Source organism: Betaproteobacteria bacterium (genome assembly GCA_009377585.1).
Lineage (GTDB): Bacteria > Pseudomonadota > Gammaproteobacteria > Burkholderiales > WYBJ01 > WYBJ01.
The window spans coordinates 1-97,279 of record WHTS01000011.1 but is presented as its reverse complement, the minus strand read 5'-3'; the positions used below and the strand labels follow the sequence as shown (position 1 = coordinate 97,279).

Annotated in this window: 73 protein-coding genes, 1 tRNA gene and 4 pseudogenes; 35 read left to right on the top strand and 43 right to left on the bottom strand. The window is 66.5% G+C overall.

Annotation, left to right across the window (positions count from 1 at the left end; genetic code table 11):
- Positions 1-295: 295 nt before the first annotated feature.
- The 4 genes from GEV05_06330 to GEV05_06315 form a co-directional block, all read right to left on the bottom strand.
- Positions 296-1,819, bottom strand: coding sequence for a tripartite tricarboxylate transporter permease (locus GEV05_06330; protein MPZ43006.1), 1,524 nt, complete (start codon positions 1,817-1,819; stop codon positions 296-298).
- A gap of 61 nt (positions 1,820-1,880) precedes the next feature.
- Entirely contained in the window at positions 1,881-2,351 is a 471-nt protein-coding gene (locus GEV05_06325; protein ID MPZ43005.1) for a hypothetical protein, read from the bottom strand.
- Positions 2,352-2,461: 110 nt separating this feature from the next.
- Complete coding sequence (locus tag GEV05_06320) at positions 2,462-3,433, bottom strand: hypothetical protein (protein ID MPZ43004.1); 972 nt, start codon at positions 3,431-3,433, stop codon at positions 2,462-2,464.
- 737 nt (positions 3,434-4,170) lie between these two features.
- The gene (locus GEV05_06315; GenBank protein MPZ43003.1) at positions 4,171-6,561 is read right to left on the bottom strand and encodes a hypothetical protein; all 2,391 of its coding nucleotides are present in this window, start codon (positions 6,559-6,561) and stop codon (positions 4,171-4,173) included.
- Between GEV05_06315 and GEV05_06310 the strand changes: the two genes are divergently transcribed.
- Entirely contained in the window at positions 6,505-8,007 is a 1,503-nt protein-coding gene (locus tag GEV05_06310; GenBank protein ID MPZ43002.1) for an MmgE/PrpD family protein, read from the top strand. The two genes, GEV05_06315 and GEV05_06310, sit on opposite strands and share 57 nt — an antisense overlap.
- A gap of 318 nt (positions 8,008-8,325) precedes the next feature.
- On the opposite strand, the gene GEV05_06305 is transcribed toward GEV05_06310, so the two are convergent.
- From GEV05_06305 to GEV05_06295, 3 genes are all read right to left on the bottom strand, one after another.
- Positions 8,326-9,654, bottom strand: a complete 1,329-nt coding sequence (locus GEV05_06305) for a sorbosone dehydrogenase family protein (protein ID MPZ43001.1) — start codon at positions 9,652-9,654, stop codon at positions 8,326-8,328.
- Between the two features lie 798 nt (positions 9,655-10,452).
- Positions 10,453-12,759, bottom strand: coding sequence for a penicillin-binding protein 1C (gene pbpC / locus GEV05_06300; protein MPZ43000.1), 2,307 nt, complete (start codon positions 12,757-12,759; stop codon positions 10,453-10,455).
- Between the two features lie 242 nt (positions 12,760-13,001).
- Positions 13,002-18,086 carry an alpha-2-macroglobulin family protein gene (locus tag GEV05_06295; protein MPZ42999.1) on the bottom strand — a complete coding sequence of 1,695 codons (5,085 nt, stop codon included), beginning with the start codon at positions 18,084-18,086 and terminating at the stop codon, positions 13,002-13,004.
- A gap of 360 nt (positions 18,087-18,446) precedes the next feature.
- Here GEV05_06295 and GEV05_06290 point away from each other — a divergent pair, with 360 nt between their 5' ends.
- The 6 genes and pseudogenes from GEV05_06290 to GEV05_06265 all read left to right on the top strand — a co-directional run bounded on the left by GEV05_06290 (position 18,447) and on the right by GEV05_06265 (position 23,479).
- Positions 18,447-19,388 carry an aldo/keto reductase gene (locus GEV05_06290; GenBank protein MPZ42998.1) on the top strand — a complete coding sequence of 314 codons (942 nt, stop codon included), beginning with the start codon at positions 18,447-18,449 and terminating at the stop codon, positions 19,386-19,388.
- Positions 19,389-19,531: 143 nt separating this feature from the next.
- Entirely contained in the window at positions 19,532-20,458 is a 927-nt protein-coding gene (locus GEV05_06285) for a hypothetical protein (protein ID MPZ42997.1), read from the top strand.
- A gap of 76 nt (positions 20,459-20,534) precedes the next feature.
- Positions 20,535-20,822, top strand: coding sequence for a hypothetical protein (locus tag GEV05_06280; GenBank protein ID MPZ42996.1), 288 nt, complete (start codon positions 20,535-20,537; stop codon positions 20,820-20,822).
- A 30-nt stretch (positions 20,823-20,852) separates the two neighbouring features.
- Positions 20,853-21,083: a hypothetical protein gene (locus tag GEV05_06275; protein ID MPZ42995.1), complete on the top strand. Its 231-nt coding sequence runs from the start codon at positions 20,853-20,855 to the stop codon at positions 21,081-21,083.
- Between the two features lie 109 nt (positions 21,084-21,192).
- The gene (locus GEV05_06270) at positions 21,193-22,311 is read left to right on the top strand and encodes a hypothetical protein (GenBank protein MPZ42994.1); all 1,119 of its coding nucleotides are present in this window, start codon (positions 21,193-21,195) and stop codon (positions 22,309-22,311) included.
- A gap of 189 nt (positions 22,312-22,500) precedes the next feature.
- Positions 22,501-23,479: pseudogene (locus tag GEV05_06265) on the top strand (alpha/beta fold hydrolase).
- A 1,468-nt stretch (positions 23,480-24,947) separates the two neighbouring features.
- Here GEV05_06265 and GEV05_06260 read toward each other — a convergent pair.
- A complete protein-coding gene (locus GEV05_06260) occupies positions 24,948-25,499 on the bottom strand; it encodes a DUF1579 domain-containing protein (protein ID MPZ42993.1) in 552 nt (183 codons plus the stop codon).
- Between the two features lie 395 nt (positions 25,500-25,894).
- Here GEV05_06260 and msrA point away from each other — a divergent pair, with 395 nt between their 5' ends.
- Positions 25,895-26,656 (top strand): peptide-methionine (S)-S-oxide reductase MsrA, encoded by a 762-nt coding sequence (gene msrA / locus GEV05_06255; GenBank protein MPZ42992.1) that lies wholly within the window; start codon positions 25,895-25,897, stop codon positions 26,654-26,656.
- A 70-nt stretch (positions 26,657-26,726) separates the two neighbouring features.
- Here msrA and GEV05_06250 read toward each other — a convergent pair whose 3' ends face one another.
- The 15 genes from GEV05_06250 to GEV05_06180 all read right to left on the bottom strand — a co-directional run bounded on the left by GEV05_06250 (position 26,727) and on the right by GEV05_06180 (position 39,904).
- Positions 26,727-27,455 carry an ATP-binding cassette domain-containing protein gene (locus tag GEV05_06250; protein MPZ42991.1) on the bottom strand — a complete coding sequence of 243 codons (729 nt, stop codon included), beginning with the start codon at positions 27,453-27,455 and terminating at the stop codon, positions 26,727-26,729.
- Positions 27,455-28,138, bottom strand: coding sequence for a molybdate ABC transporter permease subunit (modB, locus tag GEV05_06245; GenBank protein MPZ42990.1), 684 nt, complete (start codon positions 28,136-28,138; stop codon positions 27,455-27,457). Before modB ends, GEV05_06250 begins: the two co-directional genes overlap by 1 nt.
- Positions 28,138-28,899 (bottom strand): molybdate ABC transporter substrate-binding protein, encoded by a 762-nt coding sequence (gene modA, locus GEV05_06240; GenBank protein ID MPZ42989.1) that lies wholly within the window; start codon positions 28,897-28,899, stop codon positions 28,138-28,140. Before modA ends, modB begins: the two co-directional genes overlap by 1 nt.
- Before the next feature lie 126 nt (positions 28,900-29,025).
- Positions 29,026-29,379, bottom strand: coding sequence for a LysR family transcriptional regulator (locus GEV05_06235; GenBank protein ID MPZ42988.1), 354 nt, complete (start codon positions 29,377-29,379; stop codon positions 29,026-29,028).
- Between the two features lie 21 nt (positions 29,380-29,400).
- A complete protein-coding gene (locus GEV05_06230) occupies positions 29,401-30,144 on the bottom strand; it encodes an enoyl-CoA hydratase/isomerase family protein (protein MPZ42987.1) in 744 nt (247 codons plus the stop codon).
- The gene (locus GEV05_06225) at positions 30,141-30,803 is read right to left on the bottom strand and encodes a hypothetical protein (protein ID MPZ42986.1); all 663 of its coding nucleotides are present in this window, start codon (positions 30,801-30,803) and stop codon (positions 30,141-30,143) included. The genes GEV05_06230 and GEV05_06225 overlap by 4 nt, the downstream gene beginning before the upstream one ends.
- A 98-nt stretch (positions 30,804-30,901) precedes the next feature.
- Positions 30,902-31,879 carry a tripartite tricarboxylate transporter substrate binding protein gene (locus GEV05_06220; protein MPZ42985.1) on the bottom strand — a complete coding sequence of 326 codons (978 nt, stop codon included), beginning with the start codon at positions 31,877-31,879 and terminating at the stop codon, positions 30,902-30,904.
- 233 nt (positions 31,880-32,112) lie between these two features.
- Complete coding sequence (gene soxA, locus GEV05_06215; protein ID MPZ42984.1) at positions 32,113-32,922, bottom strand: sulfur oxidation c-type cytochrome SoxA; 810 nt, start codon at positions 32,920-32,922, stop codon at positions 32,113-32,115.
- An 83-nt stretch (positions 32,923-33,005) separates the two neighbouring features.
- A complete protein-coding gene (soxZ, locus tag GEV05_06210) occupies positions 33,006-33,326 on the bottom strand; it encodes a thiosulfate oxidation carrier complex protein SoxZ (protein MPZ42983.1) in 321 nt (106 codons plus the stop codon).
- 15 nt (positions 33,327-33,341) lie between these two features.
- A complete protein-coding gene (locus GEV05_06205; GenBank protein ID MPZ42982.1) occupies positions 33,342-33,803 on the bottom strand; it encodes a sulfur oxidation protein SoxY in 462 nt (153 codons plus the stop codon).
- Positions 33,803-34,225, bottom strand: a complete 423-nt coding sequence (gene soxX, locus GEV05_06200; GenBank protein ID MPZ42981.1) for a sulfur oxidation c-type cytochrome SoxX — start codon at positions 34,223-34,225, stop codon at positions 33,803-33,805. Before soxX ends, GEV05_06205 begins: the two co-directional genes overlap by 1 nt.
- A 376-nt stretch (positions 34,226-34,601) precedes the next feature.
- Positions 34,602-36,818 carry a molybdopterin-dependent oxidoreductase gene (locus GEV05_06195; GenBank protein MPZ42980.1) on the bottom strand — a complete coding sequence of 739 codons (2,217 nt, stop codon included), beginning with the start codon at positions 36,816-36,818 and terminating at the stop codon, positions 34,602-34,604.
- Between the two features lie 10 nt (positions 36,819-36,828).
- Positions 36,829-37,320, bottom strand: a complete 492-nt coding sequence (locus tag GEV05_06190; protein MPZ42979.1) for a 2Fe-2S iron-sulfur cluster binding domain-containing protein — start codon at positions 37,318-37,320, stop codon at positions 36,829-36,831.
- 513 nt (positions 37,321-37,833) lie between these two features.
- Complete coding sequence (locus tag GEV05_06185) at positions 37,834-38,775, bottom strand: aldo/keto reductase (protein ID MPZ42978.1); 942 nt, start codon at positions 38,773-38,775, stop codon at positions 37,834-37,836.
- 4 nt (positions 38,776-38,779) lie between these two features.
- Positions 38,780-39,904: a DSD1 family PLP-dependent enzyme gene (locus tag GEV05_06180; GenBank protein MPZ42977.1), complete on the bottom strand. Its 1,125-nt coding sequence runs from the start codon at positions 39,902-39,904 to the stop codon at positions 38,780-38,782.
- A gap of 87 nt (positions 39,905-39,991) precedes the next feature.
- Here GEV05_06180 and GEV05_06175 point away from each other — a divergent pair, with 87 nt between their 5' ends.
- Together GEV05_06175 and mltB are read left to right on the top strand one after the other, a co-directional pair.
- Entirely contained in the window at positions 39,992-40,960 is a 969-nt protein-coding gene (locus GEV05_06175) for a hypothetical protein (GenBank protein MPZ42976.1), read from the top strand.
- Between the two features lie 62 nt (positions 40,961-41,022).
- Positions 41,023-41,985, top strand: a complete 963-nt coding sequence (mltB, locus tag GEV05_06170) for a lytic murein transglycosylase B (protein MPZ42975.1) — start codon at positions 41,023-41,025, stop codon at positions 41,983-41,985.
- A 31-nt stretch (positions 41,986-42,016) separates the two neighbouring features.
- On the opposite strand, the gene GEV05_06165 is transcribed toward mltB, so the two are convergent.
- A complete protein-coding gene (locus GEV05_06165; GenBank protein MPZ42974.1) occupies positions 42,017-43,084 on the bottom strand; it encodes an ATP-binding cassette domain-containing protein in 1,068 nt (355 codons plus the stop codon).
- Between the two features lie 129 nt (positions 43,085-43,213).
- Between GEV05_06165 and GEV05_06160 the strand changes: the two genes are divergently transcribed.
- A complete protein-coding gene (locus GEV05_06160; GenBank protein MPZ42973.1) occupies positions 43,214-44,887 on the top strand; it encodes an ABC transporter permease subunit in 1,674 nt (557 codons plus the stop codon).
- A 36-nt stretch (positions 44,888-44,923) separates the two neighbouring features.
- Here GEV05_06160 and GEV05_06155 read toward each other — a convergent pair whose 3' ends face one another.
- Positions 44,924-45,967, bottom strand: coding sequence for an extracellular solute-binding protein (locus GEV05_06155; GenBank protein ID MPZ42972.1), 1,044 nt, complete (start codon positions 45,965-45,967; stop codon positions 44,924-44,926).
- 182 nt (positions 45,968-46,149) lie between these two features.
- On the bottom strand, positions 46,150-46,662 hold the full coding sequence (locus tag GEV05_06150) for a glycoside hydrolase (protein MPZ42971.1): 513 nt from the start codon (positions 46,660-46,662) through the stop codon (positions 46,150-46,152).
- Positions 46,663-46,923: 261 nt separating this feature from the next.
- On the opposite strand from GEV05_06150, the pseudogene GEV05_06145 reads away from it, so the two are divergent.
- Both GEV05_06145 and GEV05_06140 read left to right on the top strand, forming a co-directional pair.
- A pseudogene (locus GEV05_06145) lies at positions 46,924-47,242 on the top strand (DUF4105 domain-containing protein).
- 62 nt (positions 47,243-47,304) lie between these two features.
- Positions 47,305-48,633 carry an aspartate aminotransferase family protein gene (locus GEV05_06140; GenBank protein MPZ42970.1) on the top strand — a complete coding sequence of 443 codons (1,329 nt, stop codon included), beginning with the start codon at positions 47,305-47,307 and terminating at the stop codon, positions 48,631-48,633.
- Here GEV05_06140 and GEV05_06135 read toward each other — a convergent pair whose 3' ends face one another.
- Positions 48,634-49,362 carry an FCD domain-containing protein gene (locus GEV05_06135; GenBank protein MPZ42969.1) on the bottom strand — a complete coding sequence of 243 codons (729 nt, stop codon included), beginning with the start codon at positions 49,360-49,362 and terminating at the stop codon, positions 48,634-48,636.
- Positions 49,363-49,570: 208 nt separating this feature from the next.
- Between GEV05_06135 and atzF the strand changes: the two genes are divergently transcribed.
- The 6 genes and pseudogenes from atzF to GEV05_06105 all read left to right on the top strand — a co-directional run bounded on the left by atzF (position 49,571) and on the right by GEV05_06105 (position 55,845).
- Positions 49,571-50,995, top strand: a complete 1,425-nt coding sequence (atzF, locus tag GEV05_06130) for an allophanate hydrolase (protein ID MPZ42968.1) — start codon at positions 49,571-49,573, stop codon at positions 50,993-50,995.
- Positions 50,996-51,138: 143 nt separating this feature from the next.
- Positions 51,139-51,877: pseudogene (locus GEV05_06125) on the top strand (hypothetical protein).
- A gap of 33 nt (positions 51,878-51,910) precedes the next feature.
- A complete protein-coding gene (locus GEV05_06120) occupies positions 51,911-52,924 on the top strand; it encodes an ABC transporter permease subunit (GenBank protein MPZ42967.1) in 1,014 nt (337 codons plus the stop codon).
- A 22-nt stretch (positions 52,925-52,946) separates the two neighbouring features.
- Positions 52,947-53,846 (top strand): ABC transporter permease subunit, encoded by a 900-nt coding sequence (locus GEV05_06115; protein MPZ42966.1) that lies wholly within the window; start codon positions 52,947-52,949, stop codon positions 53,844-53,846.
- A gap of 20 nt (positions 53,847-53,866) precedes the next feature.
- The gene (locus GEV05_06110) at positions 53,867-54,844 is read left to right on the top strand and encodes an ATP-binding cassette domain-containing protein (GenBank protein ID MPZ42965.1); all 978 of its coding nucleotides are present in this window, start codon (positions 53,867-53,869) and stop codon (positions 54,842-54,844) included.
- A complete protein-coding gene (locus GEV05_06105) occupies positions 54,841-55,845 on the top strand; it encodes an ATP-binding cassette domain-containing protein (GenBank protein MPZ42964.1) in 1,005 nt (334 codons plus the stop codon). Before GEV05_06110 ends, GEV05_06105 begins: the two co-directional genes overlap by 4 nt.
- A gap of 82 nt (positions 55,846-55,927) precedes the next feature.
- On the opposite strand, the gene GEV05_06100 is transcribed toward GEV05_06105, so the two are convergent.
- On the bottom strand, positions 55,928-57,499 hold the full coding sequence (locus GEV05_06100) for an alkaline phosphatase (protein ID MPZ42963.1): 1,572 nt from the start codon (positions 57,497-57,499) through the stop codon (positions 55,928-55,930).
- 144 nt (positions 57,500-57,643) lie between these two features.
- Between GEV05_06100 and GEV05_06095 the strand changes: the two genes are divergently transcribed.
- The 3 genes from GEV05_06095 to GEV05_06085 all read left to right on the top strand — a co-directional run bounded on the left by GEV05_06095 (position 57,644) and on the right by GEV05_06085 (position 64,050).
- Positions 57,644-59,596 (top strand): ATP-dependent DNA helicase, encoded by a 1,953-nt coding sequence (locus tag GEV05_06095; protein MPZ42962.1) that lies wholly within the window; start codon positions 57,644-57,646, stop codon positions 59,594-59,596.
- 140 nt (positions 59,597-59,736) lie between these two features.
- On the top strand, positions 59,737-62,958 hold the full coding sequence (locus GEV05_06090; protein MPZ42961.1) for a response regulator: 3,222 nt from the start codon (positions 59,737-59,739) through the stop codon (positions 62,956-62,958).
- A gap of 183 nt (positions 62,959-63,141) precedes the next feature.
- Positions 63,142-64,050, top strand: a complete 909-nt coding sequence (locus tag GEV05_06085; GenBank protein ID MPZ42960.1) for a hypothetical protein — start codon at positions 63,142-63,144, stop codon at positions 64,048-64,050.
- 245 nt (positions 64,051-64,295) lie between these two features.
- On the opposite strand, the gene rimO is transcribed toward GEV05_06085, so the two are convergent.
- The 6 genes from rimO to rluD form a co-directional block, all read right to left on the bottom strand.
- Positions 64,296-65,615 carry a 30S ribosomal protein S12 methylthiotransferase RimO gene (rimO, locus tag GEV05_06080; GenBank protein ID MPZ42959.1) on the bottom strand — a complete coding sequence of 440 codons (1,320 nt, stop codon included), beginning with the start codon at positions 65,613-65,615 and terminating at the stop codon, positions 64,296-64,298.
- 85 nt (positions 65,616-65,700) lie between these two features.
- A complete protein-coding gene (phaR, locus tag GEV05_06075; GenBank protein ID MPZ42958.1) occupies positions 65,701-66,282 on the bottom strand; it encodes a polyhydroxyalkanoate synthesis repressor PhaR in 582 nt (193 codons plus the stop codon).
- Positions 66,283-66,487: 205 nt separating this feature from the next.
- On the bottom strand, positions 66,488-68,275 hold the full coding sequence (gene phaC, locus GEV05_06070; protein MPZ42957.1) for a class I poly(R)-hydroxyalkanoic acid synthase: 1,788 nt from the start codon (positions 68,273-68,275) through the stop codon (positions 66,488-66,490).
- Positions 68,265-68,936 carry a ZIP family metal transporter gene (locus GEV05_06065; GenBank protein MPZ42956.1) on the bottom strand — a complete coding sequence of 224 codons (672 nt, stop codon included), beginning with the start codon at positions 68,934-68,936 and terminating at the stop codon, positions 68,265-68,267. The genes phaC and GEV05_06065 overlap by 11 nt, the downstream gene beginning before the upstream one ends.
- A 217-nt stretch (positions 68,937-69,153) precedes the next feature.
- Positions 69,154-69,897 (bottom strand): peptidoglycan editing factor PgeF, encoded by a 744-nt coding sequence (pgeF, locus tag GEV05_06060; GenBank protein MPZ42955.1) that lies wholly within the window; start codon positions 69,895-69,897, stop codon positions 69,154-69,156.
- Positions 69,897-70,850, bottom strand: a complete 954-nt coding sequence (rluD, locus tag GEV05_06055) for a 23S rRNA pseudouridine(1911/1915/1917) synthase RluD (GenBank protein MPZ42954.1) — start codon at positions 70,848-70,850, stop codon at positions 69,897-69,899. The genes pgeF and rluD overlap by 1 nt, the downstream gene beginning before the upstream one ends.
- A gap of 59 nt (positions 70,851-70,909) precedes the next feature.
- Between rluD and bamD the strand changes: the two genes are divergently transcribed.
- Positions 70,910-71,722 carry an outer membrane protein assembly factor BamD gene (gene bamD, locus GEV05_06050; GenBank protein MPZ42953.1) on the top strand — a complete coding sequence of 271 codons (813 nt, stop codon included), beginning with the start codon at positions 70,910-70,912 and terminating at the stop codon, positions 71,720-71,722.
- An 8-nt stretch (positions 71,723-71,730) separates the two neighbouring features.
- Here bamD and GEV05_06045 read toward each other — a convergent pair whose 3' ends face one another.
- From GEV05_06045 to GEV05_06025, 5 genes are all read right to left on the bottom strand, one after another.
- Complete coding sequence (locus tag GEV05_06045) at positions 71,731-73,686, bottom strand: acetoacetate--CoA ligase (GenBank protein MPZ42952.1); 1,956 nt, start codon at positions 73,684-73,686, stop codon at positions 71,731-71,733.
- Positions 73,687-73,767: 81 nt separating this feature from the next.
- Entirely contained in the window at positions 73,768-75,276 is a 1,509-nt protein-coding gene (lysS, locus tag GEV05_06040; GenBank protein MPZ42951.1) for a lysine--tRNA ligase, read from the bottom strand.
- 59 nt (positions 75,277-75,335) lie between these two features.
- A protein-coding gene (prfB, locus tag GEV05_06035; GenBank protein MPZ42950.1) for a peptide chain release factor 2 occupies positions 75,336-76,440 on the bottom strand; the annotation gives its coding sequence in 2 pieces (ribosomal slippage) (positions 75,336-76,358 and positions 76,360-76,440; 1,104 coding nt in all).
- A gap of 144 nt (positions 76,441-76,584) precedes the next feature.
- On the bottom strand, positions 76,585-78,282 hold the full coding sequence (gene recJ, locus GEV05_06030) for a single-stranded-DNA-specific exonuclease RecJ (protein ID MPZ42949.1): 1,698 nt from the start codon (positions 78,280-78,282) through the stop codon (positions 76,585-76,587).
- Positions 78,275-79,240, bottom strand: a complete 966-nt coding sequence (locus GEV05_06025) for a hypothetical protein (GenBank protein ID MPZ42948.1) — start codon at positions 79,238-79,240, stop codon at positions 78,275-78,277. The genes recJ and GEV05_06025 overlap by 8 nt, the downstream gene beginning before the upstream one ends.
- Before the next feature lie 255 nt (positions 79,241-79,495).
- Between GEV05_06025 and GEV05_06020 the strand changes: the two genes are divergently transcribed.
- Both GEV05_06020 and lolD read left to right on the top strand, forming a co-directional pair.
- Entirely contained in the window at positions 79,496-80,740 is a 1,245-nt protein-coding gene (locus GEV05_06020) for a lipoprotein-releasing ABC transporter permease subunit (GenBank protein MPZ42947.1), read from the top strand.
- Positions 80,733-81,443, top strand: coding sequence for a lipoprotein-releasing ABC transporter ATP-binding protein LolD (lolD, locus tag GEV05_06015; GenBank protein MPZ42946.1), 711 nt, complete (start codon positions 80,733-80,735; stop codon positions 81,441-81,443). Before GEV05_06020 ends, lolD begins: the two co-directional genes overlap by 8 nt.
- 10 nt (positions 81,444-81,453) lie before the next feature.
- Here lolD and GEV05_06010 read toward each other — a convergent pair whose 3' ends face one another.
- Both GEV05_06010 and GEV05_06005 read right to left on the bottom strand, forming a co-directional pair.
- The gene (locus GEV05_06010) at positions 81,454-82,386 is read right to left on the bottom strand and encodes a fumarylacetoacetate hydrolase (protein ID MPZ42945.1); all 933 of its coding nucleotides are present in this window, start codon (positions 82,384-82,386) and stop codon (positions 81,454-81,456) included.
- A 639-nt stretch (positions 82,387-83,025) separates the two neighbouring features.
- Positions 83,026-83,130: pseudogene (locus GEV05_06005) on the bottom strand (DNA-3-methyladenine glycosylase 2 family protein).
- Between the two features lie 297 nt (positions 83,131-83,427).
- Between GEV05_06005 and GEV05_06000 the strand changes: the two are divergent.
- Positions 83,428-85,788 carry a DNA internalization-related competence protein ComEC/Rec2 gene (locus GEV05_06000; GenBank protein ID MPZ42944.1) on the top strand — a complete coding sequence of 787 codons (2,361 nt, stop codon included), beginning with the start codon at positions 83,428-83,430 and terminating at the stop codon, positions 85,786-85,788.
- Here the strand turns inward: GEV05_06000 and tag are convergent.
- Positions 85,730-86,377, bottom strand: coding sequence for a DNA-3-methyladenine glycosylase I (tag, locus tag GEV05_05995; GenBank protein MPZ42943.1), 648 nt, complete (start codon positions 86,375-86,377; stop codon positions 85,730-85,732). The two genes, GEV05_06000 and tag, sit on opposite strands and share 59 nt — an antisense overlap.
- Before the next feature lie 213 nt (positions 86,378-86,590).
- Here tag and GEV05_05990 point away from each other — a divergent pair, with 213 nt between their 5' ends.
- Positions 86,591-87,304, top strand: coding sequence for a zinc ribbon domain-containing protein (locus tag GEV05_05990; GenBank protein MPZ42942.1), 714 nt, complete (start codon positions 86,591-86,593; stop codon positions 87,302-87,304).
- The gene (locus tag GEV05_05985) at positions 87,297-89,486 is read left to right on the top strand and encodes a RelA/SpoT family protein (GenBank protein MPZ42941.1); all 2,190 of its coding nucleotides are present in this window, start codon (positions 87,297-87,299) and stop codon (positions 89,484-89,486) included. Before GEV05_05990 ends, GEV05_05985 begins: the two co-directional genes overlap by 8 nt.
- Before the next feature lie 151 nt (positions 89,487-89,637).
- On the opposite strand, the gene GEV05_05980 is transcribed toward GEV05_05985, so the two are convergent.
- Entirely contained in the window at positions 89,638-89,925 is a 288-nt protein-coding gene (locus tag GEV05_05980) for a DUF1330 domain-containing protein (GenBank protein ID MPZ42940.1), read from the bottom strand.
- A gap of 130 nt (positions 89,926-90,055) precedes the next feature.
- Between GEV05_05980 and GEV05_05975 the strand changes: the two genes are divergently transcribed.
- From GEV05_05975 to GEV05_05945, 7 genes are all read left to right on the top strand, one after another.
- Positions 90,056-90,132: transfer RNA gene (locus GEV05_05975), tRNA-Val, on the top strand.
- A 153-nt stretch (positions 90,133-90,285) separates the two neighbouring features.
- Entirely contained in the window at positions 90,286-92,205 is a 1,920-nt protein-coding gene (gene thrS / locus GEV05_05970) for a threonine--tRNA ligase (protein ID MPZ42939.1), read from the top strand.
- A 21-nt stretch (positions 92,206-92,226) separates the two neighbouring features.
- On the top strand, positions 92,227-92,817 hold the full coding sequence (gene infC, locus GEV05_05965) for a translation initiation factor IF-3 (protein MPZ42938.1): 591 nt from the start codon (positions 92,227-92,229) through the stop codon (positions 92,815-92,817).
- Between the two features lie 142 nt (positions 92,818-92,959).
- On the top strand, positions 92,960-93,157 hold the full coding sequence (gene rpmI, locus GEV05_05960; protein ID MPZ42937.1) for a 50S ribosomal protein L35: 198 nt from the start codon (positions 92,960-92,962) through the stop codon (positions 93,155-93,157).
- A gap of 12 nt (positions 93,158-93,169) precedes the next feature.
- Positions 93,170-93,547: a 50S ribosomal protein L20 gene (gene rplT / locus GEV05_05955; protein ID MPZ42936.1), complete on the top strand. Its 378-nt coding sequence runs from the start codon at positions 93,170-93,172 to the stop codon at positions 93,545-93,547.
- Between the two features lie 198 nt (positions 93,548-93,745).
- Positions 93,746-94,741: a phenylalanine--tRNA ligase subunit alpha gene (gene pheS, locus GEV05_05950; protein ID MPZ42935.1), complete on the top strand. Its 996-nt coding sequence runs from the start codon at positions 93,746-93,748 to the stop codon at positions 94,739-94,741.
- Positions 94,742-94,800: 59 nt separating this feature from the next.
- On the top strand, positions 94,801-97,155 hold the full coding sequence (locus GEV05_05945; protein MPZ42934.1) for a phenylalanine--tRNA ligase subunit beta: 2,355 nt from the start codon (positions 94,801-94,803) through the stop codon (positions 97,153-97,155).
- The last annotated feature ends 124 nt before the right edge of the window (positions 97,156-97,279 follow it).

Below are 97,279 nucleotides of genomic sequence, written 5' to 3'. Positions count from 1 at the left end.
TCGGTCATCTCGGCGCTGCCGTTCACCTTGTAGCGCATCGATGTTTCTCTGCCTACGCCGGGCCCGACCAAGGGCCTGGGATGCTCTCAAGAAACCCAACCAGGTTTCTTAGCCGCGCCTGCCCGCCTGCGGGCTAATACTGCTCACGAGGAGGGGTGGCGCGAAGCGCCGGGGTGGTGTGGTTTTCGATCGTGGACCACCCCGTCCGCGACATCGTCGCGTCCCGCCCCTCTTTGGTAAGGAGGGATTTACAGCAGCGGGCGAGGTAGCGATGCCTTGATCGTCGCTTCGCCGCTCAACCGCGCTTGTCCGCGGCGACAGGCAAGCCGTCGCTCGGACTCCCGCGGTTGAAGAGCTTCGCGATGAACGGCCAGAGCCAGACGGCGACGGCCGCAGCCATCAGCGTGGTGGCGATGGGGCGCGTGAAGAAAATCGTCAGGTCACCCTCGGACATCTTCAGCGATTGTCGCATCGATACCTCGACGTAGCCGCCGAGCACCAGCCCGAGCGCGAGCGGTGCGAGCGGATACTCGAGTTTGTTGGCGAAATAGCCGACGAGTCCGAAGGACAGCATGATCCACAGATCGAGCATGCTGTAGTTGACGCTGTAGACACCCACCAGGCAGAAAATCGCGATCAGGGGCGCGAGCACCGTGTAGGGAATGCGCAGCAGGGCGACGAACACGGGCACGAAAGCAATGTTGAGCACCAGCAGCATCGCATTGCCGATGTACATCGAGGCGATCAGGCCCCAGACGAAGTCGGGATTCTTGGTGAAGAGCAGCGGCCCCGGCTGCAGGTTGAACAACGTGAGCACGCCGAGCATGACGGCCGTGGTGCCCGATCCCGGGATGCCGAGGGTGAGGAGTGGAATCATCGCGCCTCCGGTGGAGGCGTTGTTGGCCGCTTCCGGTGCGGCGACCCCTTCGATGATCCCGGTTCCGAACTTTTCCGGCCGCTTCGACATCTTCTTCTCGGCCGCGTAGGCGAGAAAGGTCGCGATCGTGGCCCCCGCTCCGGGCAGGATGCCGATGGCGAAGCCGATGATGCTGCCGCGCACGATCGGCATGGCGCTGTCCTTCAGATCCTGGCGCGTGATCAGCATCTCGCGCAGGCGCGTTTTCATGATCTCGATCTTCGTCGGCCGTTCGATCATCGCGAGCACCGACCCCAACCCGAACATGCCGACCGCGATCGGGAGAAATCCGACGCCGTCCATGAGCTCGAGATGGCCGGCGGTGAAGCGCGGCACGCCGCCCATTGGATCGAGCCCGATGGTGGCGATCGCCAGGCCGGTCAGGCCCATCGCGTAGCCTTTTGCCCGCGATTTGCCGGTGAGGCCGGTGATGGCCGAGAGCCCAAGCAGCATCAGCGCGAAGTACTCCGGCGGTCCGAAGCTCAGCGCGGCCTCCGCCAGGGGCGGCGCCAGCAGCGTCAGCATGACGACGCTGAAGGTGCCGGCGACGAACGATCCGATCGCGGCGATGGTGAGCGCGGGACCGGCGCGGCCCTGCTTTGCCATGACGTTGCCGTCCAGGCAGGTCATGATCGACGAGGATTCGCCGGGCACGTTCATGAGCACCGAAGTGATCGTGCCCCCGTACATGCAGCCGTAATACACGCCGCACATGAGGATCATGGCACCCGTCGGGTCCATGCCGAACGCGAGCGGGATCAGGATCGACAGCCCGGCTACGGGACCGATGCCGGGCAGCGCGCCGATCAGGGTGCCGATGGTCACACCCACCGTGACGAACAACAGGTTGATCGGGGCGAGCGCGATGGAAAAGCCGAGGCTCAGGTGATGGAGCAGATCCATGTCGTCGGGGTTCCCTTTGTTCGGCTCGGCGGCCTGCCTCTTATGCGGCGGATCGGTGCGCTCACTCGGTCAACGACAGCACGCCCATGGGCAGCGGTACGCCGAGCCATACCACGAACACCAGGTGGAGCACGACGGCGGCAACGATCGGCACGCCGATGAGCTTCGGCCACGCGCGCACCCCGAGCGAGAACATGAGGCAGGCGATGAAAAGCGACGCGGTCAGCACGAAGCCAAGCGGCTCGAGCACGTACAGGGCCGCCGCGAGACTGCCGAGCATGACCGCGATCTGGATCCAGCCGGGACGCTGCGGCCACTCGATGCGCTCGGCATGGACGAGGGCAGGACGAAATGCCTTCGCCGTGAGGATCACGCCCGTGGTCACGATGCCGATTCCCAGCCACAGGGGAAGGAAACCGGGCCCCGGCACATTCTCCACGGTGTATTCGAGCAGGTTGGCATAAAACAGCAGCAGGAGACCGGTTCCGAAGACCAGCGCGCCCGCAATCGCTTCGGCTTTGTTCATGGCCATCACGTCAGGTATCCCAAGCGTTGGCGGCAAGGCCCTTGGCTGCGGAAAAGCGCAGTCCGCACATCCTCCCGGTCTGCGCTTGGCCCGCACGCGAGGGCGAGCGGTGGACCTCAGAGCTTGCCCAGCGCCTTCAGGTTCTTTGTCAGCTGCGCGCGCTCGTCGGCAAGATATTTCGCGTAGTCCGCGCCGCCGAGGAACTTGACGGTCATCATGTTCTTTTGCGCGTATTCGGCCCAGCCCTTCGACTCGGTGATCTTGCGCATCATGTCGACCAGGAACTGCTCTTCCTGCTTGGAGATGCCCGCCGGTGCGAGCACGCCGCGCGTGGAGCGCGAAACGACGTCGTAGCCCAGTTCCTTCATGGTCGGCACGTCCTTCAGCGCCGGGATGCGGCTGTCGGAAAACACCACCAGGGGCACGAGCTTCCCGGCCTGCACGTAGCCGGCAAGCTCGTTCGGATTGCCGAGCGCCGCGTCGACGTGTCCGCCGAGGATCGCTGCGTTGACTTCGCCACCGCTCTTGAACGGGATGTAGTTGATCTTGACCTTGGCGGCGCTGTTGATCATGAGGGCGACGTTGGCATCCGAGCCGGCCGATCCCGTGCCGCCGACCTTGACCGAATTGGGATCCTTCATCAGCTTGTCGATCAGGTCCTTCATCGACTTCATGCCCGACTGCGGGTGCGTGGCCATCAATTGCGTGTCGACCAGCATCATGGCGATCGGCGTGAATGCCTCCGCTCCGACCTGCATCTGCTTCTGCACCAGCCCGTAGCTGAACGACTGGGTGGCGGTCGCAATCGTGTGCGCGTTGCCTTTGCGGGTTGCAAGATAAGTCCATCCCACCTGGCCCGAGGCGCCCGGCTTGTAGGTGATGTTCACCGGCTGCGGCGAGAGCTTTTCGTCGCTGATCGCCTTCTTCATGATCTCGGCCGTGATGCCGCTGCCGCCGCCCGGCGCGAACGGCACGATCAGCTCGATCGGCCGCGATGGAAACGATTTCTGCGCTTGTGCCTGCGGCGCGGCGATGGCGAGCGCGGCTGCGGCAAGGGTGATGCTGAATGCTGTGCGGGTCGACGTCATGACCACTTCTCCCTGATGTTCCAAAAAATAGGTGTGTGAATCTCGCGGTGTCGGCGCTATCCGCGTGTAATCGTCTTCGAGAGGGTCCACCTACTGGAATCGAGCTCACGCGGTGCCGCGGATTCGTTCGCGGCAGGTTCCCGATGCTATAGCGCATCGGGAAAAAAGGAAACCGCGAGTCCTCTTCAACTGGATATGAACATGAGTGCGGGGCGTGCCGCTCATTCGGTCGAGCGTGATCGGTTGCGGTATCGCTCGACGGGCGCATGATCGATGTATCGGTGGACGAATGGACCATCGTCGTGCTCGCGACTGCCGAAGCGTGCGCGCAGCTCGATACGCAGAAGCGCGCTGCGAGCGAGCGGAGTCTTTCCGGGTAGCAATACTCACACGCTGACCACCCCGGCGCTTCGCACCACCCCTCCTCGACGTTTCGAACCAGACCACCCCGGCGCTTCGCGCCACCCCTCCTCGACGAGGAGGGGAGGTTCAGGATCTCCCTCCTCGACGAGAAGAGGGACGCTCAAGATTTCCCCCCTCGACGAAGGGGGAGTCAAGTTCTCCCCTCCTCGTCGAGGAGGGGCTCGACGCGCTGTGCGCGGAGGGGGTGGTTCGAGAACGCGGAATTACACCCCAGCCCGTTGATTACACCACCACCCCGTCGGCTGCGCCGCCACCCCTCCTCGACGAGGAGGGGAAGTTCAAGATTTCCCCTCCTCGTCGAGGGAGGGGAAGGTCTACGAACCCCCGTCCGAGCGCAGCACCATCAGCGCATCGGCTGCTTTCACCCCGGTTGGAAGCACCATCAGCGGGTTGATGTCGAGCTCCGCGAGCTTGCCTTGGAGATGGACGGCCAGATGCGAAACGCGCACCAGCGTATCGGCGAGCGTATCGACATCGGCGGCAGGGCGGCCACGAAATCCCCGCAGCAGTTTCGCGCCCTTCACCTCGGCGATCATCTCGTGGGCTTGTGCACGCGTGATGGGGCAGTGGCGATGGGCGACGTCGTTGAAGACTTCGACCATGATCCCGCCGCTGCCGAAGAGCAACATGGGCCCGAGCTGGGCGTCGTAGGAGATGCCGACGATCACCTCGGCGGCGCCGGCCACCATTTCCTGCACCAGCACGCCGGCAACGGCCGCGTTCGGCGCGTGGGTGACGGCATTGGCCGTAATCTCGTCGTACGCCTTGCGCACCGCGTCCGCATCGCCGAGCCCGAGCCGGACCACGCCGGCCTCGGTCTTGTGCGCGATGTCGGGCGAATCGACCTTCAGCGCCACCGGATAGCCGAGCCGCTGCGCGGCGTCGACCGCCGCCTCCGCCGACTGGGCCACCACCTCGCGCGTGCCCGCGATACCCCACGCGGCCAGGACCTGCTTGCTTTCGCTCTCGGAAAGACCCGGCCTGCCCAACGCGCCCAGGCGCTCGATCATGTGCATCTGCTCCGGCGTGGGCGGCGCCACCTGCGCCTTCTCGCCTGCGAGCCTGCGATCGCGCCAGTCGTGATAGTCGAGCAGGGATTTGAGTCCGCCCGCGAGCTTGGCCGGTGTGTAGAAGATGGGAATGTCGGCGCTCTTTAGCTTCGCCAACGGACCCTTGTCGCCGCGGCTCGCGGTCCAGAAGAAAGCCACGTTCTTGTCGCTGCGGTCGCGCAGCTCGATCACCTGATCGACCTGGTTGCCGGCGCCTGCGCTCGCGACCACCAGCGTACCCACGTCCGGCTCGTCGATCATGTGCTGCATGATTTGCGGAAACTGCTCGCTGCGCGAGAACCCGGTGACATCGGCCGGATTCGCCGCCCAGCCGAATTCCTTCACGACCGCGTTGATGCCGTCGCGCGCCTTGTCGCTCAGCGGCGGCAGGTCCAGTCCCGCAAGCCCGCACATGTCGGCGGTCAGCGAGCTGATGCCGCCGGAATGCGACACCACGGCGATGCCGCGCCGCTTCGGCTTGCGCTGATGCGCGAGCAGGTGCGAGGTTTCGAGCAGGTCGTCGTAGTCCTGTACGCGGATGATGCCGTATTGCTCGAAGACGGCGTCGTACAACGCATCCGCTCCGGTCAGCGCGGCCGTGTGCGAGCGGGCGGCGCGCGCCCCGGATTCCGAGCGCCCGATCTTGATCAGAACGATCGGCTTGCCGCGCTCGGCCGCCATTTCGGCGACCGCGATCACCTTGCGCACGTCCTTGAAGCCTTCGACGAAGCCGGCGATCACGCGCGTATCCGGATCGTCGATGAGGTAGCGGGCAAAATCGGCGAATTCGAGGTCGGTCTCGTTGCCGGTGGAGATGATGTAAGACAGCCCGATGCCGCTATCCACGGCGCGTATCAGGAATGGGCCGAACGCTGTGGCGCCGCTCTGGCAGACGAGCCCGATCGGCCCGGTCAGGCCGCCGAGCGTACGCGAGGAAGCGGTCGGCCAGATATCGTTCTTCACGTTGGCGAGCCCGAGGCAGTTGGGGCCCGCCATGCGCATCCCGGACTCGCGCGCGAACGCGCCCACGCGCTGTTGCAATTCGAGCCGCGACTCGACCCCGCGCTCGGCGAAACCGGCGGAAATGACGATGGCGGAACCCGCGCCCTTGCGATGGCTCTCCTGCAGCACGTCGAGCACCTTGTCGTAGGGCACCACGATGCTCACCAGGTCGGGCGCTTCGGGCAATTCGCTCACGCTCGGATAGCACTTGACGCCCATGATTTCCGGATAGTTGGGGTTGACCGGATAGACGTTGACGCGATCCTTGGCCTTGAGCACCGCGTTGAACAGGCGTCCGCCGTAGCCGCCCTTGGGTGAAGCGCCCACGACGGCAATCGACTTGGGATTGAGCATCTTGTCGATCGAACGCAGTTGCGGTTCGGTCCAGAGATTCATGACGTGCCTTTCTGTCTGGATTGCGGTCGATTGCGCCCGGCGAACCTCCCGTGCACGCACGAGGGCAAGGCGGTTGCGGCAAATCGTGGGCCGATTATAAAGGGGCTGTTGCAGGGGTATCGCCTGCAAGCGGGCTTCGACCAAGCGGGCGAGGCTGAAGTTGCGTCGCCCACCCGGCCGAGTCCACTTCGCGAAACTGCAATGCCGCCCGGGCCGGCGCTCGCACCCGCGCCCGGGCATCAGGGTATATTCGCGCATCGCTTCGGGCCAAGCTCACTTTGCATTCATCTGCCGCGCGGCCGGCGCGCGGCGCAAGGCGACGATTCCGGCACGGCGAAAAGACAAGGACGGATCATGGATAGGACGACGGCTCAGTTGGTGGACTTTGCACTGCAATCGCAATACGCGGCGCTCTCGCCGCAGGCGGTGCACGAATGCAAGCGGCGCCTGATCGATACGCTCGGCTGCGCGCTCGGTGCGTTCGACGAGCCTTTGAGTGCGATGGCGCGCGCCGTCGCCAGTCGCAGCCAGGGCGACCCATCGGCCCGCATCTGGGGCAGCCGCGCGGCATCGACGCCTGAAAACGCCGCGTTCGCCAACGGCGTGATGTTGCGCCTCATGGACATCAGCGACACCTATCTCGGCAAGGCACGCGGCCATCCGAGCGACGTGACGGCCGCGGTGCTCGCCGCGGCCGATATCGCGCACGCCGATGGACGCGCGGTAATTGCGGCCAACGCGGCTGCGTATGACATCTACTGCAGCCTGTGCGATGCCCACGACTGGAACGCGCGAGGCTGGGACCAGCCGGTGTATGCAGTGCTCGCCGCCGTGGTCGGCGCCGGCAAGCTCCTCGACCTCGAGCGCGAACAGTTCGCCAATGCGATTGCTCTCGCGCTGGTGCCCAACATGGCGATGACGCAGACCCGGCGCGGGCCGTTGTCGAGCTGGAAGGGATGTGCAGGCGCCAATGCCGCGCGTAATGCCGTCTTCGCCGCCTTGCTTGCGCGCGACGGCTTCACCGGTCCGACCGCGATCTTCGAGGGCGAGGGCGGTTTGTTCGACATCGCCGGACAATTCGAATGGCATCTGCCCGACCCCGGTTGCATGGTCGGGCGTACGCACATCAAGACCTTGCCCGTTTGCTATCACGGCCAATCGGCAGTGCTGCTCGCTCTCGATATGCGCAAGCGCCTGCCGGTCGAGCGGGTGAAGGAGATTCGCGTCGAAGCGTACCGCACCGCGGTCGACATGATGGGCAACGACCCTTCGCGCTGGGCGCCGACCACGCATGAAACGGCCGATCACAGCTTACCCTATACGATAGCCATCGCTTTCCTCGATGGCGCGGTCACGGAGAGCTCGTTCGAGCGCGCGCGCTTTACCGACCCGCAAGTGGTCGCCCTGATGCAGAAGGTGAAGGTCGACGAGGATCCAGCCCTGACTGCGCTATATCCCGATGGCGCGCCGGGCCGGCTTACGGTTGTCATGGATTCGGGCGAGGTCGAAACGGCCGAGATGCGCTATCCGACCGGACACGCCAAGAGCGCCATCACCGATGCCGAAGTCGAGGAAAAGTTCTGCGGCATGCTCGAGAAGCGAAACATGCGTGGCGCATGTAGCGAAGTGCTCGGACGCCTATGGCAACTGGAGCAGGCGCGCGATGTGGGAGCCGAGGTCGTCGACCGGCTCGCCCGGCAGTAGCCGGGGCGCCTTCGGCCACTCCCTCAGTTGAAGATCAGCAGGGCGATCGCCAGGAAATACGCGAGCCAGAAATAGCCTGCGATCGTCGGGTGTCTTGGCAGCCGGACCAGCAATCGTTGGCGGCAGGTTTGCATGGCGAGTGACCATGGAATTTCGGATGCCCGAATGAGCGCATCCGGCATGCCCGGTGCATGTGCGCGCCCGGTCCACGATGTGGGTGCGCTCGGTGCGCGCTCCTACCAAACCTACCGCGGCCGCTTCTTCGTGTCGGGACGGGAGCCGATCAGGCAACCGGTCTCGCCGCTGGGTGCGCGAATCTCAGGAACGCACTGTGGTCGCGGTTGGCGTCACACGCCACACGGCGTCCCCGACGTGGTCGGCGACCAGCAAGGCGCCATGGCGGTCAATGGCAACACCGACCGGACGGCCGAGCGCTTCGCCCGAGGCGTTGACGAATCCGGTTAGGATGTCCTCCGGCGGTCCGCTCGGTTTGCCATTCTGGAACGGCACGAAGATGACCTTGTAGCCGCTGCGCGGGTTGCGATTCCAGGAACCATGCTGGCCGACGAAGGCGCCGCCGAGGTAGGGCGGCGGAAAAAGCTTTCCTTCGTAGAACGTGAGACCAAGGGAGGCCGTGTGCGCGCCGAGCGCGTAGTCCGGCACGAGCGCGCGCTCGACCAGGTCCGGCCGCGGCGGCTGCACGCGCTCGTCGACATGGCTTCCGAAGTAGCTGTATGGCCAGCCGTAGAAGCCGCCGTCGATGACCGATGTCATGTAATCGGGAACCAGGTCGCTGCCGATTTCGTCGCGCTCGTTGACCGCGGTCCACAGCTGTCCGCTCTGCGGCTGCCAGGCGAGCCCGTTGGGATTGCGCAGTCCCGAAGCGAACACGCGCTTGGCGCCCGTGCTCGGATCGATCTCGAGGATTGCCGCACGCTCGTGCTCGACCGCCATGCCCTTCTCCGCGGCGTTGCTGTTGGAGCCGACCGTTGCGTACAGACGTTTGCCGTCTGGGCCAAAGAGGATGTTCTTGGTCCAGTGGTGATTGATCGGGCCAGCCGGCAGATCGGTGAGCTTGCTGCCCTTCGCTTCGATTCGCGTATCGCCGTCGCGATAGGGGAAGCGCACGATCGCATCGGTGTTGGCGACATAGAGCCGGCCGTCGTGAAGCGCCATGCCGAAGGGCGAGTTGAGCCCTTCGATGAAGGCGTGGCGAGTCTCCGCTATGCCGTCGCCATCGGCGTCGCGCAGCAGCGTGATTCGATTCGCGCTCGGCACCGCCGAGCCGGCGCGCTCGAGAAAGAACTTCGAGATCCAGGCGCGGATGCCGCCTTGCTCCTTCGGCGGCGGAGCGCTTTCGGCCACTAGCACGTCGCCGTTCGGCAGCACGTAAAGCCAGCGCGGATGGTTCAGCTCGCGCGCGAACGCCGTAACCGCGAAGCCGGATGCCGGCGTCGGTTGGGCGTCCTGCGACCAGCCTTTCGCGGGCGCGATCAGCACTGTCGGCACGAGCGTGCGATTGGGCGGGGGCAGCTTGGGATCCGGACCGTATCCCGCTTCGACCGGGATGGTCGCGCGCTCGCCGCAGGCGGCCAGGAGCAGGGCGGTGGCGAATGCCGCGAGATGAAGCGGTCGTGCGGTAGACATGCGGAACCCTTGCGGAGAGGACGCGAGCAGGACGGCGGCACCGTGCGGCACCGTGCGGCACCGGCTGCATCCTTCATGCCCGGTTCGCTCAAATGGATCAGACGGTAGCGCCAGGAAGGCGCTGGGAGTTCTGGATGGCGTGGGCGATGCTTAGGTAACTCAGCGCACGCTCAAGCTGATCCGATCGTACAGCCCCGAGTCGTCGAGCGCCGTGATCTCGTGGCGGCCCGGCGGGGTGAAGTGCTCATCACGAAGTACGCGTATCGCGTTTTGCCCGGCGCACGCGATCGGGAGGTCGGCGCCGTTGCTTCGTGCAGCGGTGCGTCGGCAGGTTAGCCAGCTGTTGTCAGCTCCTGAGGATGGACACTGAGGTACTCGCGGACCTCCAATTGCATGCGATCGATTTCCGCGAGGAATCCTGATACGGCAGCCCGATAATTGAGCGGATTGGCTTCCGTCCTGCGTAGCTGCCCGACTTGTTCCTGGAACTGCGCTATGCGGACCAATGTAACCTTGAGCTCGTGATCGTTCGCAATCATGATTGGACCCTTGTAATCTCTACGATGCCTCGTCGCGTCCCGTCGCGCTTGATTTGCCAATCCGCGACTGACTGTGCTTCGTCGGGGAATGCCGCAGCCGGGCGAAGCCAGAAGACGCTCGCTCCGAAATGCGACTACGCGGCGGCATGCTCAAAGACAAGCCGCGCTTCTCCAGTAACCTGACCGAGATCAAACGTGTCCTGCATCAACAGGAAGACATCGATGTCGTTTGGCTCGGGCTTCGAGGTCGCATCCATCTTCAGCGCACGCTTAAGCTGATCCGATCGTACATCCCCGAGTCGTCGAACGCCGTGATCTCGTAGCGGCCCGGCTCGGTGAAGCGATGCGCGTAGCCTTGGCCCGGGCTGGTACGGGCGACCAGCGTTCCGTTCACCATCCAGTTCACTGGGTCGCGCGGGCCGAGCAATTCCAGCCGTACCAAGGGCGCTGCGCCGGCGCGATGCAAGACTTCACCGTCGGCCGCGCCGACGATCGCGAGCGCGGTGGCAGCATGCGTCTGCCGGCGGCACTCGGGATGCCACGGCGGCGGCAGGGCGCCCCGACGCAGCGCCGGGTCGAGCCACGGCTCCAGCAGCGCCGGCCAGCGCGCCGCCTGGACGCGATGCACTTCACTCCGCGCGCAATCGGGCTCCGCGCGCATCCCGTCCGCGCTCGTCACGTAGTACGCGTATCTCGGCTCGACCGGGCGCACGCGATCGGGGAAGGTGGGCGGCGCGGCAGCGTGCAGGAGCCAGGCGGTGCGTTGCACGTGGCATAAGGCTTCCAGCGTGGCGGAGCGGCGCAGGCCCAGCGGCCAGCAGATCGGTGCGCGCGTGACACTTGCCGGCGGTCTCTTGCCGGATGCGGGTGACTCCGGCAGTGCCGCGAACACATCGAGCAGCAAGGGGGTTGCGGTATTGGCGCCGAAATGTCCCGGGTTCGGCGTGCCGTCCGGCCGGCCGACCCATACGCCGACGGTATACCGATCGGTGACGCCCACGGCCCACGCATCGCGGAATCCGAAGCTCGTCCCGGTCTTCCATGCGATCCGGTGCTGCGCGGCATTGCTGGTATGGAAGCTCCGATCGATCGAGCTTCCCGACTCGAGCATGTCGCGCACGATGAACGCCGCGCCTTCGCTCATCATGCGCGCTTCCCGCAGCGGCTGGCTGCGGGTGTAGCGAGGCTCCCCGGCGAGCCCGCGGCGGGCGAACGCCGTGTACGCGGCGGTCAATTGCTCCAGTGTGACACCGGCGCCGCCGAGTATGACGCTCAGATTCGGCTCGGCATCGCGCGGAAAATCGAGCGCCAGGCCACCGCGGCGAAGCTGCGACACGAAGCGCGCCGGCCCGAGTCGGTCCAGCACTTCGACCGCCGGCACATTGAGGGAGCGAACCAGCGCTTCCGATACGCTTACCGGGCCGTGAAAGGATTGCTGAAAATTGCCTGGCTGGTAGCCCGAGAACGATTGCGGAACGTCGGCGAGCAGCGATTCCGAATGGATCAACCCCTCGTCGAGCGCGAACGCGTACAGGAAGGGCTTCAACGCCGAGCCGGGTGAACGGGTGGCCTGCACCATGTCGACATGGCTGAAGCGCTCCGGATCGTTGAAGTCCGCCGAGCCGGCGTAGGCGAGTACTTGCAGCGACGCGTTGTCGATCACCAGTGCCGCCAGCGACACGCGCGCCGGCAGCGTAAGCGCCCGATCGGCGAGCCGCTGCTCCAGCGTGCTCTGAATGGCGGCGTCGATGGTGGTCGCGATCCGGGCCTGGCCGCCGGCTTCACGCCGCATGCGCTCGGCCAGCAGCGGCGCAAGCATCGGATACCGGATCGGCGCGGCATACGCCGGTTCCATCATCGCATCCCGAATGCGCGCCTCGCCCCAGTGTGCGCTTATTCGCCGCAGCACCTTGTCGCGCGCTGCGCGTGCCTTGTCCGGGTGGCGGTCGGGGCGCAGGGCCGAGGGCGCCTGCGGCAGCACGGCAAGGAGCGCTGCCTCGGCATCGGTCAGGCGCCGTGCCGATTTTCCCAGGTACGCCCGGCTCGCCGCTTCCACACCTTCGATCACGCCGCCCATGGGCGCCTGGTTCACGTACAGGCGCAGGAGCTCGCGCTTGGAGTAGCGCAGCTCCAGCTGCAGCGCGCGAACGCATTGGTGCAGCTTGCCGCCGATCGTGCGCGGAATCGGTTCGATGATTCTCGCCACCTGCATGGTAAGCGTCGAACCCCCAGATACGATACGTCCGTGCCACATGCGCTGCCACGCCGCGCGCGCCAGAGCAAACGGATTGACCCCGGGGTGGAACCAGAACCAGCGATCCTCGTAGCCGACCAGGGCTTCGAGGTAGTGCGGCGAGACCTCCTCCAGCGACACAGGGTGCCGCCACAGATGATCGCGATCGGGAAATGCGCGCAGCGGCGTACCGTCGCGCGCGAGTACGACCACCGCATGGCGCTTCGCGTCGGGTTCAGGCGGCGGGAACAGGCGGTCGAGCACGAGCAGCGCCGCGAGCGCCAGCAACAGGGGCCACCAGCGACGGATGACCTTTCGCCATTCGAAGCGCATTTGCAAGGCTCGGACGAATCTCATGCCGGATTCCAGGCGTGCCTTTGGATTATCTGTTCGAATAGGTCGCTGCCCTCACTTGCAGTGCGCGCATCGGCATGCAGGCCGATGCCGTTCGGCCGGCGCGGACCATGGTCCGCGAATTCCCGGTCTCACCCCTCAATCCCTCTCCCGGAGGGAGAGGGAAGACAAGCACCCCTCTCCCTTCGGGAGAGGGGCCGGGGGTGAGGGAATCCTGGCTGCTATTTCGAAGCGTCGACGACATCGAGCACCTCGCCGCCCTCGCCGATGCCGAACGTCTGCGGCCGGTACATGTCTTCGACATAGACCGGCGGCACCACGAAGCGCCCCGGTGTCACGACGCGCGCGCGGTAGAAGAGCACCGTATCGCGTTCGAGCCGCACCGCTGCGACGAAACGGTCGTCGCGAAACTCGACGTGCTGGATGCGCGGGTTCTTCATGGCTTCGCCCACGTCAATGCCTTCGATCTTCAGACCGCCGAAGCGCTCGCCTTGCACGATATTGAGATTCTCGATCTCCAGCCCCGCGGGAATGCGATCGACCACGAGGCCGTTGGCGATGCGTCCGCGTGATTTCACCTGCAGCCGGACGATGATCGACTCGCCGACCCGCAGCGGGCGCGAGCCGAGCGCCGAGCCCTCGGCGGTGAAAAGCGTGCGTTTCAATTCGAAATCCTTGCGCTCGGCCACTGGCAGCTCGAGCGGATGGCCGGAATACGCGAGCTCGACGAACAGCTTGGAGCCGTGCAAGTTGGTGAGCTTCATGCCGCCCGCCAGGTCTAGAGCGTTGACCTCCTTGAACCAGGACCCCTTTGCGGCAACGGCTTCGCTGGCAGCGGCCGTGTCCCACTGCGCGCGCCATTGCATGTTCGCCTGGGCGTCTCCGAACTCGCGCCCCACGAGGAACAACCCGAGCTTCTCCTGCGTGCTGTACCAATGCTCGGGCCGCTTCATCTCGCCCGCCATGACGGCGAGCAGATTGTCCCGTCCTTCGGCCGTAATGCGATGCTTGCCGAGCAAGGCGTAAGACATCGCGGCGTCGCGCAGCGTGCTGCCATAGTCGCCCCACCAGTAGCCGGATTCACGTGGTTTGCGCAAGCCCTCGGCGATCGCCTGGTCGCCGCGCGCATCGTCGCCCATCAGCTTCAGCGCGATGCCCAGGTGCACCAGCGCGAGGCCCGAATGAGCGAGGGTGCGAGACTCGAACAATTGCCGCAGCGTCCCGAGCGGCGCTCTTGATTCGCGCGCGAGCACGTAGGCGCCGTAAGCCAGCACGGCGAAACGCCCCGAGCCGGCATAGCGCCGATCGTTCCAGATCGCCGTTTCGTTCCAGATCGGCTTCTGTCCGGCGGTCGTGGCGGGCAATCCGGAGATGCCTTCCTGCAGCCCGCGCAGGAGGAAATCGAGCGCACGCTTGTGCATCGCGTTGGGCACACCGAACCCCTGGCTGCGTGCGTCGAGCAGGAAGTGGCTCACGTAGGCCGAAAGCCAGTATTCGTATTCGGACACGCGCCCCCACAAGCTGAAGCCGCCGTTGGGCGCCTGCATGGCGCTGAGACGCCCGATCGCCTTGTCGACCATGACCACGCGCTGCTCGCGGCTGTAGGGCTTCAGGCCGAAGCGCGCCGCGCCGGCTTCATCGATCAGCAGGTGCGGATAGGCGGTGCTGGTGGTCTGCTCGGCGCAACCGTAGGGATACGTGAGCAGCCCGCGCAGCGCGGAGCGCACGTCGATCGGCGGCTGATCCGACACGACCACATGCGCCTGCACGCTGGCGCGAAGGTAACCGTTGAGCTCGGGCGCGCGGATCTCGATCGACTCGCCGGGTGCGACGGTGAAATGCTTGCGCGTCTGCTGCCGCGGCGTTGCAGCCACGACTTCGAGCGCGAACTGTCGCTCCAGGTGAATCTTCTCCGATGCGATCGTGACGCGAACCTCGGTCAAGCCGAAGGCGCTGCCCGTTTCCACCGGAAAGCGCAGCGTGGCCTTTTCCTGATCCGCGAGCGCGATCCGCCGGCTCGCATCTCCGACGCGCAGTCCCTCGGCCGGGAGCACCTCGACGGCGAGTTTTTGCGCTTCGCCGGAGAGGTTGTGCAGATCGAGCGCAATGGTCGCCCGATCGCCCGCCGTGAGGAAGCGAGGCGTGAGGAGCTCCGCCACCAAGGGGGCTGCGACCGTCACTTCGGCCTCGTGCGAGCCGAAGCGCTCCGGTGTGGCGACCATCGCCATCAGGCGCAAGGTACCGTTGAAATCGGGCAGCGGCAGCGAGATCCGCGCCTCGCCCTGCGCGTCGAGCGCGACCGGTCCGCTGAACAAGTCCACCAGCTTCACCTTCTTCGGCAGGCTGCGCGTGGGCTTGGGCGTATTGTCGCCGCCGAACTTGAGCCGCCCGCGGCTGCCCGGCATTTTCTCGATGATGCGTCCGTACACGTCGTGCAGATCCGCCCCGTAGCGCAGCTTGGCGAAAAAGAACGCGTGCGGGTCGGGCGTGGCGAAACGCGTGATGTTGAGGATGCCGGCATCGACCGCGTACAGAGTGACAAAGGCCCTTTCGTTCTTCGCTTCGGCTGCGCGCACGGTCACTTCGAGGGGCGTCTCCGGCACGGTCTTGGCCGCGGCTTGCACGCTGACCGCGAGCTTGCGCGCCGCGCGTTCGAGCGGGACATGGACGATACCGAGCGCCCGCGCGGGCGTGACGCGATCGCCCTCGTTGCCCGGACGCAGCACCGCCGCGGTTACGTACAGATCGTGGCGCTGCCACTCGGCCGCGATCGGAATGGCGACGGTCGCACCGCTCGTCGCGATCGGCATGCGCTTGACCCACAACGTGCGGTCGCCTTCGACGCTCAGCAGCAGCTCGCCCGCATGCGGCGGCGTAACCGTGAGCTGCGCCGTCGACCCGGCGCTGTAGGCGGGCTTGTCGAGCTTGAGCGCGACGCGATCAGGGCGCGTACCTGCCGCTTCGTCGGTGCGTGCGCTCCAGCCGGCGTAGAAGCGGTAGCGCAGCGTGAGCCCGGTCTGCGGATCCGCGATCTCCAGCCGATAGCGGCCATAGCGCACCGGCAGCATGAGCTTGCCGCGCCCGCCGGCGGGAATCGTCACGGTCGCGGTTTCGACCAGCTCCTCGGTTTCGGTGAAGCCCGAATGCCAGCCGCGCTGATCCTCGAAGCGCCAGTAGTAGTGGCGGTCCTCGCGAAACAGCCGCACCGGGGCCGACTGCACGCCTGTCATGGCGCCCGTGGCATCGACCCGCACCACCTCGAATTCGACCGGAGAATTCTCCCGGGCGTAGTCGCCGAACAGCGGTCGCACGCCGAGCAGGATCGGCGCCGGCCAATGCACCCGCTCGATGGAACGAACGACCGGCCGGCCGCCGCTTTCGAGCAGGCTCAGCGTTGCGCGCACGCTGAAGGGCGACGTGCGTTCGGCGACAGGCTTCAGATCGACCTCGAGCTTGGCATTGCCGCTGGCGTCGAGCCGCACTTCCGGGAGCTCCTGGCGCGTCTTCGCACCATCCTCGTTCGCATCGCCGAACTCGAAGCCGGGAAGCTTGGCCGCGAGCGGATTGCGGCTGCGCTCGTACTGCACCACGGCCAGGAGACGGTTTTTGGCGGCGGGCGCGCCGTAAAGATATGCGCCGCGCACGTCGAGGGCGAACGCATGTTGCGGATCGAGGAACGCGTGCGCTGTGGCGACGTCCAGCTTCATGCGCTCGGGCAGGAACTCCTCGACCCCGAAACGCCATACGGTCGCAGGCACTGCGTCGGCCGGATCGGCGCGCAGCTCGAGTGTCCAGAAGCCTGTGGGCGCGTCGGCGGGCAGCTCGATGCGCCGCCGGTAGTAACCGGGAAACGCGGCTTCGTGCGGCCAGCTGGCCGTAAAGTGCGTACGCCCATCCGGACGCTTGAGTATCGCCTGGATGGGTTGCTCGGGAACCGGCCGGCCATCGAAATCGCGAGCCACGACCGAGAGCTCGAAGTGCTCGCCGGGGCGGTAGAGGTCGCGCCCGGCGTAGGCGAACAGGCGCACCGGCTTGTACGGCATGCCGAGCACGTCGTATTCCGACAGGTCGAGCGCAGGCTCGCGCAAGGCGATGAGCGAAAAGTTTTCGCCCTTGCGCGCCAGCACGACGCGCGCGTTCTTCGGCCGTTCGGCGAAATGCGCGCGCCCGTCGGCATCGGTCTCGGCGCGTGCAACGATTCTGCCTTGCGCATCGAGCCATTGAATCTCGGCGCTGGCGATCGCCTTGGCGTCGGTCAGTGCGCTCACATAGGCGTCGGCCGACGCATCGAACAAGCGCACGTGCAGCCCCAGGTCGCTCACGTAGAAGTACGTGGTCTGGTATTCGTAGCGAAAGCGCCCCGGCTCGCTCATTACGGCGACATAGATGCCGGGTTCCTTGAGTTCCTTCAATTCTTCGACCGGGATATAGGTGACGCTGCGCTTGTTGGGCTTTTGCTCGGCCAGAAAGCGGCCGAGGTACACGCTCTCGGCAAGTGTGCGCAGCTGGTCGAGGTGGTAGGTGTCGATGGCGCCGCGCAGATCGCGCCGCGCCTCGTGCGCGTCTTCGTCGCTGTGTTCGGAGCCGGAGTTGCTCGCTTTGCGGGCGGGTGTGATGACGCGATCGAGGAAGCGCGCGAGTTGCCCGGGGCGCACGCGCAGGAACTGAATATCGACTTCGGGCACGTTGACGGTGACGATCGGCAGTCCCCCGTTCTGGCGCGCGGGCAGCACCATCCCCCTGGCGGCGAAGTAGAAGGCGGGCGAAACGGCCTCGGTGCGCACCGAATAGCGCGCCTCGGCATCGAGCGCCGCGCCGCCGGCGGCGGTCAGCCCGGGTTGCACGCGCACCACGTAACGGGTCTCGGGCTTGACGTGCGGAAAATAGAGCAGGCGCCGGTTTTCGCCGACCACCCAGGCGTGCGCAATCTTGTTGCCGCCGCGGACCTCGGTGTCTTCGGCTGCCGTGCTCACTGCGAGAGGTTTCTTCCGCTCTGCTCGAGCGTCTCGCGCCTCGGGGTCGTGCGCATCCGGATCGTCGGAGCGCGGCTGGCGCTCGCCGAGGCGCGGCGGCATCTCGAATACCTCGATGAAGCGGTCGTAGTGGGTACGCGGATCGAGCGGCTGGCTGAACGTGAGCGAAAGTGCCGGCGAGCCGTCGAGCGCGCGCTCGGCCGCATCGACCAGGACGAACTTGCCGTCCGCACCCGGGGCCGGCGGCGCGTCGGGTGCCAGCGATCGATAGACGAGAACGCCGGCAAGCACCAGCGCGGTCAGCAGGGCCAGGATGATGAGCTTGGTACGCATTGTCGTTGTTGTTGTTCAGGCAGTGGCGCGCGATTCGAGCAGCATGCCGCGCAATGATGGCGAAATACGGTCTCGATTATGCTCCGGCTGCGATGCTTTCCGGCGCAACCGTGCATGGCCTGCAGCCGTTCCGGAAGCTCGACACAATCGGGTAAACTTGCTGGCGCTTGTTTGCCGAGGCGCTCGTTCCCTCCCTTGCAGGGCGCGCATCGGCATGCAGGCCGATGCCGTTCGCCCGGCGCGGACCATGGTCCGCGAATTCCCGGGCTCACCCCCCAACCCCTCTCCCGGAGGGAGAGGGGAGCGTGCAGCGCGTGTGTGGATGTCATCCATTCTGCAATGGTTCGATAGGAGCCTTCCATGGATCATTCGGTCGATGTTCGGCGCCGGCGTCTGCTCGCCGCCGGGACTGGTTCGGCGCTTGCGGCGCTCAGTGGCTTGCCCGTCCCGGCGTCGGCGGCGGAAGAGGCCCTCATCACGCGGCCGATTCCGCATAGCGGCGAGCGCATCCCGATCGTCGGTATCGGCACCGCGGTCATATTCGATTTCGAGAACGACGCGGAGAAGCTCGCGCAACGCCGCCAGGTGATCCACAACCTGGTTGCGGGCGGCGGCAAGCTGATCGACACCGCGCCAGCCTATGGGCGCGCCGAGGATCGGCTGGGCGACCTGATCGCGGAGCCCGGCGTTCGCGACCGACTTTTCATCGCGACCAAGTATCGCTACACCGACGATCACGCAGCGGCGAACGCATCGCTCAAACGCTCGCTCCAGCGTCTCAAGACCGATCGCATCGATCTCATGCAGGCCTGGAACGTGGGCGATCCGGAATTCGACTTCGGCATCCTGCGCGAATGGAAGCAGCAGGGGCTGTGCCGCTACGTCGGGATGACCACGAGCCGCGACCGCCAGTACGACGCGATCGCAAAGGTGCTTGTGCGCGAAAAGCCGGACTTTTTCCAGGTGAACTACTCCCTTGGCGATCGGGAGGCGGAAAGCGTGCTGCTGCCGCTTGCACGTGATGTCGGCGCGGCCGTGCTCACGGCGCTGCCGTTCGGGCGCAATTCGCTTTTCCGCAAGAGCGCGAAGCGGCCGTTGCCGGCGTTCGCCGCCGAGCTCGGTGTGAAGTCCTGGGCCCAGTTCTTCCTCAAGTTCAACCTGTCGCATCCGTCCATCACTGCCGTCATACCGGGCACCGACAAGCCCGAGTACATGCTCGACAACCTGCAGGCCGGCCGTGGCCCGATGCCCGATGCATCGATGCGCAAGCGCATGATCGAGCTCTGGGACTCGCTCGGCTAAGGTCGTCGCATGCAATAGTGCCTTCGGTCCGGGCCGCGATGATGCGGTACCATTGCCGTCGAAGCCACCGCTGCTGCGACGCCGGTAGCGCGAGACGCTTTCACCCGCACGGAAAACCATTCGCAGGGAGAGAACGGCAAGCCATGCAAATGTACAACTGGATGAGCAGCATCGACGGCAAGCGACTCCTGGGTCAGATCACGCTGCCGGGCAGCCATGACGCCGGCATCTTCACGGACGAAGCGACCTCGAAGGGAATGGTGTCCAAGTCGTCCGCGGTATGTCAGGACGTGAACGTCTACGAGCAGTGCATTGCCGGCTCGCGCAACCCGAGCGAGTTCGTCATTCTTCGCTTCACCAAGCCCAAGGGCGAAAGTGACGACATCGTCAAATCGTTGTTGCCGTCGTCGCTCAAGAAGCGGCTTTATACGTCTTCGACGTTCAGGAATTTCGCCGCCTGTCCGATCAGCGAGTTCCGCGGCAAGGCCCTGTGTGTGTTCGAGCCGGAGTCGTTCCGAAGCCTGCGTCCCCAGGATGGTTTGCACCCGTTCTGCCGCTACAGCGGCGGCAAGACCCAGTACGGAATCGTCGCCTGCGGCAAGTATTCCAATTCCGCGGCGCTGCGCGAGGTGGTCGACGGCCAGGTGGGCAAGATCGACGAGCATGCCGCTCACTCGCCGCTCGATCACCTGTTCGTCCTGTACTGGACGCAAACCTTCAATCCCGGGCACATCTTCAAGAAGGGACGTCTCAAGACCAACATCCGCGGCCTCGCGTTCAAGGCGAGGAATCCGGACAAGGAAAGGCAGAAGCAGCGCGTGACCGGCGGCGCGCATCACAACATGGACTACCTGAAAGACCTGCTGGCCATGGGCCAGGACAAGTTCGGCAAGCACCACCTCAAGGTCAAGCCCACGACGCTCGCCGACCGCCAGCGCATCATGCCGAACGTGATCATGTACGATTTCGTGAATATCGAGACGAGCAAGAAGATCGTCGCGCTCAACGAGCCGGTCCTCATGGGTCATCTCATCGAGGACGAGGAAGCGCTGGAGGAATTCTACGGCTGATCGCAGGCAAGCCGAAGGCAAACGTTTTTCGGCGGCGCATTCGACGCCGCGACAGCGAAGCATGCAAGGAGCATCGATGACCGATTCCGTGATGTGGATCATTCCCGAAGCGCCCGCGCCGCAAACGGCGCAGGCCGGCGTGCGCAAGGCCGCGGCCGGTGGCCTGCGCTTCGGCATCCTCGACAACAACAAGAGCAACGCCGATCGGCTGCTGGCGATGATCGTCGACGGGGTGAAGGAGAAGTACCCCGATGCGACCATCGTGCGCACGCGCAAGTCGAGCGCCGCGATCGGCGCCGCGTCCGAGGTGCTGCAGCAACTGGAAAGGGAGACCGACGTCGTCATCGCCGCGATGGCCGATTGAGGGGCCTGCACGTCGTGGAGTGTCCACGACATGGCGGAGCTGCGAAAGCGCGGTCTGTACACGGGCGTGGTGTGCTCGACGCCGTTCGAGCGCCTCGGGCACGCACAGGCGAAAGTGTTCGGTGCACCCGACCTGCCGCTGCTCATGATCCAGCATCCGCTGGGCGGCATCGAGATCGACGAAGTGCGCGCCCGCGCGCAGCAGGCGCTGCCCAAGGTGCTCGAGCTGATCGCAGCGGCGCAGAAGGAGCAGGCGGTATGAGCTTCCCGGGCGAGGGGCCCCGCTTGCGGGGATCGACCGCAAAGCGAACTGCCGCCAAGGCGCCGACAGCTTGGCCATCGCAACTCGTTGACCGTTCGGAGGCGACCGCATGAGCGCGATCGAGCGCTACCTCGCAACACCCGGCGTGGCGATGGAGGGCATCGACGATTTCGAGGCCGCCACGGAGCTGGCGCAAGGCCGCGGCTGGGGCGACGGGCTTCCCATCGTGCCGCCGACGGCCGCGCGGGTCGAGCGCATGCTGGCGTACTGCGACCGGCCGTGGGACGGGCCGATCGCGCAGATGCCGCCGCGAAACGGCGAGGCGACGCCGTTGCGCATCGCGGCCAATGCCGTCATGGCCGGATGCCGGCCGCAGTACTTTCCGCTGCTGCTGCTGGCGGTCGAGGCGATGTGCGAGAAGACGCTCAATCTCTATGGTTTGCAGACCACCACGCACCCGGTGGCGCCGCTGGTGATCGTGAACGGTCCGGTGGTGCGCGAGCTCGACATCAACGGCGGCCACAATGCGTTCGGTCCCGGCTGGCCGGCCAATGCGACCATCGGGCGTGCGATCCGGCTCATCCTGCTCAACATCGGCGGCGCGATCCCGACTGTCGGCGACATGGCGACCATGGGGCAACCGGGCAAGTACAGTTTCGTCGTGGCCGAGAACGAAGCGGCCAATCCCTGGGAGCCGCTGCACGTCGAACGCGGCTTCGGGCACGAGACGAGCACCGTGACGGTGATCGGCGCCGAGGCGCCGCACAACATCAACGATCACGAATCCGACACCGGCGAAGGCATTCTGCAAATGGTGTCCGGCACGCTTGCGATCACGGGCCACAACAACGTCTACTACCGCAGCGAGCCGCTGGTCGCGCTCGGCCCCGAGCATGCGCGCACTATAGCGGCCGGCGGTTATTCGAAAGCGGACGTGAAGCGCTACATCTTCGAGCACGCGACCGTGCCGCTCGGGCGGTTCTCGCGCCGCAACTACGAGCGGCGGCTGCTGGTGAATTTTCCCGGGCGCTACGACGACGCGCCGCCGGAGACGCCCGTGCCGCCTTGCCAGAGCGCCGACGACGTCATGGTGATCGTGCTCGGCGGCGCCGGCAAGCACTCGATGTATATCCCTACCTTCGGCGAAACGCGGTCGGTCACGAAGGCGCTGAAGCTCGCCGATGGACGCGAGGCGCGTTCGGTGGAGGCGTTTCGGAGCCAGGTGTAGCGGCGCCGGGTTTCGACCGCCCGGTCGTAGAACGCCGACAACGAGCGCCGTGCGGAGCTGTGGCAATCGGAGCTGAATTGGGTACGATCCATGTTCGCCGATTCACGGCAGGCTGGGGACCTCCGGCCAAGCGGCGAAGGGCAGCCCGCGATTCTTCACGTAGTGCACACACGGAAAGGTATTGGCACCATGTACGAAGGCTTCGAGAGATTCGAGATCCAGACTTCGGACCCGGAAGTGAAGATCGTCGGCCGGGTCGGCGGAAAGGGCCCGGCTGTGCTGCTGCTGCACGGCAACCCGCTCACGCACGTACACTGGCACCAGGTCGCGCCGCGGCTCGCGCGCGACTTCACCGTGGTCGCCACCGATCTGCGGGGTTACGGCGACAGCGGCAAGCCGCGCGGCAAGGAGGACAGCCGCAACTATTCGTTTCGTCGCATGGGCGAGGATCAGTTCGACGTCATGGCCCACCTCGGCTTCGAGCGGTTCATGGTCGCTGGCCACGACCGCGGCGCACGCACCGCATTCCGGATGGCGCTCGATCAGCCCGACCGAATCCTCAAGTTTGCAAGCTTCGACATCCCTCCCCACGCACCACGTGCTCGCCAACGCCACCTACAAATGGGCGCTCAATTCGGCGCACTGGTTCTTCATGGCGCTTCCGTACGACATTCCGGAGAAGCTGATCGAAGGCAAGGCGCTTTTTCGGGGATCGATAGGCCGCATTCGGGTCGGCGTTGCGCCGATGTTCTGCCTTTTCCAGTCCGGCGAAGCGTCCTGCCGGTTCATTCGCCGGGCGCCGTTGATGTCGCCCTCGCACCGGGAAGGACGGCATTCGGTGAAGAGACGGGCGCCCCGGTGCCAGCGCAGGCGGCGGCGCAAAGCCGCTGCAGCAGCCCGCGGAGGCTTTGGTCCGTCATGGCGGGCAATTCGTATGTCATCAGCGCAGGCGGCGCCGCGCGGTGGTTGGGAGAATCCGCGGGCAGCCGGCAGCACGCTTCCTGCCAGGTTCGGTCGAGAAAGCGCCTGTCGGTCGTTCGATCCACGACGAAGACCAGGCGCTCGGCCGGCACGGCGGCGAGCAGCGCTTCGATTTCGAACACGCAGCCGGCATTGCCGGGCGAGAAGCTTCTCAAATCCATCAGCACGGCATCGGTTCGAACGATGAGTCGCCGCAGCACCGCCTGCCAGGTGTCCGCATGGCAGAAGAGCTCGTTGACGCGGTACCTGCCGTCCGCATCGCGCTCGCGATCGATCGCGGCCACCGCCTCCTGCGCCGCGGCGTCATCGGCGATGAAAAGCGATGCCAGCCGCCGGCTCACGAAGGCAAGGAACCGGTGCGGCGCGACGGTCGAGGCCGCCAGGTCGGTGCCGGCGATGAGACTCACGGCGCCGACGTGGCGCCAGCGCCTGGTGGCTGCGTCGAACAACACTTCGCTGCGCGGGCCGAGCGAGAAGACTCGAAGGACGAGCAGGGCCGGATCGTGACCCAGCGGCGCGCCGCTCGCCGGCACAAGGCCGCTCGCCGCGCGGAACGCAGCCTTGAAGACGACGAACGCGGCCACCGGGAACAACGCCCATCCCGAGCCCGCCACGGCCAGCGTGGCCGCATGGAACGTGGCGAACGTAAGCCACAACGCATCCACGGCAGCCGACTGATCGCTCGATGACTTGCGCCGGTAGCTGCGCTGCAGCCAGGCGAGGGCACCCCAGCCGAGTGCCGCAAACGCGGCGCAGGCGAGGAGCGCCGCTAGGGCCAGGTAGCCGAGCAACGCCGCGTGCACGCCGATGCCGAGCGACTGTGCGATCGCGACGACGATCGCTACCGATGTCTCCTGGTATACGAATGCCGTGGTGATGACGCCGAGCACGCCGGCCGATACCAACGCCATGAAAGCCAGCACCAGCGGCGCGACCGCACGCACCCGGCGCAGTCGGAAGGCGGCGTGGAGGAGGGTCGGCGTAAGGTTGAAAAGCGCCCATTTGCCGAGCAGGCGAAGCGGCGATTCGCCGGACCAGGCAGGCAGGACGACATCGCCCAGGACGATCGAGGTCTCCGTCGGGGTGAATGCCAACCGGCCTCCGAGCGTCGCCAGGACAATAAAGTAGATGCAGACATTGAGCCACCGGATTGGCCGGCTGAAAGCGCCAGCCAGATCGATCGTCAATACAACCGGCCACGCCAGGCTCCAGAACAGGAAGAGGAACTGCAGCGGGTGAGCCGCCGCCCGCAGGAAGTTCACCTGGATTTGAGCGAACGCGAAGTAGGCGGCGCATGCGACCGCCAGGGCATAGAGAGCGCCCGCGATGGCATAGCGCAGCGCCTGCCGGCGTGGCCCGTCCACCGTTCTCCGGTACAGTCGCTCGGGCGATGTCTCGATGCGCGCGCGGCCGTCGGTGGCGATCGCCAAAGCGTTCCGCTCGAGCGGCGAGGCAACGCCGGCTTGCTCGGCCGAACGTATGGCCGCGTCCGCGGAGGCGGCCATGAGGCGCGCAACGGCGCGCCGATAACCCCACAGCAGGAGCGCCGATGCGATCAGGGTCAGGATCGATGCAACCAGCGCGATCGCCGCCAGCGCCCCGATGACGCCAATTCCGGTATGCGCGAGGACAAGCGACGACGGCATGGCGCGCTCTCACTTGCGCCGGACGCTCACACCTTCGAGCTCGATGAGGGGCGCGCCCTTCCAGTCCTTCCACAGCGACTTCCATTGGATCGTATCCGAGTCGAGGAAGTGCGCGTGGGCTTCGTAGGAAGCGGGCGAGAGCCGTCCGCTCTTCCACTCCATCGTTTGCGTGCTCTCGTTCCACGTCGGCGGCGGCAGCTCGAGCCCGTAGCCGGCCGCATCGAAAATAACGTAGCGGTACGACTTGGTGAAAACGTCGAACCAGAACATCGTCATGGTCCGGGTGCCGTCGGACTTGCGCGAGCTCTCGGCGCGCAGAAACCGCCCGTCGAGGACCCAGTCGAAAGTTTCGGTGTAGGTCACGTCCTGCGCCGGGGGCGGATGCAGCCGCCGCGCCTTGACCTCCCAGGTTCCGCGCCACTTGCCGATCACCGCGAGCGCGGAATCCGGCACGGCAAGCACCTGCGCCGCCCCCGTCTTGTTTGAATCCGCTGCGACCGCGGCCTGGCCGAGCAGGCAGAGCGCGGTCAGACCGCCAAGCAAGGTCGTCCTCGAATCCATCGCTGTCTCTCCTCGCGTGGCGCGGGCGCTGTCATTCTATCGAGCGTTCCCTATTTTCATGTCACGCTCGTCCCTCACCCCCAACCCCTCTCCCGGAGGGAGAGGGGAGCGTCGCGTCCGTATTGGACTGTCGTCCAATACGGAACGATCAATAATGTCGGCATGCCATGGTGCGGGGAGTGCGACGGGCGCCTCGATCCGAGGCGTGGCGGCTCCATGTGAGCACGGCAGGGAGTCTCGTTTTCGTGCGGATCCGGGCACGAGGGCGTAAGCTTCGCAGCGTCGGCAACGACCAATGTGCGGCGATTCGGGTCGCGACCGCGCCGGATCGGTTCGCCCGATCCACGGTGCCCGCGCGGGCCGTTTCGCCGCCATTTCAACGAGGAGCACTTGTCATGAGCTCGGCCGAAACGATCCCGTCCACCCTGCCGCGCTGGCAGAATACACGCCGGATTTTTCTTGCCGTCACACTCGCCACCACGCTCGCCGCCGTGCTCGGTGGCTGGCTGGCGCTGCCCGCCGCAGCCAGCAGTGAGGCGCGCGCGCTGCCGCCGTTCGCGCCCGGCGGCACTGCGGCGTCCGGGTCCGCCGAATCCGAGGTCGCGGTGCTCGCCGGCGGCTGCTTCTGGGGCGTCCAGGGTGTCTTCCAGCACGTCAAGGGCGTGACCAGTGCCGTCGCCGGCTATGCCGGCGGCGACAAGAAGAACGCCATGTACGAGGCCGTGGCCCACGGGTCCACGCGCCATGCCGAGGCGGTGCGAATCACCTTCGATCCGCGCCAGATCAGCTACGCCCGCATCCTGCAGATCTACTTCTCGGTGGCGCACGATCCGACGCAACTGAACCGGCAGGGACCGGACGTGGGCACGCATTACCGCTCGGCGATCTTTCCCGTCAACGAGGAACAAGCGCGAATCGCGAAGGCTTACATTGCGCAGCTCGATCGGGCGCGCGCGTTCGACGGCGCGATCGTGACCCGCATAGAGACCGGGCGCGAGTTCTTTCCGGCCGAGGAATACCATCAGGATTTCATGGCCCGCAACCCGCGCCATGCCTATATCGTCATCAACGATCTGCCCAAGGTCGCCGATCTGAGGAAGTTCTTTCCCGATTTCTATCGGCCGACACCCGTCCTGGTCCTGCAGGCCCGCAGGTAAGGACTTCCGCCTAGCGTCGCTACACCGGCGCTCGGAGTTGCAGACGTGGCGTCGAATCGGTGAACACCGCCTAGCTTTGCCCCTGCGCCGTCGCCAAGTTTCGGGCGCGTGCATCGCCATCTCGCGTGGTCCGCTGTCCGACAATCCTGCCGTCCTCGATCCGTATCACCTGGCTGCCGAAGACGGCGACGTCGGCGTCGTCGTGCGTGATCAGCAGGATAGGCACCTGGAAGCGTTCCCACACCTGCAGCACTTCCTGGCGCATCCGCGCCCGCAAGCCCGTATCGAGCGAATTGAACGGCTCGTCGAGCAGGAGCAGCCTGGGTCCCGCAGCGAGCGCGCGAGCGAGCGCGGTTCGCTGGCGCTGCCCCCCGGAGATCTGGCTGGGATAGCTGCCGGCCACCGGAGTCAGCTCGAATGCCGCCAGCAACGCGTCCACCCGGTCGCGGTGCTCGGGCCGCAGGCGATGGCCGATCAGCGGCGCCAGCGCCGCGGCGACGTTCTGATAGACCGTGCAGTGAGGAAACAGCGCGTAGTCCTGGAACACGTAGCCGATGCCGCGCCGGCGCGCCGGCACGTCGATTCCGGCCGCCGCGTCGAACAGCACCGTGTCGCCGAACCGGATCGAGCCCGAATCGGGACGCAGCAGGCCCGCGATTGCCTGCAGGGTCACGGATTTACCGGAGCCCGACGGCCCGTACAGCACGGCCAGGTTTTCGGTCACCGAGAACTGCACGCGAAGCTCGAACACGCGCTCCGGCGAGCGCAGCACCCGCCGGATGTCGACGCCGAGGTCCATCAGGCAGCGCGCAACCGCATGTAGCTCGTGCGCAGCACCTTGCTGGAGGCAACGAGCACGAGCACGCAGATGAGCGAGCTGACCACCACGAGAAAGTTCGCCGTGTCGTCCTCGCCGGCGGCGACCGATTCGTAGATGGTGATCGAGAGCGTCTGTGTCTTTCCGGGGAGGCTGCCCGCGACCATCAAGGTGGCGCCGAATTCGCCCATGGCGCGGGCGAACGCCAGCATGGTGCCGGCGAGGACACCGTGCCATGCCAGCGGCAGCGTCACGCGTAGGAAAACTTTCGCCTCGCGGTACCCGAGCGAGCGCGCCGCTTTTTCAAGATTGCCGTCCACGTGCTCGAACGCTGCCCGGGCAGCCTTGAACACGAGCGGAAACGCGACGATCGCCGCGGCGATCACGGCACCCTGCCAGGTGAAGATGAGCGTGAAGCCGAAGGTTTCGTACAGCCATTCACCGATGACGCCCTTGCGTCCCACCAGCACCAGCAGGTAATAACCGAGCACGGTGGGCGGCAGGACCATGGGCAGCGTCAGTATCGCATCGAGCGTCTCACGGCCCGGAAACCGGACCCGGGCGAGTGCGAAACCCGCGCTCACGCCAGCCACCAGGGCGAGCAGGGTCGCCCAGCCTGCGATTTTCAAGGTGAGCAGAAGCGGAACCCAGACCCCGCTGCTCATCACGAGCCCGGCGCCTGCGGTTGGCTGAAGCCATGGCGCGTGAAGATCGCCTGCGTCTGCGGCGATCCGAGCGACCTCAGGAACGATTCCGCGCTCGCGCGGTTCCTGGTGCCCTTGACGATTGCCACCGGATACACGATCGGGCGGTCCAGGGGAATTTCCGCGGCAACCACCACCTTTCCCGCCATGATGGCGGCATCGGTCGAATAGACGATCCCTGCGTCGGCTTCGGCGCGTGCGACGTAGTCCAGCGCCTGGCGCACGTTCTGCGCAAGAACGTACTTGGGCTCCAGCTTCGACCAGAGCCCCGCCTTCTGCAATGCGTCACGTGCATAGCGCCCCGCCGGCACGCTCGCCGGGTTGCCGATCGCGATGCGGTGAATGACTTCATCCTCCAGGCCCGGCAAGCCCGACGGCTTCGCCTTGGCGCCCGCCGGGACGATGAGGACCAGCTTGTTGTTGAGCAGGGTGCGGCGCGTGCCGGGCGCGAGCAAGCCTTGCTTCTCGGCGCGGTCCATGGTTTCCGCATCGGCGGTGGCGAACACATCCGCCGGCGCGCCCTTGGCGATCTGCGACAGCAGCACATTGGACGAAGCGAAGTTGAGCACCACCTTCTCGCCCGGATTGTTCTTCTCGAACAGCTTGCCCGCGTCGCGAAAGGCATTGGTCAGGCTGGCCGCGGCGGAGACGATCAGCTCGCCGGCGTGCGCGCAGGAAAGGGGCAGGAACGAGAACAGCACCAGCAGCAGGGTCCGGATCATGGCATGCCCTTGACGTATATATTGGAATATATCGACACTGGAACATATCGACCGGACCGAAGTATATAGCCAGATATTCCGGGGAGGCAATTGCAAATCAACATTGCAAATCGGCGCCACCGCCGGCTACGGGCGCAGCAGCTTCAGCAGCGCGGCGATCTCGGAGCGGGCCGAGGAACCGGCGATGGTCTCGATCGTGCGGTAGCGGCGGATGACTTCCTCGCCCATAGGGGTGACCACGGTGCTGCCGCCCGCAGGCCCGCCCTTCGTGGTCTCGACCACGGCGGAGCGGAACGAGTGGTTCATTGCGTCGACCAGCAGCCAGGCGCGCCGGTAGGACATCCTCAGCTTCTTGGCCGCCGCCGTGATCGAACCCGTGTCGATGATCGCTTCGAGCAGCGCGATCTTGCCCGGGCCGACCGCGATGTCGTCGCCCTTGCTGATGCGGATGCGGAACTTGAGAGCGGGCGCTGCCGGCATGGACGAGCCGCCTTCCTCGATCTATTTCTTCGCCAGCGTGGAGAGCGTTTCCATCGCGAGGTAGTACGGCATGCCGTCTTCCAGCGCCCGCCGCAGCGGGTGCGTCAGCACCGCGCGCGTGTAGCGAAGCAGCATGTCGGGCCTGGCTGCCAGCCGCGTCGCAATCTCCCACGCGCGCGGCAGCAGCTTCTCGCGCGGCATGAGCTCGGCGACGAGCCCCAAGGCTTTGGCCTCCTGCGCGCCGAGCACCTGACCCATCAGCATGAGGTAACGGGCTCGGTTCAAGCCCAGCAGCATCGTGTAGATCACGTTGATGCCGTCGCCGGGAACGATGCCGCCGTTGTGAAAGTGAGCGGTGTCCTCGAACGTCACATCGTCCGCGGCGATCACGATGTCGCACGCGAGCGCGAGATCGGCATGGCGCTTCGCCGGCCCATTCACCGCCGCGATCACCGGCACTTCGATATCGAGCATGGCGCTCACGAGCCGCTTCGCGTTCCGGAAGACGTGGTAAACGCCGGCGGGCGTGAGCTGCTCGCCATGGAAGAACGGCGCATCGGGATCGAGACGCGGGCCGGTGAACTCGTGGCCCGTGCCCGTGAGGATGATCACGCGGTTGTCGCGATCGCCGCCGATCTCGCGGAAGACATTCGCGACCTCGACCTGGGCGTCGAGATTCCACTGCAACGGGCCGCCGTCGGTGTGCAGGGTCATCTGGAGGATGCCGTCGCGGCGCTCGGTCGTGACGAAGCGGTAGTTGCTCATTGGGTCACCATGATCTGCAGCCGATACGTATCGCGCTGCGCCGGACCCGTGCTGCCGTGCCGTTCGAGCGCGCCGAGGTTCGCATCGCAGGCTGCGTTTACCGCTTCCAGGGTTACGCCTTCCACGATGACGATCCAGCGCGGCACCGTCGTCGGCCGTCCCTGGCGCTCCACCGGGACGATGCTGCTGGCCGCCTGGTCCGCGACGCAGAAGTGCGCGCCGGTGATCTCGGCAATTCCCGCGAGCGGCGGCAGCGCCTCGGCGACGAGATGCCGCTCGAGGCGCACCTCCTCACCGGGCTTGGCATCGAATCGCAGCGTCAGCACGCAGCCGCCGGTGCCGATGCCGAGCGTGTGCCTCACGGCTGCCAGGGCGCGCGAGCTGTTCTTGACGAACGGCGTGGTGCGCCGGGTGAGCTCGCTCGGCGCGTTCGCCTTGTCGAGATACGCCTTGCCCGTCAGGACACCGACATCCTCCACCTCGTAGCAGACGAGGAAGTCGCGACTCGCCTGCGCGGCGATATAGCGGCGTCCGCGAATGAAGCCCGGGATCGCGACCCGGCCCACCATGTGCTCGCGGCTGTGCCATTCGTAGTACGCGTGCCGGTGCTCCGGCGCCACGTCGCTCCAGTTCACCATCACGGCCTTGCCTGCCAGCACCTTGCTCCTCCTACCGATTCGAGGGTCGAGTCTTGCTCGTTGTTTGCCACGTGAAGACGGGAGTTACCTATGCACGTGGGCAAGGCCGGGCTGCGCCGCTAGTCCAGCCGCGCCCCCGACGCCTTCACCATACGCCCCCATTTGTCGATTTCCGAGCGAATGAACTTCGCGAACTCGTCCGGCGTATTGGTCATGACCGCCACGCCCTGCTTGGCGAGCCAATCTTTCGTCTCCGGCGCATTCATCGATTTCACCGTCTGGGCGTGCAGGCGCGCGACGATTTCGCTCGGCACGTTCGCCGGCGTGAGCAGCCCCCACCAGGACACGATGTCGATCTCCGGATAGCCCGACTCCGCGATCGTCGGCACTTCGGGCAACGGCGCAAAGCGCTTGGCACTCGTCACTGCGACTTGGCGCAGGCGTCCCGCCTTTACCAGCGGCTGCGCAGCGACCGGGGAGGTGAAATAGAGCGACGCTTCCCCCGCCAGCACGTTGGTCAGCGCCGGGCGCGCGCCCTTGTAAGGCACGTGCAGGAGCTCGATTCCGGCAACGCGCTTGAAATACTCGGTCGAGATGTGACCGGGGCTGCCGGTGCCCGCCGAGGCATAAACGATCGCGCCCGGTTTCGCGCGCGCAAGCGCGACGAGATCCTTCACCGTGTGCACCGGCAGCGATGGGTGTACGACGAGAAGGCTGGGAGAGCCGCCGACCAGACTCACCGGCGAGAAATCGCGCAGCGGGTCGTACGGCAGCTTCGTCATCAGATGCGGGTTGATCGCGAGATTGCTCGCCTGCCCGATGAAGATCGTGTAGCCGTCGGGCGCGGCCTTCGCCGCCGCATCCGCGCCGATCACGCCCGCTGCGCCGGCCCGGTTCTCCATGACGACCGGCTGGCCGAACGCTTCGCTCAATTTCGCTCCGAGCGTGCGTGCGAAGAAATCGGTCCCGCCTCCGGGCGGATACGGAATGATCATGCGCACCGGCTTGACGGGATACTCTTGCGCAGGACACAGCGCGGCGGTGAGGCCGAGTGCGGCACCGGCTGCGGAAAGCAGTGTTGCGAGTGCGAAGTTCATGGCTTGGTCTTATTCGTTCGAGTGATGCCGCATCTTAGCGCGCGATGACATGTCGTGGCACTTGCGCATAGCGGGGGGAAGCTTGCGCCAACCACGATTACGCCGCCTTCGTGGCTAGTGTGGTGAATCGTAAATTTGTCGTAATTCGTCATTCCCGCGCAAGCGGGAATCCAGAACGAGACTCCGCCTGGACCCCCGCGTTCGTGGGGGTGACGAACTTCTGACTCAGGACACTAGCGCCGGACGCCCGGCGTCTCGATCGGCAAGCCGCGCGCGCGCCAGGCGAGATAGAGCTCGAGGTCGAGCAGCTCTTCGGCGCCATACGCCGGCATCTCGGCGCGCACGCCGTAGTAGCAGGCGCGCAGCCGCCGCTGTAGCGAGCCGAGCGTTTGCCATTCGAGCCGATAGGCGGGATACGCGTTGCCATGACCTTGGCTGAGCGTTTGCGCGAGAAGCCGCTTGCCCCAGTTGCGCTGGTGGCAATGCACGCAGGCGAGGTTCATCTGGCCGATGCGGCGGTGATACAGGTCGCGCCCGCGCTCGAAGTGGCGCTGGTTCTGCGAATGCAGTTCCACCTGCATCGGCATGCCGCGCGACTGGTGCGCGACGTAGGTGCTGAGCGCCAGCAGCTCGTCGGATTCGTAGGGGAGCGGCTCGGCTTGCTGGTGGCGCGTGCGGCAGAGGTTCACGCGCCCCTCGATGTTCACCGGCCGTGCGCTCGCAGGATCGATCACGGGGTAGCGAACGGCCACGCCCCTCATGCTCTGTGCGGCATGCCCGTGGCAGTCGGCGCATGACTTGTTCGCTTTGCCGGCGGGCTTGTTCCAACTGGCCTCGCCGCGCGTCACCCACAGCATGCCGGGATTGGCGAAGTCGTCCGCCTGCATCGTGCGCACGTCCTTGCTGGCGAACTCGATGCCGGACTTCAGGGGGCTGGGGCGCCCGGATTCGGCGGCAAGCGCGATTCGATCCATAGCGGCGACGGCGATCGATGCGCACAGCAAAGCACGGGCAATGGTCGCTACGGCAACCGGGATGCTCATGCCGTCGAGCATACCTGCATCGGTTGCGGCGTGCGTCCGCGCGAGGCGCGACGATGGCGCGATGGGTCCGATCCGCGCCCGGATCAAGCAGTGACTTCGATCGACGCCCGCTCGGCTCCGCGTTCGCCCGCGTCGTCGACCCATTCGAACACGAGCCCCCCGCTCGCCTCGGCCACCGTGTAGAACTGCAGATACGGATTCGCCGCGACCCCCGATCCCAACTCGGCGCGGAACACTTCGTCGCCGTTGTAGCGGCATACGACCTGGTTGACGACGTTCTTCGGGATGGGCTTGCCGGAATTGTCGAAGCGAAAGCCGGTTTCCATCTTGTGCTGGATCGCGATGCGCACTTCGACGATCTCGCCGCGCTTGGCCTGTTTGGGTACCTGCACACGCGCAACCATGTCAGCGTCCCCCGCTCAGGATTCGTCCAGGCACGCCGACTCCGTGACCACGACCTCGGCGCTTCCCGACCAGAACGAACCGTCCGACACCTGTGCGATCGCGACCAGGCGTTGCGTGCCGTTCAACCGCACGCGCGTCGCGACGATTGCCTTGCCGGACTTGGGGCCGAGGTGATAGGTGGCGATGACGGGCCGCGGATTGCGCTCCGAGAGCAGCGTGATCGCAACCACGTGGTCGGCGGCGGTCATGGGGCTTTCGACGCTCAACTTCAACGGCACCGAGTGGCCATTGTCCGCAAGCCGCGGCGTATCGACGACGACCCGCCCCTCGCGCACCGGCTTGCCGCCGCTGATCTTGTCGATCAACGGCGCGAGGTCGTTGTTCTCGGCCGCCCGAGCGCGCGTTGCCGATAGCAACGGCAACGCGCCGAGCCCGGCCAAGGCGGTCATGAAGCGGCGTCGTGCGTGCGTTCGCATCAGCGTAAGTGCGCCAGATAGGCGATCGTGTCCTCGATCTGCTGCGCGGTGAGTATCGGCTTGCCGCGAAAAGCTTGGGCCACCTGGTTCAATCCGTCAACCCGGTAATAGGAAGGCATGATCGTATCCCGATTCAGGCGCATCGAATCGACCAGCTGCAGCCGCAATTGCCCGCGGCTCAGGCGCGCGCCGACGCCGGACAGCGGCGGCGCCAGATTCCCCATGAAGCGCGCGCCGCTTTCAGGCAGCGCGTGGCAGAGCAGGCAATTGCCGTCGCGGCCCATGACGATCTTGCGACCCTGCGCCGGATCGGACGCGACCGCCACGAGCGGTTGCGGGATCGCGTCGCCCTCGATGCGGAAGTCGACCAGACCGTTGCCGGCGGTGGCGCAGCCGAGCAACGCGAGCAGCGGTAGAAGCATAACGGACGACAAACCACCCCGCCCGCTCGCGCGGGCACCCCTCCTTGGTAAGGAGGGGATTTGGTTTCCTCTAACGAGGCTCACGGGGATTGGTTTTTCCCCTCCTCTCATGAGAGCGACCCGGGGTTTCGAAGGATGTGCCTGCGCACATCCGAGCCGGCGAGCGCCCGAAGCGCTGCATCGCATCGGGCCTCGTGGCGCGAAGCGCCGGGGGTGAGGCCGGGAATTCGCGGACCATGGTCCGCGCCGGGCGAACGGCATCGGCCTGCATGCCGATGCGCGCCCTGCAAGGGGTGTGGTTCACTGCTCGCACATGACCGCCGTTTGCGCACATCCTCTGCGGCAAGGAGCAAAAACCGAGCACCGCCCCGCCACATTAGACGAGCGTCATGCCGTGATTCTTCAGCGGCAGGCTTCGCACCGGCTTGCCGGTCGCGGCGAAGATCGCGTTCAACACCGAAGGCGCGATCACGCAGATGGTCGGTTCGCCCACTCCGCCCCAGAAATCATAGGTCGGGACGATGACGGTCTCGACCTTGGGCATCTGCGAAACGCGCAGCAGCGGATAGCTATGGAAATTGAGCTCGGCGATGCGCCCGTTCGCCACCGAGCACTCGCTCAGGAAGGTGCTGAGGCCATAAGCCACCGAGCCTTCCACCTGCGCCGCGATCTGGTCGGGATTGACGGCGTGGCCGCAATCGAGCGCGAGCACCATGCGATGCACCTTGACCTCGCCCTTGCCGCTCACCGAGACCTCGGCGACCGCGGCCGAATAGCTGCCGTAGCCCATGAACTGCGCGAGCCCGCGATAGATGCCGTTGGGCAGCGGTTTGCCCCAGTTCGCGCGCTTGGCTACGGCTTCGAGAACAGCGAGGTGCTTGGGATGGTTCTGCATCAGCGTGCGGCGGAATTCGAGCGGATCCTTACCGGCGGCCTTCGCGACTTCGTCCATGAAGCACTCGAGATACAAACCGTTCTGGTTGGTGTTGACGCCGCGCCACGGGCCGACCGGCACGTGCGTGTTGCGCATCGCGTATTCGGTGCGCAGGTTCGGCGCCGAGTAGCCCAGCTGCGCGTCGCCCGCGAGCGTCTTCCAGTAGCCCTGCAACTGACGGCGGTCCTTGCCGCCCTTGATCGCCGCGGGGTTGAGGTAGGCGTTGATCGATTGTCCCGACACGCGGATGTGCAGCGCCGTGAGGTTGCCTTGTGCATCGAGCCCGGCGGCGAGCTTGCACTGCGAGATCGGGCGGTAGAAGTCGTGCGCCTGGTCTTCTTCGCGGCTCCATGCCAGCTTCACCGGCACGCCAGGGAACTGCTTCGCGACCGCGACCGCCTGGCGCACGTAGTCCTGCGTGCCGCCGCGGCGGCCGAAGCCGCCGCCCAGGTCGTGCTTGTAGACCTCGCACTTCTCCAGCGGCAGGCCCGACGAGGTCGAGAGCACCGCGAGCGATGCTTCCGGATTCTGCGACGGCACCCAGCATTCGGCGCGATCGGCGCTGAGCTTCACCGTGCAGTTCATCGGCTCCATGGTGGCGTGGGCGAGGAACGGCGTGGCGTAGACCGCTTCGACTTTCTTCGCCGCCGCGGCGATCGCCTTCGGCGCATCGCCCTCGTCGATATCGGCGAAGGCGTCGTTGGCGCTCAACCCCTCCTTCAGATGCGCCGCGATACTGGCGCTGTCGACCTTGGCGTGGCTGCCTTCGTCCCACACCTTGGGCAACGCATCGAGCGCGCTCTTGGCCCGCCACCAGGTATCGGCGACCACGGCGAGCGTCGCGTCGTCGATGCGCACCACGCCGCGCACGCCACGCCGGCCCTTGATCTTGGCCTCGTCGTAGCTCGTGAGCTTGCCGCCGAACACGGGGCAGGCCATGACGGCCGCATGCAGCATGTCGGGCAGCTTCAGGTCGATCGAATAGACCTTCGCGCCGGTCAGCTTGTCGGCCGTGTCGAGGCGCTTCATCGGCTTGCCCGCGACCTTCCACTGCTTCGGATCCTTGAGCTGGATACTCTTCGGGTCCGGCGGCGTCAGGCGCGAGGCGGCTGCGGCCACCTTGCCGTAGCTCGTGCTGCGGCGGGATTGAGCGTGCGTGATGACGCCGTCCGCCACGCTGAGCTCGCCCACCGGCACGTTCCATTCGTTGGCAGCGGCCTGCAATAGCATCATGCGCGCGGCGGCCCCGCCGCGGCGCACGTAGTCCTCGGAGCCGCGTATGCCGCGGCTGCCGCCGGTCGACATCGCGCCCCAGACGCGCTTGCGCGCGAGGTTCTGGCCGGCGGTCGGCTGCTCGGTGGTGACCTTCTTCCAGTCGCATTCGAGCTCTTCGGCGACTAGCTGCGCGAGTCCGGTAAGCGTGCCTTGGCCCATCTCGGAGCGCGCGATGCGAATGACCGTGGTGTCGTCGGGCTTGATCACGACCCAGGCCGTGACTTCGGGCGCGGCCTCCGCGGCGATCTGGGCGCGCGCGGATGACGCGCCGAACATACTGTTGATCCCGAGGGCGAAACCGCCGCCGGCTGCGGTGGTGGCGATCAGGAATTGGCGGCGCGAACGGTTCACGCTGCGAGCGCTGTGCGAAGTGTTCACGGTCATGTCCTTTCGCCTAGGCGTTGTCGGGCTCGACCACCGAATAGATGCTGCCGACCCGGGTGTTGCCGGCGGCCATGTGCACCGCCGCCCGGATGCGCTGATACGTGCCGCAACGGCAGATGTTGGTCATCGCTTCGTCGATGTCCTGGTCGGTCGGCTTCGGTTTCTTGCGCAGCAGCGCCGCCGCCGCCATGATCTGGCCCGACTGGCAATAACCGCATTGGGGCACGTCGAGCGCTGCCCACGCGCGCTGCACCGGGTGCGATCCATCGCGCGACAGGCCTTCGATCGTCACGATGCGCTTGCCGGCCGCAGCCGAGACAGGGATCGAGCACGAGCGCACGACCTCGCCCTCCATGTGCACCGAGCACGCGCCGCACTGCGCGATGCCGCAGCCGTATTTCGTGCCGGTAAGCCCCATGATCTCGCGCAGTGCCCACAACAGCGGCATTTCCGGTTCGGCATCGATCTGCTGCGATTTGCCGTTGACGTTGAGCTCGATCATCGTCGCCTCCTCAGGCTCAGGAAATGGGCGGTGCCAGGCTACCGGGGTCCCGCCTCGCCCTAGGGCGGACGGCCTGCAGCAATCGCGTACGCGACAATACCGGTAGCACATTACCCCTCGCCGTACGGAAGGGTCAAGAAGCGCGTGATGGTCCGTCCGAGATGGGTGAGGCGTGTGTGCGTCCTCGGATACCACCCCGTCCGCGACATTGTCGCGTCCCGCCCCTCCTCGGTCAGGAGGGGAATGCACCCCGTCCGCGACATTGTCGCGTCCCGCCCCTCCTCGGTCAGGAGGGGAATGCACCCCGTCCGCGACATTGTCGCGTCCCGCCCCTCCTTGCCAGGAGGGGAAGACTGAACACTACCTCCTTGTCGAGCTTGCCAGGAGGGGAAGAGGAAGATTGAACACTACCCTCCTCGTCGAGGAGGGTCGCGGTCGAAGGACGCGGGGTGGTCAGGCGTTCCAGGCGTTTCGAACGGCGGCTCAGGCCCTGGCCGAGCCGTCGCTGCGCGGTTAGAGCGGAGCGATGCGATCGATCTCCGCCAGGTCCGCCGCATCGAGCTTCCACCCAACCGCCGCGACGTTCATCGCCACCTGCTCGGGCGAGGTGGCGCCGGCGATGACGCTCGGAACCACCGGCTGCGCCGCAAGCCAGCCGAAGGCGAGCTCGAGCAGGGTGTGGCCGCGGCCGCGGGCAAAAGCTTCCAGCGCTTCCACCCGGGTCCAGTTGGTATCGGTCAGGAAGCGGTTGGCGTAGCGTTCGCCGCGGGTGATACGGCCTGCCTCCGGCAGCGGTGCATCGCGCCGGTATTTTCCGCTCAGCAGGCCGCTCGCGAGCGGATAGTAGGGCAGCAGCCCCAGTCCCTGCGCGCGCATCGCGGGCACGTGCTCGTGCTCGGCATCGCGCACGAGCACGCTGTATTCGAGCTCGCACGCGACCAGCGGTTCGAGCCCGCGGTGACGCGCGGTCCATTGCATGTCGGTGAGCTTCCATGCCGGCGTGCTGGAGCAGCCGAGGTAGCGCACCTTGCCTTGACGGACCAGGTCGTCGAGCGCCCGCAGCGTCTCTTCGAGCGGCGTTTCGGGGTCTTGCCGGTGCAGCTGGTAGAGATCGATCCAGTCGGTCTGCAGACGCTGGAGGCTCTCCTCGACCGCGCGCACGATGTAGCGCCGCGAGCCGCCTTGACGCTCGCCCGAGCCATCCATCGGGCTGCCGAACTTGGAAGCGATGACGATATCCTTGCGGCGCGGCCCCAGGCATTCGCCGAGACAGGTCTCGGAGCCGCCGCGGTTGCCGTACACATCGGCCGTATCGAACAGCGTGATGCCGGCATCGAGCGCCTTGTGGATGACTGCGCGCGAGGTTTCGGCATCGATGCGCAAGCCGAAGTTGTTGCAGCCCAGGCCCAGCAGCGAAACGCGCAAGCCCGAGTTTCCGATGTGACGATGCTCCATGGGATCAGGTCAGCGCACCGCGTGCCGCCACCGGCCACAGGCACTCGACGCGGTTATGGCGGATGCCGACGTACCAATCGTACAGGTTGACCGTCGGGTCGCAGTGGCCGGGGATGAGGCGCAGCTTGTCGCCCACGTCCAGCCCCTCGACCGTGCCCGTGACATCGAGGCGGCCATGCTCGTCGGAGGCGCGCGCAAACACGGCTTGCGAAAAATCGGGGACGACCGGCATGCCCGAGTCGACGCTCAACGCCTTCAGCCCCGCATCGACGATCGCGCGCTCGGGCGCCGGGCGGCTCATGACCGTGCTCCAGACATACAGGCTTTGCTCGAACTGCGGCCGCGCCTTGCCTTCGGCGTCGAGGTTCCGGTTGTAGTCGGCATCCATGAAGACATAGGAGCCGCATTGCAGCTCGGTGTAGAGATCGCTCGCGGCTTCGAAGGCGAACGATCCGGTGCCCGCGCCCGTTACGCGCGGACACGCGATGCCGGCTTCTTCGATCAGGCGCCTGGTCTCGCGGGCGGCTGCGACCGCACGCTCGATCGCGCCGCGGCGCTCGTCGTAGCTGCGGATGTGCTGCGCCGAGCCCTGATACGCTTGCAGGCCGTCGAAGCGCAAATGCTTCGACGCCGTCACGACCCGCGCCAGATCGAGCGCCGCCTGGCCCGGTGCGACGCCGCAGCGATTGGCGCCGACATCGATCTCCACCAGCACCGTCACTTGCGCATCGAACTCCGCCGCCGCATCTTCGAGCTCGGTGACGTTGCCGGCATCGTCCACGCACACGGCGATCCGGGCCTGGCGGGCGAGCGCGGCAAGGCGGCGCAGCTTCGATGCGCCGACGACCTCGTTGGCGATCAGCACGTCGTCGACGCCGCCTGCAACCAGCGCCTCGGCCTCGGCCACCTTCTGGCAGCACACGCCCACGGCGCCGAGCGCCATCTGCTTGCGTGCGATGATTGGTGACTTGTGCGTCTTCGAATGCGGACGCAGCCGTGCCGGGCGGCCTTGCAGCAGGCGCGGCAGGGCCTGCAGATTGCGTTCGAACGCGTCCAGATCGATCACCAGCGCGGGCGTATCGACTTCGGAGAGCGGTGTGCCGATGTCTGCGGGCGGACGATTCGCCATCAATCTACTCCTGAGCCGTTGTGCCTGCCGGGTGGAACGAAAACAGAATATCATGCGCCCGGGCCGCAACGACAAGGAGCAACGGCGGTGAGATTGATGCGCTACAGCCGCAGACACGAGCCCGCGGCGCTCGCTCGCATGGGCGTCCTGGTCGCGGACGAAATGGTGGCGGACCTGCGTGCCGGGCATGCGCTGTTCCTGCTGGAGGAACGCGGCAATGCCAAGAGCGAAGCGCTGGCCGAAATCTTCGTTCCGCCCTACATCACGCAGTTCCTGCACCTCGGCGAACCGGGCTGGGAGGTGCTGGCCGAAACCTACGCCTGGATGGCGGAGCTCGTGCACAAGGATCCGGCGGCGCGGGGCTTGCGCGGCGAAGATCTTTTCATCCCGCTCGCCGAGTGCCGGCTCTACGCGCCGCTGCGGCCGGCGAAGCTGCTTGCCGTCACCGACAACTACCGGCCGGCGCCGCCCCGGGGATTCGAGGGCGGCGTGCCGGGCGCATTCGCCAAGCTCACCTCGGCGGTCGTCGGACCGGGACGCGACATCATCAAGCCGGCGGTGTGCGAAGTGCTGGATTGCGAGACCGAGCTTGCAGTCGTGATCGGGCGCAAGTGCAAGCACGTCTCGGCGGAGAAGGCGATGGAATTCGTCGCCGGCTACACGATTCTCAACGACGTCACCGCGCGCGACGTGACCGAACGCGAACGGGCCGGCGGCAACATGCTCATCGGTAAGAGCTACGATACCTTCGCCCCGCTCGGTCCGTGGCTGGTGACGCGCGACGAGCTGCCCGACCCGATGCGGCTGCAGGTTCGCACCCGCGTGAACGGCACCGTGCGCCGGGAAGGCAATACGTCCGCCATGGTGCACCCGGTAACCACGCTCGTATCCTACTTTTCGCAGCTGACCTTGATGCCGGGAGACATCATCGCGACCGGCTCGCCGCCTTCGCCGTCGCCGGGTACGCAGCGCACATTGGTCGCGGGCGATCGCATCGAGTGCGAGATCGAGTCGATCGGCGTTCTGCTCAACGCCGTGGTCGACGAGCCCGAGTGAGGCGAGGCGGCGCGGCTTTGCTCGTTCGTATCGTTCTCCTGAGTACGCTGGCGCTCGCCGCGATGCGCGCGGGTGCACTCGAAACCGAGGGCGCGCTGCGGCCCGAGATCGAGGCGTTCGTGCAGGACATGAACCTGCGCCACGGCATGGGCAGCGCCGAGTTGCGCCTGATTCTGCGCCAGGCACGGGTGCAACCGGACATCCTGCGCGCGATGTCCGCGCAGGCCACGCCGCGGCCTTGGCACCGCTACCGGCCGTCATTCGTCAATGCCGAGCGGATTGCCGGCGGCGTGCGCTTCTGGAACCGGCATGCCGAGCTGCTCGCGCGCGCCGAGCGCGAGTACGGCGTTCCGGCCGAGATCGTCGTCGCCACGATCGGCGTCGAGACCGTGTACGGCAGCTACACCGGTTCGCATCGGGTGCTGGATGCGTTGACCACGCTCGCGTTCGATTTTCCGCGCCGGGCGGACTTCTTCCGTGGCGAGCTGGAGCAGTTCCTGTTGCTGGTGCACGAAGGCGTGCTCGATCCGCTGCGCATGCGCGGCTCGTATGCGGGTGCCATGGGCGTGCCGCAATTCCTGCCCTCCAGCTTCCGCGACTACGCAGTCGATTTCGACGGCGACGGGAATCGCAAACTGTGGGACGGCGCGGCGGATTCGATCGGTAGCGTCGCCAACTACTATCGCAGCTTCGGCTGGCAGGCCGGCCGGCCGATCGCCGTGCCGGCCAAGGTCGAAGGCCAGGGTTACGTCGTACTGGCGGAGCAAGGCATCGAACCGCGCTTCGACGCCCAGGCGCTGACGCAGGCGGGCGTTACGCCGTTGGCGGACATCGGCGCCGACACCATGGCGATGCTGGTGCTCGAAGGCAGTAGCGGCAACGAGTACTGGCTCGGGCTCAACAACTTCTACATGATCACGCGCTACAACCGCAGCGTGAACTACGCGATGTCGGTGTTCCAGCTTGCGCGCGCGATTCGCAATGCCCGCGAGAGCGCCGCGGGCGCGGGAGCAGTCGCCCGGTAGTCAGCGACCGATTCGTTTCCGGCTTGCGTCTTCACCGAGCTTCCTTCGGGAACGCGACCAGATGGTCGATCTCGACCCGGATGCCGATGCGCTCGCCGATCGCGTGATTGTGATGGCTCGGCACCAGCGACAGCACCCGGCTTCCGCCCGGCAAGCGCAGCGTGTAGAGAAACTCGGCGCCGCGAAACGCCTTGTGCAGCACTTCCGCGCGGGCAGTGCTCGCATCGTCGTGCAGAACGTCGTCGGGCCGGATCAGCACTTCGACCCTTTCGCCATCCGCGAAGCCGAGCGCACGCGACGAAGCCAGCATGCCCAGATCGCAGCCGATGTGGTGGGCATCCTGGACCACGCCGGGCAGGAGAACGCCCTGGCCGATGAAATCCGCGACCAGGCGCGAGCCGGGCCGGTGGTACAGCTCGTACGCGCTGTCCCACTGCTGAATGCTGCCGGCATGCATGATGCCAATTTCGTCGGCGAAGCTGAACGCCTCGTGCTGGTCGTGCGTGACCAGGAGCGCGGTCGTGTTCTGCTGCTTGAGGATCGAGCGCACCTCGGCAGAGAGCCGTTCGCGCAGATCCACGTCGAGATTGGAGAACGGCTCGTCCAGCAGCAGCAATTGCGGGCGCGGGGCGAGCGCGCGTGCCAGCGCGACGCGCTGCTGCTGGCCGCCCGAGAGCTCGTGCGGATACTTGCGTGCCGCAGCGGCGAGACCCACGACTTCGAGCAGCTCGCCAATGCGCGCTTCGCGCTCGCGCCGCGGGAGCGCGCCGAGCCCGAAGCCGACATTGCCGGCGACCGTGCGGTGAGGAAACAGCGCGTAGTCCTGGAACACCATGCCGATACGGCGCTGCTCCGGGGCGAGAAGATAGCCGGGCCGGCTCACGATCTGACCGTCGAGTCGGATCTCGCCGCCGCGCAACGGCTCGAAGCCGGCGATGCAGCGAAGCACGGTGGTCTTGCCGCAACCCGATGTGCCGAGCAGGCAGGCGATGGTCCCGCGCTGGATGCTGAACGACACCGCGTGCAGCACTTCGACTTCGCCGTAGCGCTGCGCAACCGAATCGAGCACGAGCAGCGCAGGCGAGGCGGGAGCGACCATGCGAGGATTATATGGGCGAGGGGAGCGTATCGCGGCAAACGACGCGGGCAACGGGCTGTCGAGCGCGCGTGATGCGCGAACGAGACGGTAGAATCGGCTCTCGCCGCAGCCGTTGCGCGAACCGCCTCGATGACGACCACCACCGCATCCGCTCCGCGCGCATCCCGCCCGGCTGCCTACCGCGCGCTCGGCGCGCTGGGCTGGAGCGCGATCGTGGCTGCGGTGCTCATCTTCGTGCCGATCGCCGCGGTGCTGTCCAACGTGTTCTCGCACGGCGGCGAAACCTGGAAGCACCTGGTCGATACGGTGCTGCCCGGGTATGTCGCCAACACCGCTTTATTGGTCCTCGGCGTCGCCTACGGGGTAGTCTCCATCGGCGTGCTGTCGGCATGGCTGGTAACGGCGTACCGCTTTCCCGGGCGGCAATTCCTGCAATGGGCGCTGATCCTGCCGCTCGCGATGCCGGCTTACGTCATGGCGTATGCCTACACGGACTGGCTGCAGTTCACCGGTCCGGTGCAGACGTGGCTGCGCGAGCTGACCGGATGGCGCGCGCGCGAATACTGGTTTCCCGAGATTCGCTCGCTGGGGGGCGCGATGGCCGTGCTGTCGTTCGCGCTCTATCCGTATGTGTACCTGCTCGCGCGGGCGTCGTTTCTCGACCAGTCGCGCGCAGCCGCCGAAACGGCGCGCCTGCTCGGCTACGGTCCTTGGGGGACGTTCTTCCGGGTCGCGTTGCCGTTGGCACGTCCCGGCATCGTTGCCGGGACGGCGCTCGCATTGATGGAAGCCTTGGCGGACTTCGGCACGGTGTCGTACTTCGCCGTGCAGACCTTCACCACCGGGATTTATCGCGCGTGGCTTTCGCTCGGTGACACGGTTGCCGCGGGCCAGCTTGCAAGCTGCCTGCTGGCATTTGTCGCGCTGGTCCTGGTCGCGGAACGCATCTCGCGCGGCAAGGCGCGCTACCACAATGTTTCCGCGCGGGCCCGAGCGGCACCGCAGCCGCTGCACGGGTTCGCCGCGGCGGCCGCATTTGCCGCCTGCTTCGCACCGCTGCTGTTCGGATTTCTGCTGCCTGTGGGCATCCTGGCAGAGCTCGCCTGGGAGGAAGGCGCGGTCGTGAGCCCGCGCCTGGTTTCGCTGATCGGGAATACCTTCACACTGGCCGGGATCACCGCGGTGTTGGCGATCGTTGCAGCCACGCTCATGGCCTATGCGGGACGCGTGGTGCGCAGCCCCGTCGTGACGGCAGCCAATCGGATCGCGGCCCTGGGCTACGCGATCCCGGGCGCGGTGATCGCCGTCGGCATCCTGGTGCCGCTGGGCAAGCTCGACAACGCCCTGGCGGACTGGCTGCGGGAGCAGTTCGGCATGCATACGGGGTTGCTGCTCACGGGGACTATCGTCGCGCTGGTGTATGCCTACCTGGTGCGCTTTCTCGCCATCGCGTTCCAGTCGGTGGAAGCAGGGCTCGCGCGCATCACGCCCTCGATGGACGATGCCGCCCGCAGCCTCGGTGCGGGACCCGCCGCCACGCTCGCCCGCGTGCATGCGCCGATGCTCTGGAGCAGCCTCCTCGTCGCAGGCCTGCTGGTGTTCGTGGACGTCATGAAGGAGCTGCCGGCCACGTTCGCCATGCGGCCGTTCAACTTCGATACGCTGGCGGTCGAGATCTACAACCTGACCAAGGACGAGCGCCTGGGCGAGGCGGCTGCGCCCTCGCTCGTCATCGTTGCGATCGGTTTGATCCCGCTGATCGTGCTATCGCGACAGATGAGCCGGTCGCGTGGACCGCACTGAGGACGACCCGCCAAAGGTCCACGCCGGCTCCCGGCGCTACTTATAGCCGACCCGGTCGGCGATGCGCTGCGCCGCCGCCTGGTTCTCGCCCAGGCGCGCCGCGTTGATCGCGTCGAGCTTGAACTCGCCGAGCGACTCGAGCTCGGGATTGTCGAGCTTCACGCTCGACACCACCGGCCACTCGTTGTTGCCGTTGGCGAAGTAGGTCTGCGCTTCGTCGCTGGCGAGATACTCGAGGAACAGGCGCGCGGCTTCCTTGTGCGGCGCGTGCTCGAGCATGCCGCCGCCCGAGATGTTCATGTGCGTGCCGCGGTTGCCCTGGTTGGGAAACACGACCGCGAGGTGTTCGTACACCTTCTTGTCGTCGGGCTTGGACGATCGCATCAGGCGCACGTAGTAGTACTGGTTGGCGACCGCGATGGCGCATTCGCCTGCGGCGGCAGCGCGCAACTGGTCGGTATCGCCGCCTTTCGGGTCGCGCGCCAGGTTCTCCTTCACGCCCTTCGCCCAGGCTTCGGCCTTCTGCTCACCGAGATGAGCGACCATGCTGGCGATGAGCGAAAGCATGTACGGGTGCGAGGCCGAGCGGGTGCAGATCTTGCCCTTCCACTTCGGGTCGGCCAGGTCTTCGTAGTTTTTGATCTCGTCCGGCTTCACCACGGCCTTGTTGTAGGCGATGACGCGCGCCCGCGCCGAGAAGCCGAACCAGTGATTGTTGGGGTCGCGAAACGCGGCGGGAATGCGCGCTTCGAGCACCGGGGACTTCACGGCTTCGAAAATGCCCGCCCGGTCAGCGCGCCAGATGCGGCCGATGTCGACGGTGATGAAAACATCCGCGGGGCTGTTCGCGCCTTCGCTCTTGATGCGCTCGAACAGCGCATCCTCGCCGCCCTCGATGCGATTGATCTTGATGCCGGTCTTCTTGGTGAAGCCTGAATAGAGCGCTTCGTCGGTCTTGTAGTGGCGCGCGGTATAGAGGTTCAGCACTTTGTCCTGCGCAAGCGCGAACGACGTGGCGCCGACCAGCGCAATGGCTGCGAGCGCGCGGCCGGCAATGCAACGAGGGAGGGCGAAAAACATCGGGGGGCTCCTTGGGCGCGTTCTGTTTTGTTCGAGCTGGAGCATAGTACGAATGAGAATGATTCGCAACAGATTAGCGTGCAATCATTGTCAGTAAAGGCCATGGGCAGATCGGAGGGCAAATGATGTGCGGCGGGCCGCGGCGCCCAAGCAGGCGAGCAAGCAACCGAGAAAGCAGCAGGCTAGAGACCGATGCGGCGCGCGCCGTTGTAGCGCTTGGCCCAGTAGGCCTGGGTCATGTCGACGATGTTGACAGTCTTGCCGGCCGATGGGGCATGCAGGAAGCGTCTCTCGCCCAGATAGATGCCGACGTGCGAAAACGGCCGCCGCCTGGTATTGAAGAATACAAGGTCGCCCGGGCGCAATTCGTCCAGCGCGATCGGCGTCCCGAGCCGCGCCATGCCATACGAATCGCGCGGTAGCACCATGCCCGCGATCTGCCGAAAGACGTGGTTTACCAGGCCGCTACAGTCGAACCCGGTCTGCGGCGAACTACCGCCCCAGCGGTAGTGGACGCCCACGAGCGAGAGCGCGTAGAAGATGATCTCGCCCGCCCGCTCCATGTACGGGTGGGTGGCCTGGTATTGCGCCTGGGGTTGCGCTTCGGGTATCCCGTGCGCTACGTCGGCAGCGCTGCTGGGCACGCCTGTTAGAAATCCGAGAAGAATTGCCACTGCGGTTGTGATTTTTTTCATGGCGGGCGTATGGTAAGCGAACTTTTTCACGCCTGTAAACGGCCGCAAAGTGACCAACTTTCGTCTTAATTTCGCCGAAATTTTGTAAGCATTTGATGTTTAGGATAAATTTATCGCATCGAGACCTTGCCTCGGTGTCGATGGCAAGAATCCGATCGAATTCGATTCCATAGGGCGCGGTGCGGTGGAGGCTTCGGTCGGGTCGCAGTGCACCAATCCCCACGAGCGGCCATCTGAAAGGCTTGCACCAGGCGCTGCAAATCGTTCCTGAGTTTCCTCTTCGATAACGCGCCGCCACTGTCGATTTCCATCGAGACGCGTCCGGAGGTGGGCGAAGGTTTCAATCCGCTCGCTTCGCTCTTCAAGCAGTTCGAGCTGATCTACGTGGTGGGCGACGAGCGCGACATCGTGGGCTCGCGCACCAATCATCGCGGCGGGCCGGATCGACACGACGCTGCCGTTCGAAGATCTGCGGCAGCGCTCCCTGATCAACGAGGCTGCGCAGGCGGCCGACGGCGCGGCCGATTTCTCGCAGCGAATTCGCGCATCCTTGCAGACGATTCCCGCTGATCCGCCGTGATCCGCATTGGCTGGCCGCGGGCTTTGCGGTAGGCTCGTGTCGCCCAATCCCCGATCCCGGCCATGAATCACGTCTTTCACCGCAACGCCACCGCCGCCTATCCGCTCGCCGTGCGCGGCGAAGGCGCATATCTGATCGACTCCGCCGGCAAGCGCTATCTGGACGCCTCGAGCGGCGCGGCGGTCTCCTGCCTCGGCCACGACGATCCCGAAATCATCGCGGCCATCAAGGCGCAGCTCGACCGGCTGCCCTACGCCCACACGTCATTTTTCACCACCGAGCCGATGGAAGCGTTGGCGGACGAGCTGATCGCGCGCGCGCCGGCCGGCATGGAGCGCGTCTACTTCGTCTCGGGAGGATCGGAGGCGATCGAGGCGGCGCTCAAGCTCGCGCGCCAGTATTTCGTCGAGACCGGGCAGCAGAGCCGCCGCTACCTGATCGGACGCCGGCAGAGCTATCACGGCAATACGCTGGGTGCGCTCGCGGTGGGCGGGAACATGTGGCGCCGGCAGCAATTCGCGCCGTTGCTGATGGAAGCGCGGCATGTCTCGCCTTGCTACGAATATCGCGAGCGCGCGCGCAACGAGACGCAGGAGGGCTACGCACGCCGCCTCGCCGCGGAGTTGTCGCAGGAGATCGAGCGGCTCGGGCCGGAGAACGTGATCGCCTTCGTTGCCGAAACGGTCGTGGGTGCGACGCTCGGCGCCGTGCCCGCCGTGCCGGATTACTTTCGCCTGATGCGCGAAGTGTGCGACCGCCACGGCGTGCTGCTCATCCTCGACGAGGTCATGTGCGGCATGGGCCGCACCGGCACGCTGTACGCCTGCGAGCAGGAAGGCATCGTGCCGGACCTCGTCTGCATCGCCAAGGGCCTGGGTGCGGGTTACCAGCCGATCGGCGCGACGCTGGTGCAAGGACGCATTCACGATGCGATCAAGAACGGCTCGGGTTTCTTCCAGCACGGGCACACCTACATCGGTCACGCGCTCGCCTGTTCGGCGGCACTCGCCGTGCAACGCGCCTTCGTCGAGCGCGGACTGGTTGAGCGCGTGCGCGCACTCGGCGGTGGAGTCGAAGCGCGTTTGCGCAGCCGGCTCGAGGCGCACCCGCACGTCGGCGATATCCGCGGCCGGGGCTTTTTCTGGGGCGTGGAATTCGTGCAGGATCGCGCCACCCGGGAGCCGTTCGACCCGGCGCTCAAGATCAACGCACGCATCAAGGCCGAGGCCATGAAGCTGGGGCTGCTCTGCTATCCCATGGGCGGCACGCTCGACGGCGTGCGCGGCGATCATGTGCTGATCGCGCCACCCTACATCGTGTCGGAAGCGCAGCTCGACGAGCTGACCGACAAGCTGGGGCGCGCCGTGGATGCGGTGCTCCGGGGGCCCTGATCAGGCGCGCGCGCCGGCTGCCCGCATGGCGCCTTCGCGCTGCGCCAGGTGCAGCCGGTGCAGGCTGATCTTGCGCACTTCGAGCTTGCTCGCTTCGATGTGGGAGGCGATCAGCATCTCGGCTTGCTGCGCCTTGCCGGTGAGCACCGCGCGCAGCAGCGCCGCATGCTCGTCGTAGGTGCGGCTGATGCGCTCTGCCTGGGTGAAGTCGAGCCGGCGTACGATGCGGATGCGCTCGGCGACATCGCAATGGATGCGGGCGAGCTCGGCATTTCCGGTCGCGGCAACCAGCGTGGCATGGAATTCCTCGTCGAGCCGCGCGACCTCGTGACCATCCTGCAGGCGGGCTCGCGCGCCGACCAGCCAGATCTTCTTGAGCCCTTCCAGCGCCTCGACGGGCGCAGCCGCGCATAGCTTGCGCACGGCGGCGAGCTCCATGATCACGCGCACGTCATAGAGCTGGTCGAAGCGCTCGAAATCGAGCGGGCGCACGCGCCAACCGCTCTTGGCGTAGACCTCCAGGAAGCCGTCGCGCGCAAGGCGCGACAACGCTTCGCGCACCGGCGTGCGGCTCACCCCGATGCGGCCCGCGATCTCGTTCTCGGAGAAGCGTCCGCCGGGCGGCAGCAGGAACTCGAAGATGTCCGACTTGATGCGCTCGTAGGCTGTCTGCGCGAGATTCGGGGCCTTCGTGCGCGCCCCGCCGTTTTTGCGCCGAGCGCTCCTCATCGGCGCCGCGTCGTTTGCGCGCCGGCCGCGCCTCATCGGAGTGCGTAGCGTTTCCTGGTGGCGTCTTTTCTGCACCGTGACGGTGCCGGCGTGCGCAGTCGATGCACCTGCGGAAGTTCGTCCCGATTTCCTCTTCTTCGTCATATCAAGTGCTTGCCCGAGTTGGCATGGTCCCTGCGTACATCTGGGATGCAAACTAGTATACAAGATGCGTTCCAATACTGACATGGCAGCCTACGACGGTCCGCTTTCGATTCCCACGCTGCGCGCGGCGTACGCGCACGGCGTCACGCCGGCCGACGTGATCGAAGCGGTCCATGACCGGATCGAGGCCGTGCGCGACAACCCCATATGGATCTCGCTCGTCCCGCGCGACCAGGCCTTGGCGCGTGCCCGCGCGCTTGCGCGCTCGGAGGCAGCGGCGCGTTCGCCGCTCTACGGCATGCCGTTCGCCGTGAAGGACAACATCGACGTGGCCGGCATGGAGACCACCGCCGCCTGCCCGCAATTCGTCTACCTTGCCCGCCACCACGCGCACGCCATCGAGCGCCTGGAAGCGGCCGGTGCGATCGTCATCGGCAAGACCAATCTCGATCAGTTCGCGACCGGCTTGGTCGGCACGCGCTCGCCGTACGGCGCCTGCCGCAACGCCTTCGACACACGCTACATCAGCGGCGGATCGAGCTCGGGCTCGGCGCTGGCCGTGGCGCTCGGCCAGGTGGCGTTCGCGCTCGGCACCGACACCGCGGGTTCGGGCCGCATACCGGCGGCATTCAACAACATCGTCGGGCTCAAGCCCACGCCCGGGCTCGTCAGCACGCGCGGCGTAGTGCCTGCATGCCGCAGCCTCGACTGCGTGTCGATCTTCGCCCTCGATTGCGCCGACGCACTGGAAGTCCTGGACGTCGTGGCGGGGTTCGATATCGAGGATCCGTTCTCGCGCCGGGATCTGCCGACGAGACACCTCGCACCCGGAAATGCGGTGGCGATTCCGCGCCGCAGCCAGTGCCAGTTCTGGGACGACCGCGACTACGCCGAGCTGTACCGGGCGGGCATCGAGCGCTGCCGTGCGCTGGGAATGGAAGTGATCGAGGTCGATCTTGCGCCGTTCATGGAAGCGCAGCGCATGCTCTACGAGGGTCCGTGGATCGCCGAGCGCGCTGCTGCCATCGCGCCCTTCATGGATGCTCACCCCGAAGCGGTTCATGGCGCGATTCAAATCACGCTTGGCGCCGCCGGCGCGATCAGCGCAACCGAGGCGTTCAGCGCGTTTCATCGTCTGGCGACACTGCGGCGCGAAACCGAGTGGCTGTGGGAGCGTGCCTGCTGCCTGCTATTGCCGGCGGCGCCGACGATCTATCGCGTGGACGAGATCGAGCAGCAGCCGCTCGAGTTGAACACTCGGCTCGGTTACTACAGCAATTTCGTCAACCTGCTCGGGCTCGCCGCGGTGAACGTTCCCGGCGGCATGCGCGGCGACGGGCTGCCGTTCGGCCTGAGCCTCGTGGGTCCCGCTTGCAGCGAGCGGGCGCTTGCGATGCTCGGATCGCGCCTGCATGCGGCGCTCGCCGTGCCCGCCGGCCTGGGCGGCAACCCCTTGCCTGCGCCGCTCGCGGAGGAGACGGGCCGGTGAAGGGATTCGTATGCGAGCCGCATGGCGTCTGCGCCGAGCGCGACATCACGGCATGGGGCGGCTGGCGCAACGGGCTCGCGCGTGCGCGCGCGGCGAGGCGAAACGATGAGTTGCATGTCCTTGGCGAACCTGGGAGAGAGTAGATGAAACGACGCGAATTCATGACGCGATCCGCAGCCGCGGCCGCCGGTCTCGTGGTGCCGTTGCCGCTGCGGGCGCAAAGCGATCGGCGCAAGGAGCTCTTGGTCGTTGCGAACGAAACGGGTCCGAATTCCCTCGACATCCATACCGTCGGGGCGAACCGGCCGGCTTATGGCGTGTCCTGGGTCTGTTACGACCGGCTGCTCACGTTCGGGCGCAAGCAGATGCCTGACGGCAGCTCGATGTACGACCACACCAGGCTCGAGCCCGAGCTCGCCGAAATCTGGCAAGTGGCATCTGGAGGGATGTCGGCCACCTTCAAGCTGCGCAAGGACGCAAAGTTTCACGACGGCGCGCCGGTCACTGCGCGCGATGTGAAGTGGTCGTTCGAGCGCATGGTCAGCGTCGGCGGTTTTCCCACCTTCCAGATGAAGGCGGGCTCGATCGAGAAGCCGGAGCAAGTACTTCTTCTTCTGGTGCTATCACGGCCAGAACGCGGTGTTCAACACCATGAGCTATCGCAATCCGGCGATGGACAAGCTGATCGATGCGGCGCGCTTCGAGTCCGACCCCAGGCGCTATCGGGAAGACGTGCAGGGTTTCATCGCCCTGGCCTTCGCGGACGTGCCGCGCATTCCGATCGCCCAGCCCAATTGCGACGTCGCGATGCAAAAGAACATTCGCGGCTATCGCTACTGGTTCCACCTGCAGCCCGACTATCGCGATATCGCCAAGGCCTGACATGTCGCAGGGGAAACGAGGCGTGGTGAGGCCATGACGAGGTTGATCGGCGAGCGCCTGCTCGGCGCCATCCCGAACGTGATCGGCGTGGTGATCGTCACGTTCGTGCTCACACGCGCGCTCCCCGGCGATCCCGCCGCCTATTTCGCCGGTCCGGCGGCGACCCAGGAAGCGATCGAGCAGATTCGCGTCCATCTCGGGCTCGACAAGTCGCTGCTGCACCAGTTCGGGCTGTACCTGAAGGAGCTCGCGCGCGGCGACCTCGGCACATCGCTCTCGACCGGCCAGCCGGTGCTGCAGGAGATCGCCACGCGCCTGCCAGCCTCGCTGGAGCTCACCTTGTGCGGATTGGCGCTCGCGCTCGCGGTCGCCGTTCCGCTCGGCATCCTGGCCGCGACCCGGCCCGGCTCGTGGCTGGATCACCTGTGCCGCATGCTGGCGACGGCCGGCGTATCGCTGCCGACCTTCTTCACCGGCTTGCTCCTCGCCTACGTGTTCTATTTCCTGCTCGGCATCGCGCCCTCGCCCCTGGGACGCATCGACGTGGCGTTCTCGCCGCCGCCGCACCTCACCGGTCTCTATCTCATCGACAGCCTGCTCGCGCGCGACTTCGAGCTGTTCGGCGCTGCCGCCTCCCAGCTGCTGCTGCCGTCGATCACGCTGGGGTTGTTCGTGATGGCGCCGATCATGCGCATGACGCGCGCATCGATGCTGGGGGTGCTGTCGTCGGATTTCATCCGCACGGCGCGCGCGTCGGGGCTTTCGCGCGCGAAAGTCCTGTACACCTATGCGTTGCGCAATGCGCTCCTGCCCGTGGTGACGACGCTCGGGATGGTGTTCTCCTTCCTGCTCGGATCGAACGTGCTGGTGGAGAAGGTGTTCGCCTGGCCCGGCATCGGCTCCTACGTAATCGAGGCGCTGGTCGCTTCCGACTATGCCCCGGTGCAGGGCTTCGTGCTGACGATGGCGCTGGTCTACGTGGCGCTCAATCTCATCATCGATCTGCTCTACGGGGTGATCGATCCGCGGGCGAGCCTCGAAGGCTGAGCGCGGGGGCTTCGACATGGACATGCGCGCATCGACCCTAGCGGCCGCGGTTGTTGCGGCCGCCGCCACCCCGGGCTGGCGTGCGACCTGGCGCCACGTGCGCTATGTCGCGACCGAGAACCCGGTGACGCTGGGCGCGTTCGTACTCTTTCTGGGCTTCGTCGTGCTGGCGCTGTTCGGACCCTGGATCGCGCCGTACGATCCGCTCGCATCCAATACCCAGTCCGCACTGCAGCCGCCGTCGCGCAGCCACTGGTTCGGCACCGATGCGCTCGGGCGCGACATCCTGTCGCGCATCGCCGTGGCGACCCGACTGGACTTCGGCATCGCCGTGTCCGCCGTGGCTGCTTCGTTCGCGCTCGGTTCGCTGCTCGGCTGTATCGCCGGCTTCCATGGCGGCTGGGCCGACCGCCTCATCGGCCGACTCGCCGACACCATCATGGCGTTTCCGCTGTTCGTGCTGGCGATGGGAATCGTCGCGGCGCTGGGCAACACCGTGGCCAACATCGTGCTGGCCACGGCGATCATCAACCTGCCGTTCTACATCCGGGTCGCGCGCGCCGAGGTGAACGTGCGCCGCAACGCGGGCTACGTCGAGGCCGCGCGCCTGGCGGGCAATTCCGACGCGCAGGTGCTCGCCCTGCACGTCTTTCCCAACGTGCTGCCGCCGATGATGGTGCAGATCTCGCTCAACATGGGGTGGGCCATCCTGAACGCGGCCGGATTGTCGTTCATCGGTCTGGGCGTGCGCCCGCCCGATGCCGAGTGGGGCGTGATGGTGGCCGAAGGCGCGACTTTCATCATCTCCGGCGAGTGGTGGGTGGCGCTGTTTCCCGGCGCGACGCTGATGCTGGCGGTGTTCTGCTTCAATCTGCTCGGCGATGGGCTGCGCGACATGATGGACCCGCGGGGGCGAACGTGAGCGAAGCGAACGACTTTCCCTTGAGCGCTACCGCTCCGCCGTTGCTTGCGGTGCACGAGCTGAGCCTGGAGTTTCGTACCCGCTCCGGCAGCGTGCACGCGCTCGAGAACGTCGATCTGGACGTGGGCAAGGGCGAAACGGTGGGCATCGTGGGCGAGTCCGGCTCGGGCAAGTCGGTGCTCGCGTTCGCCATCCTGCGCATCCTCGACCCGGCGGCGCGCATCACGGCCGGGAGCATCCGCTTCGGCGGCCTCGACATGCTTGCTGCCAATGAGTACACGCTGCAGGAGGTGCGCGGGCGCGAGATCGCCATGATCTTCCAGAATCCGCGCACGGCGTTGAACCCGATCCGCACGGTCGGCCGGCAGCTCGAGGACGTGCTGCGGGCGCATACCACGGCGCTGCCGGGACAGTTGCGGCAAAGGGCGATCGAGTGCCTCGCCGAGGTACGCATCCCCGATCCGCAGCGGCGCTATTCGGCCTATCCGTTCGAGCTCTCGGGCGGCCAATGCCAGCGTGTCATGATCGCGCTCGCGGCTGCCTGCAAGCCTTCGCTCTTGATCGCCGACGAGCCGACCACCGGGCTCGACGTGACCACCCAGGCCGCGATCATGGGGCTCCTGCGCGAGCTGGCGCGCGAGCGGCGCATGGCGGCGATCCTGATCACGCACGATCTGGCGCTGGCCTCGGAGTATTGCGACCGGATCGTGGTGATGCACGCGGGTCACGTGGTGGAAACGGCGCCGTGCGCGCAGCTGTTCGCGCGTCCGCGGCCTCCGTATACGGAGAAGCTGATCGCCTCGATCCCGGGTCCGCGGCGAACGCTCGACTCGCTCTGCTCGATTCCCGGAAACCTGCCCGACCTGCGCCGCGGCGATCTGCCGAGCTGTCGCTTCCATGCGCGCTGCGAGCGCGCGTTCGAAGCGTGTACCAGCACGCAGTTGCGAGCGCGCGCGGTCGGCGAGCGACACGAAGTGCGCTGCCTCAATCCGCTATGAACCTGCTCGAAGTCGTCTCGCTCGAGAAGCGCTTCCCGGTCGGCAAGGCGTCCGTGCGCGAGTGGCTGAAGCGCCGCGGGCCGCGGCCGGTATCGAGCCTGCACGCCGTGGATGGCGTGAGTTTCACCATCGTGCCGGGAGAAAGCGTCGGTCTCGTCGGCGAGTCCGGCTGCGGCAAGTCGACGCTGGTGCGGCTTATCACGCGCATGCTCGACGCGAGCGAGGGCGACATCATCTTCCAGGGCCGCAACATCGGCTTCATTCCGGCCAGGCGATTTTCCGCATCGGGCTTGCGGCCGAAGATCCAGATGGTGTTCCAGGACCCGACCGACAGCCTCGATCCGCGCCAGAGCGCATTTGCGATCATTGCCGAGCCGCTGCGGCGCCTGAGCGATCTGCGCCATGCCGCCACCATCGCCAATCGCGTTTGCGAAGCCGCCGAGCAGGTGGGACTGCCGCTGGAGCTCCTGAGCCGGCTTCCGCACCAGCTCTCGGGGGGCCAGAAGGCCCGCGTCGGCATCGCGCGCGCCATCGTATTGCGCCCGCAATTGCTGGTGCTCGACGAGCCGACCGCGGCGCTCGACGTGTCGGTGCAGGCGACCATCCTGAAGCTACTGGACACACTGCGGCAGCGGCTCGCCATGAGCTATCTGTTCGTCTCGCACGATCTCAATGTCGTGCGCATGGTGTGCGACCGCGTGCTCGTCATGTACCTCGGCCGCATCGTCGAGCAAGGGCCCACTGCGAGCCTCTTCGAAGCACCGGCGCATCCGTACACGCGTGCGTTGCTGCAGGCGATCCCGGTCTTCGGCGGTACGCCCGCCGGGCGCCGGTTGCTGCCCGGCGAACCGAGGAGCCCGATCGATCCCGATCCGAACGTGTGCCGCTTCTTCGGTCGTTGTCCGCGCCAGGCGGAGCGTTGCCGGGTCGAGGCGCCGGCGTTGCGCGAGCTCGATGAAGGCCATCACGCGGCCTGCCATTTCGCCGGCGAACCGGACTAGCGAGCCCTCCCTCACCCCGGAGGGAGAGGGGAGCGCAGCCCGGAAGCGACTCGTCAGGCAATTTGCGGAGAATCGACCAAGCTCATTCCCGCTGCGCGCCCGGCCGGCCGTCCTCGACCACGAAGCTCGCCTGCGTCGCAATGCCGGTGTCTTGCAGCTTCTCGTTCTCGATCCCGCGCAGGCGCACCTGGCAGAACTGCGCCGTGACGTCCATCACCACATAGCCGCGCCGCTCACTGCTCACGAACCGGACGTGCGGATTGTCGGGCAGCAGGGCGGCGTTGCGCGCCTGGGCCCAGGCCTGCGAGCTGATCGACGTGCCGCAGAATTCGGTCGCCACCGTGGGCGCCTCGGGTCGTGCGAAGTCCTGCTTGAGATCGCACACCCAGTGGCTGTGCACGTCGCCGCCGATCACCAGCACGTTGCCCGGCTTGCGCTCGGCGACGAAGTCGAGCAGGCGCTTGCGCGCGTCCGGATAGCCGTCCCAGGAGTCGGTCCAGTGCGTGACCCCGGGGCCCGGGGTGCGATCGAGCTGCGCCATGAACGATTGCTGCCCGAGGATGTTCCAGCGCGCCGGCGAGGCGTCGAGCCCGTCGCGCAGCCACTTTTCCTGCGCCGGGCCGAGGAGCGAACGCTCGGGGTCATTGCGCTCCGGGCAGGCGATATCGTCGACCACGCTGGAGCCACCGCCGCGATTGGGGTTGGGGCAGACCTGGATGTGCCGGTATTGGCGGTCGTCGAGCATGTGGAAGCTGGCGAGCCGGCCCCATGCGAAGCGCTCGTAAAGCCGCATGGCGGGGCCGCGCGGCAGCATGGCGCGCTCGAGCGGCATGTGCTCGTAGTAGGCCCGATAGGCCGCGGCGCGGCGCTCGACGAAGTCCGCCTGCAGGTACTGGCCCTGGGTGTCGGCGTAGTCATTGGAGACCTCGTGGTCGTCCCAGGTGAAGAGCCACGGCGCTTGCGCGTGCATGGCGCGCAGATCGGGGTCGGTCTTGTACTGCGCGTGCCGGTTGCGATAACCGATGAGCGTGGTGGCCTCCGGGCCGGAGTGCATGCGCACGTGGTTGCGGCCCCAGCTCGATTCGTAGATGTAGTCGCCGAGGAATACGACCAGGTCGAGGTCTTCCGCTGCCATGTGGCGATAAGCGCCGTAGTAGCCCTGCTCGAATTGCTGGCAGGAGGCGAACGCGAAGCGCATGCGCTGCACGGCCGCCGTGGCCGCCGGCGCAGTGCGCGTGCGCCCGACCGGGCTCACGGCATCGGCCGCGGCGAAGCGGTACCAATAGAACCGATCGGGGTTCAGGTCGCGCAGTTCGATGTGCACGCTGTGGGCGGTCTCGGGCGTGGCACGCTCGGTGCCACGCCGGACGATGTCGCGGAAGCCTTCGTCGCGGGCGAGCTCCCAGTGCACGTCGACGGCCTCCGCAGACATGCCGCCGGCATGGAGCGGGTCGGGTGCGAGCCGCGTCCACAGGACTATGCCGTTCGGACGAGGGCAGCCCGAAGCGACGCCGAGTGTAAAAGGGCATTTTTCGAACCGCGCCGCCCGGGCCGGGCGTGCGCTCGAGGGTGCAAGCACGCCGGCCGCGGCCAGCGACCAGGCGGCCGCGAGCAGGCGGCGGCGCAAGGCCGAGGGTGCACGTTCGGAAGTCATGGTATGTCGTTGTTCGGAGTGGGCAACGTCATGGTACCCGATCCAGCATGGCGTTTTCGTGACTATGACTTCCGGCGGAGGCGCCCGCGGGCGTTCACGGTAAACTAGGCCGGAGTCAATTAGCGTGCGAATCGAAACGTCTCCTTGTCCGATCCCATCGACCACGTCTTCCTTTCCGACGGAGCGCTTGCGCGCGCCGTTGCCGGCTACCGCCCGCGCGAGGGCCAGATCGCGTTCGCGCACGCGGTCGACGAGGCCATGCGCAACTACGGTGTCCTGGTGGCCGAAGCGGGCACGGGGACCGGCAAGACGTTCGCATACCTGGTTCCCGCGCTGCTCTCCGGGGCGAAGGTGATCATCTCCACCGGCACCAAGACGCTGCAGGATCAGCTCTACCACCGCGACATCCCGATGGTGCGCGCGGCGCTGAACGTGCCCGTTACCGTGGCGCTTCTGAAGGGCCGCGCCAACTACGTGTGCCGCCATCATCTCGACCGGGCTCGCAGCGAAGGCCGCTTCGCGAGCCGCGACGGCGTGCGTCATTTGCACGCGATCGCCGCATTCGCGCTGCGCTCGCGCAGCGGCGATAAGAGCGAGCTGGCCGAAGTCCCCGAAGACGCTTCCGCGTGGTCGCACGCAACCTCCACCCGGGAGAACTGCCTCGGCTCGGACTGTCCGCAATACAAGGAGTGCTTCGTGATGGAAGCACGCAAGCGGGCGCTGGAGGCCGACATCGTGGTGGTGAACCATCATCTGTTCTTCGCCGACCTGGTGCTGCGCGACGAAGGGGCGGGCGAGCTGTTGCCCGCGAGTCACGCCGTGATCCTGGACGAGGCGCACCAGCTGCCGGAGACCGCGAGCCTGTTTTTCGGCGAGAGCGTTTCGACCGCGCAATTGCTGGAGCTCGCGCGCGATGCCCGGGCGGCAGCGCTCACGCACGCCCGCGACTTCGCGCCGCTGCTACCCGCGACTCAGGCGCTGGAGAAGTCGGCGCGCGATTTGCGGCTCGAGTGTGGCGAGGCGCCGGGGCGCGTTCCGGCGCGAGCGATCGCGCAGCGCAGCACGTTCGCAACCGCGCTCGACGCGGCGCAGAAGGCGCTCGAGACGCTCACCGACCTGCTCGCGGCCCAGGCCGAGCGCTCGGCCGATATCGATCATTGCCGCAGCCGTGCGGCTTCGCTATCGGAGCGGCTGCAGCGCTGGCGCGAGGGCGACAGCGCCGAACAGGTGCGCTGGCTCGAGGTCTTCGCCCAGTCGGCGGCGCTGAATGCAACCCCACTTTCGATTGCCTCGATCTTCCGCCGTCAGGTCGAAGGCGGCGCGCGCGCATGGATCTTCACTTCGGCCACGCTTTCGGTCGGGAGCGACTTCAATCATTTCTGCGGCCGCCTGGGGCTCGACGCATGCACCACCGCGTGCTGGCCGAGCCCGTTCGATTTCGAGCAGCAGGCACTGCTTTATCTGCCGCGCAACCTGCCCGAGCCCAATACGCCGCACTACACGGCCGCGGTGGTCGAGGCGCTCGTGCCCCTCATCCGGGCCGCCGGGGGACGCACGTTCTGTCTGTTCACCTCACTGCGGGCGATGCGCGAGGCGCGGCGGCTCCTCGGGGAAGCGTTTGCCCGCGAGGGTCTGGATTTTCCGCTCCTGGCCCAGGGCGAGGGTTCGCGCAGCGAGCTGCTGGAGCGCTTTCGCAGCCTCGGCAATGCCGTACTGGTCGGCAGCCACTCGTTCTGGGAAGGCGTGGACGTGCGCGGGCAGGCGTTGTCCCTGGTTGCGATCGACCGCATTCCGTTCGCGCCGCCCGACGACCCGGTGCTCGCCGCGCGCATCGAGCGGCTCGAGCGTGAAGGCGGCAGTGGCTTTCTGGACTACCAGTTGCCGGAAGCGGCGCTGACGCTCAAGCAAGGGGTGGGACGCCTCATTCGCGACGCATCGGATCGCGGCGTGATGACGCTGTGCGATCCGCGCCTGCTCACCCGCGGCTACGGGCGGCGCATTCTCGCCAGCCTGCCGCCGATGCGCCGCACGCGCGAGGGTGCCGAAGCGGCCGAGTTCCTGCTCGCGCTGCACGCCGTGCCGGCTTCGGTTCGATGATCGACTGATCGCGCTGGCGAGGGATTCGCCGCGCCGCTAAAGATCTCCGGCATCGTGCCGATTCAGTGCCTTAGCGCCCGATCCCATAGTCGCGCGCGCATCACACATATCACCAGGGCCTGGATTCGGTCGGAGAAACAGTGAAGAATTTCCTGACTTTCATGGATGGGCCGCTGCAGGGCACCATTCTGCAAGCCGAATACGCTCCGGAGCTGGTCGCCCTGTCGTATGTCGTGGCTGCATTTGCCGCGTATACCGCGCTGGACTTCACGGCCCGTGTACATCAGAGCAGCCGGCTGCGGGGCAGTGCGCTCGCCTGGCTGGCCGGGGGCGCGACCGCGATGGGGTCCGGCATCTGGGGCATGCATTTCATCGGCATGCTGGCGTGGCGGCTGCCGCTGCCCGTGGCCTACGACGTCTCGATCACCCTGGCCTCGCTGGCGGTCGCGATCGTGCTGTCCGGGTTCGCTCTGAGCCTGGTGAGCCGAAAAGCCCTGCCGACCGCGCGCCTGCTCGGTGGCGGCATCTTGATGGGCCTGGGCGTGGTGACGATGCACTACACCGGAATGGCCGCCATCCATATGGAGGCGATGCTCGCCTACAGCCGGGGCTGGTTCACGCTTTCGGTCCTGAATGCGATCGTGTGCTCCACGGTCGCGCTATGGCTGGTATTCCGGATCGGGGCTGCCACCACGTCCTTGCGCAATGACGCATTGAAGGTCGCCGCGGCCCTGTTCATGGGGTTTGCGATCGCAGGCATGCACTACACGGCGATGTACGCCGGCGTATGTACCTCTGCGCAGCCCGTCGGCGATGCCATCGCACCGATCGATCCGGGCCTGCAGCGCCTGGTGGTCATCGGGGTCGCACTGCTGATCGGCAGCGTCGTGGCTGCGGTCTGGGTGCAGAACCGGGTGGTCAGCTCCCGCCAGCGGGCGAGCGAGCGGCGCCTGGCGCTCATCATGGACAACGTCCCGGCGATGATCGCCTATGTCGACGCGGCAGAGCGCTACGGCTTCGTCAACAAGGCGTTCGCGCAATGGGTCGGCTGCGAGCAGGACGACATCATCGGGCGCAAGACGGGCGAAGTGCGGCAAAACGCCGGACACGCCGATATCGGTCCGGACCCGGAGCATGGCCTGCACGGGCTTGCACCGATCGAGCTGCTGCGGCTGCGCAAAGGCAAGCGGATTCGCTACGAGCGCCATGCCGCGGGTGCCGGCGGACAGGATCGCTATGCGGATATCGAGCTGCTGCCCGAGCTCGACGACGCCGGTATCTTCAAGGGCTATTACCTGCTCGCGACCGAGGTGACGCATCGCAAGGCAGCCGAGGAAGACCTGCGAGCGGCCAAGGACGCGGCCGAAAACGCGGACAGGACCAAGTCGCGTTTCCTCGCCTCGATGAGCCACGAGATTCGCACGCCGATGAACGGGGTGCTCGGGATGGCCGAGCTTCTGCTCGGCACGCATCTGGACGAACGCCAGCGCCGGTTCGCGGATGCCATCCATCGCTCCGGCAATGCGCTCCTCGGCATCATCAACGACATCCTGGATTTTTCCAAGATCGAGGCCGGCCGGCTCGAGCTCGATCGCGCCGAGTTCGATCTGCACGAGCTTTGCGGCGAGGTGATCGCGCTGCTGGCGGAGGCAGCGCAGGCGAAAAAGGTTCGGCTCGTGTGCGACTTCGATCCGGCGCTGCCGCATGCCTTCGTCGGCGATCCGTTACGCATCCGTCAGATCCTGACCAACCTCGTCGGCAACGCCGCCAAGTTCACCGAGCGCGGCTCGGTCACGGTCGAGGTGCGGCCCGCGCCGCCGGAAATGCTGCGCACGCCCCCCGAGGAGGGCGAATGCGGTATCTACGTCAGCGTGCGCGATACCGGCATCGGCATGGACGACGAAACGATCCAGAGACTGTTCACCGCGTTCACCCAGGCCGACGCCTCGATGACGCGTCGCTTCGGCGGCACCGGGCTCGGCCTGGCGATCAGCAAGCAGCTCGCCGAGATGATGGGAGGCGCGATCGGAGCGCAGAGCCGGCCGGGCGAAGGCTCCACGTTCTGGTTCACGCTGTGTTTGGGCGCAGCCGCGGCGGGCGCGAATCGACCGTTGCGCGATGCGCAACTCGCCGGCCTGCGAGCGCTGATCGTCGAGGACAACCCGACCAACCGCTCGATCCTCGAACATCAGCTGAGCGTCATGGGAATGCGGCTCGATGCCACGCACAACGGCGAGCGCGCGCTCGAGCTGTTGCGCACGGCGGCTGCGTCCGGCTCGGCATACGACCTGGCGCTGGTCGACCGCAGGATGCCGCGGATGGACGGTGTGCGGCTGGTCGAGGAGATCCGCCGCGAACCCGCCCTGAGCGGCCTCAAGACCGTCATGCTGAGCTCGCCGGATTGCGCCGGCGAGATCACCGAGGCACGCGCCGCCGGCGTCGACGCCTATCTGGTGAAGCCGGTTTCGTTTCCGCAACTGGCCCGCACCGTTCGAGGCGTTTTCGGCATGGCGGACAACCCTGCGCCCGAATTGCAAGCACGCCCGCAAACCATCTTTCGCGGCGTTTGCGTGCTGCTGGCGGAGGACAATTTCGTCAATCGCGAGATCGGCGTCGCCATGCTCGAAGCGCTCGGCTGCGCGGCCGATTGTGCGGGCAACGGGCGCGAAGCGGTTGCGGAGGCAGCCGCGCGCTATTACGACCTGGTGCTGATGGACTGCCAGATGCCGGAGCTGGACGGTTTCGCCGCCACTAGCGCGATCCGCGAGCGCGAAGCGGCGGGCGAGTTGCCGGCCGCCGATGGCCAACCTGCGCCGCGGCGGCTGCCGATCGTGGCGCTCACCGCCAATGCGATGCGAGGCGATCGCGAGCGCTGCCTGCAAGCGGGCATGGACGACTATCTCGCCAAGCCGTTCAGCCAGGACCAGCTGCGCGAGCTGCTCGAACGCTGGGTGCAGCCGCGCGACGACGAGGGAACCAGCACCGACGCCGCCCACCGGGGCGAGGTCGCGGTCGAAGGGCCGGTGCTCGATCCGGCCGCGCTGGATGCGATTCGCGAGCTGCAGCGGCCGGGTCAGCCGCAGCTGGTCGCGCGCATCGTCGGCGCCTATCACGAGGAATCGCCCCGGCTGCTATCCGAGCTCAAGCGTGCGGCGCAGGCGCAGGACAGCGACGCGCTGGCACGCGCGGCGCACAGCCTGCGTTCCTCCAGCGCGAATCTGGGTGCGTCGCGTCTCGCCGTGCTGTGCAAGCAGCTCGAATCGAGCGCCCGCGATGAGCGGCTGGCCGGCGCCGAGGGCCTGCTCGAAGCGCTCGAGAACGAATACCGAAAAGTATCGGCGGCGCTGCGCGAAGCGGCCTGAGCGGCATCTTCGCGCGCTACCCTTCACGCAACGCGTTCGCCCGATGCTTTAGCTAGCCCAGCATCTTTGGCGCGCCCCTGCGCGCGCCCTTCGCGCGATTCCTTGCGCGCCTGCGCGCCTGGACGCTTGCGTCCGCAACAGCGTATCCTTCGCGAGCCGCATACACCCGGGGAGGGACATGACGTGAGCGCCGATCGATCGCAGCCTAAGGACGATCCAGCCATCGCAGCGCCGCCGCTCGGATACGAGCCGGTGCCGGATATCTTCAAGCTGCCGGTCGGGACCAATTTCGGCGCCTGCTCCAGCGTCGCGGTCAACTCCAGGGGCCACATCTTCGTGTTCCATCGCAGCGCCCAGGCGCTGCTGGAGTTCGATGCCGAGGGCAGCTACCTGCGCACGCTCGTGCAAGGTGTCTTCACGCGCCCGCACGGCTTGCGCATCGATGCGCAGGACTACATCTGGGCCACCGACGGCGCCTCCAACATCGTGGTCAAGATGGATCCGAACGGGCGCTTCGTGATGGTGCTGGGCGTGAAGGACAGCAGCACCGAGTGGCACCAGGCGGGTCACCTGCGCTGCTTCGACGAGCCGAACGACATCGCGTTCGGGCCCGACGGCGAGATCTATGTCTCGCAAGGCCACGGCAAGGGCGAATCGCGCCTGCTCATGTTCGATCCGGACGGACGCTTCGTCAAGACCTGGGGCGGCGAGGGCAGCGCGCCGGGACAGTTTCGAGTGCCGCATTCGGTCGTCATGACGGCGGACGGGCAGCTCTTCGTCGCCGATCGCTCCAACGAGCGCATCCAGGTGTTCGATCGCGAAGGCAATTTCGTGCGCGAGTCGCGCCATCCCGGCACGCCGTGCGGGCTGTGCATGTGCCACGATCAGCGCCACATGTTCCTGGCCCACGGTCATGCCGGCAAGATCATGAAGCTCGATCTCAACGGGAAGGTGCTGGGCATTGCCGGCGGCCAGGGCAAGGGGCCCAACCAGTACGGCGAAGCGCACTTCATCGCCGCAGCCAACGACGAGTCCGCGCTCTACATCGCCGATCCGCTCAACTGGCGCGTGCAGACTCTGGTCAAGCGCTGATACCCTGCCGATGGGTATGCCTGTCTTCCCTCTCCCTTTGGGCCCTTAGGGAGAGGGATCGAGGGTGAGGGAAAAATTGCGCGCTGACCTCCCTCCCTTGCAGGGCGCGCATCGGCATGCAGACCGATGCCGTTCGGCCGGCGCGGACCATGGTCCGCGAATTCCCGGCCTCACCCCCCGGCCCCTCTCCCGAAGGGAGAGGGGGGCGCATTGCGTAAAGCGGCTGTCAGGCACTTTCCGGATGCTCAATAAGCGGCGCGTGCCCAAAGATCGTGCGGGCCGGCGCGGGTGATCCGAACCTCGAGTAAGTCGCCGACGCGGGCATTGCGCGCCCCCGAAACGATCACGGTGCCGTCGATCTCCGGGGCGTCGGCATGGCTGCGGGCGATAACTCGGCCGCCCTCGATCGCATCGACCAGCACGCTGAACGTGCTACCCACCTTGGCCTTCAGGCGCTGCGCGCTGATCTGCGCCTGCACGCGCATGAAACGGCTGCGGCGTTCTTCCTTCACGGCTTCCGGCACCGGATCGGGCAGCGCGTTGGCCGCTGCGCCGTCGACCGGCGAATAGGCGAAGCAGCCGACCCGATCGAGCTGCGCCTCGCGCAGGAACGCCAGCAGCTCCTCGAACTCCTGCTCGGTTTCGCCGGGAAAGCCGACGATGAACGTGCTGCGCAGCGTGAGCGCCGGACAGATCTCGCGCCAGCGGCGGATTCGTTCCAGCGTGTTCTCGGCATCGGCCGGGCGCTTCATGAGCCGCAAGATGCGCCGGCTCGCATGCTGGAAAGGCACATCCAGATAGGGCAGGACCTTACCCTGCGCCATGAGCGGAATCACTTCGTCGACGTGCGGGTAGGGATAGACATAGTGCAGCCGCACCCATGCGCCGAGCGATCCCAGCGCGCCAGCGAGCTCGGTCATGCGCGTCTTCAACGGACGCCCGTCCCAGAACCCGGTTCGATAGCGCACATCGACCCCGTAGGCGCTCGTGTCCTGCGAGATGACCAGCAGTTCCTTCACACCGGCCCGAACCAGGTTTTCGGCCTCGCGCATCACTTCGCCGAGCGGGCGGCTGACGAGCCCGCCGCGCATCGAGGGGATGATGCAGAAGGTGCACTTGTGATTGCAGCCTTCCGCGATCTTGAGATAGGCGTAGTGGCGCGGCGTGAGGCGGATGCCCTGCGGCGGCACGAGGTCGGTGTACGGATCGTGCGGCCGCGGCAGCTCGGCGTGCACCGCGCTCATCACCGCTTCGAGCGCGTGCGGGCCGGTCACCGCCAGCACCGAGGGATGGGCGCTGCGCACGACCTCGGCTCTCGCCCCGAGGCAGCCGGTGACGATCACCTTGCCGTTCTCCTGCAGGGCTTCGCCGATCGCCTGCAGCGATTCCTCGACCGCGGCGTCGATGAAGCCGCAGGTGTTCACGATCACGACATCCGAGTCCTGATACGTGGGCGAGACGGCGTAGCCCTCGGCACGCAGCTGCGTGAGGATGCGCTCGGAATCCGAAGTGGCCTTCGGGCAACCGAGCGAGACGAAACCCACGCGCGGGGCAGCGACGGTCATGGCGATACGGAATTCGGATGGATCTGCGGGACTTCGAACGCTGAGCAGTGGTGCGCGCAATCGCGCGCGAAGACGGATGCGCGCGCTACTTGGAATCGTCGTCGTTCTTGGGCTTGTCCGGGCTGTTGGCGGCGGTGGAGAAAGGATTGCCGGGGTAGGCTCCGAACGGCATGCGGGAGAACACATCGCGCGTTTGTTGCTGCAGCTGCTGCTGCATCTGCAGAAAGGCGCTCGCGCTCTGCTCCAGATAGTTGGTCATGAGGCCCTGGATCGTGGGCCCCTGCATCTTCACGAAGTCGGTCCAGGCTTCGGGGTTGAGCATCGCGTTGCGCGACTGCTCCTGCAGCCGCTGCTGGATCTGCATGAAGGTCTGGATGTTCTTCTCCAGGAAGGCGCCCATCATGCCCTGCATGGCGTTGCCATAGAAACGGATGATCTGCGACAGCATGTCGGAAGAGAACATCGGCGCCCCGCACGCCTCTTCCTCGAGGATGATCTGCAGCAGGATCGGCCGGGTCAGGTCCTCGCCCGACTTGGCGTCGACGACCTTGAAGTCGACGTTCTCCACGACCAGCTTCTTCACGTCCGCGAGCGTGATGTAGCTGCTGGTCGCGGTATCGTAGAGGCGCCGGTTGGGATACTTCTTGATGATGCGCTGTTCGCTCATGGGGTTCCTCGGGCTGGCGCGAGCGGCCATGCCGAATAGGGAGGGGGAGCCGGGAGGCGCTGAATAGCAAGCCTATGCGGGCCGGATGATGCAACGCACAAAATGCAATGCACAAGCATGGTGCACAAGCGTGGTGCCTCAGACTGTACCATCTGATTTGACTTGAGTTCAAGGCGCACGCCGCAATGGCTCCCATGGCGTTGCGTCAGGCGCTTGCCGTGCGCTCGGCCGATGCGCGCACATAGCGGCCCGGCGCCGCTTCGATCTCGGCATGACGCGCGTTTCCCGGTTGGCGTGGCGCAGCGGCGAGCGCACCCGAACGCGCCTTCACCCACGCAGCCCAGTGCGGCCACCAGCTGCCGGGGTGCGCCTGGGAAGCGCTCAACCAGCGTTCGGGATCGTCGGCTCCGAACGCGCCTGTGCGGTAATTGCGCCGCGGCGGTTGCGGCGGATTCACGACCCCGGCGATATGGCCGCTGCCGCCGAGGACGAAGGTGACCTCGTCGCCGAGCAGGCGCGCGCTCGCATAGGCGCTGCGCCAGGGCACGATGTGATCGGCTTCGGCCGCGAGCACATAAGTCGGAAGGTCGATGCGGCCGAGGTCGACCGGCACGCCGCACATGCTGAGCGCGTTTGGGCTGCGCAGCGCATTCTCCAGATACATGTGCCGCAGGTAGTACGCGTACATGGGGCCCGGCAGGTTGGCGCTGTCGCTGTTCCAGTACAGCAGATCGAACGGCGCCGGCGTGCGGCCCTTGAGGTAGTTGTCCACGACGTAGCGCCAGACGAGATCGTTGGCGCGCAGGCTCGCAAATGCGCTGGCCAGGCGGCTGCCGGGGAAAATGCCCCCGGTCCCGAGCTCGCGCTCCCGCGCGCACACGTAGGCCTCGTCGATGTAGACGCCGATGTCCCCGGGATCGGCAAAGTCGAGCAGGCTCGCAAGCAAGGTGAGCGAGGCGGCCGGGCGCCGGCGTTTGCGGCGCAGGACGGCGAGCGCGGCAGCAAGCAGCGTGCCGCCGACACAGAAGCCCAGCGCATTCAAGCGCGCTTCGCCGCTGATGCTCCGGACCACTGCGATCGCGCGCACCACGCCGTCTTGGATGTAATCGTCCCAGGCGAGATGCGCGCACGATGCCGCTACGTCGCGCCATGACAGCATGAAAACGGTGAGCCCGTTTTCCACCGCGTAGCGCACGAACGAGTTTTCCGGGCGCAGGTCGAGAATGTAGTACTTGTTGATGCAGGGCGGCACGATCAGAAGCGCGCGCCGGTGCACCTGGGCAGTGAGCGGCCGGTATTGCAGCAGCTCGATCAACTCGTTGCGATAGACCACCGCACCGGGCGTCACCGCGACATTGCGTCCGACCTCGAAGGCACTTTCGTCGCTCATCGACACGCGCCCCTTGGCGGCGTCCTGTAGCAGGTTCGCGAGTCCCCGGGCCAGGCTTTCTCCGCTGGTGGCGAATGCGAGCTGCAGCGCCTCCGGATTGGTCGCGGCGAAGTTCGAGGGCGAAGCCGCATCGGCGAACTGTTGCGCGTAGAACTCGAGCCTGCGGCGGGTGGAAGCGTCGACGTCGGCGAGTGCGATCAGGTCGCGCAGCCAGCGGGTCGTGAGGCCGTAGGACCGGCGCAGATAATCGAACCAGGCGATCTCGCGCCACTCGCGCGCGCGGAAACGCGGATCGGGGTCGGGTTCGGGCAGCTCCGGGCCGGCCAGGCCGGGCGCGGCGAAATGGCGCCACAACGCGAGCCGCTCGGCGTAGTGGCGCTGCTGCAGCGCCTGCATGCGCTCGGGATCGCGGCTGAGCCCAGCAATGAGCGAGCGAAACAGCGCGGCGAATTCGGGTGCGGCGCTAGCGCCCTGCAGCCAATCGGCGCAGAAGCGTGCCTCAGCCGCGCCCAGGGCGGCGCCTCTTGCCGCAACGGTTGCCGCGGCGGTTGCGCCATCGCCTGCGGATGCCGGGTCGCCGGAAGCTCGCGTTTCAGTGGACATGCTGGAACGCGACATGCGCGAGCCCGATGGTCGCGATGCCGATCCCGATCAGCACGATCTGCGCAATCGAGTGATGCAGCTCGGGGCGCTTGTGCAAACCGGGAATGAGGTCCGCCACCGATACGTACAACATGCTGGCCGCAGCCAGGCCGAGCAGGGTGGGAATCCATTGTTCCAGCGTCGACAGCGCCGCATAGCCGACGAGCCCACCGACCACCATCGCCACGCTGGTCAGCATGTTGACTGCGAACGCCTTGCGCTTGCTGTAGCCCGAGTTGAGCAGGATGAGGAAGTCGCCCACCTCCTGCGGCACCTCGTGCGCGATGATGGCCAGCGCCGTGACGATGCCGATCTGCACGTCGGCCAGGAAGGCGGCTGCGATCAGGATGCCGTCGACGAAATTGTGCACCGTGTCGCCGATCGTGATCATGAGGGCGCTGCGGCCATGGTCGTCGGCGGGTCGATCGGGATCGTGCGCCTCGCATCGTTCCTCGTGGCAATGGCGCCACAGCACCAGCTTCTCCAGGACGAAGAAGAGCAGAATCCCGCCCAGCACGGTGGCCGCCATGGTGCGCACGTTCTGCGCTTCGCCGAAGGCGTGCGGCAGGATGTCGAGGAATACCGCGCCCAGCAGCGCGCCGACCGCGAAGCTGATCAGCATGGGCACGCGGGCGGCACTCACGCGCAAGGCGAACGCGCCCGCGGCCAGCGCCGACAGCACGCCGCCCGCCACGCAGGTTAGGACGATCCAACCGAGTATGGGCACGCTGTCGGTTCCTGAGTCGCGTGTTGGTTTGAAAAGGACGAAGGCCAAGCGCGCGCGGCGCGCATGCCACTCTCGGTGGTTCTCTGGGAAACGGCGGATTATACGGGTTGCATCAGGCGCCGCGTTCGCCGATCCAGATCAGCGCGGCCATACGCCCGGTGACGGGGTTGCGGCGATGGCTATAGAAGCGCTCGGGATTGGAGTAAGTGCAAAGCCCGCCGCCATGAACGTGCGTGACGCCGCAGTGGGCAAGGCGCTCACGCCCCAGCCGGAACAGGTCGGCGAGCCACTTGCCCGGTCGCAATGGCCGGAACGCCTCCGCGGCGGCCGCATCGACAGCGCAAAACGCTGCGCGCACTTCGTCGCCCACTTCGAACGCGCTCGGCCCGATCGCCGGGCCGAGATAGGCCATGAGCGCAGCGGGCGCGACCGGCAGCGCGGCGACCGTGTTCTCCAATACGCCGGCGGCGAGCCCGCGCCATCCGGCATGGGCGACCGCCACGACCGTGCCGGCCGCATCGGCGATCAGCACCGGCATGCAATCGGCGATCTTCACGGCGCAGACGACGCCGGGCGTAGCGGTGTACGCGGCATCGGCTTGCACCGCGCTCGTCAGGTCGTCAGCGTGCACGACGCGCGCACCGTGCACCTGCCGCAGCCAGCGGGGTGGACCGGGCAGCAGGGTATCCAGCCGCGCCTTGTTCGCCCGCACCGCGTCGGGATCGTCTGCAGTCAAGTCGCCCAGATTGAAGGTCGCATAGGGGCCAGCGCTCACCCCGCCCGCGCGCGTGGTGATGAAGGCACGCACGCGGGAAGATGCGGGCCAGTCGGGCACGATCCAGTCGGCAGGCCGCATCATTGCGCGTGTGCCGCACGCAGCCGTTCGAGCGCGCCTTCCAGATCGGGCGGCAGCGCGGAGCGAAACCGCATGCGCTGGCCATTCACCGGGTGCTCGAGCTCGAGCCGTACCGCATGCAAAGCCTGACGGCCGATTGCGGCGATGCGCTCGGCCGGCGATTCGCGCCGGCGCCCGTACACCGGATCGCCCAGCAGGGGATGGTCGATGGCAGCGAGATGAACGCGGATCTGGTGGGTGCGGCCGGTATCGAGCACGCATTCGACCAGGGTGGCGTGGCCGAAGCGTTCCAGCGGCGCATAGTGCGTGCGCGCGTCGCGCCCGCCGGCCACGACCGCCATGCGGGTGCGCTGGACGCGATGACGGCCGATCGGCGCATCGACCGATCCGGGCGCAACGATATCGCCGTGCGCGATTGCCTGGTAGATGCGCCCGACCGAGCGGCGCTGGATCTGACGCACGAGCCCGGTCTGCGCGGCGAGCGTCTTGGCCACCACCATGAGGCCACTGGTGTCCTTGTCGAGCCGATGCACGATGCCCGCTCGCGGCACTTGCGCGAGCGCCGGGCAGTGATGCAGGAGCGCGTTCAACAGCGTACCACTCCAGTTGCCGCTGCCCGGATGGACTACCAGCCCTGCCGGTTTGTCGATGACGATGAGCGCGTCGTCCTCGTGTGCGATCGCCAGGGCAAGCGGCTCCGGCCGGTGCGCGAGCGCCTCGGGCGCCGGCGTGGCAGCGACGCGGACGTGCTCGCCGCCCCAGACTTTCTGCTTGGGCTTGGCCACGGCACCGCTTACGTGGACTTCGCCCAGGCGCATCCAGCCGCTGATCCGGCTGCGCGAATGCTGCGGCAGGAGCCGGGCGAGCGCCTGGTCCAGGCGCAAACCGGCCAGCTCGCCGGGGACGGTCAGCTCCAGACTGGCTGGGTCCTCTGTCTTATAATTCGTGGCCATCGCCACAGCCGGGCACGCCACGCCGGCTTGCGCGTCCGACGTCCCGTGAGGTCAATTGCATGCCTGCATCCGTGATTCGAAGCGTGCGTAGTGTAGCCCTCTTGAGCGTACTGCTCCTGGCGGGCTGCGGTACGTTCAAATTCGGGGAAGAGATCGACGAGACCAAGGACTGGTCGGTGTCGAAGCTCTATTCCGAGGCGCGCGCCAATCTGATGGAGCGCAGCTACGCCGAGGCCATCAAGCTCTACGAGAAACTGGAAGCGCGTTATCCGTACGGACGCTACGCGCAGCAGGCGCAGCTCGAGGTTGCCTACGCGCATTTCAAGGAAGGCGAGCCGGCCCTGTGCATCGCCGCCGCGGATCGCTTCATCAAGCTTCATCCCAACCATCCGAACGTCGACTACGCCTACTACCTCAAGGGGCTCGCCAATTTCAACGACGACCTCGGGCTGATGCACATCATCAGCCAGCAGGACTTGACCGAGCGCGATCCGAAGGCTGCGCGCGACGCATTCGAGTCGTTCAAGGATTTGGTGCAGCGCTATCCGAACAGCAAGTACAGCGAAGACGCGCAGGCGCGCATGGCGTATCTGGTGAACGCGCTGGCCTCGCACGAGGTTCACGTCGCCCGCTACTACCTCAAGCGCGGCGCTTACGTGGCCGCGGCCAATCGTGCGCAGGCCGCGCTGCTGACTTATCCGCAGGCGCCCGCCAACGAGGAGGGCCTGCTCATCATGGTGAAGGCGTACGACGCGATGGGTCTGGTGGATTTACGCAACGACGCCGAGCGCGTGATGAACAAGAATTTTCCGAACAGCAAGTATCTGAATGGCGGGGTGACTCGGGACACGCCCTGGTGGGTCATCTGGTAGCGTAGCGCTCAGCTGCACAGCTCGGGACGGTCGCGAAACAGATCCAGCGCCTCGGGGTTCGCTAGCGCCTCGATGTTTTTCACCGGCCGGCCGTGGACCACGTCGCGCACCGCCAGCTCGACGATCTTGCCGCTCTTGGTGCGCGGGATGTCCTCCACCTGCACGATGCGGCTTGGCACGTGGCGCGGCGAGCAGTTGCGCCGAATCTGTTGCCGGATTCGATCGCTCAACGCCTCGTCCAGCGTGAGCCCCGGGCGCAGGCGCACGAACAGCACGATGCGCACGTCGTTCTCCCAGCGCTGGGCGATGGCGAGGCTTTCGACCACTTCGTCCAGTTGCTCGACCTGGCGATATATCTCGGCAGTGCCGATGCGCACCCCGCCCGGGTTGAGCACGGCATCCGAGCGCCCGTAGATGATCATGCCGCCGTGCTCGGTCAGCTCGCACCAGTCGCCGTGACACCAGACACCGGGGAACTTGTCGAAATAGGCGCTGCGGTACTTGGCGCCGCCAGGATCGTTCCAGAACCCGATCGGCATCGAGGGGAAGGACCGGGTGCACACCAGCTCGCCCTGTCCGGCTGCCTTCGGCGTGCCGTCGCCGTCGTAAACCGCTACCGCCATGCCCAGGCCGCGGCACTGGATCTCGCCGCGATACACCGCAGCCAACGGATTGCCGAGCACGAAGCACGCTATGAGGTCGGTGCCGCCGGACATCGAGCATAGCCGCACGTCCGGCTTGACGTTGCGATAGACGTAGTCGAAGCCCTCGGGCGCGAGCGGGCTGCCGGTCGAGAGCACGGTGGTGAGCGCAGGCAGATCGTGCGTGTGAACCGGCGCGAGCCCCTGCTTGGCGATGGCGTCGATGTACTTGGCCGACACGCCGAGTATGGTGGTGTGCTCGTCGCGCGCGTAGTCGAACAGCACCTCGGGGCCGGGATGGAATGGCGAGCCGTCGTAGAGCAGCAGTGTCGCTTCCGAAGCGAGCCCCGAGACCAGCCAGTTCCACATCATCCAGCCGCAGGTGGTGTAGTAGAAAAGCCGCTCGCCCGGCTTGATGTCTACATGCAGCACGTGCTCCTTCATGTGCTGCAGCAGCGTGCCGCCCGCGCCGTGCACGATGCACTTCGGCGCGCCCGTGGTGCCTGAGGAGTACAGCACGTACAGCGGATGATCGAACGGCAGTTGCTCGAACTCGATCGTGCGCGCTTCGTAAGGCGCCATCCATTCGTGGATGTCCACGGCATTCGCAATGCGTGCGAGATCGGGCGAGCGCCGCGTATAGGGCACGATCACCACCTGTTGCACGCTCGGCAGGCGCTGCGCGATCTCGGCGACGTGATCGATCACGTCGATCGTTTTTCCGCCGTAGAAGCAGCCGTCGGCGGCGAACAGGATCTTCGGCTCGATCTGGCCGAAGCGATCGAGCACGCCTTGCACGCCGAAGTCCGGCGAGCAGGACGAGAACACCGCGCCGAGGCTGGATGTCGCCAGCATGGCGATCACGGTGCCGGGAATGTTGGGCATGTAGGCAGCCACGCGGTCGCCGGGCTGGACTCCCGCGGCGCGCAACGCCTGCGCCAGCCGCGATACTTCGGCGTACAGTTCGGCGAACGTCACCTGGCTCGCAACCTGCTCTTCGCCGCGAAAGACGAGTGCGATCGAGTCGTCCTGGCGGCGCAGCAGGTTCTCGGCAAAATTGAGCCGGGCGCCGGGAAACCAGCGCGCACCGGGCATGGCGTCGGCATCGATCAGCACGCGTTCGGCTGTGCGCGTGGCGATCACGCCGCAATAGTCCCAGACCGATTGCCAGAACTGGTCACGGTGATCGATCGACCAGCGCCACAGGGCGTCGTAGTCGGCGCAGGCGAGCCCGTAGCGCTCGTTCGCCATGCGCATGAACGCGGTCAGGTTGGCGCGCGCGGCGGCTTCCGACGTCGGCTGCCACAGCGCAGCATCGTTCATGGCGCAGAATCGTTCATGAGGTGGCGTTGTTCATGACGCAACATCATTCATGACGCAACATCGTTCAGAACGTAGCGTCGTTCATCCGGCGTCCTCGGAACGCAGCAGCGGAAACAGGATCACATCGCGGATACTCGGCGTATCGGTGAGCAGCATCACCAGCCGGTCGATTCCCACCCCTTCGCCGGCGGTCGGTGGCAGCCCGTATTCGAGGGCGCGAATGTAGTCAGCGTCGTAATGCATCGCCTCGTGGTCGCCCGCGGCCTTCTGCCGCGCCTGTTCGCGAAATCGCTCGGCCTGGTCCTCGGGATCGTTCAGCTCCGAGAAGCCGTTGGCGATCTCGCGCCCCGCGATGTAGAGCTCGAAGCGCTCGGTCGACTCCGGATGCTTGTCCGAGCGGCGCGCGAGCGGCGAGGCCTCGGCCGGATAGTCGATGATGAAGGTGGGCTCGAACAGGAATTCCTCGGCTCTTGCCTCGAACAGGCTCAACTGCAGACCGCCGACGCCGTCCGTGGGCCGGTGCGCAGCGCCGATCTTCTGCAGCTCCGCGAGCAGGAATTCCCGCTGCGCGAGCTGCGCCTCGGGATATTCGGGATGATATTTGCGGATGGCGCCCGTCACGGTCAAGCGGTCGAACGGCTTGGCGAAATCGATCTCGCGCCCCTGGTACTGGAAAGCGCTCGTCCCAAGCACGCTTTGCGCGACGTAACGGAACATTTCCTCGGTGAACGCCATCAGGTAGCGATAGTCGCGATAGGCGCAATAGAACTCGAGCATCGTGAATTCGGGGTTGTGCCGGGTCGAGATGCCTTCGTTGCGGAAATTGCGGTTGATCTCGAACACCTTCTCGTAGCCGCCGACCACCAGGCGCTTGAGATACAGCTCGGGCGCGATGCGCAGGTACAGCTCCATGTCGAGCGCATTGTGGTGCGTGACGAACGGACGCGCCGCCGCGCCGCCCGGGATCGGCTGCATCATCGGCGTTTCGACCTCCAGATAACGCCGGTCGAGCAGGTACTGGCGCACGGCCTGGATCGCGCGTGAGCGCTGCACGAAGCGCAGGCGCGAATCATCGTTGGTGATGAGGTCCAGGTGACGGCTCCGATAGCGCGTCTCCTGGTCCGAGAGCCCGTGCCACTTCTCCGGCAGCGGCCGCAGGCACTTTGCCAGTAGACGAAGCTTGCGCACCCGCACCGTGAGCTCGCCCTTTTGCGTCTTGAACAGCACCCCATCGATGCCGACGATGTCCCCGATATCGACCTGCTTTTTGAAGCATTCGTGCTCTGCCTTGCCGGGGAAATTGTCGGCGACGAAGACCTGGATCGTGCCGCTCATGTCCTGCAGATCGCCAAAGGAGAGTTTGCCCATGGTCCGGCGCAGCATCAGTCGGCCGGCAACCTGAACTTCGACCGGATTCAGATCGAGGCTGTCGCGATCGTAGTTGCCGTACTTCTCGAGCAGATCGACAGCGAGATGATTGCGCACGAAGTCGTTGGGATAGGCCAAGCCGGCCTCGCGCAAGCTCTTCAGCTTTGCGCGCCGCTCCGCGATGACGTGGTTTTCGTCCTGGGGGGGGTGTTCGGTTGGCATCGATGATCTCGCGGAGTTGTTCATTACGAATTGTCGCGTACGGCCGGCGCGGCTCAGGTCTAGACGCCCTGCTTCAGGCTGGCCTCGATGAAGACATCGAGCTCGCCGTCGAGCACGGCCTGGGTGTTGCCGATCTCGACATTCGTGCGCAGATCCTTGATGCGCGACTGATCGAGCACGTACGAGCGGATCTGGTGGCCCCAGGCGATGTCGGTCTTGGCGTCCTCCATGGCCTGGCGCTCCTCGTTGCGCTTGCGCAGCTCGAGCTCGTACAGGCGCGACTTGAGCATCGCCATCGCTTCGGCCCGGTTGCGATGCTGCGAGCGGTCGTTCTGGCACTGGACGACGATGTTGGTCGGCAGGTGCGTGATGCGGATGGCCGAATCGGTCTTGTTGACGTGCTGGCCGCCGGCGCCCGAGGCGCGGAAGGTGTCCACCCTGAGATCCGCCGGATTGATTTCGACTTCGATGGTCTCGTCGACTTCCGGATACGCGAACACGCTGGCGAACGAGGTGTGGCGGCGCGCGTTGGCGTCGAAGGGCGACTTGCGCACCAGGCGGTGGACACCCGTCTCGGTGCGCAGCGTGCCGTAGGCATAATCGCCGCTCACCTTCAGCGACGCACTCTTGATGCCGGCGACTTCGCCCGGCGACTCTTCCAGCACTTCGACCGACAAGCCCTTGCGCTCGCAGTAGCGCAGGTACATGCGTTCCAGCATCTGCGCCCAGTCCTGCGCCTCGGTGCCGCCGCTGCCGGCCTGAATGTCGAGGAAGCAGTTGTTCGGGTCCATCGGATGGGAGAACATGCGGCGGAATTCCATGTTCTCGACCGTAGCGCCGACACTGTCCAGATCTCGATCGACGGCGCCGAGGGTCGCATCGTCGTCCTCGGCGCGCGCGAGCTCGTACAGCTCTTCGGCATCGCGCAGGCTCGCATCAATGCGCTCGAGCGAGCCGACGGTGTCTTCCAGGACTTTGCGTTCCTTGCCCAGATCCTGGGCGCGCTGGCGATCGGACCAGATCGCCGGGTCTTCGATCAGCGCGCTGACTTCGGCCAGGCGCTTGCGCTTGGTATCGAAGTCAAAGATACCTCCGCAGCTCGCCCGCTCGGCGGGAGAGGTCCTGGATGTGCGAAGCGATGGCGTTGACGCGCTCGGGTTCCATGGGTCAGCAGGCAGAAGTCCGGGGCAATGGCGCAGATGAGTGAAAAGTGAAAAGTGAAGCGTGAAGGGAGGCTCCGTCACGTTTCGCTCATTCACCCTTCACACTTCACTCAGTCGGCGAGTATACCGCAGGCGGCGCCGCGATTCAGTCCGCGGGCTGCCAATGCTCGATGGTGAGCTGCACACGGCGCGCCCCGTTGAGCTCGTCGATGCCGAGCCGATAGACCGCATGCAGCCGCTGCGGCAGCGGCTCGGCGAAGCCGAACAGGATCGCATCGATCCCTCGCCCGGGTCCTTCGAACACCAGGCGCGAATGCTTCTGTGCCGCCACGCGTTGGCTTCGCACCACGAACTCGCCATGAAAGAGCGGCGGGGCGAAACCCTGGCCCCATACCTCCCGGGTGAGCGTCAGCGCCGAAGCGAGCGCGAGCTCCCCGGTTGCCAGCATGCCGTCGGTCTGGATGGTTTGCGCGAGATCGGACGCGGCAAGGCGCTCGCGGCAGACGGCCTCGAAGGCCGCGCTGAAGCTCGCCAGATCGCGCTCCGCGATCGTGAGCCCGGCGGCCGCGGCATGTCCGCCGAAGCGCAGGATGAGTGCCGGTGCGCGCTTCGACACCAGATCGAGCGCATCGCGCAGATGCAGCCCGGCGATCGAGCGTCCCGAACCCTTGAGCGTGCCGTCGGCACCGCGCGCGAAGGCGATGGCAGGGCGGTGAAAGCGCTCCTTCAAGCGCGAGGCGAGGATGCCGACCACGCCCTGATGCCAGTCGTCGCGGTAAAGGCAAAGGCTGAAGCGGTCTTCGACGGCGCTGTCGATCAGCTCGTCGAGCGCGCTCTGATGCATATCAGCTTCGATCGAGCGCCGCTCGGTATTGAGCCGGTCCAGCTCGCGCGCCATCTGGAGAGCCTGTGTTTCATCGTCGCTCAGCAAGCATTCGATGCCCAGGCGCATGTCGGTGAGCCGTCCGGCTGCATTGAGACGGGGGCCCAGGAGGAATCCGAGATCGTAGGCACCGGCGCGTTGGAAGTCCCGTCCGGCGACCTGGTAGAGCGCCCTGATGCCTGCATGCGCGCGCCCTTCGCGGATGCGCTTCAAGCCGTGATGCACCAGGATGCGATTATTGGTATCGAGGACGACGACATCGGCCACGGTTCCGAGCGCCACCAGGTCGAGCAGCTTGGCCAGGTTCGGTTCCGGTTGCGATGCAAATGCGCCGCGCCGGCGCAATTCGGCGCGCAGCGCGGCCAGCACATAGAACATGACGCCCACACCGGCCAGGTGCTTGCTCGGGAACGCACAGCCCGGCTGGTTCGGATTGACGATGCAGCGTGCGGCGGGAAGCTCGGCGCCCGGCAGATGGTGATCGGTCACCAGCACCTCGATGCCGAGCCGCGCTGCCTCGGCAACCCCGTCGACGCTGGCGATGCCGTTGTCGACCGTGATGATGATGTCGGGTGAGTTGCGGCTGGCGGCCAGGCGCACGATCTCCGGGGTGAGGCCGTAGCCATATTCGAAACGATTCGGCACCAGGTAGTCGGCCTGGGCACCGAGCGCGCGCAATCCGCGCAAGCCCACCGCGCACGCCGTGGCACCGTCGGCGTCGTAATCGGCGACGATCAGCAGGCGTTTACCCGCACCGATGGCGTCGGCGAGGATGAGCGCCATCGCACGCGCGTTCAGCAGCTGATCGACCGGCAGCAGCGCGTTGAGCGGATAGTGCACTTCCGCCGGCTCGCGCACGCCGCGCGCGGCATAGATGCGCGCGAGCAACGGGTCGATGCCGGCTTCGCGCAACGTCGCCGTCGCGATCGGGCAGCACTCGCGCGTGACGATGCTAGGCATGGGCAAGCGGCCTCGCGCGGCGCCACCAGCGGCGCAGGCACTGGCGCGTGATGCCGCGCCCGATCGAGCGACCCGAGCCGAGCAACAGCAGGCGTAACTCGGCGAGCGCGCCTGCTTCGATCTGCTTTGCGAACGGGCCGATCCAGTTGCGCTCGATGTCCGCGAGGGGCGTGCCGGCTGCCGGGCAGACCACGAGCAACGCTGCGTCGGGCGGCAGGTGCGTCAATGCGGTGGCGTCGGCGGGCAACGTTGCGGCTTCCGCACCGCTCGCGCGCGCGATCCCGCGCACGACCGGATCGTCGCTGTAGGCGTGGCTGTAGCGCGAGCGTCCGATTGCGGGCATGCGGCCGTTGCCCCACGGCCAGACGCCAGTTATCGGAAGCTTGCCGCTCGCTTCGCGCGCTGCGTTCATCGGCAGGTCATGCAGCAGCATCTGCGCTTCGGTCACGAGGCGACGGAATTCGGCGCCGTCGGCGCCGGCAGGCAGATGCTGCTCGTCGAGTGCGCCGGCGCACGTCTGCGGCGGCTGCGTTCGCAGCTCGAGCGGCCGGGGCGAGCGCACGTACCAGCGCCCGGCCGCGCCCGATACGAGCTGGAAGCCGGATTGCGCGAAATGCGCTTCGAGCGCCGCCTGCAGCATCTCGGCTTCGGCAGGCGTGACGTCGTCCGGCGGCAACGGCACGAGCAGCAGGCGGGAGCGGTCGGCGCGCAGATGCACCGGGTCGAGCCGCAGCCACTCATCGCCGCCCGGTTCGATGCCATCGCCGAGCAGGCTCAAGGGCGCCGCCGGAAGCCCCCGCTCGCGCGGCAGGTCGAACAGCGCCTGCAGACACGCTTCGAGATCCGCGGCATCGAACGGAATCGGGTCGCCACGCGCGATGAAACGCTCCAGCGTCGCGTGCCGCGCCTCGGCAGCGGACGGCTGCGAGCAGGCATCGATCAAGAAATCGATTTTCATGGCAGGCGTCGGACCGCGGCATGGCGCCCGACTATAGGGGGGCACCTTGCGAGCGTCAACGTTCTAACTCCCCTCTCCCTTCGGGAGAGGGGCTGGGGGTGAGGGAAGTCGTAGCACGACGCCCAATTTCCCTCACCCTCGATCCCTCTCCCGAAGGGAGAGGGAAGACAAGCATGCGCTCGGCAACGGCCTGCGCGTTACGCAAGCAGCCGATCCTCGGTTACACTGCCGTGCTCTTTCGTCCGGCACGCCAGCTTGCAGCCTTTCGAGCTTTTCATCGGCCTGCGCTATACGCGGGCCAAGCGCCGCAATCACTTCATCTCCGTCATCGCGCTCATCTCGATGCTCGGCATCGCGCTGGGAGTGATGGCGCTGATCGTGGTGCTGTCGGTCATGAACGGGTTCCAGAAGGAGCTGCGCGCGCGCATCCTCGGCGTGGCCTCGCACGTGCAGGTGAGCGGCGTGGGCAATCGCCTGTTGCCGTGGCGCGAAGTGCTGCAGCAGGCGCAAAGCCACCCCGACGTGGTTGCCGCCGCGCCGTTCGTGATGGCACAGTCGATGCTCTCGTTCGGATCGAGCGTGCAGGGCGCGGTCATTCGCGGCATCGATCCGGCGGCCGAGTTCAAGGTGGCCGAGGTCGGCAAGCACATGAAAGTCGGCAGCCTGGACGCGCTCGAGCCGGGCGGGTTCGGCATCGTCCTCGGCGCCGAGCTTGCGCGTGCGATGACGGTGCGCCCCGGCGAGACGGTGGTGCTGATCGCTGCGCAAGGCCAGGTGACCCCGGCCGGCATCCTGCCGCGGCTGCGCCAGTTTCGCGTCGTCGGCATCTTCGAAGTCGGCATGTACGAGTACGACTTCGGACTCGCCTACATCCACATCGAAGATGCGCAGCGGCTCTATCGCCTGGGCGATGCGGTGTCGGGCGTTCGGCTGCGACTCGACGATCTCATGGCGGCTCCGCGCGTCGCGCGCGAGCTCGCCATGAATCTTCCGGGCGAGACCTACGTCGCCGACTGGACGCGCAGCCATGCGAACTTCTTTCGCGCGGTCGAGATCGAGAAGCGCGTGATGTTCATCATCCTCACGCTGATCGTGGCGGTGGCAACGTTCAACATCGTCTCGGCGCTGGTGATGGCGGTGACCGACAAGCAGGCCGACATCGCCATCCTGCGCACGCTCGGCGCGGCGCCGCGCAGCGTGATGAAGATCTTCATGGTGCAGGGGGCGCTGATGGGTGTGATCGGCACCTTGGTCGGCGTGGCGGCGGGCGTGCTGCTCGCACTCAACATCGATGTCGTCGTGCCTTTCATCGAGCAGGTCTTCGGCATCCGCTTCCTCGCCAAGGACGTGTACTACATCAGCGATCTGCCTTCCGACCTGCAATGGCCCGACGTGGCCGTGATCGCCTCGGTGTCGCTGGTGCTCACGCTCGCCGCGACGCTCTATCCGAGCTGGCGTGCCGCGCGCGTGAATCCGGCCGAGGCGCTGCGCTATGAATAAGGCGGTGGCGCCGCCGATCGCTGCGGCAGCCCCGGTGATCGAATGCCGGGGCTTGAGGAAGACGTACCACCAGGGCGGATTGCAGGTACCGGTGCTGCTGGGCGTGGACCTGTCGGTCGCGGCCGCGGAAACGGTCGCGATCGTCGGCGCATCGGGCTCGGGGAAGAGCACGCTTCTGCATCTGCTCGGCGGGCTGGACGATGCCAGCGGGGGCGACATCTCGGTGCTGGGCCAGGCGCTCTCGAGCCTCAGCGCGGCTGCACGCGGGGAGCTGCGCAACCGCTCGCTCGGCTTCGTCTACCAGTTCCATCACCTGCTGCCTGAATTCTCCGCGGTGGAGAACGTGGCCATGCCGCTGCTCATCCGCCGCATGGCGCCGTCGCAAGCGCGCGCGCAGGCGGCTTCGATGCTGGAGCAGGTGGGCCTCGGTCATCGGCTGGAACACCGGCCGGGCGAACTTTCGGGCGGGGAGCGCCAGCGTTGCGCGGTGGCTCGGGCCCTGGTTACGCGCCCGGCCTGCATCCTGGCCGACGAGCCGACCGGGAATCTGGACCGTCAGACTGCGCAATCGGTGTTCAGCCTCATGCTGGATTTGAACCGCGCGAGCGGCGCGAGCCTCGTGATCGTGACCCACGACGCGTCGATCGCCGAGCGCACCGGACGCATCCTTCGCCTCGAGGACGGGGTGCTGCGTCCGGCTTAGGCGAGGTTCGTCAGGCGTTCTTTGCGTACTTCCCGGTCAGCTGCGGCGTTAATCCTTCCAGCTTCTTCTCCTGGCGATCGAGGCGCGTCTCGCGCGACCAGGTGCGCTTCAAATCGTCGCGCACGTTGAAGGTGAGCCGCCCCATGCCTTCGCACTCGAGCTCGATCTTGTCGCCGTTCTGGAAACCGCTCAAGCCGCGGTGGTTGGTACCCGTGGCCAGGATGTCGCCCGGCTCCAGCGCATGGATGGAGGTCACCCACTCGATGCAGCGCGGGATCTTGTGGGCCATGTCGTCGCTGTTGAAGTTCTGCTTCAGTTCCCCGTTCACCCACAGCCGGATCTGCAGCTTGTGCGGATCGGACACCTCGTCCGCAGTGACGATGCACGGACCGATCGGGGCGAAGGTGTCGCGCGACTTCATCTGGTAGAACGTGTTCCCGCTCGGCGGCAGCCCGCGCGCCGAGCCGTCGATGAAGTTCATGTAGCCGAACACGTACTTCATTGCATCGGCCTGCTTCACGTTCGAGGCGCGCTTGCCGATCACGACTGCGAGCTCGGCCTCGCCTTCGAACAAGGCGGCGGGCACGTCTGGCAGTACCATGGTGTCGCCATTGCCGATGATCGCGCTCGGCGCCTTGTGGAAGGCGTTGATCGGCGCCGGCTCCGAGCGGGTGCCGTCCTCCATGTAGTTGACCGCCATGCAGTCGATGGTTACCGGGCGCGGCAGCGGAGGACGGATGCGCACGCTGCCGAGCGGCTTGCCGCTGCCCTTCGCCACCGCCTGCTCCAGTCGGCCCTTGTAGGCGTCGAAACGCTCGATCAGCCCGCTGATGAGATCGTGCGGCCCGACGTGCGGGATGTCCTGCACCACCGAGCTCACGTCGACCACGTCGTTGCCCTTGAGAATGCCCAGCTTGAAATCGTCGAAGTAGAGAATCTTCATGATGGTCCCCTCCGGTATGCATGACGATCGGATGCGGTCTGAACCACCGAGCGCGCGGCATCCCCGTCGCCCGGCATGCGGCATGATAACCATCCGTGACGGTCTGCGCGACCGCGGCATGGCCGCCAGGCTCGCGAGCTTCCGGCAAATGCCTTGCAGCTCGCTCCCTCATCCCCAACCTCCGGAGGGAGGGGGAGCGCATTGCGGAAAGCGACTTGTCAGCCACTTTCCGGACCATCATTACCGCGTTCGGCCTAGGCCGGCCGGCCCGGGTCGTCGTTGGCTTCGATGCCGATGATCCCGGCTGCGACGCCGGCGGCGTACAGATCGGCATCGGTCGCGATCTGGTTGAGGAGGAAGCGGCGCGCGCCTCGTTTGATCAGTCTCGGCACGACGATGCCGGCCGCGCCGACGGCGATGCCGGTCCAGATCCAGCCACACAACACCAACGCGATCCCGCCACCGATGATCGCGATTGCGACGAAGGGCAACAGCAGGCGCGCCGACAGGAAAGCGGCCGCAGCGGCCGAATCGATGGCGACGGCGATCCTGCCTTCGCGCCAAGCCGCGACGAATTCGGCGTGGGTCATGCCCGGGTCGCCTGGGGTATGAGGGCCGCTTTCGGCGTGGATCATGCCCAGCGGCAACGAATCGTTCCCAGACGCTTTGCGCCGCTTTCACCGAGATCTGCTGGCCGACGATGGCACGCGCGAGCGTCTGGAAGGCGTCGCCGCGGCTGCCGACCTGGAAGGCGCGATGACTTTCGATCAGGCGCGCGAGCACGGGATCGCAGCTTGCCAAGGCGCGAGTCGCGGTGGACCAGTAACGCGGCGAGCTCATGAGGTATGCGTGGAATCACGAACGGTCAGTCGGCCGGAGCGAGCGATTGTAGCGCCGGCCGTGGTGCGCACTGCGACGATCGATCTGCTGCGCCTCGATCGGGATGATGTATGTCGCGTGGTGCCGTGGAGCTATGCCTAATGGCCGAGGGCGATTCGAGTCGCGGTCCGCTATCGTGACTGCGATTCCGGAGGCGCTCGATTGGTCCTGCCGACCGTGGCATTCGTGGCGGGCGTGGCCCTGCTGCAGATCCAGCCGCACTTGCCGCCGCCCTTGCTGGCAGGATGGCTCGCGGCGCCGCTGCTCGTCCTGGCGATTCTGCAGCGGATGCGCGCTGCGCCGCGCGTCCTGAATCGCGTGGCGCTGTGTCTCGCCGCCGGCTCGCTGGGCTTCTTCTGGGCGGCAGGGTGCGCCCATGTCCGGCTCGCCGAGGAATTACCGGTCGCCTGGGAGGGGCGCGACGTGCGGGTGGTCGGGGTCGTTGCCGGCTTGCCGCAGCCGTTCGAGCGTGGCGTTCGTTTCCGCTTCGACGTGGAGCAGATGCTCACGCCGGGCGCGGTGGTGCCGCGCCACGTGCTCGTCTCCTGGTACGGCGTCTGGCGGCGCGACGACGGCCCTGTCGCGTTGCCCGCGGTGCGTGCGGGCGAGCGCTGGCAGTTCAGTCTGCGCCTGCGACGGCCGCACGGCACGGCGAACCCACACGGCTTCGACTACGAGGCCTGGCTGCTGGAGCGCGGCATTCGCGCGACCGGATATGTGCGCGTGCAGGAACTGCCGCGTCGGCTGGACGAGTTCGTCGCGGCGCCTTCCTATGCCGTCGAGCGCCTGCGCGAGCACATTCGTAGCCGGATTCTGCGCGGGCTCGAGGACGAACCCTATGCCGGCGTGATTGCCGCGCTCGTGATGGGCGACCAGCACGCGATCCCGGCCGCGCAATGGACCGTGTTCACGCGCACCGGCGTCAATCACCTGATGAGCATCTCGGGCCTGCACGTGACCATGATCGCAGCGCTCGCATTCATGTTGGTGTATGCGTTGTGGCGGCACGTAGCGTGGCTCGCGTTGCGCCTGCCCGCGCGCCGCGCCGCGGTGCTCGCCGGATTGGTCGCGGCCGTTGGCTATGCGGCGATCGCCGGTTTCGCGATTCCGGCGCAGCGCACGGTGTACATGCTGGGCGTCATGGCAGCAGTGCTTTGGCTGGGGCAAATCTCGTCGGCGGCCTCGGTGCTCGCGGCTGCCCTGCTCGTTGTCACTGTGCTCGATCCGTGGGCGGTAATGGCGCCCGGATTCTGGCTTTCGTTCGGCGCCGTCGGGGTAATTCTCTATGTGGCCGTGGGCTCGTTGCGTCCGCCGCACTGGGCGCTGGCCTGGGCCCGTACTCAATGGGCCGTTACGCTAGGGCTCGTGCCGCTGCTGCTCGCCATGTTCCAACAGATCTCGCTGGTGTCGCCGGCTGCCAATGCTTTCGCCATTCAGGCGATCAGCCTGGTGGTCGTTCCGGCAGCTTTGTTGGGTGCCGCGCTGCCGTTCGATTTCATCCTGCAGCTTGCCCATGCCGCGATGGCGCTCACCATGGCCGGCCTGGAATGGCTGGCCGCAATGCCCGAAAGCGTATGGCAGCAGCATGCGCCGCCGCCCTGGAGCGTGGCAGTGGCCTTGTGCGGCATTGGATGGATCCTGCTGCCGCGCGGATTTCCCGCCCGCTGGATCGGCGCGGCCGGCCTGTTGCCGCTGTTCCTGGTGCTGCCGCCACCGCCGCCGTCCGGGTCGGTGCGAATGATCGTGCTGGACGTGGGACAAGGGCTCGCGATCGTCATCCGCACGCATCGCCATGCGCTGCTCTACGATGCGGGCCCCGCATATGCGCCGGACGCCGACAGCGGCATCCGCATCGTCGTGCCCTACCTGCGCGCCAGCGGCGTGCGGCGGCTGGACGGCATGATCGTGTCGCACGCAGACGCCGACCACGCCGGCGGCGCGGCCTCGGTATTGGCTGCCGTGCCGGTCGGATGGCTCGCTTCGTCGCTGCCCGGCGATCACGGTCTGCATGCGGCTGCGCGCGAATCGGGGCCCTGCCTTGCGGGACAGCGCTGGGAATGGGACGGCGTGCGGTTCGAGATGCTGCATCCGCTGGTCGGCCACGACGCGCTGCGTCTGAAGGCCAACGACCGCAGCTGCGTGCTGCGCATGACGATTGGCGCGACCCGTGTGCTGATCGCAGGCGACATCGAGGCGCGCTCCGAGCACGAGATGCTCCACAGAGGCGTATCGGTCCGTGCCGAAATCCTGGTCGCACCGCATCACGGCAGCATCACATCGTCCACGCCGGAATTCGTCGCGACCGTGCACCCCGACGTGGCGGTCTTCAGCGCCGGCTATCGCAACCGGTTTCGCCATCCGCGGCCTGAAGTCGTCGAACGCTACCAGCAGATCGGCAGCCGGATCCTGCGCTCCGATCGCCAGGGCGCGCTCGAATTCGAGATCGCCGATCCGAGCTGGCAGATCACGGCCGAGCGCGAGCGCCGCCGGCGCTACTGGCAGGATGCGCCCGAAGGGGACTAGCGCCGCCGCCCGTTTCGCGCCCGCCGGTCTCCGCATAGCGAAAGCAACTCGTCAGGTGGTCGTTCACGAGGCCCGCCGCCTGCATGAAGGCGTACATCGTGGTCGAGCCGACGAAGCGGAAGCCGCGGCGCTTCAACTCCTTGCTGATCGCGTCCGATATGGGCGTGGTGACCGGAACCTGGTCGGTGCGCTTGCGTGCATTGTCGATCGGCACGCCGTCGACGAACGACCACAGCAGGCGGGAAAGGTCCGTTCCGGCGGCACGCAAGTCGAGATAGGCGCGCGCGTTCGCGACCGCTGCCTCGATCTTCAGGCGATTGCGCACGATGCCGGCATCGGCCATGAGCGCCTTCAGCTTGGCGGGCCGGTAACGGGCCATCTTTTCCGGATCGAAGCAGTCGAACGCGCGCCGATAGCCTTCGCGCTTGGCGAGGATCGTGTCCCAGGAAAGGCCGGCCTGGGCGCCTTCGAGCAGCAGCAGCTCGAACAGTTTGCGCGAATCGTACAGCGGCACGCCCCACTCGCGGTCGTGGTAGGCGCCGAGCTGCGCGTTTTTTTGCGCCCAGGCGCAGCGGGTCGGATCGGCCATGATGCATTGTACGGTGGATGCGGGCGATATCGAGCTCGGTGCTGCTAGCGGCACCGCTCGGCCCTCACCCCCCCGCCCCTCTCCCGAGGGGAGAGGGGAGCGTCGTGTCCGCATTGGATAGTCATCCAATGCGGATTCAATAGAATTGGAGCGATGGTGCTGAAATGTCCCAAGTGCGGTCAGCCGAGGGCGTCGGGAGCGAACGCGCAGGCGGTGTGTTCCTCGTGCGGGCTGGTTTTCGCTAAATGGGCGCAGCGCGTTCTCGGTCAGGAGCGGATCCCGCGCAGCGCTTCGAGCGAGCTCGAGTCCGAGGCGGAGTCCGATTCGCCGTCGCTTGCGGCGATTTTCCTGCCGGCAACGGAGCGGGTCGATCCGATTGCCTTCTACGGCCGTTGCGCGCTCTACGTGGCTTTCCTCGTCTGGGGCATCTATTTCATTTCGCTCGACCTTCGCAGCAACGAGATCGGCGAATCGTTCCTGCACCGCGTCAACCTCGTCTTCCACGAGGCGGGGCACGTCGTCTTCATGCCGTTCGGCCACTTCATGATGGTGCTGGGCGGCACCTTGGGACAGCTGCTCATGCCGGCCATCGCGGGCATTGTCCTGTTGCTGAAGACCCGCGATGCGTTCGGCGCATCCATCGCCCTGTGGTGGCTGGGCCAAAGCGTCATGGATGTCGCTCCGTACATCAACGACGCGCGCGATCTCGACCTCATGCTGCTGGGCGGGGGCACCGGCCGCGACCGCCCGGGCATGCACGATTGGGAGAACATTTTGCTCGATCTCGGTCTTATCGAGCATGAGCGCGCGCTCGCGCTGGGCGCGGACCGGCTAGGGACGCTGCTGCTCGTGGCCGGGCTGGCCTGGGGCGCGGCTCTGTTGTACCGTCAGTATGGTGGCTTGAAGCACGGAGCAGGCGGTGGTTGAAGCAAATCTGCAGACAACGGCCGAGTTTTCGCTGCACGATCGGCAAGCGTGGCTTGCCCAATTCGGCGCGCGCTACGGCGCCGACGCGCAGCGCGTCATCGAGCGCGCGCTCGCCATCGCGCGGGCTGAGCTGGCCGAGCGCACGCGCCCGAGCGGCGAGGGTACGCTCGAACACGCGCTCGGGACGGCAGCAATGCTCGCAGGCATGCCGATGGATCACGAGTCGGTCGCGGCCGCTCTGCTGATCGATTTGCCGCCTGCGGCTGCACGAGTGCGCGAGCGCATGCGCGAGAAAGTCGGTGCCGAGGTGCTCGCCTTGGTCGAGGGAGCTGCGCGCATGGCGCAGATCGAACACCTCGGCGTCGCGGTGCCACCCGGCACGCAGGCCGACGCGCAGCTCGAGGGACTGCGCAAGATGCTGCTCGCCATGGTGCAGGATTTTCGCGTGGTGCTGCTCGAGCTGGCGAGCCACACGCAAAGCCTGCGCTATCTCGTCAGGGGCGGGGACGACGCGCAATGCCGGGCCGCCGCGCGCCTTTCGCTCGACATTTTCGCGCCGCTCGCCAATCGTCTGGGGGTCTGGCAGCTCAAGTGGGAGCTGGAGGACCTGGCCTTCCGTATCACCGAACCCGAGCTCTACAAGCGCATCGCGCGCATGCTGGACGAGAAGCGCGTCGAGCGCAGCCGCTTCATCGACGATGCGCGCGACAAGCTCTCGAGCGAGCTCGCGCGCGCCGGCATCGCCTGCGAGATCAGCGGCCGGCCCAAGCACATCTACAGCATCTACAAGAAGATGCAGCGCAAGCGGCTCGCCTTCGAGGACTTGCACGACGTCAATGCGCTGCGCGTGTTTGCGGGCGACGTGAAGGACTGCTACGCGGTGCTCGGCATCGTGCAGAGCCTGTGGACGCCGCTGCCGCAGGAATTCGATGACTACATCGCCAAGCCCAAGGGCAACGACTACCGCTCGCTGCACACCGCGGTGATCGGTCCCGGCGAGCGGGTGCTGGAGGTGCAGATCCGCACCTACGAGATGCACCAGCAGGCCGAGCTCGGCATCGCTGCGCATTGGCGCTACAAGGAGGGCACGCGCAGCGACGGCCGCTACGACGAAAAGGTGGCCTGGCTGCGGCAGATGCTCGAATGGAAGGAGGAACTGGCCGACGGCCGCTCGCTCGCCGAGCATTTCAAAGCGGGGTTGTTCGACGACACGGTTTACGTGCTCACACCGCTGGGGAAGGTGATCGACCTGCCCAAGGGCGCCACGCCGGTCGACTTTGCCTACGCCGTGCACACCGATCTGGGCCATCGCTGCCGCGGCGCACGGGTCGACGGCGTCATGGTGCCGTTGCACACGCCGCTCGTGCATGGCCAGTCGGTCGAGATCGTCGCGGCCAAGCAGGGTGGACCGAGCCGCGACTGGTTGAATTCGTCGCTCGGCTTCATCGCAAGCCATCGCGCGCGCGTGAAAGTGCGCCAGTGGTTCAACGCGCAGAATCTGGAAGCGGCCATCGCGCAGGGCCGCGCGGTGGTGGACAAGGAGCTGCAGCGGCTCGGGTTGACCGCGCTCAAGCTCGAAACCGTGGCCGAGCGCGCGGGCTTCGCGAGCCTGGCGGAATTTCTTGCGGCGGTCGGACGCGGCGAAGTGAACGCGCGCCAGATGCGGACCGCCATGCGCGAGCCCGAAGCGGCCACGGCCGAGCCGAGCGCCCCCGAGCTCGTCACACACAAGTCGCGCGCTGCGCCAGGGGGCAGCGGCATCCTCGTGGTGGGCGTCGACAAGTTGCTGACCGTGCCGGCCAAGTGCTGCAAGCCGGCGCCGCCGGATGCGATCGTGGGATTCGTGACTCGTGGCCGCGGCGTGACCATCCATCGGGCAGGTTGCGTGAACTTGCGCACCATGCCGCCCGAGCGTCTCATCGCCGCGCAGTGGGGCGACTCGGACGGCGGCGCCTTCCCGGTCGACATCGAGCTGCACGCGACCGATCGCACGGGGCTGCTGCGCGACGTGTCGGATACGCTCGCCCGCGAACGCATCAATGTTCTTGCGGCCAACACCGGATCGCGCGATACCGATGCGCGCATGGGGTTCACGGTCGAGGTCGCCGATACCGCGCAGCTTGCGCGCGTGCTCGGGCTGCTCGCTCAGGTGCCGGGAATGGTGAGCGCCAGGCGGCGCTGAGCCACGAGAACCACCCCGTCCGCGACATTGTCGCGCCCGCACCCGCTTGAAAAGGAGGAGAGTTTCAGGTTCCCCGGCTCTCAGGGAACAACGAGGCTCCTTCTCGCAGGAGACGCCCGAAGGATGGCGTGCAGCACCGCGGTGCTGTCATTCAAACGCCGTCGACGATCAGCAATTGCGTCGTCGCCGAGCGTTGCCGCAGCGCCTTCGGCGCCGCGTAGGTTTGCGAACTCCACCAGGCCTTGGCTGCTGTGCGATCGGGAAACTCGAGCACGACCAGGCGCTTGGGTTGCCAGTCGCCTTCCAGGGTTTCGCACGCGCCGCCGCGCACGACGAAGCGTCCATTGAAGGCGGCGAGCGTGGCCGGCACTTCGCGCCGGTACTGCTCGAATACTTGCGGGTCGGTGACCTCGACTTCGGCAATCACGTATGCGGCCATGCTCGCTCCTCAAGTTCGCGCTCGATTGGGTCGATAAGGCGGGCTCGAGCGGGACGAGCCTGCCATTCTATGCGCGCACGCAGGAAGCGGTTTGAATGGTTGGGGGCTTTTGCTACAATCCCGCGCTCGCAGGCGCGTAGCTCAGCTGGTTAGAGCACCACCTTGACATGGTGGGGGTCAGTGGTTCGAGTCCACTCGCGCCTACCACATCGGTCGCGGTCAATTTCCAGGGATAGCGTGCGTGGATCGCCGAACGTGCATCGGGCAGCGAAGCTGATACGGTCGAGCTTGTGACGGAAGAAAGTGCGGCTCGACCGCGCTTTTTTTTGTCCGCATTTTGTCCCCCTGGGGAGCCTCCCAATGCCTGACATCCGACTGCCCGACGGCTCGATCCGCAGCTTTCCCGCACCCCTCACCGTGGGCGAAGTCGCGCAATCCATCGGTGCCGGTCTCGCCCGTGCCGCGCTGGCCGGTCGCGTCGACGGCAAGATCGTCGATACCTCGTACCGCGTCGAGCGCGATGCCGAGGTCGCTATCGTCACCGATCGCGACCCCGACGGGCTGGAAATCCTGCGCCACTCCACCGCGCACCTGCTCGCGCACGCGGTCAAGGAGCTCTTCCCCGACGCCCAGGTGACCATCGGTCCGGTGATCGAGGACGGCTTCTACTACGACTTCTCGTTCAAGCGGCCCTTCACCCCCGAGGACCTGCAGGCGATCGAGAAGCGCATGCAGGAGATCGCCAAGCGCGATCTCAAGGTGGAGCGCAGGCTCATGCCGCGCGACGAGGCGGTTGCGTATTTCCGCAACCTCGGCGAGCACTACAAGGCCGAGATCATCGCCGCGATCCCGGCCAACGAGCCGATATCGCTATACGGCCAGGGCGAGTTCACCGACCTCTGCCGTGGACCACACGTGCCTTCCACCGGGCGGCTCAAGGTCTTCAAGCTCATGAAGCTCGCCGGCGCTTACTGGCGAGGCGATTCCCGCAACGAGATGCTGCAACGGATCTACGGCACCGCCTGGGCGAAGAAGGAAGACCAGGACGCCTATCTGCATCGGCTGGAGGAGGCGGAGAAGCGCGATCACCGGCGGCTTGGCCGCCAGCTGGATCTCTTCCACCTGCAGGAGGAAGCGCCCGGGATGGTGTTCTGGCATCCGAAGGGCTGGTCGCTGTGGCAGGGCATCGAACAGTACCTGCGGGAGGTCTTGCGGCGTCACGGCTACCAGGAAGTGCGCACCCCGCTGGTGATGGACCGGGTGCTGTGGGAGCGCTCGGGCCATTGGGAGAACTACCGCGAGCACATGTTCACGACCGAGTCGGAGAAGCGCGACTATGCCGTGAAGCCGATGAACTGTCCGGGCCACGTCCAGATCTTCAACAGCGGCCTGCACAGCTACCGCGATCTGCCGCTGCGCCTGGCCGAGTTCGGCTCCTGTCATCGCAACGAGCCCTCCGGTGCGCTGCATGGCCTCATGCGCGTGCGTGGTTTCACCCAGGACGACGCTCATATCTTCTGCACCGAGGACCAGATCCAGGACGAGGTGGCCGAGTTCATCCGCCTGCTGATCGAGGTCTACGCCGATTTCGGCTTCGGCGACATCGTCTACCGGCTGGCGACCCGGCCGGAGAAGCGCGTGGGCGACGATGCCGCCTGGGACAAGGCCGAAGCGGCGCTCGCCCAGGCTCTGGACGAGCACAAGGTGGCCTGGGAGCGGTTGCCGGGCGAGGGCGCCTTCTACGGCCCGAAAGTCGAGTTCTCGCTCAGGGACTCGCTGGCTCGCGTCTGGCAGTGCGGCACCATCCAGGTCGATTTCTCCATGCCGGGCCGGCTGGGGGCCGAATATGTGGCCGAGGACAACACCCGCCGCATCCCGGTGATGCTGCATCGGGCGATCCTCGGCTCGCTCGAGCGCTTCATCGGCATGCTGATCGAGCATTGCGGCGGCGCCTTCCCGCTCTGGCTCGCACCGGTGCAACTGGTGGTCATGAACATCACCGACGCCCAGGCACAGTACGCCGAGGAAGTGACAAGGCGCCTGCGCGAGGCCGGTCTGCGTGTCCACATCGACTTGAGGAACGAGAAAATTAACTATAAGATCCGGGAGCATAGTTTGCAGAAGCTGCCCTATCAGCTCATTCTCGGCGAGAAGGAGCGGGCCGCATCCACGGTGGCCGTGCGCAATCGCAAGGGCGAGGATCTCGGCGCGATGCCGTTGCCGGCATTGATCGCGCGCTTGCAGGCAGAGATCGCGAGCCGGAGCCGCACGGCCGAATAGCAATCGACAGGAGTCACCGCAATAGCACAGGAACGAGAGGCAAGGATCAACAGCGAGATCACGTCGTCGGAAGTCCGGCTGATCGGGGTCAACGGAGAGCAGATCGGCGTCGTGCCGATCGCTACCGCGCAACAGATGGCCGAGCAGGCAGAGGTCGATCTGGTGGAAATCGCACCAGGCGCAGCGCCGCCCGTGTGCCGTCTGATGGACTACGGCAAGTTCAAGTACCGCGAGAGCAAGAAGCGGCACGAGGCCAAGCTCAAGCAGAAGCAGATCGTCGTCAAGGAAGTGAAGTTTCGTCCGGGAACGGACGAGGGCGACTATCAGATCAAGCTGCGAAACCTGATCCGGTTCCTCGACGAGGGTGACAAGACCAAAGTGACGCTGCGATTTCGCGGCCGGGAGATGGCGCACCAGGAGTTCGGCATCCGCTTGCTGCAGCGGATACGCGACGATCTCGAGCCCCACGGGGTGGTGGAGCAGTTTCCCAAGATGGAAGGCCGGCAGATGATCATGGTGCTGTCGCCCAAGAAAGTATTGCCCAAGCCCGTGGCGAAAGCGGACCCGGCGCCGGAACAAGCTGCGGCACGATCGAAACCGACCCCCGCCTGACAAGGCGCGGGCCGATGCAAGCGAGCCGGGACACGGAAATCGGTCCCGCTCATATAACAAGTGGTGGACGGTTCACAAGCGCTCCGACGGTTCACAACGCTCCGCGGGGCCACCGATCGCCATGTCATAATCAGGAGTCGTCATGCCGAAACTCAAGACCAAGAGCGGCGCTGCCAAGCGCTTCAAGGTGCGCGCGGGCGGCAGCGTCAAGCGCAGCCAGGCGTACCTGCGTCACATCCTTACCAAGAAGTCCACCAAGCGCAAGCGTCAATTGCGCGGGACCACCGAGGTCCACGCCGCCGACAAGAAGTCGGTGCGCGCGATGCTGCCGTACGCATAAGGAGACGCCGCCATGCCACGAGTCAAGCGCGGCGTCACCAGCCGAGCCAGCCACAAGAAGGTTCTGAATCAGGCCAAGGGCTACCGCGGCCGGCGCAAGAACGTCTTCCGGGTCGCGAACGAGGCCGTGATGAAAGCCGGCCAGTATCAGTATCGCGACCGGCGCCAGCGCAAGCGCCAGTTCCGTAGCCTCTGGATCGCCCGCATCAACGCCGCGGCGCGCGAGGCGGGACTGACCTACAGCACGTTCATGAACGGGTTGAAGCGCGCGGCGATCGACGTCGACCGGCGGGTGCTGGCCGATCTCGCGGTGCACGATCCGGCGGCGTTTACCAAGCTCGCGCAGTCGGCGAAAGCGAGCTTGCCCGCGCAGCCCGCCGCGCCAGCGTAGCGACTTTCGCCGAGCGCTCCTCGGCTCGTTGCCGGCTTGCGCCTGGTCATCCCGCCTGTCGTCACTCCCGCGCAGGCGGGAGTCCAGGACGGTGGACGATTTCTGGATCCCCGTTTTCACGGGGATGACGTCGACCAGGACACCGCCGGGAACGCTTGATTTCATTAGATCGTTGCGATCAGGGACAATCGCAGCACCATGTCCGATGTCGATTCCATCGATGCCCTAGTTGCCGAAGCCGAGGCCCGGTTCGCCTCGGCCACCGACGCGGCATCGCTCGAGAACGCCAAGGCGCGCTACCTCGGGCGCACCGGCGCGCTCACCGAGCTGCTGAAAGGTCTCGGCAAGCTCGCCCCCGATGAGCGGCGCGAAGCCGGCAGCCGCATCAACGAGGCCAAGACGCGCATCGAGCGCTCGCTCGATGAACAGCGTGCGCGCCTGCGCCATCAGGCGCTGGAAAGGAAGCTGCGCGAGGAAGCGATCGACGTGACCTTGCCCGGGCGCGGTGCCGGGCGCGGGGGGCTGCACCCGATCACGCGCGTGCGGCTGCGCATCGAGGCGCTGTTCCGCTCGATGGGGTTCGAGGTTGCCGAAGGGCCGGAGATCGAATCCGACTTCTACAACTTCACGGCGCTCAACATGCCGGAGAATCATCCGGCGCGCTCGATGCACGACACCTTCTACGTGGAGGGCGGCAAGCATCTGCTGCGCACCCACACGTCGCCCATCCAGATCCACTACATGCGCTCGCACGAGCCGCCGCTGCGCGTGCTTGCGCCGGGGCGCGTGTACCGGTCCGATTCGGATGCGACCCACTCGCCGATGTTCCACCAGGTCGAGGGCCTATGGGTCGACGAGCACGTCACGCTGGCGAATCTCAAGGGCGTGGCGATCGAGTTCCTGCAGCGCTTTTTCGAGCGGACCGACTTGCGCGTGCGCTTTCGCCCCTCGTTCTTCCCGTTCACCGAGCCCTCGGCCGAAATCGACATGAGCTTCGGCGAGGGCTGGCTCGAGATCGGTGGCTGCGGCATGGTGCATCCGAACGTTCTGAGGCACGGCAACATCGATCCGGAACGCCACCAGGGATTCGCCTTCGGCATGGGCATCGACCGGCTCGCGATGTTGCGCTACGGCGTCGATGATCTGCGGTTGTTTTTCCAGAACGATTTGCGCTTCCTGCGACAGTTCGCCTGAGCGCCGTCCGGGGCGCGGCAAGAGCTGGACGTCCCGAGTGGAATACGAATGCTTGCGACATGAAATTTTCAGAAAACTGGCTGCGCAGCCTGATCGATCCGGGGCTCACCAGCGAGGCGCTCGCGGACCTGCTCACGATGGCCGGCCTCGAAGTCGAGGTGCGCGAGCCGGTCGCGCCGGCGTTTTCCGGCGTCGTGGTTGCGAACGTCGCCGCGCTCGAGCGCCATCCGTCCGCCGACCGGTTGAGCGTGTGCCGCGTCGATACCGGCACGGAGACCCTGCAGGTCGTTTGCGGTGCGCCGAACGTTCGATCCGGAATGCGCGTTGCCTGCGCGCGCGCGGGCGCCCGCTTGCCCGCACTGGCAGTCGAGCGCGTGCAGGTGCGTGGCGTGGAATCCTCCGGCATGCTGTGCTCGGCGCGCGAGCTGGGCCTGGGCGATGACCATAGCGGCGTGCTCGAGCTCGACGTGCAGGCCGCCCTCGGGGCGGACGTGCGAGAGCACCTCGATCTCGACGACTGGCTCTTCACGCTCAAGCTCACGCCCAATCGCGGCGACTGCCTGAGCATCCTCGGCCTCGCGCGTGAGGTCGCGGCATTGACCGGCAAGCCCTTCCGATCGCCCGAAATCCTTACCGCACCCACCACGCTGTCCGATGAACGCACGGTGCAGCTCGAAGCAGGCCCGGCGTGTCCGCGCTATTGCGGCCGCGTGATGGCAGCGGTAAACCCCCGCGCCCAGAGTCCCGGGTGGCTGCGCCGCCGGCTGGAACGCTGCGGCTTGCGCCCGATCTCCGCCATCGTCGATGTCACGAACTACGTGATGCTCGAGCTCGGGCAACCGTTGCACGCCTTCGACCTGGCGCAGCTGCAGGGCGGCATCCACGTGCGGCTCGCCCGCCCCGGGGAGTGGATGAAGCTGCTCGACGGCCGCGACATCGCGCTCGACCCCGCGCACCTGGTGATCGCGGACGAGCACAAGGCGCTCGCCCTGGCCGGCGTGATGGGAGGCGAGGCGAGCGGGGTGTCCGATGCCACCCGCGCGGTCTTCCTCGAAAGCGCCTACTTCGATCCGGCCACCGTGGCGATGGCTTCGCGCGGCCTGGAGATCGCGAGCGATGCCGCGCACCGCTTCGAGCGCGGGGTGGATTTCGAGCTCGCGCGCGACGCCATCGAACGCGCAGCCGCATTGATTTTGGAGATCTGCGGCGGTGAGGCGGGCCCGGTGACCGAGGCGCTGGGAACGCTGCCGGCGCGAAACGCGGTGAAGCTGCGTACCGAGCGCGTTCAGCGCGTGCTTGGCATCGAGCTTGGTGCGGCACGCATCGAAGAGATTCTGCGGCGTCTGGGACTCGGAGTCGCGCCAGAAGCCGGAACGCTCCAGGTGACCGCGCCGAGCCACCGCTTCGACATCGAGATCGAGGAAGACCTGATCGAGGAGATCGCCCGGGTTCACGGCTACGAGAACATTCCCCCGACGCTGCCGGTTGCGTCGGCTCCGATGCTGCCGGTGCCCGAGCGGGCGGTGCCCACTCGCGCCGTCAAGCGCGCGCTCGCGGCGCGCGATTACTTCGAAGTGGTGACTTTCAGCTTCGTCGGCCGTCAGCTCGAGGCCGATTTCGCCGCAGCCGCCGAACCCGTCGCCGTGCTGAATCCGATCGCGAGCCCGATGAGCGTCATGCGCAGTACCTTGCTCGGCAGCCTGGTCGAGTGCGTACGATTCAATATCGCCCGCAAGCAGGAGCGTATCCGCGTATTCGAGGTCGCGACCTGCTTCGAGCGCGACGGTGCCGGCTTGCGGCAAAGTGAGCGCCTGGCAGGGCTTTGCTACGGCAACGCACATCCGGAACAGTGGGGCGAACGCAGCCGCGAGGTCGATTTTTTCGACATCCGAGCCGATCTCGAGGCCGTGATCGCTCATGAGAGCTTGCGCTTCGAGCCCGCGCAGCATCCGGCATTCCATCCCGGGCAATGCGCCCGCGTGCTGCTCGGCGCCGAGCCGGTCGGCTGGATCGGTGCGCTGCATCCCGGCTGGCAGCAGAAGTACGAGCTGCCCGCGGCAAGCGTCGGCTTCGAGCTCGATCTGAATGCGATCTGCGCGCGTTCGCTCCCCGCGTATCGTCCCCTGTCACGCTTGCAGCCGGTGCGTCGGGATATGGCGCTGGTCGTGGATGAAACGCTTTCGGCAGCGCTCCTGCAGCGCGCGATTGTCGACGCGGGAAGGCCTCTGGTGAGTGCCGTCACGCTGTTCGACGTGTATGCTGGAGAAGGCATTCTCGAGGGTAGAAAAAGTCTTGCTTTCCGAGTGTTATTGCAAGATACTGAAAAAACTTTGACGGATGCGGAAGTCGATGACCAGATGCGGCATATCGTCAAGGTTCTCCAACAAAAACATGGGGCTGTGCTTCGAAGTTAACGAAGTTGTTAACTATTGCTCGTAGCTCTTTGAAGAACGTAGCGCTAGGGAGAGCGGGGAAAAATGCATTCTGGCCTGAACTTCACCGCCATCCACTCCGACACCGGGATGGGTGACAGCCACG

Coding starts and splice junctions, on each gene's coding strand:
- GEV05_06330 (MPZ43006.1), bottom strand. CDS start 1,819: ATGGATCTGCTCCATCACCTGAGCCTCGGCTTTTCCATCGCGCTCGCC.
- GEV05_06325 (MPZ43005.1), bottom strand. CDS start 2,351: ATGGCCATGAACAAAGCCGAAGCGATTGCGGGCGCGCTGGTCTTCGGA.
- GEV05_06320 (MPZ43004.1), bottom strand. CDS start 3,433: ATGACGTCGACCCGCACAGCATTCAGCATCACCCTTGCCGCAGCCGCG.
- GEV05_06310 (MPZ43002.1), top strand. CDS start 6,505: ATGCCGCCCGGGCCGGCGCTCGCACCCGCGCCCGGGCATCAGGGTATA.
- GEV05_06315 (MPZ43003.1), bottom strand. CDS start 6,561: ATGCGCGAATATACCCTGATGCCCGGGCGCGGGTGCGAGCGCCGGCCC.
- GEV05_06305 (MPZ43001.1), bottom strand. CDS start 9,654: ATGTCTACCGCACGACCGCTTCATCTCGCGGCATTCGCCACCGCCCTG.
- pbpC (MPZ43000.1), bottom strand. CDS start 12,759: ATGCGCTTCGAATGGCGAAAGGTCATCCGTCGCTGGTGGCCCCTGTTG.
- GEV05_06295 (MPZ42999.1), bottom strand. CDS start 18,086: ATGCGTACCAAGCTCATCATCCTGGCCCTGCTGACCGCGCTGGTGCTT.
- GEV05_06290 (MPZ42998.1), top strand. CDS start 18,447: ATGGATCATTCGGTCGATGTTCGGCGCCGGCGTCTGCTCGCCGCCGGG.
- GEV05_06285 (MPZ42997.1), top strand. CDS start 19,532: ATGCAAATGTACAACTGGATGAGCAGCATCGACGGCAAGCGACTCCTG.
- GEV05_06280 (MPZ42996.1), top strand. CDS start 20,535: ATGACCGATTCCGTGATGTGGATCATTCCCGAAGCGCCCGCGCCGCAA.
- GEV05_06275 (MPZ42995.1), top strand. CDS start 20,853: ATGGCGGAGCTGCGAAAGCGCGGTCTGTACACGGGCGTGGTGTGCTCG.
- GEV05_06270 (MPZ42994.1), top strand. CDS start 21,193: ATGAGCGCGATCGAGCGCTACCTCGCAACACCCGGCGTGGCGATGGAG.
- GEV05_06260 (MPZ42993.1), bottom strand. CDS start 25,499: ATGGATTCGAGGACGACCTTGCTTGGCGGTCTGACCGCGCTCTGCCTG.
- msrA (MPZ42992.1), top strand. CDS start 25,895: ATGAGCTCGGCCGAAACGATCCCGTCCACCCTGCCGCGCTGGCAGAAT.
- GEV05_06250 (MPZ42991.1), bottom strand. CDS start 27,455: ATGGACCTCGGCGTCGACATCCGGCGGGTGCTGCGCTCGCCGGAGCGC.
- modB (MPZ42990.1), bottom strand. CDS start 28,138: ATGAGCAGCGGGGTCTGGGTTCCGCTTCTGCTCACCTTGAAAATCGCA.
- modA (MPZ42989.1), bottom strand. CDS start 28,899: ATGATCCGGACCCTGCTGCTGGTGCTGTTCTCGTTCCTGCCCCTTTCC.
- GEV05_06235 (MPZ42988.1), bottom strand. CDS start 29,379: ATGCCGGCAGCGCCCGCTCTCAAGTTCCGCATCCGCATCAGCAAGGGC.
- GEV05_06230 (MPZ42987.1), bottom strand. CDS start 30,144: ATGAGCAACTACCGCTTCGTCACGACCGAGCGCCGCGACGGCATCCTC.
- GEV05_06220 (MPZ42985.1), bottom strand. CDS start 31,879: ATGAACTTCGCACTCGCAACACTGCTTTCCGCAGCCGGTGCCGCACTC.
- soxA (MPZ42984.1), bottom strand. CDS start 32,922: ATGAGCATCCCGGTTGCCGTAGCGACCATTGCCCGTGCTTTGCTGTGC.
- soxZ (MPZ42983.1), bottom strand. CDS start 33,326: ATGGTTGCGCGTGTGCAGGTACCCAAACAGGCCAAGCGCGGCGAGATC.
- GEV05_06205 (MPZ42982.1), bottom strand. CDS start 33,803: ATGCGAACGCACGCACGACGCCGCTTCATGACCGCCTTGGCCGGGCTC.
- soxX (MPZ42981.1), bottom strand. CDS start 34,225: ATGCTTCTACCGCTGCTCGCGTTGCTCGGCTGCGCCACCGCCGGCAAC.
- GEV05_06195 (MPZ42980.1), bottom strand. CDS start 36,818: ATGACCGTGAACACTTCGCACAGCGCTCGCAGCGTGAACCGTTCGCGC.
- GEV05_06190 (MPZ42979.1), bottom strand. CDS start 37,320: ATGATCGAGCTCAACGTCAACGGCAAATCGCAGCAGATCGATGCCGAA.
- GEV05_06185 (MPZ42978.1), bottom strand. CDS start 38,775: ATGGAGCATCGTCACATCGGAAACTCGGGCTTGCGCGTTTCGCTGCTG.
- GEV05_06180 (MPZ42977.1), bottom strand. CDS start 39,904: ATGGCGAATCGTCCGCCCGCAGACATCGGCACACCGCTCTCCGAAGTC.
- mltB (MPZ42975.1), top strand. CDS start 41,023: ATGCGCGCGGGTGCACTCGAAACCGAGGGCGCGCTGCGGCCCGAGATC.
- GEV05_06165 (MPZ42974.1), bottom strand. CDS start 43,084: ATGGTCGCTCCCGCCTCGCCTGCGCTGCTCGTGCTCGATTCGGTTGCG.
- GEV05_06160 (MPZ42973.1), top strand. CDS start 43,214: ATGACGACCACCACCGCATCCGCTCCGCGCGCATCCCGCCCGGCTGCC.
- GEV05_06155 (MPZ42972.1), bottom strand. CDS start 45,967: ATGTTTTTCGCCCTCCCTCGTTGCATTGCCGGCCGCGCGCTCGCAGCC.
- GEV05_06150 (MPZ42971.1), bottom strand. CDS start 46,662: ATGAAAAAAATCACAACCGCAGTGGCAATTCTTCTCGGATTTCTAACA.
- GEV05_06140 (MPZ42970.1), top strand. CDS start 47,305: ATGAATCACGTCTTTCACCGCAACGCCACCGCCGCCTATCCGCTCGCC.
- GEV05_06135 (MPZ42969.1), bottom strand. CDS start 49,362: ATGAGGAGCGCTCGGCGCAAAAACGGCGGGGCGCGCACGAAGGCCCCG.
- atzF (MPZ42968.1), top strand. CDS start 49,571: ATGCGTTCCAATACTGACATGGCAGCCTACGACGGTCCGCTTTCGATT.
- GEV05_06120 (MPZ42967.1), top strand. CDS start 51,911: ATGACGAGGTTGATCGGCGAGCGCCTGCTCGGCGCCATCCCGAACGTG.
- GEV05_06115 (MPZ42966.1), top strand. CDS start 52,947: ATGCGCGCATCGACCCTAGCGGCCGCGGTTGTTGCGGCCGCCGCCACC.
- GEV05_06105 (MPZ42964.1), top strand. CDS start 54,841: ATGAACCTGCTCGAAGTCGTCTCGCTCGAGAAGCGCTTCCCGGTCGGC.
- GEV05_06100 (MPZ42963.1), bottom strand. CDS start 57,499: ATGACTTCCGAACGTGCACCCTCGGCCTTGCGCCGCCGCCTGCTCGCG.
- rimO (MPZ42959.1), bottom strand. CDS start 65,615: ATGACCGTCGCTGCCCCGCGCGTGGGTTTCGTCTCGCTCGGTTGCCCG.
- phaR (MPZ42958.1), bottom strand. CDS start 66,282: ATGAGCGAACAGCGCATCATCAAGAAGTATCCCAACCGGCGCCTCTAC.
- phaC (MPZ42957.1), bottom strand. CDS start 68,275: ATGTCCACTGAAACGCGAGCTTCCGGCGACCCGGCATCCGCAGGCGAT.
- GEV05_06065 (MPZ42956.1), bottom strand. CDS start 68,936: ATGCTGATCAGCTTCGCGGTCGGCGCGCTGCTGGGCGCGGTATTCCTC.
- pgeF (MPZ42955.1), bottom strand. CDS start 69,897: ATGCGGCCTGCCGACTGGATCGTGCCCGACTGGCCCGCATCTTCCCGC.
- rluD (MPZ42954.1), bottom strand. CDS start 70,850: ATGGCCACGAATTATAAGACAGAGGACCCAGCCAGTCTGGAGCTGACC.
- bamD (MPZ42953.1), top strand. CDS start 70,910: ATGCCTGCATCCGTGATTCGAAGCGTGCGTAGTGTAGCCCTCTTGAGC.
- GEV05_06045 (MPZ42952.1), bottom strand. CDS start 73,686: ATGAACGATGCTGCGCTGTGGCAGCCGACGTCGGAAGCCGCCGCGCGC.
- lysS (MPZ42951.1), bottom strand. CDS start 75,276: ATGCCAACCGAACACCCCCCCCAGGACGAAAACCACGTCATCGCGGAG.
- recJ (MPZ42949.1), bottom strand. CDS start 78,282: ATGCCTAGCATCGTCACGCGCGAGTGCTGCCCGATCGCGACGGCGACG.
- GEV05_06025 (MPZ42948.1), bottom strand. CDS start 79,240: ATGAAAATCGATTTCTTGATCGATGCCTGCTCGCAGCCGTCCGCTGCC.
- lolD (MPZ42946.1), top strand. CDS start 80,733: ATGAATAAGGCGGTGGCGCCGCCGATCGCTGCGGCAGCCCCGGTGATC.
- GEV05_06010 (MPZ42945.1), bottom strand. CDS start 82,386: ATGAAGATTCTCTACTTCGACGATTTCAAGCTGGGCATTCTCAAGGGC.
- tag (MPZ42943.1), bottom strand. CDS start 86,377: ATGGCCGATCCGACCCGCTGCGCCTGGGCGCAAAAAAACGCGCAGCTC.
- GEV05_05980 (MPZ42940.1), bottom strand. CDS start 89,925: ATGGCCGCATACGTGATTGCCGAAGTCGAGGTCACCGACCCGCAAGTA.
- thrS (MPZ42939.1), top strand. CDS start 90,286: ATGCCTGACATCCGACTGCCCGACGGCTCGATCCGCAGCTTTCCCGCA.
- rpmI (MPZ42937.1), top strand. CDS start 92,960: ATGCCGAAACTCAAGACCAAGAGCGGCGCTGCCAAGCGCTTCAAGGTG.
- rplT (MPZ42936.1), top strand. CDS start 93,170: ATGCCACGAGTCAAGCGCGGCGTCACCAGCCGAGCCAGCCACAAGAAG.
- pheS (MPZ42935.1), top strand. CDS start 93,746: ATGTCCGATGTCGATTCCATCGATGCCCTAGTTGCCGAAGCCGAGGCC.
- GEV05_05945 (MPZ42934.1), top strand. CDS start 94,801: ATGAAATTTTCAGAAAACTGGCTGCGCAGCCTGATCGATCCGGGGCTC.